We start from the raw sequence: 115,343 nt of genomic DNA on the forward strand, positions 1-115,343 counted from the left end.
ATGTAAAGGGTAGTATCGGCCGACCCCTGGAATATACACACCAGTCGCCCGATGAACGAATCAGGCCCGAACTGCTTCATGGCGTCGATCATCAGAGCTCGGGCACCACTACCGCTCAAGGGCTTCATGAGGGCTACGGGCAGGGCATCGGTAAAGTCGGTATTGAAGCTGGCAAAGGAAAAGAGGTACTTCAGGCCATTGACGAGGTAATCCATGGCTCCGCAGTTACGGAAGGCGCTGATGGCGACCAGCATCCCCACCAGGTATGGAATGATCATGACGGAGGTAGAGAACCCATTCTTGGCTCCATCTATAAAGGCTTCAAATACGTTGACCTTCTTATACAGCGCACCAGCCAGAAACCCGGTTACGATCAGCAGAAGCAGGGAGTTACCTAGTACCACCGATACGGTTTCAATCTGTGCCTGAGGTAAAGTAGACAGGTAAGCCAGCAGGACGCCCAATACGGCCGTTACGCCTCCCAGTCCCAGTATTACCGTGCGATTAAACAGGTTGATGCGCTGCCAGAAGGCCGTAATGATCATACTTACCACCGTAGTCACATAGGTGCCCACCACGCAGGGAATAAATACATCCGAAGGACTTTCGGCACCAAGTATAGCGCGCTGAGCTATAATACTGAGGGGGATGATCTGCAAGCCCGAAGTATGCAGTACCAGAAACATGATCTGAGCGTTGGAGGCCGTATCCTTATCGGGATTCAGCTCCTGCAGACTCTGCATGGCTTTGAGTCCGAAGGGCGTGGCGGCATTATCCAGACCGATCATATTGGCCGCGAAGTTCATGATCATCTGGCCATTGGCCGGGTGATCTTTGGGTACCTCGGGAAAAAGTTTATTGAAGAAAGGGCCAATCACCCGCGCCAGTACATTGATAGCTCCGGCCCGCTCACCTACGTTAAGGATGCCCAGGAAGAAGGTCATCACTCCGGCCAGCGGTAGGGCTATATCCATCACGGCTAGCTCGGCCATGTCCAGCATGCCCTCTACGATGGCTTTGAAGGTCAGGACGTCCCCCAGGAAAATAAACTTGAAAAGCGCAATAAAAAACGCAATAACAAAGAAAAAAACGAAAATATAATTCAGAGCCATGGAGGACAAATTAAACAACAAGTCTACTAATTATGGCTCGATTTACCAACACGCTGCTCCAATAGTCTTTTCACAATTTTGCCGGATTCAATATTGATACTGCGGAGGATACCTGTCAGCGGCACCGAAAATCCCAGGAAGTACAGGCCCGGCAGGTCGTCGTACCATAACTGGCCGGGGCAGCCCCGCTCGTTGAGGCGCGGACGGAGCCCTTCCACCAGTTCACCCAGTAAGGCCCGGTAGCCAGTAGCCAATATGACGGCATCCAATGGCAGGCGGGTTCCATCTACAAACAGCACCCCATTGGCCGTGAAATGTTCAATATCCCGCTTTACTTTGATCTTTCCAGCCTTAATCTGAGCCACGGTACCTACATCCAGTACCGGAATATGCCCCATCCGGATGCCTTTGGCGGGCGCAAAATCAGGTCTGTCGATGCCATAAGGACTTAGGTCCCCGATGGTCTTTTTCTGTACTATCCGCGACAGCTGGTCATAGGCCCAGTTGGGCAGCAGAGTACTTAGTACAATGGCCGAGAGCTGGGTAGGTTTGCCGCCAATGTCGCGGTTCATGATGTTGACCGGGCTGCGTAGCGACAGGTAGGTTTCCACCCCGTTTTCGCTCAAATCGAGGGCTATTTCGGCGCCGCTGTTGCCCATACCCACGACTAGTACCCGCTTGCCCCGGTACGGCTCGGCGTTGCGGTACTGGCTGCTGTGGATGATCTCCCCTTCAAACAGTGTTTTGTCGCCCGGCCAGTGGGGGATGTTGGGTATACGGTTGTAGCCCGTACACATTACTACCCCATCGGCCTCGTACTCGTCGGTAGTTGTTACTACTTTCCAGCGCTCGCCGTGGCGGTAGATCTTCTTTACTTCCTGGTTGAATCTGGGCCTGATGCCGTAGTGATCAGCGTAGTCCTGCCAGTAGCTGATGAGTTTTTCTTTTGGGACAAACACGGGGTATGACTCAGGGATGGGCCGGTGGGGAAGCCCCGAGAACCGGCGGTCGGTGTGCAGGTGCAGGCGGTCGTAGTGGTGGTGCCAGGCTTCGCCAATATGCTGTCCCTTTTCCAGCATCAGGTACGGTACCTTTTTCTCGGCCAGGCGTCCGGCCACGGCCAGTCCCGAGGGACCGGCTCCTATAATAATAATATCCATGGCTACTAGTAGTAGTTAAATAGGCCAATCGGGAGGGTCAGACGGCGTCGGTATTCAGGCGCCTGCCGGGCAGTAACCGGTGCATCACAAAGCTCCCGACCATAATCAGTGCAAATATAAGCGCCGATTGCGGGTTGAAGAGGGATAATGCCACCAAAGAACTTACCGAGATCAGGAGTGCCAGATAGGGAACCAACGGGTAGCCCGGCGTACGAAACGGACGCGGTAGTCCGGGCTCCGTCCTTCTCAAAATTAAAAAAGAAATGACGGATAAACTATACATCAGCAGGGCTCCGAAAGCTGAAAGTACAATAATATCGGCCGTGGTACGGGTAGCCAGGGCGGCTATCCCGATCAGCATATTAACGAGCAAGGCCGGAGCGGGTGTCCGGAAGCGGGGATGTACCCTGCCCAGCCAGGCGGGCCCGTTGCCCATGCGGCAAAACTCGTAGGTAGAGCGTCCGGCCGCCAGCAGCAAACCATGAAACGAAGCCACCAACCCGAACAGCCCAAACACTACTACCAATGTATACAGAATATGTCCTTCGCCCACCAACTGCTGCAGGGCCAGCGGCAGGGGCGAGTCAGAGGGCTGTCCCGATGCATCGTATACGACACCATCCCAGCCGGCTACTCCGACGGAGGCGACGAAGGTGAGGGCACAAAGCGCTACCAGAGTTGCCATGGCCGAACCAAAGCCACTCGTCAGGTCGCGCTGCGGATTGATGCTCTCTTCGGCTACGTTGGCCAGTCCCTCTATACCCAGGAAGAACCAGATTGCAAAGGGAATGGCGGCCAGTACACCCGTCCAGCCGTTGGGGAGACTATTTTCAGTAAGGGTAGTAGTACTCATCTCGGGCAAGGCTATACCCGCAAAGAGGAGCAGCCCCGCCACTGCCACCACCGTTACAACCAACTCAAAGGTGGCCGCTATGTGGGTACCCCATACATTGAGCAGGGTAAAGAGCAGATACACCCCAATGGCAATAGCGGTAGGGGAGAGCTGGGGCAGGAAAAGATTGAGGTAGGCACCAATACCCGCCGCAATGGCCGGAGGGGCGAACAGAAATTCTATATTCTGCGCCATACCCGCCATAAAACCTCCCCGCGCGCCCATGGCCCGTCCGGCGTAGTCAAAGGCACCCCCGGCTTTGGGAATGGCGCAGGCCAGCTCGGCGTAGCTGAGCGTGAAGCAGACGTACATCACCACCACCACTCCCGTCGCCACAGCCATACCCCCGGTACCCCCTTTTTCAAGGCCGAGGTTCCAGCCAAAGTACATACCGGATATTACGTAGCCGACGCCCAGCCCCCATAGCAGCGTAGGGGTGAGGGTACGTTGAAGTTGGGAAGTGTCCTGCGACATTCTGAACGGGAAGGTTTAGGTTATCTTCCCAATTTCGTAAATTGTGTTTGGTAATCCAAAAAGTGCCTTAAACCACACCCTGATGCGCTTTAGAAATTATCAACAACTCTTCTTTGTAGGTTTACCTGCTCCTGCCTGGTTGTAAGCCCAAAGAGCCCGCTATCACCTGCCGGTATTTGGAAGGTATTGTTTCCCATAATGATTTTATAGCCCAAGAGGCAATTATAGATTAGGAAAGGAAAAAAGATTTATTTTCGTAAGGATTCCGACGGAAGCTATATGAAGGATTTCTACTACTTTCAAATAGATTTCTAAAAATAACTCTCGCCAATGATGTGTAAACACCAACTCCGGGCGAGGGGCTTACACGTTATTTATACTTGCCGTTGTGTGCCATTTAATGGAGATAACTATTAAATGATAAATAGAAGAATTCCTTATTCAATGAATAATGATCAGTTAGGAGTAAAGAATATTTTTCGCAAAATGGATGAGAAGGGCCCTGAGAACCACGACTTTTGGTTCCCAGGGCGATACATCGGTGGTATATCAACAACGATTGCGCCGATTGTACTTCTAATCGGCGTATTGCTCCGCATGCCGTTTCACTTTTTCTTTCCGCAACAGCTTGCTGCGTTTAACGATCACCCTACGCTAATGGTAACGTCCTATAATTTTTTTGTAGTAGGAAATATTTTACTTTGGCCCGCCATCATCACCCTTTCCCGGGAAATTGGAAAAAAAAGGAGCCAATTGGCTTTGTGGGGTGGAACATTTGTTCTATTCGGACTTTTTGCCAGAACCTTCCACGGCGGCGTTGACCATCTATCGTTTCAATTGGTGCGAATTGAGGGGTTAGAAAATGCCACAAAAATTGTTGCTGACTCTTATGGTGCGTTTAGCATCATTGCTACATTAAACGGAGCGATTTTGGCTGGTTGGATCATACTTTCAATAGGTGCTTTTCTCTCCAATACGCTTGGAATCATTCGTTCTGTTGCATTAGGATTAATGTCCATGCTTATGCTAGGTGTACTCAAAGGAAGTTCCTGGGGTTCTGTAGTAGCCGTTACTGGACTTTGTGTTGCCCTTATTCCACTGGGCATCAAAGTTCTGAAAGAGGGTCCGAGACCAAGTTATAAAAGCATGATAGTTTGGTCGTTAATTATCACTGTGATAATTGCTTCACTTTATTTTATTGGACAACAGGGATAAAGAATAGAATATTACATAACAAACAATAAGCTCACTGAGCAAATAAATGTCCAACCTCCAGAGAGCATGGAGTGACTCAATTGAATCGATTTCGATTGAGGATGTAATGGAGGCCATTTCGGAGATACAGGAAGTGGATGACGAGCATGGAGCCTTTTGGGTGGGGATATTTGAGGAAGATGAATATGTGTTGGAAGTTGATAAAAATCTAAACCTGGTAGGAGAGTTCGGCTCGGAGTCTGATGAGCAAATCGAATTCAAAGCTGAGAGTTGGGAAGAAGTTGAGAAGCTATATAGATTGTTTCTGGACGGTCATATAGAGGCCGTTAAAAAGATAATGGAAAAACGCTAGGTATAGCCTTGCGGGCAACTACTTGGGCATTGATATACTCATACCACTACTAGCCATAGATCTAGAAATGAGTAAGTTGATATATAGTGTCAGCTGGTATTTCAGGGAGCATTCTTTTGAGAACGGAGGTCTAGTTTACAAGAAGGTTGGGATTCATCACTTTAAGAAGATCGTACCTTTTGGAGATTATTTCTTTGTTCTGGTTAGGTTATTTAAGCCTGGTATTTCCATGGCCCAAAATAGGAGCTTACTAAAAAATGAAGCTGCTAACCTGATTATGATGACTGCACTAATAGAGTCCATTCATATCCTGGGCTTCTTCTTTATGAGTTACCTGTTTCTAAGAAAGTATGTATTAACAGGAGAATTGAGATGGAAAATTATCCTTCTCAATATCATAGTTAACCTTATGCCAGTTTTGGTACAGCGGTATAATCGGATCAGGATAGTAAGGACTTTTGATATCTGTCAGTCATTAAGAATGAGGGGGGGCGACAGCAGTCGCCCCATTTAATCCTGATTTGCAATCAGGACGGTCCCCCGCTGGGCGCGAGTCAACTTTCCGCAGCCGTTTGGTCCAGACGAATGGCATGCCGCGCGGTAGTGACTATGAGGGGTTCTTCGAGCGGTTGCGTAGACAATTTGGTGATGGAGAAATTTCTATTTACATTGAGTTACTTCAACACCGCCACCTTTTGTTTATTAGTAACCATTTTAACATTCGAGATAAAGTTAAGTAGACCGTACACCGGCAATCTGGCTGGTTGTCCAGGTACTGAGAACAGATGCCGGAGAGTGGGACGGGCATTTCAGCAGATAGGAGTTTGCAGGCATACTAGTTACCTTACTTGGATAGTCTTTTCGAGTACGAATCCAGGGACATTTATCAATACACGTGTACAGTGCTCAACAAACTTCCAAAGGCATGAAAAGACTACTGCTAGGGTTCTGCATTTTACTGATGTACCACGCGAAAGCTCAGACAGCCCATCCGCCTAAGGAAGATCCGATCATTTATTTCAATAGCATTCAAAAGTTTACTAATAATAACCTGGACCAGGACTCTGCCTTATACTATTTGCAGAAGTTAGCTTTGATTACTGCCTATGAGCCATTCCTGAAAGATTTGCTTCATAATTCATTTGCACAGCAATTCCGGCAGAGGGACTTATCAAAGAGTGACACAAGTGTAATCAATGCGTATAACCGGAGGCTGCTTTTCAGTAAAGGGTTACTGCAGAAGATGGCGTTTGATAGCAACAAAGTTCTACAACAATCAGCAAGACCATTATACCTACTACTAAGAGCACAGGATAACCACACTGATCCGGTTGTCCTGACAGCCATTGCCAATGAATTTGTCCATAAGGAGCTGTTGCCGGATAATATTCATGAAAATCGACAGGGGCGCTATGGACTGCTTATTCATCAGATACTTTCAAAACAGGAGGCTACGAAACCTTTGGCGCAAGAGTTGCTTATGACCCTAAAGTCGAAGCTGGAAAAAGGTCAGACAAAAGTAACCGACTCCACCTCTCGGGTTGAGTTGGGAAAACGAGCCTGGTACCGCTATCTGTATGCCTATGCAAACTATATAGAAGCTGGTGAAGCCCAGGGGGAAGCAACAAAAGCCCTGCTCCTGAAAAATGCCTTTGATTATAGTCCTGATCTGGTTGACCAAAATCACACCTCAGCTTACTTCTATGATATGATTATGCTCACTGGGGGTGAAAAACGGAGCTTCAGGGACGATTATTTTACTTTTCTTGAGAGTACCTCTACCAATAAGAAGGAAGTTTTGGCAGCACTTCTGAATACAGCTCTTATTGCTCCGGAATACAAGAACAGGCTGGAAACCTTCTATACTAAGAATATCTCCCCGGACGAGCCATTTGCCAACTACTGGCGGGCAGCAATTAATAGAACAGCAAAGGCAGCACCCCCTATTTCCTTTACCTTACTTGATGGGAACGCCTTTGCAAGCAACAATCTTTCGGGTAAGTGGATACTGGTTGACTTTTTGGGTACCTGGTGTGGTCCTTGCCGACAGGAGCATCCGGGACTGGATAAATTTTATCAGTCAACCGTTTTGCAAAAGCCTGATACCATCGCACTGTTGACTGTGGCCTGTCGGGATACAAAGGACAAAGTGACCGCCTACATGGAGCAAAAGAAGTTTACGTTTCCCGTGGCTATGTCTGATGGTAAGATAGAAAAGATATATAAAGTAGAAGGCTATCCCACCAAGGTATTGATCACACCGGAAGGAAAATACATTACAGTTCCCTTTGGTGTGGATTGGGTGGGGTTCGTTAATCAATATGTAGGCATATAACATCCTGCACGTGCGGACAGCACAAGCCAAAGAGTTATCCCGTAGCCCAATCTAACCCCGATTTGTAATTGGGACTGTCCCCCGCTGGGGTTGAATCAGCTTGCGTTTTAAGCGCTATCAGAAGATGCCCTGATTACAAATCAGGGCAAGCCCGGCTCGCTACCTCTGTCGAGTTCGCCTTTCTCTCCGTCCTGCAATAGCAATATCCTTATTTATTTGTATACCTCCAAGTCCAGTTGTTAGCCAATTTCTTTACCTGTCCTAGGCCGGAAGAGACAAACTAAATGGCGTTGACGGGCCTGTTGTTTCTGCTCGGGAGCGATGTTGGCAAAGTGCTAGGAAATAAGTGGCAATGTACCTTATGAAGGTGGTTGATTGTATCCTCAGAGGTACTAATGCCTAACCTATCAATCCCATACTACCCAGTCCTTTACTTCTTGAACAGCAGCGCCCGGATAGGTTGAATACGGGTAATGACGTAGGTCGGGATCAGGAGCACCAGCCCAACTACCAGCAGGGTAATGGCATTGACGAGCAGAATGGTACCCCAGTCAAACACGATGGGGACGGTATCCATATAATAGTTGACAGGGTCGAGGGGGAGGAGCTGAAACCGGTACTGCACCCAACAGAAGAGAAGCCCGATGGCGTTACCAATGAGCAGGCCGCGCGTCACGATGTAGAGCCCTACCCGCAGAAAGATATTGCGGATCTGGCTGTCGGGGCTACCCAGCGTCTTGAGCAGGCCCACCAGCGGGGTGCGCTCCATAATCATCACCAGCAGGATAGAGATCATATTAAAGCAGGCCACGAATAGGATCAGCGTCAGGAATACGGCCGTATTGCGGTCCAGCAGGATAAGCCAGTCGAACAGCGGCCGAAAGCTTTCAGTCACTTTCTGCAGTACCATATCCGGCGACATCCGGTCAAAAACCTCCATCGCTACCTGGTCCAGTTGCTCAAAGTCTTTGAGGTAGATCTCGTAGGTACCTACCGTATCGGCGCCCCATTCGTTGAGGCGCTGCACCAGCGTGATATCACCGATGACCAGTGTATTGTCAAACTCTTCCAACTCCGTTTCGTAGATACCGACTACCTGCAACTTACGGGCTCGGGGCGGGTTCTGGACAAAGTACATCAGTACATCGTCACCGGGTTTGAGGCGTAGCTGGTTGGCGATCTTGCGGCTGATGATGATTTCGGTAGAGTAGCCACTATCGGGGTGCTGGATCAGGCGTCCTTCTACCAGGCTCCTCTCAAAGAGCGTCCAGTCGTACTGCTCATCTACCCCTTTGAGTACAATACCTTTTAGCTCATCAGGCGTTTTAAGAATACCTGACTTATGCGCTACGGCGTGCCAGTGCCTGATCTCGGGCATCTGGCTGAGGTCTTCGGCCAGGGGAGTCTTGCGGGACAGAGGGCCCTCCTCATAGGTATTGCTGAGGGTCAAGGCGCTGACGCGCAGGTGCGCTCCAAACAAGAAAACCTTTTGCTGGATCGTTTGCTTAAAGCCCAGCAGTACCGCAAACGCTACGATGCCTACCGCCACTCCGATGGCAATACTGGCTACGCCTATCCGTGATACGGTCGACGAAAATGAGCCTACTTTGTTGTGCCGGATGCGGCTGGATATGAACGAAGGGAATCGCAACAGGTAGCGTTAGGTTAGTATTCTATTAATTAATAATTTGGCAAAATTAACTGAAAAATCAAGCCGTGATGAACTTCATCCACTTTCTATCTCTGATCCTGCTCTGGTCATGTAGTACCAAAACACCGCAGACTACTGCCGGGCAGGAGAAAAAATCGGACCAGCCGGCGGTACAGGCCAAACCCGTATTGGGTATCGAACGTACCGGCGAATACCTACCCCTGCTCAAAGACAAGCGCGTGGCGCTGGTCGTAAATCATACTACTATATTCCCTAACGGTACCCACCTGGCCGATAGTCTGCAAAAGCTGGGGGTGAATATAAAAACAATTTTCGCACCGGAGCATGGTTTTCGGGGAATGGCCGCCGACGGAGCCGAAATAAAAGACGGAGTGGATACCCGGACGGGGCTATCGATCGTATCGCTGTATGGAAAAAACAAGAAACCAACCGAGGAGCAATTCAGGGAGGTGGACGTGGTGATCTTTGATATTCAGGATGTAGGCGTACGCTACTATACCTACCCCAGTACCATGCACCTGGTGATGGAGGCCTGCGCCGAGCAGGGCAAGAAGTGCGTAGTACTGGACCGGCCCAATCCCAATGGCCACTACATTGATGGTCCCGTACTGGATCGTAAGTTCGCTTCATTCGTGGGCATGAATCCGGTACCGGTGGTACATGGCCTTACCTCCGGCGAACTGGCCCTAATGATCAATGGTGAAGGCTGGCTTGAAGGAAAAAAGCCCGCTGATTTGACCATCGTACCCTGTCAGCAGTATACCCATCAAACAACTTATACATTACCTGTAAAACCATCGCCTAACCTGCCCAATATGCAGGCCGTGTGGCTGTACCCGTCCATCTGTCTTTTTGAGCCAACCATTGTGAGCGTAGGACGCGGTACCGATACGCAGTTTCAGGTAATCGGGGCTCCTAATCCGGTATTTGGCTCGTATACCTTTACTCCGGTTGAAAAACCCGGTGCGGTCAACCCGCCTAACGAGGGAAAGCTGTGCTATGGGAAAGATCTGCGTGATGTAGAGGCAAAGAACCTAGGCTTTTCGCTTAAATATGTACTCGACTTCTACAACAAGGCTCCCGACAAATCAAAGTTCTATACCAGTGCGAGGTACTTTGACCAGTTGGCAGGTACTGATATGATCCGTAAAATGATGGCCGAAGGAAAATCTGAAAAGGAGATCCGTCAGGCCTACGCGCCGGAGCTGGCCCGCTACAAAGAGATGCGGAAGAAGTACGTACTCTACGCCGATTAACCACAATAACCTACCCCTATGCAGGAATTTCAGGTATATCCTACCTACGAACACCTATCCCGAGCCGCCGCCGATGTGGTGGTCAGTACCTTACAGGGCAAGCCCAATGCGGTCATCTGTCTGCCGTCCGGAAGTACCCCCGTGGGTATGTTCCGTGAGCTGATACTTCGTCACGAGCAGGGCCTGGCGGATTTTTCCCAATGTACCTTTGTGGGTCTGGACGAATGGATAGGGATGGGGCCGGAGGATGAAGGCAGCGGGCGCCAGCTTCTGGACCGGGACTTTCTGCATCCCATCGGTTTTCGCCCGGAGCAGATCCTGTTCTTCGATGCCAGGGCCGAAAACCTGCAGGCCGAGTGTGAGCGCCTCAATGGGGCTATTGAACAATTGGGTGGCCTGGACCTGATCATACTGGGAATAGGTATGAATGGACATTTGGGCCTCAACGAACCCGGTACCTCCTTCGATACTTATGCGCACGTATCCGAGCTGGACCCTATCACCATCGAAGTAGGGCAGAAGTACTTCCAGGGGCCTACTCCCCTAACCGGAGGTGTCACCCTCGGACTACGGCATATGATGGAAGCCCGGCGACTGGTGCTTATGGCAAGTGGTGAAGCCAAAGCTCCTGTGATAGCCCGCGCCCTGAAAGGGGAGGTGACCGAAGCCTTCCCGGCCAGCCTGGTGCAGGAGCATCCTGATGCCTGGGTACTGGTGGATGCAGATGCCGCCTCGGCCTTCCTGTAGCCTGGCCTCTACCGGCATTATCTAATCCTTTTGCTCTATAATTTGTTACAATAGGGGGTACCCGCTTTACCCGTGCCACGGTTTCGAGCTGTGGCACGGGTAGCCTGTACTATCAATCCCTACCAGAATCACTCATTAAACTGCTATATGACACTTATCAAAGTAGCCGCCGGGGTGGTCAATCAGACCCCGATGGACTGGAAAAATAATACAGCCAATATCATAGGAGCCATCGAAGAGGCACGCCGCCAGGAGGTGTCGATATTGTGTATGCCTGAGCTATGTATTACGGGCTATGGCTGTGAAGACTATTTCTTATCGTATGATATTGTAGAGCAGGCTAAGAAATGTCTGCTGGAAATAGTGACGCATACTGCGGATATGATCGTAGCGGTAGGTCTGCCCCTCAGGCACAATCACCGGGTATACAACACAGCCTGTCTGATTGCGAACAAACGGATCCTGGGTTTTTATGTGAAGCAAAATCTACCCAACAACGGCATTCACTACGAGCCACGCTGGTTCCATGCCTGGACCCCCGGTGTTGTAAGCCGTACCGAAATAGACCAGATGCAGTACCCCATCGGGGACCTGATCTTTGACGTGTCGGGAGTCCGGATCGCCTTCGAGATATGTGAGGATGCCTGGATATCCAACCGTCCCGGCCGTTCGCATTACGACCGTGGGGTAGATATCATGCTCAATCCCAGCGCCAGCCACTTTGCCTTTAATAAATTCATGATCCGGGAGCGGCTGGTGATAGATGCATCACGTTCATTCGGCTGTAATTATATCTATACCAACCTCCTGGGTAACGAAGCCGGGCGGGCTATCTACGACGGGGATGCCATGATTGCTTCCAACGGAGCTTTGCTAACATCAAGTCCCCGGTTTAGCTACGAAGATTACCTGATCATCACGGCGGTTGTAGATACCGAGTACACCCGCCTCACGCAGGTACAGAACCTGGGAAGGCTTTCAAAAGAAGAGACCTGGAAGGTAGTAGCCACCTATGATTTTCCGGATATAGAGCCCGTGCGTCATCAGGTAGCGACAATGGAGCCCTTTGAAAGTGGGGGAGCCCTGAAGGAAGAAGAATTTGCCCGGGCTGTGTGTCTGGCCTTGTTTGACTACATGCGCAAGAGCCGTTCGCACGGCTTTACCATCTCGCTTTCGGGGGGAGCCGACTCATCAGCCTGTACGGCTCTGTGTGGTTTGATGGTCCGGCTGGCGGACGAAAGTATCGGACTGGATCGGTTCAAACAGAAGCTGAGCTATATCCTCAAGGTTCAGGAGGCCGAAACAGTAGAAGACATCTCCAAAGAGATTATTCATAACATCTATCAGGGAACGGAGAATAGCTCTGATGATACCCTAGAGTCGGCCCGTTCACTGGCGCTGTCCATTGGCTCTACATTCTATAATGTAAATATCAATGGGCTGGTCGAAACCTATACCAAGCTCATTGAGGAGCAGATCGGCCGGCAGTTGAGCTGGGATACCGACGATATAGCCATGCAGAATATACAGGCGCGGGTACGAGCCCCAAGCGTGTGGTACCTGACCAACATCAGCAACCATTTGCTGCTGTCTACATCCAACCGCTCCGAAGCGGCCGTAGGGTATGCAACTATGGATGGTGATACGGCGGGCGGACTTTCTCCTATCGCGGGTATTGATAAGCATTACCTGCGTCACTGGCTCCGCTGGCTCGAGACCGTCGGTTGTGACGTAAAAGGCAAGCACATCCGGATTGAAGGCCTCCAGAAAGTCAACAGCCTGCAGCCTACTGCTGAGCTACGTCCGCAGGAGTACAAGCAGACCGATGAGGATGACCTGATGCCGTACGAATTCCTGAACTCGGTGGAGGAGCTGGCTATCCGTGACAAAAAGCCCCCGATTGACTGCTACCGCAACCTGCTGGTACGCTTTGAGGGACAATACGCTCCTGAGCAGATGCTGCACTGGACCAAGCGGTTCTTTAAGCTATGGAGTCGTAATCAGTGGAAGCGCGAGCGCTACGCACCGTCTTTCCACCTCGACGACCACAACCTCGACCCCCGCACCTGGTGCCGCTTCCCAATCCTGTCGGGCGGCTACGAAAGGGAGCTGGAAGAACTGAGGGAGTACGCCGCCGAGAAAAGGATCAAGCGAGCCCGCCGGATTGGGTTTTAATAGATTATAAACCAAATTGTTAATACAAAATACCGTTTGATAAAATTGTTGTGCGGGTGTGGATAAAGTAACTATATTAGTATAGAATGTAACTTTATCCGCACCTGCACTATATGATCAAGAATGTTACAGCAGTACTACTGCTGGTACTAGTTGTTGCCGGTAAGGCCATAAGCCAGACGTTGTATATCAATGAATTTATGGCTTCTAATGCTTCAAAGGTAGCTGATGCCACAGGAGCCTACGAAGATTGGATCGAGATATACAACCCCAATTCCTCTTCTGTTGACCTCGCCGGGTACTACATAACCGATAACCTGTCCAATCCTACCAAGTACAAAATTCCATCGGGTTCATCTGCCACAGTTATTCCGGCGGGTGGATTTTTGCTTTTATGGGCCAGCGAAGCACTGGACCGGGGGCCTTTGCACGTAAATGTCAGACTATCTGCCGGTGGCGAGGAGATCGGCCTGACGGCTCCCAATGGTACCACGGTTGTAGATTCCTATGTCTTCGGAGAACAGCGAACCGATGTCTCCTTTGGACGGAATCAGAATGGCAGTTCCCAGTGGAGCTTCTTTTTAGAGCCTACTCCGGGCGCCAGCAATAACAATTCTACTGCGTATAATGATATACTGTCACCGCCGACCTTTTCTCAGCCCGCTGGCTATTCGGCTTCTTCCTTTAACCTGACGTTATCCTCCAACGACCCATCCGTTACTATCCTGTATACCCTGGATGGGTCTGAACCCGATGAAGCCAATCTTAATGGAAGTACCTTTACTTATAAAAACAGCTACGAAGAAGTACCCGGACAGGGTTCCGGACCGTTGCTCGACGCTACATTAAGAACCTATACGTATTCAGGCCCTATATCCATTACCGACCGCACCAGCCAACCCAACCGGGTATCCATGTACTCCTCCACCTACCAGCATACCGCTGTCTATCTGCCTGGCTTTCCGGTGTTTAAGGGTACTGTGGTCAGGGCCAAGGCTGTCAGGCAAGGGGCTCTGGCAAGCCCGGTAGTGACCAATACCTACATCGTTACACCCAATCAAAATCAACGCTTCACGATACCAGTTGTGTCGCTGGCCATGTCCGAAAAAGACTTGTTTGGGTACCAAGATGGCATTTACACCGCAGGTGTTGATTTTGACAATTGGCGGTATGGCGAACGTCAGACTCCTGCGTATGGTCCAGCCTTTCCAGGTAATTTCCGGCGGAGCGGCGAAGAGTGGGAAAAGGAAGCTAACTTCGAGTATTTTGCCGAGAACGCCACTGGCTCAGCTATTAATCAGCACATTGGGGTCCGACTTCACGGAGGGCATACCCGAGGCTACCCTCAGAAGACTCTCCGGCTGTACAGCAATACCTATTTTAACTACCCATTTTTCTCTTCTGTACCTTACACCAATCACAAGCGCCTACTGCTACGGAACTCAGGGAATGACTGGCGGCAGACCATGTTCCGGGATGCCGCTATTCAGGAAATGGTGAAGCATCTTAACTTTGATACGCAAGGTTATAAGCCTGCCATCCTCCTTCTAAACGGTGAGTACTGGGGTATTCACAATATCCGTGAGCGGTACGATAAGTACTATCTGAATACCAGGTATGGGGTGAACCCGGAAAATCTGGACCTGATCGAAAATAATGGAGCTGAAGTTGACGAAGGGGATATGGTGCACTATAATGCCATGTTTAGCTATATGGTCAAAAACGGCTCCTCAAGCAATGAACACTATTCCTACATCCAGACGCAGATGGACATTGATAATTTTATTGATTATCAGATTGCAGAAATATTTGCGGCAAATACTGATTGGGTCGAAAACAACGTCCGTAACTGGCGCCTGCGCACGCCATACCAGCCTAATGCTCCTTACGGGCACGACGGACGCTGGCGCTGGATGATGTTCGATACGGACCATGGGTTTGCCGGGAGTTATTCATCCGCGGAGCATAATACGCTGGAATTCGCTACTAACGAAGATCCTAATAAGTCTCCCGGGCCAGCCAGGACCTTTATACTCAGAAGCCTGCTTACCAACTCTACTTTTCGGACTGCCTTTATTACTCGCTTTAGTGACCTGCTCAACAGTACCTATCTGCCGGAGCGGACAGTACCCATCATTAATACCATGAAGCAGAGAATACAGCCGGAAATAGGTGAGCACATAGCTCGCTGGAAAACAAGCGGGGGGGTCAACGACTGGAACAACGAGGTCAATATCATGATTGACTTTGCGCAGCGTCGCCCCTCCATTATGTCCCAGCAGCTCAAAAATCATTTCTCACTATCAGATAGACGATCTATTACGGTCAATGTATCTAATACAGAAAATGGATACATAAAAGTGAATACCCTCACAATACTGCCGACTACGCCGGGAGTAAGCCAAAACGCGTACCCCTGGACAGGATATTACTTCCAGAATGTGCCGGTTACACTCACGGCCATGCCTAAGGCCGGATATAAGTTTGTGCGCTGGCAGGAAGGTAACAATACAATCTCTACCAACCCGGTACTGGTTTTAAACTTATTGTCTGATCGATCGGTCACGGCGGTGTTTGATCTGGATCAGGGTTTTGATTCCACACCTAGTGCCTATATACTGGCTAACTGTGACTACCGGTTTGAGCAGTGGAGCGCTGAGTCACCGGCTGGGTCCTTTCCGTCCAATATGGCCTTTGTATACATGAATCAGCAGGATCCAACTGTAACAGCCTCAATAGAGGGCTTCACTTCAGGCAGGTATAATTTCGAAAGTCGCAGCCGTGTCAACGGGCTTGGGAACGATGGAGTGTCTTTTATAAATACGACGAGTAATGATCCGAGTAGTGTCAATGAAGGATTTCCAATGGGAAAAGTGGGAGGAGCCCTGCTGGCGCTACGAACCACCGGCCTAAATGAGGTGTATGTACAGTGGACAGCAGGCACCTTACTACCCAATAACCGCGAATATGCTATCCGGTTACAGTACCGGGTAGGTGACAGCGGAGCGTTCCAAGATGTATTGGACCCGCAGGGGCAGCCCGTAGAGTATTCCCGAAATGCTCAGGCAGGGCACAGCCAGGTGATGGGGCCGGTAGCCTTACCAGCGGCGGCTCTCAATCAGTCCTACGTTCAGTTATTCTGGCGTTACTACATGAAGTCTGGATCGGGTTCGAGACCGCAGCTTCGGCTGGATGATATCATAGTGAGCCGCGGACGCTGTGAAAGCCTAAGCTCCGGCGACTGGAACAGCGCCTCCCGGTGGAGCTGCGGTCGTATCCCCTCTATCTGTGATGAGGTCACCATTAGGCAGGGACATGTCATTACATTGGGGGGTGATAATGGGAAAGCGAGAGCTATACAGATTGAGGGCTCTGGCCGCCTAGATATGACGGCTAGCACCCAACTGAATCTGGGGGAGAACTAAGCCCCTCCTAAATCCTGTTACAAAACCTGAGAGCTGCCTGAAAACCTACCCAGCCGTAGGTAGTGATGCCATCATCAAACCGGTTGCCAATCCAGATGGGTTCCAGGCCGCGCCGGGTGCTGGTATCTATCAGACCGGCGTAAGGGGTGTGCAGCAGGTTAAGCGTAGGTCCCAGCGAAATAGCTACGCGTGGGCTTAACTTCTTCTCCAGGGCCACCGTAATGCGGTAATGACCGGCTTGAGGCTGACGCCAGAACTGGCGCTGTATCGCCATTCGGCTGGCGACCAAGTCACCATTCAACATCCAGCCACGACCCAGTCGGCGGGCGGTACCTATGCCGTAGCCTATACTACCCAGTGGTTTTCCTGGAAGAAAAGCATTCATACCAAACGTAAAAATATTATAGAATCCGGCTACGCCTGTTTTGAAGGAGGCATTGAAGTAATTGAGTTCGTCGGTAGAAACTTCATAGCGGCGGTAGCCGTTTTGGCGGACATAGCTGAAAAAGCCAAATGGTGTGGTAGCCGATGAGTCGGCGTAGTTGAGAAAGCCAAGCTGGTGTCCCTTCTCCACCACCTGGGCATAGTTGAGGCCGGGCGTTACCTGCCAGCCATTGAGCTTACGACCAACAACATTGGCCCAGCCCGATATTTGCAGGCCGTGGAAGTCCTCCGCGGTGGCGTTGGCCGTGCCGGCAATCTGAACCCCACGAAAGTCCCCGATGTTGAGGTTTCCAAAGCCGGCTATCTGTATGCCCTGTACATCCCTACCTACCAGATTGGCCAGTCCGGCTACTTGAATACCCTGCACATTCCAGCGAACAATATTAACCACACCTCCTACCTCAAGGGCACCTACACCCAGTGAGTAGCCGGCAATGAGGTTGAGCGAGACATCATTAATAACGTTTCCGCTTAGCTGATGGTTGGTACCAATAAAGGGAAGTATGGATGCCTGGAAGGGTCGGTATAGAGTATCCGTGATATTCTCGGTATGAATAGCCTGCTTGGTAGAGGCAAACGCATAAACGAAGGCATCACCTACTTCCTGCAGGCGCTCTTTCAGAGTATGGGCCGGGCGGGGGGCAGTTGTATCGGGTTCGGCAGCAGGTACCGGTGCGGACACTACCTGCGGCGAACGCGGAATCTCTACCCTGGGCTCTACCCGCGACTGTACCGTATCGTGACGCGACAGAATGCGCGGATTCTGGCGTTCGATATGACGAATCGTATCGGCAGTGAGTGATATGGTCAGGTAGTAGTCCTGGCGACGGGTTACTTCAACAGAGCGGGCCGAATACTCTTCCTTCCTGACTTCCAGCCGTAGGTTTGGCTGGGCCGCCGGGAGCTTTATGCGGTAGTAGCCGTACTCATTACTCACGGTAGATACCAGTGAGTTGGCCTCGTATATACTGGCGTCACGCAGGCGTTCCCCCGTTTTTTTATCAATGATATACCCGTTGAGGAAGAAGTTGTCAGGCTGGCGCTCGGGCTCAGCAGCTACTTTCTGTAAGATAATGTACTTCCGGCGCTCCTTGAACGTAACCGAGCCTTTAAAAATATCATTCAAGATTTCGCGAACACTCTGGTTGCTAGCATTGACCGATACACGGGCCTTTACATCAATGGCATCGGGGCTGTACGAGAAACTGAATCCTCCTTTCTCGCCAATCTGACGAAGTACTTCCTCGATACGCTCATTGGTTACTTTTATAGAAATACGATTTTCGAGCAAGGGCTGGGCCATCAGGTTGCCGGTACTTAGCCACCCAATAACTAGTAATATAAATATTCGATATGTAAGAGTAGGATTCACTGGAATAAGCGAATTAGTAATAAATGAACGGATAGAGGTAGGAAGAGCGCCTGCCTTAATGTATAGGGAGTATGTTGGTACTTATATAATCTGATGATCAGAAATCGAGAATTGATAGACTATTGACATCCTTTTCCTTCCAGCCAGTAGGTTTCACCCTGCTGCTGTATGCGCAGGTTCAGCGTTTCGGCAATGACAGCCAGCGTAGCATCCAGCGTTTCCTGCTCTAGGCGGACGGTCAGGCGGCAGTTAGCCAGTTGCTCGTTCGATAGTCGTACATCGGCATGGTAGCCGCTCCGGAGCGACTTCACCACTTCATCCAGACTGGTAGCCGTAAACTCAAACACCTGGGTACGGTAGGCCGCCATGTTGGGGTCAGCCGCTATACTGCGTAGTATGGTATCGGCCTCGATCTTTACGCCTTCACCCGGGGTAAGTACCGCTTTTCGTGATGCTTTGCTTACCTCTACTTTACCGGTTTTTACATCCACACGTACCGCTTCGTCGTACGCTTTGACGTTGAATGAAGTACCTACTACCCGTACCTCAGTACCATTGGCATCGATGATGAACGGATGACTGGCGTCGGGCGCTACGTCAAAGAATGCTTCTCCTGTAAGAGATACCGTACGCAGGTCGCCGTCCAAGCCTTCAGGGTAGGTTAGGGTAGAGTGGTGGTTCAGGAACACCTTGGTGCCGTCGGGTAGAGTTTTCTCAAATGTGTTGTTTTTGGTGCTGATACTTACCAGTTCGGGGGTTGTCTTATGGGTTAGGAGGAGCCAGCCAAAGGCCACCGCCACCAGCGCCACCACCGCAGCCGCCCAGAAAGAGGGGCTCAGCTGGCGCTTGACGGGCATGGGCTTCACGATAGCCTCGGGCTTACGAACAGGGGCGACAGAGGGTTCCGGAGCGGTGTCAACCGTATGCATACGCATACGCATCTTCTCCCAGGCGGCGTCGGTATTGACCTGCATACGCTTCTGACCCACTGCCTGGCTCCGCTCCCACAGCTTACGATAAGCCGCCAGCTCGGAGGAGCGATCGGGTGATGCCTCCAGCCATTGTCTGACCTGTTCTATTTCCGCGGCGGTGGCGGTACCTGCCAGGTAGCGCGCCAGTAACTCGTCGGAAAAATGTTCGTTAGGTGTATTCAAGGGTATATGCTGAAAAAAACGGTCAAAAAAACAAGAGAACCAGCCAAAGCAGTGATGGCAGGTAGTCGGCCAGCTCACTGCGCAATATTCGTAATGCCTTCCCGATCTGATTTTCGACTGTTTTGATCGAAAGTCCCAGCCGGTCGGCTATTTCTTGGTACTTCAACTCCTCAAAGCGGCTCATCCTGAATACCAGTTGGCACTGCTCGGGAAGTCGGTTTACCGCCTCCTCGATGCGTTCTTCGAGTTCACTTCCGTAAATGGTTTCGGTGACGGCTTCGTATCCGGGCGACTGATAACTCAGCGAATACTCCCGGTGGGCCTCACGTACCTGATAGTGCTTGATCTTATTCAGGCAATGGTTGTGTACGGCCCGGTACAGGTAAGCCTTCAGTGACAGCGTTATTTCCAGGTCAGAACGCTTTTCCCAGATGCTCATAAATACCGTCTGAACCATTTCTTCGGCTTCATCCTCATCCTTCAGCAATGAGTTCGCATACTGACACAGACGTTCGTAATAGGTACGGAACATCTGCTCAAAGGCGGACTCATGGCCTTGCCGAATGGCTGATACAATCTCTGTGTCGGATAACTGCACGAATGCGTCTTGTTTTTTTCCGTACAAAAGTAAGGAATCGCCATCGGTAACAGTCGCGGAATATGGAAGAACGGTTGCTACCAAGTTTAAATCTATTTTCTCTTAGGACAGTCAACGAGGGAGTTACCCCCATTCGAAAGAAAAAAATATTTTTTTTGGGGGAGGGATAGGGGGGAGGGCGTTGTGGGATGTCTTGGTAGAAACGGAGCAGTAAACGCACCAGCTTTTGTAACACATAACCTTCATTAAAATTAGTAAGTATCAATTATCATTTGTTAGCCATGAAAAAAAGTATCACTTCCATCCTTTTCAGTGTAGCCATCCTGGGTCTGTTGCTTTCAATGCAATCATGTCTTTTCATTAACTCCATTGATGGTGATATCGCCCCCCGGGGTGTTAGTACCCGTGAGATCAGCCTGATTGATTTTGACCGTCTGGAAATGGGCCACGCCTTTCGGGTAAGGGTACGCCAGGGCAATACCTTTAAAGTTGTAGCCACGGGCGAGCTTAACGATCTGGACGATCTGGATGCCTTTGTCGATCGCAACGGTCTGCTGACCATCCGCTACCGCAACCACTGGCGGTCACGTCGTGATCGCATGGATATCGACATCACCATGCCCAGCCTGCGTGGCGTACGCTTCTCGGGTGCCAGCGAATCTACCATTGAAGGCTTTGAAGACCAGCGTGTCATTGATATGAACCTGTCAGGAGCATCGCGTTCTACCTTTACCGGATCTGCCGAGCGCCTGACGCTGGATCTGTCAGGAGCGTCAGAACTGATACTGCGTGGAGAAGGCCGCTACCTGACCGGAGATATGTCTGGAGCCTCTGATCTAAGGAGTACGGACTTCCCGGTAGAGGAGGCTGACCTGCACCTGTCGGGTGCCAGTAAGGCCCGGGTGTCGGCTTCTAAGTACCTGAAAGTAGACGCCAGCGGTGCCAGCAACGTGTACTACCGGGGCAACCCCACCATTGAGCAGCGTCTGTCAGGAGGAAGCAAAATCAGCCGCGATTAACCATAAACCAACCATCTGACAAAGCAGGGCAGCCACGGCTGCCCTGCTTCTTTTTTGTGGCAAGCGCAATAGGGGGCGTATGAAAAAATTGTAAACTCTTTCTCCGATTTTATTACATCACCATTACATCCTCTTCATATTGGGGTGATGTACCAGAAGGATATTTGCGGATACAAAAACAACTCACCCAGTATGTCCCGTTTGTATCCTATTTCTCAGCTTTCCGGTGGACTGGTAGCCGTAGCTATGTGCCTGACGTCATGCCAGGACCACAACTTACCAGCAGATGTACCCACTACCGAGGTACAGTTTGCCAATCACTCGGTAACGCCTGTTCTGGCAAAAACTACTCCGGCATTCAGCAGTATCAAGATGTACTCGCTCATCGGTAGCGACGATCAGCTCAGCGGTTCGTCTTCTTTTGTGTTTGGGGGCTCGGCCGACGGAGCCGGTATGCTCAGAAACAGCGATGGTACCTTTACCATGCTTGTTAATCATGAAGATAACTTTGCCGTCTCACGCATCTCACTGGACAAGACTCTGAAGCCTACCAAGGGAGAGTACATCCTGAACTCGGATGGTGGGGTCTGGCGTCTGTGCTCGGCTACCATGGCAACTCCTAAGGAGCATGGGTTTGGCCCGTTGTTCCTTACCAGCGGTGAGAGTGGTGAAGAGTCGCGTACACACGGCGTAAACCCGTATGCGGATGCTTCACAGGCAGGTGTATCCAGAGAGCTGCCGGGTCTGGGACGCTGGAGTGCCGAAAACTCCGTACCCCTTCCTAAAACAGCTTTTGCAGGTAAGACCGTAATCATCATCGGTGATGACGACAGCGGTACCTACGGCGGACAAGTAGTTATGTACGTAGCCAACAGCGTAGGTGATCTGGACAACGGAACGCTGTACATGCTGCGCCGTACCGACAAAAACCAAACCGAGACATCCATGAAAGTGGGTGAAAAGCATCAGGTTGAGTTTGTGAAAATAGAAGATCACAAGAGCCTGACCGGTAAGCAGCTGAATGAAAAGGTTAATAGCCTGCAGGCTGTGAAGTTTGGCCGGGTGGAAGACATTGACTATGCCAAGGATGGCAAAGGTCGTGACGTGTACTTCAACGTAACCGGACAAAATAACACCGGTGCTAACGCTGACTACTCCCGCTCCAAGTACGGCCGCGTATATCACCTGGCTCTGAATGATGATCTTACTACCGGTACTTTGGAAGTACTGCTGGACGGTGATGACCGCGCCAGCCAGGCCAAAGAATTCCAGAACGTGGACAACATCTGCGTGACCAAAAACTACATCTACGTACAGGAAGATCCCAACGGCTACGGCGACGAAACCCACGACTCACGCATCTACCAGTACAATCTGAAAACGAAAGAGCTGAAAGTGGTAATGGAGCTTGATCACCGTCGCACGGCTGCTGATGCCGCCAAGTACAACGTAGGTGGTACCTCGGGACTTGGTGACTGGGAATACGGGGCGCTGGTGGATATCTCCGAAGAGACCGGAGTAGCAAATACGTTCATGCTGTGTATCCAGCCTCATACCTGGCGTGCTGACAAGCTGAAAGGTGTTGACGGTGGCTCTAAGCGCCTGAACGAAAATCAGGCTTCTCAGATCGTGATCCTGCAGGGACTTCCCCGTTAGTTTTTAATAATTTAATTAGTTGATAGATGCTACACGTCTGACGATCTGCACTTGCGGATCGTCAGATTCGATTTATGAAGGTACCGTATTCTTACTTCTGACACTACTCCTATAATCTACCCGCGTACCCCAAGCCACTCTCCGTATGCGCTTATTTTCTTACTCCCCCGACTCTGATAAATTCCGTCTCCGCCTTAACCACGCCCTTATTCTGGTAGGTACTTTGCTCATGATAGGGTACCTCGGCTGGCAGGTGTATAACAGCCCAACCAAGGCCGTACAGCCAGCGGCAACGGTTGAAAAAGTGCTGGATCACTACCGGCAGGAGCTGGCTCTACTGGATACAGCAGTACATAGCCTCAGAGTAGCCGTTGTAAGTCATGAGCCAGAACCGGTAGTACAGGAGCGATTCAGACAGGCCCGCTATGCTTGGAAACGGGTAGAGTGGCTGGCTGAATACTACCATCCCACTACCGCCAAAAGTATCAATGGCCCCGCCCTGGTGGAGGTAGAGGAGGATGATCCGCTGGCGACGGAGATACAGCCCGAGGGCTTTCAGGTAGTGGAAGAGTATCTGTTCCCAACTGTGTCGAGTGATGATACCGCCGCCCTTAACCATGAAATAGCAGTACTCCACTCCAACGTCAAGCGGCTGCGCAAAGTAGCCGTAGATCATACCAGCGAAGCCCATCTCTTCGATGCGATGCGTTTGGAGTTGTTCCGGGTCGTATCACTGGGTATTACGGGCTTTGATTCACCCGTCGCTACGCACTCCATCCCTGAGGCTGCGCAGGCCATCGGGTCGGTTCGTGATAACGTGGATTTGCTGATCAAGGACAGAAGTCAGGTACCGCCTTCGTGGGCTGCTTTTGATTCGTTAGTTATACGGGCTAAGCAATCTTTGGACCAAGCTGATTTTAACCACTTCAACCGCCTTACCTTTATCCGCTCCTGCGCCAATCCGTTGTCGGAGGCTCTCTACCGCGTACAGCAGGAACTGCACATTGCTCCCTTTCAGGAAAGACGACTATTACGTACCACAGCCCGCTCACTTTCTGACCCTAATGCCTTTAATGCGGCTTACTTTGTAGCCTCTCCGGCCGATGAGCCCACTCCCGAGCGTACCCTGCTGGGGCAGAGGCTCTTCTTTGATCCGGTACTGTCCGGTAACAACCAGCGTAGCTGTGCCTCCTGCCACCAGCCCGACAAGGGGTTTTCGGACGGGGTACCCAGGAGCACTAGTTTAACGAATGGGAAAACGGTACTGCGCAATGCACCTACGCTTTGGAACGTAGCCTATCAGGCGGCTCAGTTTTATGATTCGCGGGTGACTTTTCTGGAAGACCAGGTGGTAGATGTCATTGCCAACCCCAATGAAATGCATGGATCGCTAAAGGAAGCAGCCAAACAACTCTCAGATAATAAAGAGTACCTTCGACAATTTAAGGCAGCCTACCCCGCGGAAGGCATTACCGAGCATAGCCTGAAAAATGCCCTGGCCAGCTACCTGCGCTCCCTGCAAAGCCTGGATAGCCCTGTAGACCGGTACCTGAGAGGTGAGAAGGTGAGCCTTAGCCTGGAAGAGCAGGCGGGCTTTAACGTATTCATGGGTAAGGGCAAATGCGCTACCTGCCATTTCTATCCCCTATACAACGGTACTGTACCACCCGGCTATGAGCTGACCGAGAGTGAGGTGCTTGGGGTGCCGGCTTCGGCCAGAAGTAATCAGCTTGATGCTGATCCCGGCAAGTACGGGCTGCACCCGGTCCGCAAAAACAAGCACGCCTTTAAGACGCCTACCTTACGCAATGTGGCCCTCACGGCTCCGTATATGCACAACGGTGTGTACCAAACGCTGGAAGAGGTAGTTGAGTTTTATAACAATGGGGGAGGAGCCGGGCTGGGCTTTTCGCTGGATAATCAGACCCTGCCCGGAGATTCACTCAACCTAAGTACTTCCGAGAAAAGGGCCCTGGTAGCCTTCATGAAAAAACTGACCAGTACTCCTGCCAGTGCGGCCGCCTCTGTAACAGCGGGTGCAGTAGCCAGAAGAAATTAATTTTTCAGCCATTGTGGATACTGGTGGCTATCCTGGGTTGCCGGGTAGCTACCTGAGTACCTTTAAATAAGATATTGGAGTACTCTATGCAAATCTATTGACATTTAGTAGATTAATTGTCTGCTTTGTATTCAGGAAAAGCAGGCAGGGTATGATCTATCAGAAATTCAAGCCATCCATTCATTTGACTCCTTACGTAGAGTGCTACTACCTGTGGGAGTCTCAGGTCTATCTGTCGGCGCCCCTGCAGGTAGAGTCACCGCCCACTGGCTATACCTCCCTGATCTTCAACTACGGTGATCCGTACCGTGTGATCAACGAGAAATATAAAGATGTACCGACGCCTGCGACCTTCTTGAGCGGACAGGCTACCAAAAGTTATCGGCTTCAGCTAAGTGGCCAAATCGGTATAGTCGGAGTGGTCATGAAGCCTTCGGCCATACATACCCTGTTCGGGATTCCGATGTATGAAATGTCGGACGAGCGGATAGCGATGGAGGATGTACTGGGGAAGGAGGCCCTTTATCTGCACGAACAAATCCTTGAAGCAGGTACAGCTGCCGGCCGTATCCAGACTATCGAGCAGTTTTTGCTCCGTAAGCTAAGCCAGCCCAAGGGTGCCTTTGACCGTACTGACTACGTAGCAAACCTGATTATGGAGAAGAGAGGTGTACTGCCCATTCGTGATCTGATGGATGAGCTATACGTATGTCAGCGGCAGTTTCAGCGACATTTCCTGAAGAAAGTAGGTGTCAGCCCCAAGTACTATGCCCGCATCAGTCGTATCAGTAAGCTGTGCGCCCTGATGGCCCAGAAGCAGTGGAAGATACAGGACTGGCATGAGCTTATCGCCACCTATGGCTACTATGACCAATCCCACTTCATCAAAGAATTCACAGAATTTACTGGCAAATCGCCCTCTTTGTACATAAAAGGCAATAGTGAGCTGGCTAACTACCTATAAGTAGAAAGTCGTTTTTTTACAATACCAGCAAGTACCCTCATAGTACCTTTGTCATGTCAATTTATCTAAATCATAGCCATGAAAAAGTTACTATTAGCACTGCTGGTACTACCCAGCCTATTCGTGTATGGACAAAGTGAAAGCGACCATACAACCAAGCTCTGGACCGAGGCCGACCGGAAGTACACTGTCGACAATATGGTCCGAACTAAAAATGAATTAGTCAGGGAAACCGAACATCTGACACCCGAGCAATGGGCCTTTAAGGAGTCGCCGGACCGCTGGTCGATTGGTGAAGTGGTCGAGCACCTGGCTCTGTGGGAGATTATCTGGGCGCGTGAAGTGAGTATGGGAAGCCGTAACACTCCTCAGCCCGAGCTCAACAAAACCAGTCGCCCCGACAGCTATTACACTACCTTTATCGTTGAGGACGCCCCGCATGTGTCACCTGATTTTTCCAGACCTACGGGCTTTATCAAGGGGAAGGATAACCTGACCTACTTTGTAAAGCTGCGGGACCAGACGATACAATTTATAGAAACAACCCAGGCTGATATGCGGGCGCATTTTGAGCTTACCGCTACGCCGAATCCGCGTAATATGCATCAGGTGTACCTGTTTCAGTGGGGCCACGTAGACCGACATCTTAAACAAATCCGGAAGATAAAAGCGCATCCCAACTATCCAAAGTAGATAAACTATACATCCACTTACAACCATAACTACTCATAGCAACTATGGAAACCATTAAAACCGAAAACCTGACCGACCTGACCCGTAAAGGTACCTGTATAGAGTTCTTCTCTGCCTATCAGGAGATGGACCTCGAGCGAATGATCAATCTGGCTGCTCCGGAGGCTACCGTGTGGTTCAAGCCACTGGGGGAGGATGGCAAAGGCCTCTTCCGTGAATTTGGCAAAACCGTATGGAGCCTGCTTATGGACTCTTTTCCTGACTTGGATAATACCGTTGATACCATCACTACCGAAGGAGATGAAATAATCTGTAAAGTATCCATATTTGGTACTCAGAAAAAAGATTTTTTAGGTCTCCCTGCCAAAGGACTTCGCTTTGAGAGTGATCATATATTCATTTTCCATTTTGACGAAGCGGATCGGATCCAGCATCTGAGGATCAACTGGGATCACGACAGCTTTGTGAATCAGTTATCCAGCAAGTAGTTTATATTATAACAGACAAAGCAGGCCGGTGGAGAATACCCACCGGCCTGCTTTGTGCTTTAGTACCTTGTGGCTACCGCGAGTTTGCAACTGGTAGCAGCGTGGCAATCAGTAAAGTCAAAGCTGTCATACCTGCACTTTACGAGTGGTTTTTAAGCGCTACTCAGGCTATTGTACTTTTTAGATAACTGGATATTTGTTTTATATATAATTTAATTATATATCTAAATAGTTAACCCTATTTAAAGCATGATCCTGCTATGAGCTTTTGTCTACATGTATTATTTATCCTGCTCCTCCAGCAGACTACTACTGGGAATAATGGCGCTAGTAGTACTACCATTGTTTCACAGGCTGATACAACTGTCTATACCGTTGTCGAGTCACCTCCCGAGTTTCCAGGGGGAATCAGTTCTCTCAGGCATTATATTGAAAGAAATAGCAAACTACCTATCGCCGCGAAAAAAGGTAAGAATACCATAACGATAGGCCTGAAGCTTCTGGTAGAGCGGGATGGTCAGATATCTGCAGTTGAGGTAATGGAAGTGGATGGAGTGGAGGGACGTAAACAGGAAAAGTATGAGCAGGAGGCACGACGCATTGTATCTGGGATGCCGAGGTGGAAACCTGGATCGCAGGATGGGAGGCGACTGAGAACCTATTTCTGGGTACCTATCCTATTTAAAAGAATATTTTAATAGCTGGACAAGGAAGCTACATCTGGAAATGTTACCAGAATTTGGAGCTCTATACATCTGCCTTCACCCGAAACCAGTAAGTTTGCCGCGTGAAAAGAGAAACCAGACGTATTGATGAGTACCCTTCGCCGCATTGACTATCTGCTGATTATTATTGGAGTGATACTAGTCTATGGGTTAGGCCTATTCCTACCCATTCTTAATTCAGATCCGGCTTTCAATGCCGCCGTGGCTCTGCGAATGTACCAGTCGGGTGACTATGTGAGCCTGGTTGATCAGTTTACCCCCTACCTGGATAAGCCTCACCTGTCTTTCTGGCTGGCCGCGGCCTCCTTTGAAGTATTTGGCGTGTCCGCCTGGGCGTATCGGGTACCTTCTCTCCTCGTTTCTATACTGGGGATATATGCTACCTATAGCCTGGGCAAAGAAGCTTACAATAAAGAAACAGGCTGGCTGTCGGCTGTAGTACTGGCTACTATACAGGCGCAGATCCTGGCCAACCATGATGTCAGGATGGACGCCCTGCTGACGGGCTTTGTGGCCATTGGTGCCTGGCAACTGTTCGAGTACCTAAAGTACGGTCGGGTCAGTAGTCTCCTCTGGGGAGCCGTTATGGCGGGACTGGCTTTCAACGTGAAGGGCATGGTAGGAGTGGGTGTACTTGGTATCGCCTTTTTGGTAGAGGTACTGCACCAGCGGGCTTGGCTCCGGTTATTTTCGGGGGCACTGGTGGGGGCGGTACTTGCTTTTGTCATTACCATCAGTCCGGTACTATGGGCATTTTACATACAGTTTGATCAGCATCCTGAACAGGTAATAGCGGGTAGGACAGGCGTTTCGGGAGTGCGGTTCATCCTGTGGGACCAGAACTTTGAGCGGATGGCCGGAGGACGTTTCGGACAGGCCGGTGCCAATGATCCCTTCCTGTTTTTTCATACGTTACTGTGGGCGGCCTTACCCTGGCCACTGCTCATCTATGCCGGCTGGATCACCCGCTTCTTTCGCTTCCGGCGGGTACGTGCGCAGGAGTGGTTTACGGGTGGTGGAGCGCTGGCCTGTATGGTACTCTTCTCTTTTTCGTCATTTAAGCTTCCCCACTACCTCAATATTCTGTTTCCGCTGATGGCCGTATGGGTAGCGGGCTGGGTGGTAGATGCCCGGCAGACCGGCAGGACCGGCAGGCTACGGTTTATCATCTGGGCACAGCACATTGTACCTGCCCTGATGGTGGTAGCCGCTCTGGTATTGAGCCTATGGGTATTCAGGCAGGGCACCGGGTTGATCCACATAGTACTCATCGCTTTGGGAGGTGTAGGCCTGGCCTTCTATCTATATACCATCAAAGAGGCACTTCGGCGGGCACTGGTATTCTCGGCGCTGGGTGCTCTGTACGTCAATGCTATTCTGAACGGGCTGATCTACCCTGAGCTGGACACTTACCAGGCCGGTAACCAGATGGCAAAGGTGATAAAGCAGAAGGGGATACCCGCCGACCAGGTTTATTTTGCCGAAGGTAGCCCGTTGTTCTACGATCTTGAACTGGGCATTGAGCGAATCATCCCTTACGTGACACCAGAGCAGGCACAGGAACACCTTCTCAGGCATACTACCCTCTGGCTCGTTGTGGCCCCGGAGCAGATACAGGAGTACACACAGGCAGGGGCCCGGGTCGTGAGTCAGGAATGCTTCTCTGACTTTCACATCACCCGTCTGACTGGCCAGTTCCTCTATCCCGCCACCCGGGCAGGTACCTTAGGTAATTACTGTCTGGTCGAGCTGAGGCGGTAGAGGTTGCAGCTTGTGAATCCGTGAAGGGAGGAAGAATAGCTACTTTCTTCCCCTCTTCCTTTTATCCTCCCTATTTGATCATCCCGTACCTAGCCTTGGCCCGGCTGCGGGACATGCCATCAAAGTGCCACCATTCGGTAGGATTGACCGAGAACCCTGCCTGAGTCATAGCCCGGCGGAGCAGACCGCGGTTAGCTACCTGTTGCGTAGTAAGTTTGCCCTCGCGTAGCATCTGCTGTTCGGTGCGGGGGTACGCCAGCGGGCCAAAGTAGTCGTACTTGGTACCCATGTCCAGCGGCTTTCCGGCTGAGTCAGCTACGGTAAGGTCTACGGCACAGCCAAAGTTATGAATAGAGCCTATCTTTGGATCTGCTACGTACTGCGGCTTCTGCCGTACGGGCATATCCAGCGCATCCCACAGGATGTACTGCACGGAGTTGGGGCGGGCTGCGTCGTAAACCAGCAGTCGGTAGCCGGGCTTGACTTCATTCAACAGTTTGTTGGCCCGGGCCAGCTTGCGGGCCATGTCGGGTTGCATATAGGCACGGGTCAGGTCGCCGTATACGTCCTTGCCGACAAAGTTGTCAGTAGTAGAGTACTTCAGTTCTACCATCAGCGTCGGATCTACCTTCTGAATATCTACCAGCCCCTGCTCAATCATCTTCTTCTCCAGCTCCGGCAGTGTGTCACCTTTTTTTGGCGAAGTGTTATTCGTGGTGTCGGTGGTATGCTTTTTTAAACTGGTAGTAGGTGTAGTGGGTTGATTTATAGTTTGTTGCTCTTTCGAATGACTTTGGCAGGCACTGGAAGCTCCAATCAGTAAGGGTAGGTACAGGAAGGCCAGGGTCTTTAGCATATAGATTAATTTTGGATTGTTAGTTAGGGACTAAATAGCTTCTCAGAATACAAGTAAAGCTTCTACTTTTACAAATACTCTATATTTATTGGCAAAAATCGGCAAGTTTTGGCTATTATTACTGAATATTTAGTTGATAATAAGCATGAACGATGAAAGTACAATAGATATGGAGAGATTCTGAAAGCTCGAAATAGGTCGTTCACACTAATGCACACAGGATGAATAAGATCAGACTTTTACTGGCTGATGATCACCGCGTACTGGTGGAAAGCCTGGCTATGCTTGTGGCTACAATGGATGGAGTCGAAGTGGCAGGAATTGCAAATAACGGTCAGGAAGTACTAGAAAAGCTGGAACAACAGGAAGTGGAAGTGGTACTGTCGGATCTGCATATGCCCGTTATGGGAGGGATAGATCTGGCGTACCAGGTAAGTAAAAAGTTTTCGGATGTAAAGGTACTTCTTCTAACTATGGACGAAGAACCTGTCATTATAAAAGAAGCACTTCGGGCAGGAGCCAAAGGCTATGTTTTAAAAAACGCCTCCCGCTCCGATCTTGAAGAGGCGCTACGAACCGTTATGTCAGGCGGTGTGTATCTTCATGACAGAATCAAAGAACTACTGGCCCAGGCTGATGCCAACGGAAATGGCCATGATGGAGATGGCCAGATTGGCGGCCTTACCAACCGGGAGATTCAGGTCATACGCTATATTATCAACGAAGTACCTACTGCCCAGATAGCCGAGGAAATGTTCATTGCTCCCACTACTGTAGAGACTCATCGTAGAAATATCTTCAAGAAACTTAATATTCACAGCGTCATCGGACTTACCCGTTTTGCTATCCAGCATGGGTTAATAAAATAATGTTTAGAGAGTAGACGCACTACCTCTCCAGGAAGTACTATACGTATTGTTGTATTTATATAATAAACGATAGAACTATGGAGGTGAGGGGGTGATTTTTTTGCTATTATTATGTAACTCGCTTTTCGTAATAATAATATGTAAAAACTCATCCATCCAAATCCATGAAGTATTTCAACTCTCTGGCAGTGTTACTGCTACTCTGTGTCTCTTTAATTACTGGTTGTAAGAAGAATGGTGAACCGATTGATCCGTTAGTGGAGCCGTCGCCTTACATTGGTCTCTGGGCGGGTACTACCAATGCCGGTGACTCCCTGAAGTTTACAGTTTCAGATGTACAGGGTAAAATCATGCTGACGGGCTACGATGTAGACGTTAAAATGAAATACAATGGAAATAACATCACCATCAAGCAGAAAGAGACTAATTCATCGGGCTATGCCGAAGTAGTAGACAGTAAAGTTAGTTACAAGCTGAATGGAATAGATATCAATTTTAACTTCACTAGCCCGACTACGCTGGTAGGAGCTTACAAAGGCGAGTTTCCCATGCCTACCCCAACTGTAATCGAGGGGACATTTACGGCGAAGAAAAAGTAGCTATATAGTATTCATATTAAAAGAAAAGCCCGGAAGTTAGCTTCCGGGCTTTTCTCTTTATTTCTTCTTCTGGTTAGCTTCCCCCCAGCTTACTTTGAACTTCCCGTCGGTTACGGTGATTTCATCAGTCTCTTTGGTCTTCTTGGTATTGTCGTGGTCGTGCGGATCGCCGGTTACCAGCATTCCCCCGCCCGCAGCCGTGATGGCTTTTTTCTCCAGGTTAGCCACCAGACCGTATCCGCCTAGTGTCGCCATTGTTCTCTTCTGATAGTACACGCCCTTCATTTTAGCGTCAAAGGTACCTTCGATGGATTTATCAGTTATGGCCGTTACGGTTACGGTGCCAGATACTGATTCGCCATCATGGAAGCCGTGTCCCATTTTCTTGGTTTCTTCGGTATAGTCTACCAGGGCGTAGCCGTTGGGTATTTCCTGGGCTTTTTCGTATTTGGATTCCAGCTCGCGCATGGTAAGTACCGGGTAGGTGCCGGGCTTGAGCTCACCAAAGTAGTATAGTCTGATCCAGAGCTGTACATCCGGATTGACCTCCATACCGGCAATAGCCAGGTAGTTAAAGTCACTGACGGGGATTTTGAGGCGCTGGGCTTTGGCTTGCCACTCTTTTCCGTTGATGTTGGCTTTGAAGGTGTTGTCAGGTACTTGGGCATACGCTGCCGTGCCGAGGAATAGACCTGCGGCCAGAATGAAGAAATTTTTCATAGCTAATTAGTTAATGATTTGGTGGTTATGAAACCTGCATTTCGTAGCGAAGTTATGGTTACTTTTTCTGGGCTACAACCATTCCTGACCAATTCTTATTCAGCGGTATAACCGGCTGATGAGCGGGTAGATTAGCGGATGTTGTGCAGAGGGAAGTAGTCAGCAGTGACCACAGAAAAGCCCCATCCTACACACAGGTAGTGATGGGGCTTATAGAGGAAGCTTACGAAATAGATTAGTACCTGTTGATCCTGACCTTAGACAGGCCTGCGTCGTATTTGATAGTGATCTTGCGGCTGGCAGTGCTGAAATTGGGCGAGCGGTACAGGTTATCACCTATTTTCTGCAGGTCGTCGAGGTCCCGGATATTCATGGCGCCGTCTATCCTGACCTCACAGCCTGCCGACTTAGGTACTTCGATCGTGACTGAGGCTACTCCTGACTCTATTTTGACGTCCGTATCGGTCTTGTCACCCAGCCGTACATCTACGTCGGCTACGCCGGTACTTACTTTCAGCGATTTTACTTTATAGCTACTCAAGTCCATATCGGCCTTGCCGGCACCGATGCCCAGGTCTACATTCCAAATGGGAGCTTCGTTCAGGCTCATGGTTACAATATTTTTCACCTTGCCATTCTTGATGTTGATCTGTTCATCTTCCATCTTGAAATCAATGGTAGCTGTGCCATCCAATTTGTTACTACGTATGTTGGATATAAATCCACCCAGTGTGGTACGGGTATCGGCTTCGAATAACTTGGGCGTAGTACTTGTCAGCTTAAACTCGCCAGCCCCGCCTTCGAGGTTGAAAGTAGCCTCCTGAATAGCCGCATCCATATCGTACTCGTAGTGGTTAGACTGGGTACGGGTAGAGCGGTTGCGGCGGTCCTCCTCGTAGTCCCGATCGCTCGAGTCATGATCGTTGTTATTATGGCCGTTGTTGTCATGTTCGTTGTGATCGTCATTGTCCCAGTGGAAGTCCCAGTTGTTACGATGGCGGTCAAAGGCGCGGTCGGTTCGGTACAGGATACCGCCCAGCACGGCCAGCGCTATGAGCAAGCCCGCCAGGCCACTGCCGACGCCGTTGCGCTCACGCCCGGAGGCCAGCAGACTAATACCAGCCAGGATAAGCAGGGCCGGCCAGAACCGGAGTACTCCTTCCCAGTCTACGTTGAGTAAGCCCATGTTGCGCAGGAGCCAGAAGACTCCCAGCACCACCAACAGGCCTCCCCATACTATTCCATTCGATCTTTTCATGATAGGTTCAGGTTAATAATTGGTATGAGTACTTTTATCAGTACTGAATGAATGGCGAAATAAGAGTAAAACGCCCGAGACGATCAGGATCACCGGCCAGAAGTACCGGCCAAAGTCGATGTCGGAGAGTTCTTCAATCAGAAACATGGAGCCTACTACAATGAGCATAACGCCCCAGAATGTGTTACGAAAAGTCATGGCTAGTTACAGTTTTTGGTGTTAAAAAAAGTGTTTTATCTGTACCGGAAGCAGGAGAGTAGCCTGCTTCCGGCGGGAATTGTATAGTCTTAGTTGACCCGGATGGTAGGTTCATCATCGTCTGGTCCTTTATCCCGGTTGACATTGGGATCAGTAGGCCAGGTCGGATCGGTCGGTGCATTGGATGGTGGCGGAGCCGGAGTAGGATCGGGATCTATCGGGTGAACCGGTTCGGCCGGTGGCGGCGTAATAATAGGCTCGTGATGATCCCGCATGCTTTCCTCATCCCGCTGACGTAGCAAGAGGTACGCTCCAATCCCGATCAGAGCGGCGGGCCAGAAGTAGTGGCGAATGCTGTACCAGATAGGTAGTTCGTCAATAAGCAGTACTACACCTACCGCCACCAGACCGAAGCCCAGAATCTTGGCCGATTGCCCGGCCTGTCCTGAAGGAGAATTGAAAATATTCCGGGCGCCGGAAGGCTCACCGTGTATACCCCCGCCGGTTGTCTCTCCGGTGGCTGTGCCCGTTGGCCCGGTATAGGTAGTACCTGTGTAGGTAGTGGTGCTCCCCTCGGGTAAGGCTACCCAAAGTATAATATAGGCTATAATGATCCAGCCAGCGTGCGGAGGCAGTAGCAGGGCCAGAACAAATAGTACTCGAATGATGGCTTTATCTACCCCGAAATAATCAGCAACACCGGCGGCTACACCCCCAAGTACTGCTTCACCAGGTATACGACGCAATTTCTTTTCCATGGTATTAGGTTTGGCTATGTTTTAATTTGTATTCAAAGGTAGTAGGTTATGCAAGATACTTCAAGCCGGAACTTTATTATCGGTTCCAGTTGAGGTTGAATGGTAAAATAGTGGGATACTACCTAAAAGTCAAATTGAGCCAGGCTAATTACCTGGTAGGAGGGAGTAGAAGGAGGAAAAGAGCTGCTGGTGAAGCCGGTAGGATTAAGATCACTCTTCTTCGAGCGCTTCAAGAATATCCATCATAGCGCCAAAGTCCTTGTAGCCGGGACGGATTTCTTCGCTGCCGCGCAGGGCTATACCTTGCACCGACGTAGTTGACAGTAGATCTTTCACCTCCTGCTCGTCGTTCAGTCCAAAGCCTACCAGGATCGGGTACTGGCGAGCCAGCTGGTTCAGGAAGCCGGTCCATGCAGTGGTCAGTTCAGCATTCTGATCACTTTCGAGCAGGAAGTAATCCACTTCGTCCTGATAGCGGCTCATGAGGGCATCCAGCTCGTCGGCCTCGTACGTATCTACATTGACCCGAAGCAGCAGGGGCAGCGAAGCCTCGCTGCGCAGGTAAGGGAGGAGGTTCGGCTCTTCGACCTGCAGGGCATCTACGGGATACTCTTTCAGGAGTTCCAGCAGTTGCTGAGGTTCCGTCTGCGACGACTCGGCTACGATTTTAACGCCGGCCAGCCAGGAACGTATTTCTTCAAATTTCTTGGGAGCTACGTAGTTGGGCGAATCAGCATCAACCGAAAAACCCAGCATATCTACACCCATACCGGTACAATAGCGCGCATCGGACAGGTTGGTGACGTTACTTATCTTGACAGTAGTTGTAAGCATTATTTTGACTATAAATAGGTACGAGCAGGCGCAATGGATAGGAGTGTACCCCTTACCCGATCAGTGTTTATTTGTACAAAGCTACACCATCTCCGGCTATTTAGTCAAAGAATCGCCCCGTTATTCGTAACTTTGCAGGCTACTGACAGGCCGTACCTGAGGTACGATGAACTTTATCGCTCAGGCAGGCTGTTAGTTCCAAACTAGTACTTTTTTAATAAGACATCCAATCGGGAGGCTTTGAACCTCCGCGGATTATTGACATGAGCAAACACGGACGAATTCTGGTCGCCATGAGTGGCGGCATCGACAGCTCACTGGCAGCGGTAATGCTGCACGAGCAAGGCTACGAGGTCATAGGAATGACCATGAAAACCTGGGACTACGCCAGCAGCGGCGGGACCAAAAAAGAAACAGGTTGCTGCTCCCTTGACTCCATCAACGACGCCCGTAACGTGGCCGTGGAGCTGGGCTTCCCCCACTACATCCTCGACATTCGCAATGAGTTTGGTGACTACGTGATCGATCACTTCACCAGCGAATACCTGGCCGGACGTACTCCCAACCCCTGTGTACTGTGTAACACGCACATCAAGTGGGATGCCCTGCTGCGCCGCGCTGACCGCCTCGACTGTCAGTACATAGCGACCGGGCACTACGCCAACCTGCGCGAGGAAAACGGACGCCACATTGTATCCAAAGGGATAGACGTACTCAAAGACCAGAGCTATGTACTCTGGGGGGTATCGCAGGAGAGCCTGAGTCGAACCAAGCTGCCGCTGGGCCACCTGCGCAAGAGCGAGATCCGTGACATGGCCCGCGAGCGTGGCTTCATAGACCTGGTCAATAAATCGGAGAGCTACGAGATCTGCTTCGTGCCCGACAACGACTACCGGGGCTTTCTGCGCCGACGCGTACCCGGACTGGAAGCCGAAGTGGCCGGAGGAAATTATGTACTGGAAGATGGTACCGTAGTGGGCCAGCACGAAGGATACCCTTTCTATACCGTGGGGCAACGCAAGGGCCTGGGTATAGCCTTGGGGAGACCCATATTCGTGACTGAGATCCGTAAAGAAACAAATGAGGTAGTACTGGGAGATATGCCTTCGCTGTACCGCGACGGGATGTACGTCAGCAAGCTGAATATGCAGAAGTACGCTTCCATTGATCAACCCCTTGAGACCGTCACCAAAGTTCGCTACAAGCACGAAGGGACTCCGGCGACGGTGATTCAGGAAGAGCCGGATAAGATCAAGGTACTCTTCTACGACGGCGTCAATGGTATAGCCCCCGGGCAAGCGGCCGTATTCTACGAAGGCGACGACGTAGTAGGCGGCGGCTGGATCATGAAGAGCTTTCAGCAAACCATATAAATGACCACCAGCCCTTCCCACCTCGGGAAGGGCTTTTTTCTATCCTAGGATTCCAACCAATTTATCAGCACAAGTATCTTTCTGTAAAATGGACGGAATATTGATGAAAAAGATACTTGGTATACTAGGACTACTACTAGCCCTATCGAGCTGTGAAAATGATGCTACGCTGGCGCCCGAATGCGTAAAAGCGGAATATCTGAAAGCTTCAGATTCTCCCTGTGATGGGCCGGATAAGATTCTTGTGCTGAAAGGGGAGCAAAATATATACGATCTCTTCCCGGGCACGAACTGGTCAGACAGCCTTATTATAACGACTACGGTACCGGAGCAATTCCGCCAGGCAGGGCAGGTACTTTACTTCAAACCAGAAAAAGCTGCTTCTAAGCTATGTCAGACTGTATATATGGCGTATCCTGAAGTAAGGATGCGGGATGTTTCTACCACTGCCTGTCGTTAAGCAGATAGAAAGACCAGCAACCAAAAGAAGCTTTCTCTCTAGTTAGGTTTTACTTTTTTCAAACACTCCCTTTGTATCTGCTATTATTGAGTGTAAGCGTCAGGTGAATTGGTAGATAACTATATTCGCTCATTCGCAAATCACTCAATAGGATATGAAACCTACTATCACCATAGAGTACTGCCCCAAGTGCGGCTGGCTACTGCGGGCTGCCTGGATGGCGCAGGAACTACTCACTATCTTTTCGGAAGATCTGTACGGCGTTACCCTTCGTCCGGCCGAAGTAGCGGGCCAGTACTCTATCACCTTGGGGGAGGAGGTACTGTGGGACCGGAAGCGCGAAGGCCGTTTTCCAGAGCCAAAAGAGGTAAAGCAACTCATCCGTGACCGTATCGATCCCGAGCGTAGCCTGGGCCACAGTGACCGGTAGTTGATCTTGCTACCTAAATCCTTCCTTGTGCGGAATCTGGTCGCAGGGGCCCTCGTAGCCGATGAAAATGTTAATCCAGATGGAGCGGGATAAGCGGAATATTATGGACAGAAGCAGGACAGCCAGAATGACTATGGTAACGACCATGGTAGTCGTGGAGAAGTCACCCAGCAGTACGTTGAGTGCCACCCATACGGATACAAATAGGGCCGTATTGAGAGCATAGCTCACAAACATGGCTCCGAAGTAGTAACCCGGCTCCGGCTCGTAAGATTGGCCGCAACAAGGACACTTGGAGTACATCTTCGAAAATTTGCTGGGGCTGAACAGTGTCTTGGGAGGGAACATGTCGCCCTCGTGGCAGCGTGGACACTTAAAGTTCAGTATGCTATATAGTCGTGATTCTTTCCAGGCCATTTTACGCTTTTTGATGTTAACTTACCGAACAAAGGTACTGATAGTTTTGCTCGGTACTTTATGCTTACCAACTCAGGAGTGCCAATATGTAGACACTACTGGTAGTGAGCATAGTTATAATCTGATTAAAATCATGCCCAACTCCTTCCAAGTAGAATTATCTATATAAGTACTCTTTATGTATGCAGTACAAGTTATTACAGATAGTTTACCTAATGTTAATACCTATGAAAACAGTTCTTGCATTACTATTGCTTAGTACACCCCTTATGAGCTTAGCGCAGTTAAAAAAAGATGGTGAAGCCCCTCGTGTCAAAGTAGCCCAGGGTACCCTGGAAGGCCTTGACGAGTCGGGAGTATATACCTTCAAAGGTGTTCCGTTTGCGCAGCCACCGGTAGGAGATCTGCGTTGGAAAGCCCCGCAGCCCCCAAAAAACTGGCAAGACGTGCGTGAAGCAAAGAAGTTTGGACCTCGTCCCATGCAGCGGGCCGTTTTTGGCGATATGAACTTCCGCTCCGACGGAATGAGCGAAGACTGCCTGTACCTGAATGTATGGACACCCGCCAAGACGGGTAATGAGCGCCTGCCGGTGTTGATCTATATCTATGGTGGAGGTTTTATAGCCGGTGATGGTTCAGAGCCCCGTTACGATGGGGAGAGTTTGGCCCGTAAAGGCATCATAACCGTTACCCTGAGCCACCGTTTGGGCGTGTTTGGCTTTATGGCGCATCCCGAGCTGACAAAGGAGTCACCTAACAAAGCCTCCGGCAACTACGGCTTTATGGACCAGACGGCTGCTATCAAATGGATTAAGGATAATATCGCCGCTTTCGGAGGTGATCCTAACAAGATTACTGTAGCAGGTGAGTCGGCCGGATCAGTATCAGTGAGTGCACAGATGGCTTCGCCTATGGCCAAAGGGCTCCTAGCCGGTGCTATTGGTTCCAGCGGATCGTTGTTGGGTACCTTGTCGGCTATTACGCTTGCGCAGAGTGAAGAGAATGGTGTGAAATTTATGACTATGGCAGGAGCTAAGTCGCTGACTGACCTGCGTAAGATGTCAGCCGAGGCGCTGCTCGAAGTTACTGCCAAGCAGGGAGTGCCCCGCTTCGCGGCTACTGTAGATGGCTACTACTTTCCCAAGCAACCGCTTGAGATATTTGCGGCAGGAGAGCAGGCCAAGGTACCTCTGCTGGTAGGCTGGAACTCTGAGGAATCGAACTACCGCGGTATATTGGGCAAAGAAGAGCCAACTGTTGAGAACTACCGCAAAGCGGTGCAAAACCTGTACCCAGCTAATGCCGAAGAGGTACTGAAGCTGTATCCTGCTACAACAAACGAAGAAGTTATAAAAGCTGCAACCGCTCTGGCAGGTGACCGCTTTACCGGATACAGCAGCTGGAAGTGGGGCGATTTACACGCTCAAACCAGCGGCAAGCCCGTGTACCGCTACTTCTACACCCACCCTCGTCCGGTAATGCGCCCCGAGATGGGAGATGCCGTAGCCGGACTAGCAGGAGGAGTAATTCGGGGTGAAGCGGCCCAGGCCAATCGCCCGCCAGCTCCCACAGGTGCTGTACACTCGGCGGACATTGAATATGCTATGGGTAACCTGGCCACCAATCGCGTGTACGACTGGCAGCCTGCTGATTACAAAGTGTCCGAGATATTCCAGCAGTTATATCTCAATTTCGTAAAGAATGGCAACCCCAATGGTCTGGGAGTACCCAACTGGCCCGCCATTAAGCCTAATCAAGGCTCATCTATGATAATGATCATCGATGAAAATACCCGGTTAGAGCAGGATAACTCCCGTTCACGGTTCCAGCTACTGGACAAGTTATCCAGCCGGAAGTAGGTGTATAATATTTGAAGATTAAAAAAGCCCGGGTACTCTTTGGAGTACCCGGGCTTTTAGATATATATGGATACACAGTTAATAGCTACCCCAATAGTGGCAGGTACCTTTCCTGGATAATGTTGCAGTGGTGAATGGGATGGCCGGTAATGACAAATCCCAACGCCAGTACCGAAATATCCCCTTTGAAGGTAGTCCCTCTTCTCATTAGCATTTCCTCATCAAAGCTCTGGAACATAGAGATGGTAGCTGAGCGTAGCTGACCCCACTCCTCCAGCAGTTCGGGTACGGAGCGGCGGTTGGCCTTGGCATGACTGGCGAACATGTCTTCTTCAAAGCCCGGGAGGGAAGTAGCATCGTTACGGGCAAACCGTAAGGCGCGGTAGGTCATAATACGTTCCGTATCGATACAATGCTGCAGTATATCCTTTACTGTCCACTTTTCAGGGGCATAGGCTTTATCGCCGAGTCTGATAAGCTGGTACGTTTTGACAAATAGTTTATCGGGGGAGTACTTCTGTAAGGCATCCAGCAGCTCCATCTCATCAACCAGGTTGATGTATCGGTCGAAGAACACAGGCAGGGGGCTAATAGCAGACTTATGCATAGTGGAGGTATGGTGTATATAACCGGGGATTATTTTGAGATATCAATTTTAACTCTTTTTCCTTTAATTTTTTCGTTCCTGATCAGCTGCACGACCTGATTTATTTTTTCCCTCCTAACGGCAGCGAAGGAGGTATGATCCTGTACTTCTATCCGCCCCAGTTCTTCTTTCTGCAGCTTTCCCTTCTGTAGTAGCAGTCCTACTATATCCACTTTGTTCACTTTGTCCTTTTTGCCCGCTCCTACGTACAGGGTACTCCACTCGGTAGGTGGCGGAAGTTGGTCCTGCTCGGGTAGTTCTTCATAATCCAGTTCCTGGCTTAGGTAGGCAGGTATTTCGTCATCGGTCAGGATGAGGTAGGCAGTACCCTTGGCGTGCATACGGGCAGTGCGGCCGTTGCGGTGGGTAAATGCTTCTTCGGTATAAGGTAGCTGGTAATGAATGATGTACTCAATCTCCGGGATGTCCAGTCCGCGGGAGGCCAGGTCGGTCGTAATAAGGAGCCGGTGGCTGCCGTTTCTGAATTTGAGTAGGGCTCGCTCCCGGTCCGGTTGCTCCATTCCCCCGTGAAATATTCCGTGTTCCAGCCCCCTGTTCCATAGCAACTCGCTGATGCGTTCTACGGCATCGCGATGATTACAGAATACCAGCGTAGCCTTATTGCCGATCTTGCAGGTCAGGGAAAACAGGGTCTCCGGTTTTTCAGTCGACTCCGACCGTACGGCCTTCAGTTGCAGGTCAGGAGCACTGGTGGTTTCATCCAGGAAGTCCAGCTCCGCCGGAGGGGTAATCCCGGTGAAGTCAGGGATACGGTCCATACGGGTAGCGGAGGTAAGAATACGTCGTTGCAGGCCCGTAAGATGACCAATGATAAAGGACATATCTTCCTGGAATCCCAGTTCCAGTGCTTTATCAAATTCATCCAATACCAGCGTATGGATGGTAGTGGGATCAATATTCTGGTGACGGAGGTGGTAGGCTATCCGGCCCGGCGTACCAATCAGGAGGGCCGGTGACTCCACGAGACTATTCTTTTCGATATAGGTAGGGTGACCGCCGTAGCTACTCAGAACTTTGTGCCCGGTCACCATCTGACGAAATACCTGCTCAATCTGTAGGGCCAGCTCCCGCGATGGAACCAGCACCAGAGCCTGTATTCCGGTAGTATCTGTGGCCAGTCTTTGCAGCATCGGGATCAGGAAAGCCAAGGTTTTGCCCGAGCCGGTAGGGGAGAGCAGTACCAGGTCCTTTTCCCGGGCAGCCTCAATGGCAGCCTGCTGCATGAGATTGAGGCTATCTATTTTCAGGTTCCTGAGCCCCTTTTCTATCAACTCCGCGCTACTACTCATCTGTATTTTATTATATTCCTATTAGTTACTCATGCAGCCCATAGCTCTCACGGGCTACACATATAATCAGGGCGTATCCGTAAAGGTAGTGGTTTGCAGTAAGGAAGGGAAATTATCTCTTGGGACATAATCTTAGACAGGTACTTCTGGCAAGCTTTTTTACTTCTCCTTAGTCTAAAAAAACATTCATCCTATGCCAGCAGAGTCAGTAGTCAGGATGTCCCACTTCATGCGGGACCATCAGCTTACCGTTTCGTTTGTCGAGAGCGCTTCTACCGGTCGTTTTGTGTATGATTTTACCAGTGTGCCTGATTGCGGACCTACGGTACGGGGAAGCATCGTATGCTACGACCCGAAGGTAAAGGAATCTCTGCTAGGGGTGTCCGGGGAGGTCATTGAACAGTATACTGCCGAGTCGGCGGAGGTAACCCAACACCTGGCTAATAGCCTGAAGACGCTAATTCCGGCTGATATCATTATTGCTGTAACCGGTCTGGCTTCGCCCGGAGGAAGCGAAACCCCCGAAAAACCCGTAGGTACTATGTTTGTCCATGGCTACATCGGTGATGAGCCTTTCCGGAAGCGGTTCGTGTTTGATGGTGGTCCGGATGAGATCATCAAACAGACCATTGATAGTACAGCTACCTTTTTGCTTGAGAGATTGCAGAGCAAATATGCTTAATATCCAGTACTGCTGTTGCTGTACATTAGTTAGGTCAAAGTAGTAAAATGGCTGTTGTTTGTCAGGACAATAGTTTTGGCTGGGTTAGCATCCAATGATGGTGAAAACCTGCTAAATTGCGGGATAAAACTAACAGCCAGACCTAACTTTATCTTCATGAAACTACTGTTTCGAGTCCTGGGACTAGTCCTGTTCCTGGGAGCGAATCCATCCATTGCCCAAAAACTTTCGACCCTCACCGTAGAGAAGATCATGCGCGATCCTAAGACCTGGATCGGTACTTTGCCCAGCAATGTTTACTGGTCGGAGGACTCGCAGTATATCTACTTCAACTGGAATCCGGACAAAGCCACTTCGGATTCTCTCTACAAGTACTCATTCACTACCAAAAAAATCTCCAAAGTCCCACAAAGCGAGCGTAAGCAACTACCCGCTGCCAATGGTACTTACAACCGGATGCGTACCCTCAAAGTATACGCTAAGGATGGTGATATCTACCTGCTGGACCAGAACGGGTTTACGGTACGTCAGCTGACCAACACGGTAGAAGCTGAGAATAGCCCCTTATTCAGCGGTGATGAGCAGAGTGTTATCTTCGAGCGGGGCGACAACCTGTACAGCCTCTCCCTGACCACCGGCCTCCTCACTCAGCATACTGATTTTAAATCAGGGAAGAAGAAGGAGGATGCCAAGCTGAACGAAGAGGAACAATGGCTAAAAGATGATCAATTGGCTCAGTTCAAGGTCCTGAAAGAGCGTAAGGATAAGAAAGATGCTGGCAAGAAGATTAGTGAAGCCGAGAAGCCACAGCGCCCTAAGGAAATCTATATGGGGGAGAAGCGGGTGGATAATCAGCGCCTAAGTCCCGATGGCCGCTTCGTAACCTACCGACTGGCGGAGCCGGACAAGAAAGCCAAGCGTACTATTGTACCTAACTACGTAACAGAGTCAGGCTTTACCGAGGACATTCCGGCACGTACCAAGGTAGGTGCTCCTATGACCAGCTACGAATTCTGGGTATATGATATTCAGAAGGACACTGCCCGTAAAGTTTCTGCTATGTCAATAGCCGGTATATCTGACAAGCCCGACTACCTGAAAGACTACCCCAAACAGGACTCAGCCTGGAAAAAGGACAAGGAGCGGGATGTAATGGTACATGGTCCCTTCTGGTCGGAAGATGGTCGTCATGCGGTAGTAGTAGCACGCTCGCTGGACAACAAGGACCGTTGGATCATGGCCCTAAATCCGGATAGCCTGTCCCTCCGCCTGCTGGATCGCCAGCGCGACGAGTCCTGGATCGGCGGACCGGGTGTGGGTAGTTATCCCATGAGTGCGGGTGAAGTAGGTTGGATAGATAACCAAACCTTTTACTTCCAGAGCGAGTCTGACGGCTACTCCCACCTGTATAGCGTCAATGTAGCGACCGGTCAGAAGAAGCAGCTTACAAAGGGCAAGTTTGAAGTACAGAACATAGTACTGTCTAATGATAAGCAATGGTTCTATATCACGACTAATGAAGTACATCCGGGGGAGCAGCACCTGTATAAGATGTCGGTCAATGGGGGGGAGCGTACTCGCCTAACGCAAGGGACTGGTGCCTATGAGGTAGCTATTTCGCCCGACGAAACCAAACTAGCTGCCCGCTACTCCAATAGTAACACCCCTTGGGAGCTATTTGTGATGGCCAATAAACCGGCGGCGGTAAAAGAGCAGCTTACTAAGTCTACTACCGATGAATTCCGCTCGTACCCCTGGCGGGAGGCCAAAGTCATTACCTTCAAAGCTTCCGACGGAGCCGATGTATACGGTAGGGTATATGAACCTAAGAAATCAAACGGACGGGCTGTGGTATTTGTACACGGAGCCGGTTACCTGCAGAATGCACACAAGTGGTGGAGTCAGTACTTCCGGGAGTATATGTTCCACAACCTCCTGACTGATCTGGGTTACACTGTACTGGATATGGACTACCGGGCCAGTGCCGGGTACGGCCGCGACTGGCGGACAGGTATTTACCGGCATATGGGTGGTAAAGACCTCAGTGACCATGTGGATGGGGCTAAGTGGCTGGTGAAAAAGTATGGAGTAAATCCTAATAAGATAGGCATTTACGGAGGTTCCTATGGTGGATTCATAACTCTAATGGCCCTCTTCACGGAGCCGGATGTATTCAAGGCTGGAGCTGCTCTTCGCCCCGTTACCGACTGGGCTGCCTACAATCACCCTTATACTGCTAATATCCTCAACGAGCCTCAGGCCGACAGCCTGGCTTACCGCCGGAGCTCACCTATCTACCACGCCGCCGGGCTGAAAAACCACCTGCTCATCTGCCACGGCATGGTGGATGTGAATGTACACTTCCAGGATGTGGTACGCCTGTCGCAGCGGTTGATCGAACTGGGCAAGGACAACTGGGAGCTGGCCGTATACCCCATGGAAGATCATGGATTCGTAGAGCCATCCTCCTGGACCGATGAATATAAGCGCATACTGAACCTCTTTGAAGAAAGGCTGCGGTAAATCAACAGCATTTTACATTGGTTATAAATAAACAGAAAGCCCGGTGAGACAGGTCTCACCGGGCTTTCTAATGTATTACTGATTATATATTAATAAGAAGCGTATGAATAGTCAGGAGTACGACTAGCTTCCTTCTTAGCTTTTTGCTTGTCAATCAGGATACCTGCGACCGTACCGGCACCGGCACCTACTGCTCCACCCAGGATAGCTCCCTGTACCTTTTTCTTCGCTAAAACGGCACCGGTTGCAGCACCTACGGCTCCACCAATGATAGCACCCTTAGCAGGGGTATGCAGCCCTTTCTTTTTAGTTTGAGTCTGGGCTACCGGAGCAGTCTTCACAGATGGCTTATATGCATCTGTATTGGAAGCAGTTCTTTCACGTGGCGTCCAGTCATCGCTGACACGCTGAGTCACCTTAGAGTCGCTAGTTGTCCGGCTGGATTTCTCAGCTGGAGCAGCGTTGCTAGCTATAGCTACTGACTGCATCGAGTCAATGGCTGACTGCTTAGCTTTCTGTACATCCAGTTCAGATCTTAGCTTCTGGATCTCAGCTTCGTGCTTTGCTTTGAGCAATTCCGTCTGCATATCCGCAGTGGTTTTGTTATTTGTTGTGTCCGTTACGCCATTACAGGAGAACATCACACTTGCAATTGCTGCTATTACCAATAGATTTTTCATGATTTGTCAAATTTGGCTCCGCACTCAATCCTGGTTATGTAACTTTATCAGTATATCGGGTACAGAAGAGTTGAAAAATTGGTTATTTGTTAAGCACTTTGTCAGACTCATTATAAAAACAAAGAATGCTTATCTTAAGTTCAATTTATTTAATGAAACTTTAATTATGTTACGGTTCAACTAACGATTTCTTTTATTCATTAAAAAATTTTAAAGATATCGTTTACCTTACTAATTCGTTATTGCCATTCGATATGTTCAGGCATCAGTCTTACTAAAAACTTCGTACCAGCTCCTTTTTCCTTGTTTCATAGGTTTTTGTTGCGTTTCAAGAGTTAGATGACATTCCTGCTTACACGTTTAATGAACTCCATAAAATTTTTTGTATTTAAATAAGAATCAGCGCCAGTGCCCATAAGTATGTTGATGATCTACCGCAGGTAGAGGTGGTTCTCAGCGAAAAGAGATTGTTAATATATTAGCTCTGGCCTTTCTGTATAAACTGGTAAGAAAACCTATCCGACTGCTTTTAAAAGTAAGTAACTACACAGAAGCTTTGCTGCCCGAAGGTGGGATACGCTAATCAGAACTCATTCATGAAAAATTGGTATTTAAGTATTGGTCTGGTTCTCTGGACAAGCATAGGTCATGCGTTTGCTCAGGTGGCTTCGAAGCCGCAGGTTATAGTCCTGACAGATATAGAGAATGAACCCGATGATGCCATGTCATTGGTTCGCTTCCTGCTCTATTCAAGTCAGTTTGATGTAAAGGCATTGATTGCTACTACGTCCACGCATCAGCGTAGCAAAATTGCCGATTGGCGCATCCATCAGATCCTGGAAGCCTATCAGAAAGTACAACCTAACCTACTCCTGCACGAAACGGGCTACCCGGCCTATGCCTATCTCAAGTCTGTAGTTAAAAAAGGGCTGCCGGTGTATGGTATGAATGGAGTAGGAGAGGGCAAAGACTCTGAGGGCTCTGAACACATTATTAAGGTAGTTGATGCCTCGGCTAAGCCCGTATGGGTTACAGTATGGGGAGGTGCCAACTGTCTGGCTCAGGCTCTGTGGAGGGTTCAGAAACAGAGAACTCCCAAAGAGGTAGCTGCCTTTGCAAGTAAACTACGTGTTTATACTATTTCTGATCAGGATGACTCAGGTCCCTGGATTCGTAAGAGCTTCAAAGACTTGTTTTATATAGTTAGTCCGGGTACTATGGACTATGGTGTTCAAGGGTACTTCTACTCCACCTGGAGCGGGATATCCGGCGAGAAGTTCTACAAATTTGCCTGTGGAGCCGACTCCTCACTGGTAAACAATCAGTGGGTAGACGAGCATATTCAGAAGAACCATGGTCCGCTGGGTGAGCAGTATCCGCACATAGAGTACATCATGGAGGGAGACACTCCCTCGTTCCTGTACCTGGTTAATAATGGGTTGAATGATCCGGAACATCCAAATTACGGAGGCTGGGGCGGACGCTATGAATTGTACAAGCCCCTGACCGAGCACTGGTACATGCAGGAGGAACCCCGACCTATCTGGACCAATGCCTCTGACAAAGTCTTGGGTAATGACAAACTCTTTTACTCGGATAACAGAGCTACCATCTGGCGCTGGCGGGAAGCTTACCAGAATGACTTTGCTGCCCGTATGGATTGGTGTATCGCTCCTTATAAAGAAGCCAATCATCCACCGGTACCTGTAGTTAATAAACCCGAAGCCCTTACTGTCTGGGCAGGAGATGTACTGGAGATCGATGCCTCCGGCTCTACTGACCCTGATGGGAATGCTCTTAGTTTTGAATGGTTTCAGTACCTGGAAGCAGGTACCCTAAAAAGACCACTTAAACTGGAAGGAGAGAGTGAAGCAAAAGTGAAGTTTGTAGTTCCCGAGGTTAAAGAACCCCAGACGACTCATCTTATCCTTAAGCTTACCGATCAGGGAGTGCCCCGACTGACCAGGTATAAGCGCATGATTCTGACTATCAATCCGAAAAGCGCTGGTGGTGGTTCATAATAATCTATTCATTCAATTAGTTAGACTCTCCCTTCCATTTACCTGTCTTCAATGGATTGGTAAGTAAATAGTAAATAAGGGAGCATTTTTACTTTATATCAGGACAACAGAAACTTTATATACTAATAGAATATTCCTCTATGAATCGTCGTCAAGTACTTGCGGGTCTCTCGGCTGCGGCCGGTTCGGCTGCTTTACCTAATCTGGCTACTGCCGAAAAGCCCAAACTAGCGGCTCCCTTTACCTATTGCTTAAATATGAGTACGCTGCGGGGGCACAAGTTAGGCTTTATGAAAGAGATAGAAGTAGCCTCCAAAGCCGGTTTTCGGTCGGTAGAGATCTGGATCAATAGCCTGGAAGATTACCTGAAGAACGGGGGTACACTCGCCGAAGCCCGCCGGCACCTGAACGACCACGGTGTTACGGCCGAAGATGCCATCGGATTTGCCCAATGGATCGTAAATGACGACTCCGTTCGTGCCAAGGCGTTGGATCAGTTGAAACGTGAGTCAGAAATGCTGGCTGCCATTGGCTGTAAGCGTATTGCAGCTCCTGCGATGGGCGCTACCCAAGGCGACTACCTGGACTTGCGTCAGGTAGCTGACCGGTATCGTACGATTCTGGAACTGGGGGATCAGACGGGTGTAGTACCTCACCTGGAAATGTGGGGCTTCTCCAAGAACCTGAGTACGGTAGGGGAAATACTTTTTGTAGCGGCTCAGAGTGGTCATCCATCCGCCCGTGTATTGATGGACGTATACCACCTGCACCGCGGAGGCTCCGGTCTTGATAGTGTCAATCTGGTAGGTAAGCCCCTGATTGAGATCTTCCATATAAACGACTATCCATCTACTATACCTGCCGTGGAACTAAAGGATGCGGATCGTGTCTATCCGGGTGATGGAGTAGCTCCACTGGGTAAGCTGTTGAAGTCACTGCGGAATCCTGACCGACCCATTATCCTGTCACTGGAAGTATTTAATCCCGCCTATTACGCACAGGATGCCATGGTAGTAGCCAAGACAAGTTTGGCTAAGATGAAGAAGGTAACGGAGGGGATTGTTTAGAATAACTCCCCCTGTGGACTTCATACATACTGTCTAAGGAAGTTAAATGAAGTTATAGGTAAGATAGTGTCTTATTAAACCTACAATAGTAACTTAACTAAATAAAAAAGCTGATCAGTACTACTGATCAGCTTTTTTTGTATCTGAGAGAAGAGCTGGTTTAAGCCTTGGATTCTTCGGCTGAGCTACGCTCTTCTGTGATTACATTTACATCTTCGGGTGCCTGTTGATGATCTTCCGCGTGCTTTACAGCTTCCTGATGGATAGCCGCCTCTTCGTTAGAACGACGGTTGATGTAAGCCTGATAGCTGGTTTCCTTCTCATACGGACGCTGTCCGATCAGTTTTTCTAGATCACTCTGGAACAGAATCTCTTTCTTAAGAAGCTCCTGAGCGATTTTTTCCAGCGCATCACGCTTGTCCTTCAGCATACCTTTAACATGCTGGTAAGCTGCATCAATCAGTTTACGTACCTCTTCGTCAATGGCCTCTGAAGTAGACTCTGAATAAGGCTTGGTGAATGAGTAGTCTGACTGCTTAGAGTCATAGTACGATACATTACCAATACGGTCATTCATACCGTACATAGTAACCATACTATATGCGAGCTTAGTTACCCGCTCAAGGTCACTTAATGCACCGGTTGAAATCTTACCAAATACTACATCCTCAGCAGCACGACCACCCAGCGTCATACACATCTCATCGAAGAGCTGTTCAGTACGATAGAGGTACTGCTCACGGGGTAGGTACTGTGCATATCCCAGCGCGGCAACACCACGTGGTACTATGGTTACCTTCACCAATGGATCAGCATGCTCCAGGAACCAACCTGCTACGGCGTGACCGGCTTCGTGGTAGGCAACAATTTGCTTCTCTTCGGGTGAGATAAGTTTATTTTTCTTTTCAAGACCACCAATTACACGGTCCATAGCGTCCTGGAAGTCCTGCATAGTAACTTCATTACGGTCACGGCGGGCTGCAATAAGGGCTGCTTCGTTACATACGTTAGCAATTTCGGCACCGGCAAATCCGGGAGTCTGAGCGGCGAGCTTCTGCAAATCTACATCTTCAGATAGCTTAAGCGGCTTCAGGTGTACTTTGAAAATGGCTTCACGACCAACCACGTCTGGTTTATCAACTGAGATCTGACGGTCAAAGCGACCAGGACGGAGTAAGGCTGAATCAAGTACATCCGGACGGTTAGTAGCCGCTACGATAATAATACCGGAGTCAGTCGCAAAACCATCCATCTCTACCAGCAGGGAGTTAAGCGTATTTTCACGTTCGTCGTTAGCGCCTGGCATGGCACCCCGTCCACGTGAACGACCAACGGCATCAATTTCGTCAATAAAGATGATACAAGGGGCTTTTTCTTTGGCCTGCTTGAAAAGGTCACGCACACGAGCAGCACCTACCCCTACGAACATTTCTACAAAGTCAGAACCTGACAAGGAAAAGAATGGTACACCCGCCTCACCGGCAACGGCTTTGGCAAGCAGGGTTTTACCGGTACCCGGAGGGCCTACCAGCAGTGCTCCCTTCGGAATCTTAGCTCCCAGCTTCTTGAATTTCTCAGGACTCTTCAGATAGTCAACGATCTCCTTAATCTCTTCTTTCGCTTCGTCCAGTCCGGCTACGTCGTTAAAGGTGATCTTTACCTTATTTTCGGCATCGAAAAGTGTAGCACGTGAACGACCAATATTAAAGATTTGTCCGCCAGGACCAACACCACCGGACATACGTCCCAGGAGGAAGTACATCACCAATATCATTATGATAAAGAAGCCCCAGGTGCCCAGAAAGCCAGTCCAGTCATTTCGGGTGTCGATCTTGTATTCGACTTTTTCGGTATCCGGTACTCCCTCCTGCATCTGTTCAAGGTCTTTTTTGAACGTCTCAGCCGAAGTGATCTGAAACTGGTAATGTGGTCCAGTCTCACCACCGAAGTAGTTGTTTTCCTTCGATATAACCTGATATTTATCTTTCTTCAAGGCCTCCGGATCCAGGGTAACCTCTACCAACTTATCGTTCACAATGGTTACGCGGGCTACTTCCCCATCGGTTACCATTTTCTCAAAACGCTTTTGAGTAATCTCTCTCAGGGTAGACGAGCGGTTGAGATAGGTAATCCCCAGGATAGTTGCAATCAGAGCTGCAATGATCCAGCCCTGGTATCCCCGCTGAGGACTCTTTGGGTTTAAAGGATTTCTTTTGTTATCGTTTTCAGACATTATTTTATGGCATTAGTATAAATAATATTAATGAGAACATATTCCCTAGTGTGAATGTTCACGCGGAATATACTAAGCAACTGACTCTTCTATAATGGTCAGTTCGGCGTCCCCCCAGAGTTCTTCCAGATCATAGTACTTGCGGCGATCTTTCTTAAAAACATGCGCCACGACATCTACATAATCTATAAGTATCCACTCACGGTTTACTTTGCCCTCCTTATGCCATGGATCGATACTAGAAGTTTTATAAACTTCTTCTTCAATCGAGTCGGCTATGGCGTCTATCTGCGTATCGGAGCTACCCGAGCATATTACAAAATAATCAGCAACGGCATTTTTTACATTTCTGAGGTCGAGAATGGCAACATCCTGCGCTTTCTTTTCCATCATTCCTTTTGCCACCAGTTGGCAGAGCTCTTGTGAAGATACTTCTTTATTTTTGCGTTGTTTCATGCGTAATAGTTACCTGTGAAAAAGATAGAAGTGCGTGGCACTCTTTTCCCATTTATAAAAGTAAAAAATAAATCAAAAAAATTGTACGACTCTGTATCTAAAACACTCTTTATAGGTAAAAAGATTCTATATCTGCCAACTTGTCATTCTACCAACGACATAGCGGCTGAAATAGTACGTGAGCCACTGTTTCCTGAGGGGACCGTTGTCATTACCGATCATCAGACGGCCGGTAGAGGGCAGAGGGGTAATCAGTGGGTTACCAGCCAGGGACAGAACTTTACCTTCTCGCTGTTGCTCAGGCCCTCATTTCTACTGATCCAGGAGCAGTTTTTGCTGAGTCAGGCGGTAGCATTAGGGGTAAGGGCTTATCTGCAGCAATATACTCCTGAGACTTTGGTTAAATGGCCCAATGACTTATATATAGACACTAAAAAAGTAGGGGGAATTCTGATTGAAAATGCTATACAGGGCACTCGTATCGCTCACTCGGTGGTAGGTATTGGTCTCAATATCAATCAACAGCAATTTCAGTCATCACGTTCCACTTCTTTAGGCAGGAATACAGGAAAAATTTTCTCATTGAATGAAGAGCTATCCCTGCTTCTGCACTGGGTAGAATCGTACTACCTGCGACTGCGGGCTGGTCGTTACCAGGCAATTCGGGAGGAGTACAATCAGTATTTGCTGGGGTATCGGCAGGAGCGACTATTTCGGGTAGATGGAAATACCTTCCCCGGTACTATTGAAGGTATTAGTGACGCGGGGAAGATACAGATATTTGAGGCTAACGGATGTACTATGCAAGAGTATGATGTTAAGGAGGTCGAGTGGGTATGGGAAGACTAACGCCGACTCAACCAGGCTAGTAGCCCATTGGCAATAGCACAGATGCTGAGCCCTAGCGACTCCCGCGCGAGTTCTATATTTGAACTGCGCATACCCATTTCGCCAAAAAAGATTCCTTCGAACTCAGCGGGCCATTGAGCAATGGCACCGACCAGGTACCCTACCGCCAGTATGGCAAAGACCCACCAAGGCCATAACTCACGAAGAGCCATGAAGCAGGCCAGTGCAGCAACCGAATAGGCAATGATCCAGAGTTCGGCATCGGGATCATTGAACTGGAAGTAAGCAAAGAGGACAAAAAGAATCCCAAAAAATATAGCAACGTATTTCATGAAGGGTAGGAGTAAGGGTGACGAGGTGACAGTGATAGCTACGAAAATAGTAAAAAATAATCGTACTGAATTGCAAAATTTGGAGGCTATAAATGAAAATAAGGCGAAAGGATCTGCTTCCTTTCGCCTTACTGATCAAGTTGTATGTCTATTCGACTTCTATTTCTGCTTCACTATTTTATAGGTCTTGCGTCCCTCAGGAGTATTGAGCGTACAGATATATACTCCGTCAGGTAAGGTCTGAGATTCGAAAGTTACCCGATGTGTACCTACAGGCTGTTCCTGATCAGAAATCAGCTTGGCTATCGTAATGCCTTGTACAGTAGCAATACTCAGACTTACTTTTGAGCTTTTGGGCAGGGAGTATTCGATAAGTGTATTCTCGGCAAAAGGATTGGGGTATGCTCCTAGCGCCAGCACTTTTTCATCCAGGTCAGTACGGCTCTTTTCGTCGGCAGAGCATTTGGCAATGGAGGCATTGAATACAGCACCGGGCTTTACCTCAAAACCCGCAGTGAGTGTTACAGACTGGCCAGCCTGATAGCTTACGTCGCCAGACTGAATTTTATTGGTAGCAGTGAGGTGTTCTGACGCCTGCTCGACAACCTTTACACCTGAAAGCGGGGCATTAAGGCTAACGGTACCAGGACAGGAATCCTGGGCGAAGGCTGTAGTGGCAAAAAGTATACCGGCTGCAATGGAGCTAAGCGTAGATGTTAACTTCATATAGATAAGTAAGATTGAACTGATCTGAAATTGATGATCACAAAGTACAAAAATTTTAACAATAAAATGCAAAGATGCGGCCAAATCTTATTTAACGGCCGCATTTGCTAGTCTTATCTATATCTTTAGGGCATTGTAACTACTCCTGTCCGCAATACTGTGTAACGGCAGCGGCGGCTTCCTGATACCCCAGGCGCTGGGCTTGCTTCAGGTTCACGCAAGCCAGGTCCTTTTCGTTGGTCTGCCACTGGGCCAGACCTAATCCGTAGAAGGCCTTGCCAAACTGTGGATCCAGACCGGTAGCTTTACGCAGGGCCTGAGTTGCTTTTTCAAAATCTTCCTGTCGGTAGTAAGTGTTGCCGAGGTTATACCAGGCTTGGGTATTCTTAGGAGCGAGTTGGGTAGCTTTTTCGAAGTCCTGAATAGCCTGAGGAACCTGATCCAGCAGAGCCCGCACCTGGCCGCGGTTAAGGTATACATCAGCGGTATCAGGGGCAAACTGAACAGCACGGTCATAGTCGGCCAAGGCTGAGTCGAGCTTATTCTGGGTAGTATAAAGTAGAGCCCGGTTAAAGTAGGGACGGTAGAACTTTGGCTCTAACCGGATGGCCTGTTCGTAATCAAGCAGGGCAGTAGGGTACTCTTTCAGCTCAAAGTAAGCCACGCCCCGTACGTTGAAGGCTTCGGCGTTGGAGGTGTTTTTCTCAATGGCTTTATTCAGATACTCTATCGCTTCACGGGTTTTACCTTCTTTCATCAGTGATCGACCCTTCTCGAGGAAGGCATCAGATGATTGAGAACAGGAAATTGTTAGAAAAAGGATACTGATAAAAAAAAATAATTGGCGCATGGTAGCTCATTCAAAGTTGGTTGCCGCAAAAGTACGACAGAATGATGAGGGAAAGATTTTCTTGTTTAGAAAAAGTACTTATCTTTGCATCGGCAAATCGGAACTACCAGCTCCTACTGAATCCCCCAGGTCTTGACCGAAGCAAGGGTAGGTAGTTGAAGCGGTGAGATTCTCGATTTGCCTTTTTTTGTTTCCCATTAGCTTCCCTATTTTTGCGGCTATTCGTATAACCATATCCCAGTTTATTTCATGAAATTTTTTATTGACACTGCTAACCTGCAAGAAATAAAGGAGGCCCAGGCATTGGGAGTCCTTGATGGTGTAACAACTAATCCATCCCTGATGGCCAAAGAAGGCATCACGGGCAAAAACAACATCATGAGCCACTACAAAGCTATCTGCGATATCGTAGAAGGTGATGTAAGTGCTGAGGTTATCTCTACGGATTATGAAGGTATGATCCGCGAGGGCGAAGAATTAATTGAAATAGACGAAAAGATCGTGGTAAAGGTACCCATGATCAAGGACGGAGTAAAGGCACTGAAATATTTTTCAGGCAAAGGTATCAAGACCAACTGTACACTGGTGTTCTCAGCCGGACAGGCTCTGCTAGCCGCCAAAGCGGGTGCTACCTATGTATCGCCATTTGTTGGACGTCTTGATGACATTTCAACGGATGGAATGGATCTGATCGAGCAAATCGTGACGATCTACCGTAACTACGGCTACGAAACTCAGATACTGGCTGCTTCTGTACGTCATCCGATGCACATCATTCAGTGTGCCCAGTTGGGTGCTGATGTTATGACTGGTCCTTTGAGCGCCATTACTGCTCTGCTGAAGCACCCGTTGACTGACATTGGTCTGGAAAAATTCCTGGCTGATTATAATAAAGGAAACAACAGCTAATACTTTGTTACAGGACATAGCCTGTCCGGCCTGGTAACAGGCGGTATTATTCTATAATAATTTTACAGCATGAGTTTCTCGAATGAACCTGTCGTTACGCTGGAGCGGGTGGACATCTACCAGGGCGAAAGGCTGGTGTTAGCAGATGTACATTTTCAGGTTAATAAGGGTGAGTTTGTGTTTCTGATTGGGCGCACAGGCAGTGGCAAAAGCTCTTTACTCAAAACACTCTACGCAGATCTGTGGCTACAGACCGGATCGGCTAAAGTGGCAGGGTATGAGCTGCATAAAATCCGGCGTAATGATATCCCCTTTCTGCGAAGGAAGATTGGTATCGTTTTTCAGGATTTTCAGCTGCTTACGGACCGCTCCGTTGAAGAAAATCTGTCGTTTGTACTACGGGCTACAGGCTGGAAAGATAAAGCCGATATTTCCCGCCGTATCTCAGAAGTACTGATGCAGGTAGGTCTGAGCACTTCGCCCAAAAAGATGCCCCATCAGCTTTCGGGTGGTGAGCAGCAGCGGGTTGTTATAGCACGTGCTATGCTCAACGAGCCCCAGATCCTGATTGCCGATGAGCCAACCGGTAACCTGGATCCCGAAGTAGGGGAGCAGGTTATGCAGGTATTTCAGACGATTAACAATGCCGGAACGGCTATCCTGATGGCGACTCATAACTATGACTTCCTTCGGAATTTTCCCGCTCGTATATTAAAGTGCGAGAATGGAGAGGTGAAAGAAGCCGTAGCTAGCTAACAAATAAGTTGAATACTAGAAAGAGCGCATCCGGTACCGGATGCGCTCTTTCTGTTTATACATGGCTACTTCTGGCTTAGTACGTTTTTATACCATTTCGGTAACCGGGTTTATTTTCGTACCAATCAGTCCGTTCTGAGCCGCTGCTTTGTGCCCAATCGATGAAGTACAAGTAGGCATCGGTAATAGGAGTGGCTTCGATAGGATAATTGAATTCCACGGGTAGTTCAATAGCCCACGGTAGATTACCTACGGAGCGGTAGTAACGACCGGAGGCTGGATTAGAATTATCCTTTATGGTACCAAAGAGGCTGGTACTAGCCTTAGCCGTTGGAGCGTAGTTAGCCAGGTGCACTTCTACCTCCCGCTTGCCATTTACAATGATGAACGGGTTAATTTTCTCCTGACTCGCTTTGGCCGGATCCAGTGGTGTTGTGAAGTGGACAACCAGTTCGAGTTGGCCGGGAGTACCTTGTGGATTTTCTTTTACGGTATTGAACATTGAGCCGGATGTTCGCTTGATTAGTAACTCAGGCGAGTCATAGGCAATGATGACAGCCTTAGACTGTCCGGCTTCGGTCTTGTTAGGGGCCAGCTGGATGTATCCTTTGGTGTGACTATACCCGCTCACACTAGCCACCTCACTGCTGCTGACCCCGTCGAGCTGGAAGCCGAAACCATTTTCATAGGAGGCTCCAATGGCCCGGATGACAATCTTGTTTTTTAGCTCCACCAGCTTGTTATCAGCATTGTAGACGCGCGTGATCTGAGAGTTGATTATCAGGTCATTAAAATCATAGTCCCCTTGCGCCGGCCACAGATCCTCGAAGCCATAGGTAGCCCAGCCCGTAGCGGAGGGGTAGTAGGTGTTGTAGGCACGGATAGGATCAGTGGGGTAGTCGTCCTGCGCGTCGGGTACACCATCTTTGTCCGTGTCGGCGGTGGTAGACGCAGTAGGAGCCGCCGCAGGGGTACCAAAACCTTCAGGATTGCAGGAGCTGGTGGGGATATAGTTGCTGTTGGCACAGGTAAAATAACTGCCGGCAATAGAGGACTTATTGCTTTCTATTCCATTCATATCGCAGTAAGCTACAGTACCTACCATGGTGGCCGGGGGGGCAATTGTAGATGTACCCGACACTTTTATTATGGGCTTCATGGCCCCTTCACCTGTAATGGTACCTTCGTAATTCAGATTAACCGTATTCAGCATAGCCCCATTTTTGCATACCAGATTCGCTTTACCGTTGAGCCAGGTTGTCTTAGCTACTTTGATATAAGAGTTGTTGTTGAAAACATTACTGAGGTTAAAATCACCGTTGATGAGTAACTTGCAGTTATTTTCATTAATCGAATTTCCTCCCACGTTATAATTTCCTTCTACCAGTACTGAATTATTATTGATCAGATGCCGGTTGTTGGTCAAGGACAGTTTTACAGTAAGTTCTCCGTTATTCAGGTACGAGTTAGAGCTATTGTTATTGATGACGAAATCTCCGTTTACGGTCATCTTTCCATAATTCTCAAAGGAGCCACCAGTAGAAATGTTCCCTGTAAAGGTGAGAGCGTCGGAGTAGTTATGTATGACAGCCGATGGATTATTAAAGTTCAAAGCCGAAACGCTCACCGTTGATCCTTCCAGGAAGTACACGGAGCAATCAGCATTTTTAGAAGAACTCAGCGTGGTGATGTTAGCGGAAGTGGCACATACCCGGAGCGTACCCCCATTCATAGTGATACTACCGCTATAGGTACCTTTCAGGCTTACTACCTCACCGTCATTTACGGTAATGTTACTCTTATAGTTGGTGAAGGAACGGTTGACTCCGGTACTACAGTCGAGGCCGGAACCTGCCTGAACTCTTAGTGCTACGCCCGGAGTGGTAGTTTTGAAATCGGCAGATATATAGTCAGCCGCCTTTACTTTTTTGACTTCGGAGGCCCCGAAAGCATTTATTCTCTCAATGTACAGATCGGTAAGAGGTGCCGGTACCCTGAATTCCAGCTTCAGATTCTGATTGGCCGCTGTCATACCCGAGGCGATCTTCTGCCCAATGGTAGGTAGATTGTCATATACATTGATGCGGAAGCGCTCTCCGCCAGCTGTATTATTGCTGACTTTAATATTAAGTTGGATATCCCGGGTAGAGCGGAAGTCAAAATCCGCGCTGACTTTCAGATTCTGTATCGAGATGGTGTTACCGTTGCGGGTAGGGTCCAAATGCTTGGGGATGCAGCCGTGAATGGTAGCGGCCAGTAGTACAAGGATGATTCGGTAGAGGGGGATGTTCATTCGTAAACGTATTCAAAAGTTTCTATTACCTACATGTACCGGAGTCGCTACCTGAATGATATATAGATAGTCCATTATTTAATCAATGGTATAAAGGAATCGGTTACGTATCCACCCTTCTTCGAGCAAAAATAGCGCCATCCTTTACCGGGTACTTGGAGCACAAAAAAAGCAGGTCTTTATGACCTGCTTTCTGACATCAATACTGGTTTACTGCTACTACTTAGCCTTCATGTGTACAAAGGGTATGATTACCTCTTCCAGCGATACACCTCCGTGCTGGAAAGTATCGCGGTACAGGTTGACGTACTGGTTGTAGTTGTTGGGATAGGCAAAGAAGTAGTCTTCCTTGGTAAATACATAGGCTGTAGATACGTGCGGCTTGGGCAGGAAGAAGCGCTCGGGTTTACGGCATACAAAAACGTGGCCGTCATCAAAGCCCAGATTTTTTCCGTGCTTGTAGCGCAGGTTGGTGTTGGTTTCGCGGTAGCCAATGATCTTTACCGGCTTTTGCACCCGGGTCATACCGTGGTCGGTAGTCAGGATCAGACGTCCTTTCTTTTCGGCTACTTTTCGGATGAAGTCCAGCAGAGGGGAGTGCTGGAACCAGGAACGAGTGATAGAGCGGTAGGCCGCTTCGTCAGGTGCCAGTTCTTTAATCATCTGTACATCAGTACGTGCATGCGAAAGCATATCCACGAAGTTGTACACGACGACATTGAGCTGGTTGTTGAGTAGGTTACTGAAGTTGTCTACCAGCGATTTGCCCTGGTTCGTATTCAGGATCTTGTTATAGGAAGCCTTTATATTCAGCCTGTTATATTCCAACTGCTTCTGCAGAAACTCGTTTTCGTAGTTGTTGAGCCCTTCCTCTCCGTCGGAGGTGTTCTCGTCACTGACCCACCATTGAGGGTATTTGCGCTCCATCTCGCTGGGCATCATACCCGAAAATATAGCATTGCGCGAGTAACCGGTGGTAGTAGGTAGGATGGAATAGTAGGCCGACTCCTCTTCAATAGTGAAGTACTCCTGCATAATAGACTGTATAACCTTCCACTGGTCGTAACGAAGGTTATCAATGAGCAGGAAGAACAGGGGCTCGCTGCTGCCCTTCAGGTGCGGGAATACCTTCTGCTTCATCAACTGGTGAGAAAGCACGGGTTTATCAGCGCGGGGATCGTTAAGCCAGTCTTCGTATTCCTCCTCTATGAATTTGGCGAAGTTGGCATTCGCCTCGCTCTTCTGCATATTGAATACTTCTCCCATACTCTGATCCTGAGATGTTTCCAGCTCAAGCTCCCAGTAGATCAGCTTCTTGTATATTTCTACCCACTCCTCATGCCCGATGCGATCCTGGTACTGCATAGCCAGGTTACGGAACTGCTGCTGATAGCTAAGAGTGGTTTTTTCGGTGACCAGGCGTTTGTTGTCTAGTATTTTCTTGACCGAAAGCAGGATCTGGTTCGGGTTGAGGGGCTTGATAAGGTAATCCGCAATTTTGGAGCCAATGGCATCCTCCATGATATGCTCTTCCTCACTTTTAGTGATCATGACGACCGGGAGGGCCGGATGCATCTGCTTGATCTGTGCAAGGGTTTCAAGACCGGTCATACCGGGCATCATTTCGTCCAGAAATACGATATCAAACCGGTTTTTCTCTACCTGGTCCAAGGCATCGGCTCCACTGTTAACGGGAGTAACCTGATAACCCTTGTTGGTCAGGAACATGATGTGCGGTTTGAGCAGATCTATTTCATCATCGGCCCATAGTATGTTGTATTGCATGTGAACAGCTGTTAAGGATTCGGTTTGTTATATAATGGTCAGATACGGTAATAGCATCTAAAATGATGCAGCGCCACGGATATTATCTGTAAAGATTTTAAAGCCCTTATGACGCTGGACCTGATCCGGATAAAAATTTCCGTGCCACACGGTGCAGGTCATCGGGGGTATCAACGCCATGGGAATCGTCCGGCGTAATTACCGCTTTTATAGTATAACCGTTTTCGAGCCACCGAAGTTGTTCGAGAGCCTCGGCTTTTTCGAGGGGTGATACCGGAAGTTGGGTTATTTCGGCCAGAATATCGGTCCGGTAAGCATAAATTCCGATGTGTTTATAAAAGGTATGTGTGCTGAGCCATTCTGACTCCGGAAGACCGCGCAGGTAGGGGACTGTATGCCGGCTAAAATAAAGTACCTGATGCTGACGGGTAAGTACTACTTTGGGAGAATTAGGATTAAAGAGTGTTTCCTGGTCTTCAATGACTTTGACCAGAGTGGCCAGTTCCGTTTGACCGTCCAGTACCTCCGCCAGCCGGTCGATCTGTCCGGGCTGGATAAAAGGCTCATCACCCTGAATATTTATGACATAATCGGCCGCAGCATCAATTTTCTGCAAAGCCTCAAAGCAGCGGTCTGTACCGCTCTGGTGGTCAGATGAGGTCATGACAGCGACACCACCAAACTCCTCTACATGGTTCAGAATCCGTTCGTCGTCGGTGGCTACAACGACTTTTTCTAACTGAGTGGCCTGCGAAGCCTGTTCATATACGCGCCGGATCATGCTTTTACCCTCAATATCAACGAGGGCTTTGGCCGGAAAACGAGTGGAAGCAAAGCGGGCGGGTATGATACCTATTATTTTCACTGTGGTACGTATTAAGATTGGGTAGCTCTAAAAAACTTTTAAAATTAATGTATCTTTGTTTATAGCCCAGTATCCATTTGAAATGGGTATGGGAGTCTGAATTGTGAATGTACTATCCTGAAAGAACAAAGCTCCCGGTCGGTTGTTCACTGGGGAGTAACCCAGGTTATCATCAGGAACTAATCTGCTTATAGTATTGATCGAGTATTTCTCCTACGTATTTCCTCATGCCATCTGGCGTATACTACCACATCCTGCACCGGAGCGCGACGAGTGGGCGGTGGAGCTTCGGGATACTCAAAACAAAGAAACAGCTTTTGCATTGATTGACCTGGCTAAGCCTACCATGCGGTGGCTGGTGAAACCGGAAGGTACCGATTGGTGGACTACCCTTACTGCTTTTGCCGGAGAGCAGGTGTTAATGCATAACTACCGCTTTCCGGATATGCCCGAACCCACAGACCTGCTGGCTGTTTCGGAAGGGGAAGGGCTACTGAGTTGGGCGGTTCCTAACCATGTTTTTGTGCGGGTTCTGGATGAGAGCCACCTACTGGTAGCCACCCGGCAGAACGACAGCGTACGGTATAAGCAGTGTAACATGCACACCGGAGAACTGCGTCCCTACAGTAAAGATGAAAAAAATAGTTCGGCGGAACAGCCCAACTACCAGTTGCCCGTCAGGTATCGGCCACGAGATGTATATTTTACTACCCTTTCATCGTTTTTGGATAAAACCGTGAATGTGAAGGAGGTCTTAGCGGTTGATTATCTGGAAGTAAATCCTTATATAGCGTTTTCTTACTATATTTACGAAGAAGAAAAGATAGCACAATACGCATTAATTATAAATCGGCAGAGGGAGGTTCTGTACCACCAGCGTATGGCCGAAGGCCGTGAATGGGTGGGGAGAGATACCATGTTTCTGAAAGGGAATACGCTTGTTTTTCTGCGGAATAGTAATGAATTAGTAAGCCTAAAACTTGAACCCTAACATGAAGAATCTGATTCGATTGACGTTGTTGCTGGTATGCTGTTTGACCGGAGTGGAATCGGCTCGGGCCGTGGGTACTACCCGCACAGCAGTAGTTCGCTTTGATTCGGTAGGCACTGAAACTGTAAATGGCAAAGTGTACATACTGCATAAGGTAAATCCGGGACAGACGATGTACGCGGTTATGCGCCGCTACAAGACCACAATTCAGGCTATTAAGGATGCCAATCCCGGAATCAATGACCAGCTAAAATTCGATCAGGTAATCAGGGTACCTTATGTGGCACCTCAAGGCAAGGTGCAGGTTGCTAAGGAAGAAGTAAAGGAGCAAAAGCCAAAGGAAGAAAAAGTAGCTGCCACCACACCGCAGAAGACTGCGCCCGCTGCTTCTGGTATACACAAGGTAGAGGCCGGTCAGACGCTGTATAGTATAGCCGTTAAGAATGGTGTACTTATGGCAGACATCCGCCGGTGGAACAACATGACTTCGGATAATGTTATGCTTGGGCAGGAGCTGATCGTTTCAGAGAGCGCTTACCTGGCGCGTCGCCCTAGTGAGGTTGTCGCGACTAATGATGTATCGGACTCAGCCCGTGCCAAGGCCGCCGTACCTGAGAAGGTAGTAAAGCCGGTCGAAGCTCCCGCACCTACCATGCCTATGGCGGGAAAGAAGATGCGGGAAACCGGACTTGCTGAGGTAATAGATACAGATGAAAGTACTAGCAAATTCCTGGCTCTTCATCGTAGTGCCCCCATTGGTACGCTAGTGCAGGTGAAGAATGAATTTAACCAGCAGACACTTTGGGTTAAAGTGATTGGACGGATACCTAATACCTCGGTTAACGAAGATATTGTAATAAAGCTGTCGGCTCGTGCTTTCGAACGGCTTTCACCCGATACCCGCCGATTTAGAGCTGAAATTAATTACATAGAGGCCAATTAAAGATTAAGTACTCCATATATCTGGTAAGTTAGACTCTTATAGTTAGAGCGCCAGACTTTGAATCAAATAGAGCAAATGAAACATTCACCCCAATACAGATCCAAGCGGGAAGAAGAGAGAGCTGCCCTTAAGAATACCACCGGCTATAAGGTGTGGAGCGTGATGTTTACGATCATGTATCCTTTCATTGCCATCTTTACCTTTATTTTTTCGGGTATAGTAATGTTTTTCTCAGGTATATCACGGGTATTGGCTTACCTGTTCAGAAGTAATCATGCCAGCCCCCGAAACTAACGCAGTCTCTATTGCTGTGCCGGGTTATGTTGCTGAGTTGCTTGAAAAAAAGTATGAGCAGTACAACCGGCCAGACTTTATCCCACAAGACCCAATCAGTATTCCGCACCGCTTTAGCCTAAAGCAGGATATTGAAATCATGAGCTTCTGGGCTTCCATCCTGGCGTGGGGCCAGCGTAAGACCATCATTAATAAGTGTCTGGAACTGGTTGAGCTAATGGATGGTGCTCCCTACGATTTTGTAAGAAACCATCAGGATAGTGATCTGAAGCGTTTCCTGGCTTTTAAGCACCGGACTTTCAACGCCACCGATACGCTATACTTCCTCCATTTCTTTCGGGACTTCTACCAGAAGCACGACTCATTAGAGGAGGCCTTCCTGCAAGGTATGAGTACCGGTGACCAAACCGTCGAAGGCGCCCTCAGGGGTTTTCATGACCTGTTCTGCTCCCTTGAAGATTTTCCTGCCCGTACTCGTAAACACATCGCGACACCTGTCCGTAAGTCATCGTGTAAGCGGCTGAATATGTTTTTACGCTGGATGGTACGCCAGGACGACCGGGGCGTGGACTTCGGTATCTGGACCCGTATTCAGCCCAGACAGTTGGTGTGCCCCTGCGATGTACACGTAGACCGCGTGTCCCGGCACCTGGGCCTTATTACCCGCCCCCAAACCGACTGGCAAACCGCTACCGAACTGACTGCTTCACTCCGGCAGCTTGACCCCAAAGACCCTATTAAATACGATTTTGCTCTTTTTGGATTGGGGATAGAGGGGTATGTGTAGCCTCAAACATTAATTAAAACAAGAGGTTAAGGGGGTAGCTAAAAGTCTTCCCTATGAAAATCCATCTAACCTTTGTTATTCTGGGCATTACTACCCTAAGTTGTTCTTCGTCTACTTCACAATCCAGGCAATCCTCAGATAGTACTGTATATACTTATAAGACAGCCTCCTCTGATGGTATTGGGAAAATGTACCTGGGGAGGGAGATTGCTCATGTAATGGGATTTGCCGGGGCTGCTTGGCTCGAGCGCGACGAGCGGCAGGAGGAAGAAAACACGGAGCTGGCTATCAGTAAACTACCTGTTGATAGCCGTAGTATAGTGGCTGATATTGGAGCGGGTACGGGGTATTACACCTTCAGGATTGCCAAACGGGTACCTCAGGGGAAGGTATATGCCGTAGATGTGCAGGATGAGTCGGTGCGTTTTCTTGAAAAGCGGGCAAAAGAGATAGGCGCTACAAATGTGGAGGCAGTCAAGGGTAGTGCTAAGTCCCCCAACTTACCAGCTAATACGGTGGATCTGGCGCTGATGGTGGATGTATACCATGAGCTGGAATACCCGCACGAAATGCTGCAGGCCATACATAAGTCTTTGAAACCGGATGGGAAACTACTGTTGCTGGAGTACCGGGCCGAGGACCTTGCGATACCAATCAAGAGGTTGCATAAACTAAGTGCGGTGCAGGCTAACAAGGAGCTGGCGGCAAACGGCTTCAAGCTCATTCAACGGGGAGACTTTCTGCCTATTCAGCACTTCCTCCTTTATCAGAAGGTGGAGTGATATGTTAAGTACTCACCCGATGTATAAAAGAAACGGGCGTGAAGCTTTTGCTCCACGCCCGTTTCTTTTATAATTTGGAGTATTACATACCTCCGTTCATGAACTCAATCCAATCTACTGAGAACAAAGGCTTGTCCTTAGCAGTAGGATTTTTGAACACAAAGAAAAGTTTGCGGCGGCGGTTGTCTGCCGGTACCTTAAGAGGTAAGGTAGCCTCTGAATTGAAGTCCGCTCCTATGGTCGTTTCTCCAATGGTTTGTCCTGTAGGGGAGTCAAGGCGTACCTCAAGGATACCGCCTGCCGTACGTGCACTGCTGGAGGTTGCTTTTACCTTCAGATTGCTAACTCCGGTCAGATCAATATCATCAAAGCTGAAGTAGCTTCCATCCTTTGTACCAACAACTATCTCGCTGGTAGTATTAGGCATTTTGAACTTCATGATGTCTTTACCTCCATCGTTCATACTAGCCTTTACACGAGCCGGACGTAGAGCTACTGAGCTCATACCAGTCATTGGGCCAATCTGTCCGTTACCTTTGTCAGTATAGGTTGCAGTGAAGATATATGAACCGTCTTTTGTCTGTGCTTTGGGAACGAAGTTACCCTGCAGAGCCATTTGATTCTCCTCTTTTTTGTTGTTAGCCAGTGACAGGATGTACTTCACCATTTCTTCGGCTTCATCCTGCTTCAGCTGAGGGTGAGCGCTCATAGCCTGCTCGCCCCATACACCACCACCACCTTTGATTACCTTCTCGGATAGTCTTTTTACAGCGTTGCGGTCACGCTGGTACTTCTTGGATACTTCCATGTAAGCAGGTCCTACGGATCTCTGATCCAGTGAGTGACATGCCTTACAGTCGCTTAACTCAATCAGACGACGGCCGGTAGAAAATCCGGTACCGGTCTGGTGTCCCTGAGCGAGTACCGCTTTGTCAAAGCCTTCCATGAAGTTAACGTTGAACATTACTTCGTCAGAAGGGATAGTACCTTTGTCCAGGCTACCGTCTTCCTTATCAGCTACTTTTACCTGATACTCAACCGGCTTGTTTTCCCAGTAGAAAGACTTGTTGCCTTTGATAGCGATATCAACCTTAGGTACATCGTTACCTACTTTGATGATCAGGTTAGTGGTACCGCTGTTACCGGCAGCATCAGTTACCTTCAGAGTAGCGGTATATTCACCGGGCTTAGAGTAGGTGAATTTAGGGTTAGCTTGGGTACTCTTAGGTAGTCCTTTACCGAAATTCCACTCATACTTAATAGCATCTCCGTCGAAATCTTTCGATCCCTGTGAGGTGAATGCCACCGTCAAAGGAGCAGCACCTACTGATTTGTCAACTTTGGCTTCGGCTACCGGAGGGCGGTTACCCGCATTGTAGGTAATACGTGACAGGCGGGCATCATCATTCTGAGCAAACCAGTTGCTACCGTATTCCAGCATATACAATGATCCATCCTTCGCGAACTGCATATCCATTGGGTGGCTGAAGCTGGCGTTAGGCATGAATTTCTCCATCATTACAAAGTCGCCATCCTTAGTCATTGTTACCGGGTTGATCCAGTTACGCATCCACTCATAAGCAAACAGCTTTCCGTCGTAGTAGCGGGGGAATTTAACCTTGCTATCGGCAGCGAAGTCATCGTAGTAGTATACAGGACCCGCCATGGCATTACGGCCACCTTTACCTACGATAGGACCAAAATCAGGTGACTCAGCGTAAGGATAGTAGATAAATGCTTTCTGCGCAGGAGGTAGCTCCTTCAGACCAGTGATGCGGGTTGAAGGGTTGATTGGCTTCTCAGGATCGAAGTAACGGCCGGCGGTACTATCGGAGAAGTCAAAGTTGCGGTAAGGCTTATTGTCACCTACGAATAGAGGCCAACCAAAGTACCCGGCTTTACGAGCCTGGTTGATCTCATCATGTCCACGTGGGCCACGCTTCGGGTTATCTTCGCCCGCATCAGGACCTACTTCACCCCAGTAGAGGAATCCAGTACGCTGATCCACCGAAATACGGTACGGGTTACGGTTACCCATTACGTAAATTTCGGGGCGAGCACCCTGAGTACCCTTAGGGAACAGGTTGCCTTCGGGAATATCATAACCACCTTCGGCACGAGGCTTAATACGCAGGATCTTACCGCGCAGGTCGTTGGTGTTACTTGATGAATTAAGGGCGCTGTACTTCTCGCGGCCCGGACGCTGGTCGATAGGAGCGAAGCCGTTTGAGAAGAATGGGTTGGTATTATCACCAGTTGAGAGGTACAGGTTGCCCTGACGGTCCCAGGCGATAGAACCACCCGTATGGCAGCAGTCATTCTGACCACCGATGCGGTGCTCAGCTACATTCAGGAGTAGCTGCTCGGTATCCATGAGCAGTTTGTTGTTGGTATCATCCCACTTCACACGTACCAGACGGTTGTTGGTATCGGGCTTAACAGCCGAGTAGTACAGGTACACCCAGCTATTGTCCTTAAAGTTAGGGTCAATGTTGATACCCATCAGACCATACTCACGCTCGAAGTGAACCGGAATGTTGTTGATGGTCTGGGTACTGTTGGTCTTTGGGTTGTACATCTTCACGGCACCCTTACGCTCGGTAAAGAGTACTTTGCCGTTGTCAAGTACTACCAGCTCAGTAGGCTCGTCCAGTTTGTCTACCAGTACAGTCCTGGTGAAGCGGTTCTCCTCGGGACGGGAGTTGCTATAGTCAAGCTTACCGGCCATTACGTACTGCAGACCACCCATCAGGTGCTTCTTGAATACAGGATCGCTGAACGTCTCATCGGCGTGGCCAAAGTTGGTATAGAAAGCTTTACCACCATCATACTCGTGGTACCAGGACATGGGGTGGTCATCACCCATCTTACCTTCTTTGTACGTTTTCTCGTCGATCTTCACCAGTACCTTTACGTCCTTGTTGAAGCTCTTGAAATCGTAAAATTCATCCTTGATCTTCCAGCGATCCGGGAAGCCCTTCATGGAAGGGTGATCGCGGTTAACCGGAAATGCTTCACCCATCTGTACATTGGGGTTGCCTGGATGGCTGGCAAAGTAAGCTCCGGACAGTTTGTTGTACCAGGGCCATTCATATTCAGTATCAGTGGCGGCATGTATACCTACATAACCTCCACCAGCCTGGATGTATCTTTCAAATGCAACTTGCTGTTCGTCATTGAGCACATCACCAGTTGTGCTTAGGAAAATTACGGCATTGTACTTTTTAAGATTCTGATCGGTAAAAAGGGCAGAATTCTCAGTAGTATCTACGGCAAATCCATTCTCTTTTCCCATCTGCATTATTGCCGCTTTTCCCGTAGGGATTGAAGCGTGGCGGAATCCCTGTGTTTTTGAAAACACAAGTACCCGCTTTCCGGGGGAGGTGTTCTGGGCGGCAGCCTGATATCCGCTAAAAGCAAGCAGACACATGCACATAGCCCACAAGGTCCCCTTTACATACATTTTAGAAAGGTCACACATTGTTATTAGGACTGATTGGGTTGGTTTTAAAATCTTTCAAAGTTACTACTCAAAACGTTACGTTTTAGTGAAATCTTGTGATTTTTCGATGAGTATAAACAGAAAATCCTGCCATTATCAAAAGACTGGCAGGACCCTTTTATACTTAATGTATTTCTTACAGCTACTTGGTACGTTCCAGTCGTAGCTTCGGCGAAGAGGGGCTATCCGGTACTACTTCCAGAATAGTACCGTCCAGCCTCAGAATGTTCCATGCTGTAACGGGAGCACAATCCACATAGGGACAGCTAGCCCAGTCGGTAAAAGTCAGTTGTTCAGCCGTGTACGTATAGGCTATGGGGATGCAGGGAATCTTACACGGATCGGTGGTCAGGGTATTGTTCAGGTAGTAGTCGATTTTTCCATCCGCCCTAAACTTTACCTCGACCTGTTCGTAATAAGTACCTGCCACCGAAGTCCAGGCAGAGTCCTGCTGCTGAATACCAATGTACTTCCACCTGCCGACCAGTGCCGGAGCAGGCGACTGCTCCCGGCAGTTTACCAGCATCAAAGCTATTCCGATAATCAGGACGATACGGTGCATAGGTAGTTGCTTTAAAAACGGTATTCTCTGGTTTTTCCGCCCGTCACCTGAACGGTACGATTAATGCAATTAGCGCCGCAGTACTGGAAGATATAGTTACCATGGTTCAGATCCGAGAATGTAATCTGCTGGGGACCACTGGCTGTGTTTTTGATTTCACCTTCGTAAAGCGGCAGTACTGATCCCGCCAGGTAAGCCGACTCGGTATACAGCGCGTATCGTACATTGCTGGCATTCAGGCGGATGTCCACACTACCTTCCATAGGTTCGGGTTCTGTCTGCTGGCAGGCCATTACACTAGTTGCTACCAGCAGGATACTCAGATTCTTCTTAGAGTTCATGCTACTCTTATTCTAAATTCTTTCGGTGAACAATTTTACTCTTCATGTAGAGCAGGTAAAGAGTGAATTGGTTGAAAGGTACATAAATTTTTATATTTAGCAGGGAGGGTACTTAGGGGGTAAGTTACGTATGACCGAAAACAAAGGCCAGCTACAGTGAGCTGGCCAGGTACTAAGACATGAGATAAAGAAACTGCCAAAGTAGGGTGCTATTATATGAAAAAGCCCACCAGTGGTATAGTCCACCGGCGGGCTTTGAATAAGTATAAAGCTGTATTTTACAGGCCTAGTACCTTACGGTTGAATGCTTCATCAGCACCTGTTCCGGCAAAGTCGTCGAATGCCTTCTCGGTAACCTGGATGATGTGGTCAGCGATGAACGGAGCGCCTTCGGCAGCCCCCTGCTCTGATGACTTGATGGCGCACTCCCATTCGAGTACCGCCCATCCATCGTAGTTGTATTGTGACAGCTTGGAGAAGATGCTGGAGAAGTCAACCTGACCATCGCCCAGTGAACGGAAACGACCGGCACGATCCACCCAGCCCTGGTAGCCGCTGTACACGCCCTGTCTGCCAGAAGGATTAAACTCAGCATCCTTAACGTGGAAAGCCTTAATACGCTCGTGGTAAATGTCGATGAACTGCAGGTAGTCGAGCTGCTGTAATACGAAGTGGCTGGGGTCGTAGTTGATGTTAGCCCGTGTATGATTGTCAACCGCCTCCAGGAACATCTCGAACGTAACACCATCATACAGGTCTTCGCCAGGGTGCAGTTCGTAACATACGTCAACACCTGCCTCGTCGAAAGCATCCAGGATAGGTCTCCAGCGCTGTCCGAGCTCTTTAAAGGCTGTCTCGACCAGACCTGCCGGACGCTGAGGCCAGGGGTACAGGAAGGGCCACAGTAAGGCGCCTGAGAAAGTAGGATGTGACTTAAGACCCATGTTCTGGCTGGCCTTGGCAGCGAGCTTCAGCTGCTGTACGGCCCACTCCTGCTGCTCTTTGGGGCTATTGGCCAGCTCAGCAGGTCCAAAACCAGCAAACATGGATGAATAAGCCGGATGTACGGCTACCAGTTGACCATGTAGGTGAGATGCCAGTTCCGTTACTTCTACACCAATGTCTTTTAGCTTTCCTTTCAGATCATCGCAGTAGGTTTTGCTTTCGGCTGCCTGCTTCAGGTCAATGAGGCGGCTATCCCAGGTAGGGATCTGAATCCCCTTGTAGCCAAGGTCAGCCATGTGCTGAGCAATCGTATCCAGGGAGTTGAAAGGAGCTTCTTCGCCCAGAAACTGAGCCAAAAATATAGCGGGTCCTTTTATTGTTTTCATGGTAGTTAATTTGGAATTAGTGATTGAGTGAATTGTCAATTATGTCCTCGTACAGTATGTCGGGCTTTTGCAAGGATCTCTAGAATCTCGGTAGTTTCGGCTTTCAGAGAAGCTAATTTTGATTCTTCAACAATTCCAGCCTCTCCAAGGATTTCCAGCCAAAATAAGGATTCGTCGGCTTCCTCTATGGTAATCGATAGCTTAGCGAAGAATTCAGCCTTACTTCTGGCTCTACAGGCGGCACGGTAATTGGCACCGGTGGAGGAGGCTGAGCGTAAAAGCTGTTTACCAATGATCCGGGCTTCTTCGGTAACAGGTAATGACTGGAAGAGCTTTATGTGGCGCAGAACCAGTTTCTTAGTCCTTAGCTTCATAGTATCAGCAAATTCAGATTTTGCCTGATACTGATATTCATTATTCTCCTCCACCCACCAGTCTTTATCCATAGCTGAAACAGCAAATACCCAGAACAAGAAAATATTGATTGAGAGAATGAGCGTAGAAAAATCTTCATTCACTCATTCTCTCAATCAATCATTCACAATTATATCTCCACCCACGCCTGCTTGCGGTTGCTTTCCAGGATTTTCTCGCAGATGAGAAGCTCGCGGTAGCCATCGGCAAAGGTTGGGAAGGTGGGGTTTTCAGGCTGCTTACCGGCTGCGATAGCGGCGTATACCTCCTTGAACATCTGCTTAGATGTATCAGGGAAACCTTCGTTATGACCACCGGGGAAGCTAATCACTGAGCGGGCCTCAGCGTGTACCAGAGACGGGTCACGCATAAGGGATTCGTTGTAGCCGTCGCGGTTACCGATCCACATTTCGTTAGGTGATTCTGAGTTCCAGGCGAATGTTTTCTTCGAACCGGCGATTTCCAGTTTCATCTGGTTCTTACGACCGGCAGATACCTGAGATACTGTAATCACACCGCGGTTGCCGTTGTCAAAGCGGAGCAGAACGTTGGCGTGGTCTTCGGTATTGATGGGTACATCAGCGTAGTCTTCGGGCTGAAGCATCTTGCCTGAGTACGTCTCAACCGGCTTCAGAGGCTTCTTACGGGTTTTGTGTATAGTATTGAAGTCGGCCATCACGGCTACGGTCTTCAGGCCGGTGATGTACTCGATGATATCCATCAGGTGAGAGCCGATATCGGCAATAGCCCGTGAGTCACCTGACTTGTCCGGCTCAAGGCGCCAGTTATAATCTGTTTCGTAGAACAGCCAGTCCTGCAGGTACGAGCCAATGATAGAGTATACATCACCCAGGTCACCCCGCTCGCGCATTACCTTCATCTGACGGGCCAGTGGGTAGTAGCGCAGGTTAAAGTGTACTGCATTGACCAGGCCGGTTTGAGCGGCCAGTTGTACCAGCTCTTCTGCTTCGGCCAGATCCTTAGCCAGAGGTTTTTCGCACACTACGTGCTTACCAGCCTCAAGGGCAGCCTTAGACTGTGAGTAGTGCAGAAAGTTAGGTGTACAAATATGGATACATTGAATGTCATCCTGCTTGAGCAGATCTTCAAAGGTGTAGTACCGTTCGATCCCCAATCCCTGTGCTTTTTCTTTGGCCAGCTCGGCGGTCACTTCGCAGAGAGCAGCTACTTCAACATTGTGTAAACGGCGTAGTGCTTCAATGTGAGCGGGTCCGATAAAACCTGTACCTACCACACCTACTTTAATTTTGTCCATACTGATTGGTTGATTAAAAAGATATTTAGTGAAACAAAAATTAATCTAGTTTATAAGTAGTTGGTTAGATGAAGTATAATCGGTTATTAATCCTGAAATGGAGTCCACTTTTGGGTTGATTCGCTGGAGGCAATGACGGTGTCGATAAACTTCATACCTCTAACTCCATCGTGAACGGTGGGAAAGTCGTACAAAGGATCGGGTTGTTCACCTCTCTGGTACGCCCGTACTGCCATGGCAAAGTTACGGTACAGGTTGGCAAATGCCTCAAGATATCCTTCGGGATGTCCGGCCGGAATACGGGTATGTACCATGGCTGATTCGGACAGGTGACCAATATTGGTCCGGATGATGCGTACACCCTCCTGAGTCTTATGAACTAGGGTATTGGGCTCCATCTGATGCCACTGCAGGCCACCGTGCTCGCCATACACCCGGATATTGAGGTCATTTTCTTCACCGTTAGCGATCTGACTAACTTGCAGAATACCTTTGGCCCCGTTTTCGAAATGCAGCAGAACATTACCATCGTCGTCCAGTAGTCGGCCTTCTACAAAAATGGTCAGATCGGCGCACATCTCGGTTATTCTGAGTCCGGTAATATACTCCGCCAGATTTTCGGCGTGGGTTCCGATGTCACCCATTCCTCCCGCAGCTCCCGAACGAGCCGGGTCAGTACGCCAGGCAGCCTGCTTGTTTCCGGTGCTTTCCAGCAGCGTTGACAGCCAGCCCTGAGGGTACTCTACGATGATTTTACGGATTTTGCCCAGTGCTCCCGACTGGATCAGGTGGCGGGCCTCCTTTACCATAGGGTACCCGGTGTAGTTGTGGGTAAGGCAGAACAGCAGACCAGTCTGATCAACCAGTGCAGCCAGTTCTTCGGCTTCCCGGGTGTTAAGCGCCAGAGGCTTATCACAAACTACATGGAAGCCATTTTCAAGAGCCATTTTGGCCGGACCGTAGTGAACGTGGTTAGGAGTTACAATACAGACAAAGTCCATCCGATCTCCTTCGGGTAGTTCTTTTTCTGCGAGGATCATCTCCTCGTAGTTGCCATATACACGGTTAGGGGGTAAGTAAAGGGCTTCTCCGGTAGATTTTGATTTTTCAGGACTGGAACTGAACGCTCCGCAGACCAGCTCTATTTCGCCGTCCATAATGGCGGCCCGGCGGTGAACGCCCCCAATAAAGGCATCCATACTACCTCCCACCATACCCATGCGAATTTTTCTTGGCATTACTGTTTGGTTTAGGTTTGTGAAAGAAATTACAGGGAAAAAGAGTAGCATTTTGCTCTCTTACTTCTTACAAAGGTAGCAAGTTCAAAAAAATCGCATAATACCTTCGATTATTATTAGTAGAAATGACACGTATTTCTTTTTTTTACGAAAATATTGGACAAATACCCGACTGAATCAGCTTTCAAAATCCTATCCTACTAACAACTAACTCTACTACTCTTATGAATCAAAATGTCAATGCAGATCGCCTCTTTCTAGGCAGTTGCTTTGCGCTCATTACTACTGCCTTTTCGTTCGCCATTCGTGCGGGTATCCTGCCCCAGCTAGGTGAGGAATTCGGCCTTAGTGCTGAGGAGCTAGGCTTTATTAATTCCATGTGGTTTTATGGTTTTCCTATAGCCATGATCGTGGGTGGTATTGTTTACCATAGTGTAGGGCCGCGTATTATCATGATGGTTGCCTTCGTAATGCATACACTGGGTATTATCATGACCATTTATTCTGGCGGATACAATGGCTTGTTGCTTTCTACGCTGTTCATAGGTATTGGTAACGGATGTACCGAGGCTGCCTGTAACCCTATGATCGCCGACTCGTACGCAGGTCAGAAAATGAATAAAATGCTTAGCCGTTTCCACATGTGGTTCCCCGGTGGTATCGTACTAGGTAGCTTGATATCGCTGGCTATGACCAAAATGGATATGGGCTGGCAGGCGCAGATCTGGATCATCATGATTCCTACGCTGATCTACGCATTCCTGTTCTGGGGACAGGCCTTCCCTAAAGCCAAGGTGGAAGGTGCTACCTCGCTATCTGAAAATTTCAGAGGAATGGTCAATCCGCTGTTTATTTTCATATTCCTTTTTATGGCGCTTACAGCTATTTCAGAGTTTGGTCCTCAGCAGTGGACAGCTATTATTCTTAGCAAGAGTGGCGCCGAGCCTCTGCTGATTCTGGCTCTGGTAACGGGTCTGATGGCCGTTGGGCGCTTCTTTGGTGGTCCGGTAATCGGCCGCTTCGGACAGACTGGCGTATTACTGGGCTCAGCTATTTTTACCACAATTGGTATTTACCTGTTCAGTAGCGTTACGGGTCCTATGGCATATTTAGCCGCTATATTCTTCGCTTTGGGAGTATGCTACTTCTGGCCAACCATGCTGGGCTTCGTAGCCGAGAAGGTACCCCTAAGTGGTGCATTGGGACTGTCACTGGTTGGTGGTATGGGTATGTTCTCTACCGCTATTTTCCAACCTATTATTGGTGGCTGGATTGATGAACACCGGGCTGAAATGGCCGCTCAGGGACTCTCAGGAGATGCTCTGGAACTGGCTGCCGGACAAGCTACGCTGTTGAATATGACTACTTTCCCGATTATCCTGATCGTAGCCTTTACAGTACTGTTTTTCTGGATGCGCAGTCGCAACGCAAAAGGCCGTCATGGCATGCCTGAATCAGAGGTACTGCAGCAGCCACAATTGTAAAAAATAATGCTGTAAATAAAAGAAAGGGCCGCCTCCATGATGGAAGCGGCCCTTTCTTTATGGCATTCAAATAAAATATATTATTAGCTAATCTCTAACCACCTAATGCCTATAAGCTCTCACTACCGCATCTTCACTACCGTAACGCCTGCACCGCCACGGTCGGCATGCTCATCCTGCATGGAGGCCACGTGCGGGTAGGTACGCAGGTGCGTACGGACCAGATTGCGCAGGATACCGTCACCCTTGCCGTGCAAGACCCGGATCTCGCCGTAGCCCAGCATCACAGCATTATTCATAAACTGATCCAACTCCACAATGGCTTCTTCGCCGCGTTTGCCACGAATATCCAGGTTGAAGCTGAAATTCATCATGCGCTCGTTCAGGTCTACGCCGCCGGTAAAGCTCCGGGTTTTCTTTTCACCGGTAGCCTCTTTATAGGTTTTCTTTGATACCTTTTCGAGCCGGTTGAGCTTCACGTTCGACTTCAAATCTCCGATGCGTATTTCAGCGTCCTTGCCTTTTAGGGCCAGTACTTCCCCAATGGCTGTCTGGCCGTTGATCCGTACGTAGCTACCTACTGTGATAGCGCCGCTTTCAGGCTCGTAATCGACTTCGGTATCAACCACCTCGGCAACGGCCTCGGCCTGCAGGTTTTTCTTAGCAAAGCGCTCCAGGTCGGTACGTATTTCACGGGTAGCTTCCTTCTCAGCTTTATTTTCCTTGATCTCACGGATCGTATTCTCAATCCGCTGGTTAGTTTCGGCCAGGAGGGTACGTGCCTTTTGCTTCGCCTCGTTGACGATACGCTTCTCATTGTTTTCCAACGAGGTTTTGAGAGCGGTATATTCAGCTAGCTGCTGAGCCAGCTTTCGTTCTTTAATACCTATTTCCAGATTCTTCTCCGCAAATACCCGGCGCTCGATATCCAGTTCTTTGAGCAGCTTTTCAAAATTCACCTGCTGGGTACCCAGTTTTTGCTGAGCCCGCTCAATGACGCCCTTAGGCAGCCCTATCTTGAAAGCAATCTCGAAGGCAAACGAACTACCCGGCTTGCCAATCTCCAGCTGGTAGAGGGGCTCGAGGTGCTCGCCATCAAAGCGCATGGCTCCGTTTACTAAGCCTTCGGTTTTGTCGGCCAGTACTTTCAGGTTAGTGTAGTGCGTATTGACCACACCGTAAGCGCCTGATTGAGTCAGGTCTTCCAGAATTGCTTCGGCAATGGCACCACCTAGTCCCGGCTCAGTACCCGTACCAAACTCATCGATCAGGAAGAGGGTACGTTTGGTAGCACGGGCCAGAAACTGACGCATATTGGTCAGATGAGAGCTGTAGGTACTCAGATCATTTTCCAGCGATTGCTCATCACCAATGTCGATGAAGATATTCTGGAAGATACCCATAGTAGAACCTTCGGCCATAGGTACCAGCAACCCGCACTGGTACATGTACTGGATCAGCCCGATGGTCTTTAAGGAAACGGATTTACCACCGGCGTTCGGACCCGAAATGATCAGGATACGCTGCTTCTGGTGGAGTTCGACGCTCAGGGGTACTACCTTTTTGCCCTGCTTCTGGAAAGACAGGTGCAGCAGAGGGTGCCGCGCATCGCGCCAGGCCACAAACTGCTTGTTTTCAAAATACGGATTGATGGCATCCAACTGAACAGCCAGCTTCGCCTTAGCTCGCAGGAAGTCCATCAGGCCCAGAAACTGGTAGGCCTTGTTGAGCTCGGGCAGATAGGGGCGTAATTGATCAGTCAGTTGGATCAGGATACGGTTGATCTCGCGTCGCTCTTCGTATTCAAGCTCACGAATGGCATTGTTGGATTCAAATACTTCCGTGGGCTCTATAAATACCGTCTGACCAGTAGCTGATTCGTCATGGATAAAGCCTTTCAGCTTGCGCTTGTGCTCGGCGGCAATAGGTATTACCATACGGCCATTTCGGACGGTCAGTGATACATCATCGCCAATCCAGCCGCTGTTTTTGGCTGTACGCAGGATCGAGTCTAGTTTCTTGCGCATACCAGCCTGCTCGGCGATGAGCTGACGACGTATCCGGGCCAGTTCGGGAGAGGCATTGTCACGTACCTGGCCGCGATCATCTATTACACGGTCAATGGCTTCGGTCACGCTACGCTCCACCCGGATAGTCTGAGCGTACTCACTCAACAGCGGAAACTCCTCCGGTTCGTGTTTCTCAAAGAAGCGCAGACACTGACGTATGGTATTCAGCGAAACCTTGATATCATAAAATTCAGCCTGAGTGAGCAGCATACCTTCGATGGCAGCCCGCTTCAGGTAAGGGGTAGCGTCGAGGTAGTTTTGTGATGGGAACTCTTCGCCGTACTGCACGACCTGCTTCATCTCAGCAGTCTGTCGTACCAGTTTATCTACCAGTCCAAAATTGTCAGAAAAACGAATTTTTTCAACAAAAGAACGCCCCAATGGACTTACGCAAGCTTCAAGAAGCCATTCGCGGAGGCGATCAAAACCTAATTTTTGTTCTATATTATTGGGGTATAGCATTGTATCGTTAAAGTGCGCCTTCCTTAGAACACTGACTGAATCTCCTGCTTCAGGACTTTCAGCGCGTGAGTAGAAGGTTGTATGTCTTGTTGAATTACTTTTTCAAAAATTTTACGCGCCAGATCATTAGCCGGAGCATCGGCCTCTACTTCGCCAGCCGCCTGGTTAATCAGTGAAACTACTTCGTTCATGGCCTTTTTTATCTCCTCCCAGGCATCGTTACTCATATAGACCTGCTGAGCCAGGTTGTGGTTGAATTCTTCACGGATCTCACTCAGAAGTACCTGCTGGAAGTCCAGGGAGCTGGTAGCGGAACCCGCCAGCCGGACTAACAGGTTATTAGGCGTGATGCGTTCCAGAAACAGGCACATTCGCTCGTAGGCCTGTAAACGAAGTGGGAGTACTGTTTCACTGTTTTTGCTCCGAATGTCCCATCTTTGTTTTTCAAATACACTGCGTGCTACCGTTGTGATTGTTAAATAAAGGCCGAACATAATAATGCCCGCAACCAGGGCAATCGTAAGCAGTGAATACAGTTCCATTATGTTGAGTTTAGTTTTATAGAACAACCTTAGCAAAATGCAAAAGTACACTTTTACATAATACATAAAGGTTATTCCAGCCAGGCTGACTGCTTCACACTAGCGTACAGGATACGTACAGTGTAGATCAGCAAGTGGTCTGGTAGCTTATACTAGTTATTTACAATGAGTATACAAGAGAAAAACAATGATTTGGCAGCTCCGGTTCGCATTACTGAGCGGGCGCAGCTTGAAATTACAGATACACTCACCGCCAATAAAATACCAGATAGTTATGGTCTGCGGATAGGCATGAAAGGAGGCGCATGCAGTGGTACCTTTTTGCTGGGTTTTGATACTGCAGGAGCTATGGATCAGGAGTATTTAGTGGATAATGTGAAAATAATTATTGACCGCCGTCACCTGATGTATGTGTTAGGAGTAATAGTTGATTATGAGGAAGGTAGCTTTGGTAGAGGATTTACTGTATATTCGCCGGACAAGGTAGATTTGTAGTCAAAATAATTTTTGGCACGATTATCGATAGGGACAGTGAGTTGTTATTCCACTACTAACGTTGAAGTACTTTAGAAAATATCCTTTCCTGGCAGCTACGCTGGCGTCCCTGGTGCTGGCAGTGGGCTTTTATTTACTGGAAAGCGGGACTAAACTACGGAAAGCGTACCTGGAGTCAGTGCAGAACCGGGTTGATGAGCAGGTAGAGATAGCTCAGCAGGATATGCAGCAGGTAGTAGAACAGCTCAAAGCTTCCAAGCCCGGATCCGAAAATATAAACTACCTGGCTAGTCAGCATCCTTACTATCTGTACCGCAACGGGCGGCTCGTTATGTGGTCAGACTACAAACTGGTACCTGCCTATCAGGATCTGGCCAGGCATCAGGCGCCGGGGTTGATCGATCTCCCGCAGGGACAGTATATACTCCTGCGCACCACTACTACACACGGGGGAAAGCGCTACGACCTTTTCTCTCTCATTAACCTATATCGTCGTTACAGGACGGATAATAGCTATCTTCAGTCAGGTTTTAACAAAAAAGTTTTTTCGGCATCACCGCGTTCAATCAGCGGTCCTCCCTTCTCCACTAGTGAGGTGATCGTAGGGCCGGGAGGCAAAGGCATGTTTACAGTCGAAATACCCGAAACGGCTATCTATTACAGCCATTCAACTTCGCTGGCTACGATTTCGCTGCTGCTGCTTTCATCAGTATTCTTTGCTATCCACGTATTTTTTTCAGTACTGCGCTTACGGAGTCGCTATCGTTATGGGTTGGCCTTCTTTTTACTGGCTGGCTACCTGGTGGTGTTGCGGGCGCTGATGATTGCTTTTTCTATCCCCTATGTTTTCTACGGAGGAGAAGTATTTAGTCCGGAGTACTACAACGCTTCCCGGTTAGTACCGTCGTTGGGTGATATGCTCCTTAATGCCATTGCTGCGATCCTGCTACTATTCTATGTTACCAGTATCTATTACCGCACCACATGCTATCAGTGGCTTATTCATCGGTCTGAATTTGGTAAGACTATCTTTTCTTTCCTGATCCTGCTGCTAAGCTACGGGCTTTTTTATGGGTTCTACCGGGAGCTGAGCAACCTGTACGAGAAGTCAAACTTTACGCTGGATATTACTCTAAGTATATCATTTGGCTCACTCAAGATTGTTTGCCTTCTGACATTCGTAGCCCTGTCTATCATTTATTTCCTGCTGATACACCTGCTCATGGGGATATTTCTCCGTCTGAATAAGCAGGTCACGAAAGGGCTGATCATTATTGTTGTATCAACCCTGCTAACCTGGGTAATTGCCTGGGTACTGGATATCTGGCTTGAGTGGGTATTCCTGGCCCATACGATGTACCTGTTCCTACTGTATTTGATGCGTCTACCTAAGACTTTCTACGGTTTCAGGTATTCAACTACGATCTACTATTTTCTCGGAGCTATTACCTGTGCTCTGGCAGGTACTTATGTGGTACATCAGGAAGAGGTTATAAAAGATATTCTGAATAAGAAGGAGTTTGGGGAACAGCTATTGAACGAGAACGACCCTTACACAGAGTTTTTGCTCAAGAAGACCAACGAAGCAATTGCCGGTGATAGCACTATTCAGGTAATACTTAAAAACAAGGCATTGCTGTCGCGGGAGCTGATTCAGCAGAAAATTAAGAGTACTTACCTGGATCAGTACCTGTATAAGTATGATGTAGAGGTAGTATCATTTGATGCTGAGGGAAAGCCGCTGGATCACCAATCCAAAGCGCTCGACTTTGCGCATTATCAAAACCTGTTTCACAAATCGACCTATTCTACCGATTTTAACGGGATCTATTTTGTCAATCAACCGGACAAAGGATTTGCCAAACAGTACATAAGCTTTGTGAAGGTGCAGCAGGATTCCACTGACCTGGGGCATATTGTACTTGACCTTAAGCAAACGGTAGAGATGCCCAAGAACACTTATCCGGAGTTACTGCTGGATGAGCGTTTTGTGCAGGCGGTCGAAACCCGTCAGTACAGCTATGCTATTTATGGTCCTAAGGCCCGCCGGGTGTACAGCAGTGGTACCTACAACTATGATGGCAAGTTCCCGCTCTATCTGTTGGGGGAGGGAGTGTTGTTTGAGAAAGGAGTATCATTGAATGGTTACCGCCACGTAGGTGTCGTCGGATCTAGTAACCGGAAGATTGTTGTGTCGTCCAAAGAGTGGGCCTGGAAGGGTGTTCTGGCTAATTTTTCCTTTCTGTATTTGATACTGGTGGTATTTGTCGCTATCGTGATAGCAATTCATACAGTCAGGCATAGCTTTTCGGCGATGAAGCTGACCTATTCAACCAAGATTCAGGTACTGCTTAATACCGTATTTATCTTTCCCCTGCTGATCATCCTGTTCTTTATCCTGCGCATAGTGTATAGCAACTATGCAGAAAGTCAGGAGGGAATGTATCTCAATAAGACCTACAATATAGCTTCCAACATCTCAGAGTTTGTATCTGATTTCCAGCAGGGAAAAATGAGTAAGGCTTATCTGGAGCAGAAGGTACAACAGATTGCTCATGATGCTGACCTGGAGATTAACGTCTATACTACTAATGGTAACTTGCTGCTGGCAACCAATCCGCTGATGTACCAGTCGGGGCTTTTAGCCAACTACATCAACCCGCAGGCTTTTCAGCGTATCATTAACGAAAAGGATAATCTGATGCTGCTGAAGGAATCATTAGGCTCAAAAGAGTACAACACAGCCTATGTAGGACTACAGTCAAATGAGCAGAATCTGATGGGAGTGGTAGGTATACCGTATTTTGACTCGAAACCGGATCTGGACCGTCAGATCATCGATATCGTAGCCTCTATCTTGATGGTGTTTACGGCTATGCTTCTTGTGTTCCTGGGGGTATCTTATTTTGCTTCTAATCTGTTGATAAATCCGCTGCGGGTACTGACACGTAAAATCGGCCGTACTAATCTTAACCAGCTCAACGAGCCTATAGACTGGCGCTCCAAGGACGAGATAGGGTTGCTGATCAAGCAGTATAACCGGATGCTTGTCAACCTGGAAGAGAACAAGCAGGTACTGTCAGCCAACGAGAAGCAGTCGGCATGGCGGGAAATGGCCAAGCAGGTAGCGCATGAAATCAAGAATCCGCTGACCCCAATGAAGCTTACGCTGCAACAGCTCCAGCGTACTATACATCGTGATGATCCTCAGGCGCTCGAGAAAGTAAGCCGGGCTATGGAATCTATTATTGAGCAGATTGATAATATAGGCCATATAGCCCAGTCCTTTTCGGACATAGCCAAAATGCCTCTTCCACAAAAAGATGTGTTTGAAGTAACGTCGGTTATTACCAAGGCATCCGAACTGTACGCCAATGACCACAAGATTATCCTGTACCGCGATATTCAGAAGGGACCCATCTATATCACCGGAGACCGGAAGCTACTAGGATCTACCATATCCAACCTGATCATCAATGCGAAGCAGTCTGTGCCGGAAAGCCGTAAAACCATTATCAGCATCAAGCTCTATACGCATAATGACGATTTGCTGATCGAGATCAAGGACAACGGCTCAGGAATACCCAAGAGCATTCATAACAGGGTATTCCTGCCGAACTTTACAACACGCGCCGGGGGGTCCGGATTAGGTCTTGCCATGGCCAAGCGTATAGTTGAGCATGCCGGTGGCAATATCTGGTTTGAGACGGAAGAAAACTCGGGTACCACCTTCCACCTGTCCATACCCCTCGCCGAGCAATATAGCCAGAGTTACCCCTGACCGTACCGGAGATACAATAAGTTACTTTTAATCTTCTACGGTAACATGTTTCCAGTTTTCACCGGAGCGTATTCTGTTCAGCTGTGTGTGTGTAATACCAAATTGCTTAGCGATCATCTTAAGACGGTTTTTCTCGTTCTTAAGTAGTTTTTTTATCATCTTCACCTTACTCTCAGTAAGCTTGTAGTTGCTGGTACGGCGGGGCATCACCCGGTTTTTCAGGGCAGGATTCTCCCGGTTATGGTCGGCCATTTCGTCCTTGGTAACCCATTTCAGATTTTCGTAGTAGTTATTCTGCTTGTTGTAATCAAGATGAATAACATACTTCTGAATCTCCTCCTGCCTGTCCAAAAAGTACTCTGCTACCAGCTTGTGTACGTAGCGGTTAAGCGTACGACCACCTGCCGCCCGTATGTTAAGGGAGCGATAGCCTTGTATCACTGAGCCCTTAATAATGCTACCGTCCTTAGGGTCATTCTGAAAACTTTTCAGGCGCCCATAGTTGGAAACTTCATAGTGGGGAGCATCCTCGATATCCTCAAATTTGATTCTCTTCCACACCTCATTCCAGTAGTTACCGTTTTTCTTGATATCGCTCATAAGTTGATAAAAGTGGGGGTAAACCTGTTTAACATTTTCTTTAACACGTTTAACAAAAATAATGTTTTTGAAATTGTGATAAAATAGAAATAAATTAATTCTTAGTGGTTTAGAGTAAAAGTAGTCCTTCGGTTACGTGCAACTTTTGTTGTACATAGCTGCCTCATTCAAAGCTATTCAACCGGGTGTGGTTGGGTAGCCAGTAGAAACTTTTCCGGTTTTGAACTGTTCTATACATACGTTACGTACAGATCTTTAGATTACTAGTTTATGAAGAAAACGCTCATTATTGGAGCCAGTACTAATCCGTCGCGTTACGCGTACATAGCGGCGCATCGCCTGAAGGGGTTTGGACACCAGATAGTACCCCTCGGAATGAGAGAAGGAGAGGTGGCCGGTGAAAAGATTTTGACTGAAAAGGTTTCCTTAGATGATATTGATACAGTGACACTCTACGTAGGGCCACGTAATCAACCTGACTACTACGATTATATTGTGTCATTGAAGCCGAAGCGGGTTATTTTTAACCCCGGCACTGAAAATGATGAACTGGAAAACCTACTCAGAGAGGAAGGAATAGAACCCCTGGAAGCCTGCACGCTGGTGATGCTTTCGACAGGGCAGTACTAGTTAGTGATTATGTGAATGAGTGAGTGTCGAATGTCAATTGCAGAGTGTTGATATTCTGAAGTACTAGGTAGAGCCGAATTATTGTAGGAGTTGTGTTGCAGTAAACTGCTTCGGCACCTCCTTACCCACAGTCTTTTTCCTGGTACTTTCCTTTTTACACACTAAAATACAATCCACCACTGCGGTGGCCGCTCATTCACCATTGCTCCACCTACCTACCACCTGATCAGCGCTGAAGCCCAGGTGAATCCACTCCCAAAGGCGGCCAGACACAGCAGGTCACCTTCCTTAATACGTCCCTGCTCCCAGGCCTCAGCCAAAGCAATGGGTATGGAGGCCGCTGTCGTGTTGCCGTAGCGCTGAATATTATTGACTACCTGTTGTTCGGATAGCCCCATCTGCTGTCGTACGTATTCGCTGATGCGAATATTGGCCTGATGAGGTACCAGCAGGTCTATATCACCCGGTGTCAGACCATTGGCAGCCAGGGCTTCCTCAATTACTTCCGAAAATCGTAGCACGGCATGCTTGAATACCGCATTGCCATTCATAACTACATCAAAGCCTCCTTCGTCGACCATCTCTTTGGTAGCGGCCCGGTTAGGCCGGCTACTGCCGGGTTCACGTACATACAGGTCTTCGGCGTAGCGGCCGTCAGCGTGCAGATGGGTAGACAGGATGCGGTGATCGAGTGATGGTGTAGCCTGCAGTACGGCGGCTCCGGCCCCGTCGCCAAATATAACCGCCACGTTACGACCGGCGGTACTCTTATCAATCCAGGTAGATTGTATCTCTGAACCTACTACCAGGGCTGTACGGTACATGCCTGACTTGATAAACTGATCGGCAATGGACAGGGCGTACACAAAGCCTGAGCACTGCTCCCGAATATCGATAACCGGCTTACCCTCCATGCCCAGCTCTCGCTGCATCAGGAAAGCTGATCCGGGAAAAAAGTAGTCAGGGGTAATAGTGGCATACACGATGACATCAACAACGCCGGGAGAGAGGCCGGCCCGATCCAGCGCCTGACGGGAAGCTGCCGCGGCCATACTGGCGTTGGTATCCTTGCCATAGGTAAAGTAACGGCGCTCCCGGATACCGGTTCGCTCCTGTATCCACTCATCGGATGTTTCCATCCATTGGGTAAGATCCTGGTTCGTGACCACATTCTCCGGTACATAGTAGCCGAGTCCTGTGATACGTGAATAAGTCATGGGCCTGTGCAGCGAGTGGGGAGAAAAAGAGTTTTAGCCGGTGACGCCGTTATATAATACCTTATGCAGGACGTACTTCAAATGTAAATTCTTCCATAATCAGGTTAGCCAGCAGCTTCTCGCAGGCTGTCTTTACCTTGCCTTCGGCCTCCGCAGCATCAGCCGCTTCGAGTCGTAGTGTAATGTGTTTTCCGATGCGCACATCTGCCACCTGATCAATGCCGAGGTTATGAAGTCCCAGCTTTACGGCCTTTCCCTGTGGGTCAAGGATTTCCTTCATCGGCATAATGTTGATATCAGCAATAAATTCCATGTGTAAATAGTACGTTATTGGTTAGTACCCGAAGGCAAAAGAAAGCGCAAAATTGCAACAAATTGTGCCTAATACCAATTAGGATTTACTATTATTCATGAGCATAAGTGCCAAGGATAGCAATACATAGATGGCGACGATCAGGGGGATGGCCAGGATGCCCAGCCCTAGCAGGAGCGCCAGGGATAGAATCAGGAATGAAAACCTGACTTCATTCCCCTTCCACCCAAACGATTTGAACTTCAGAGCGAATAAAGGGATCTCTGCCACCAGCAGGTAAGACATAACCGCTGTAAAGATTAGAAGCGTGGTGGTATTAACAATGATGGGGCGCCAGGTATCTTCGTGAAAGCGTACTATAAAAGGGAGTGACGCAACAAGCATGGCATTGGCGGGCGTAGGTACTCCTATAAACTGGTCGCTCTGGCGGGGATCAATGTTGAACTTGGCAAGTCGAAGCGCCGAGAAGACGGCAATAAAAATAGCCAGGTAAGCCTTCCATATACCTGTCAGATCAGGTATGCTCTCCATAAGCAGCTGGTATATGATGATAGAGGGAAGTACCCCAAATGTAGTCATATCGGCCAGGGAGTCCAGTTCTTTGCCGATGGGTGAGCTAACGTTAAGAAGGCGCGCCACAAATCCATCAAAGAAATCAAAAATGGCCGCTACTCCGATAAGGGCGCAGGAAAGGAGCAGGTTATTATGAAATGCCTCAATGATACCTATGCATCCGCATATGAGGTTGCCACAAGTAAGGGCATTAGGGATGTGACGCTTCATGTAGAGCTGAGTAGGAAGGTGAAAATAAGGAGTGAACTGGTGTGCTGTGTTTATTTACTGTTTAGAAATGGGTTGTGCTTCTTCTCAAAACCAATGGTGGTCGGATCCATATGGCCTGCATACACGGTGTAGTCGTCACCCAGCGGGAATAGCTTCTCCCTGATGCTGCGAAGCAGGGTATTGTAGTCACCACCAGGCAGATCGGTACGGCCGATACTTTCCCTGAACAGGACATCGCCACCAATCACAAAGCGCTGCTCATGGTTGACAAAGGCTACATGGCCGGGGGCGTGGCCCGGAACGTGCAGGATGTGCAGCGTCGAGCTCCCAAAGGTATAATTCTTTCCCTCCTCCAGATAGTGATCTATTTCAGGCTCATCAAATCCGGCAAATCCATAGTTAGGAGCGTAGGTTTTGACGGCTTTGAGGAGTGGCTCATCTATGGCATGGAGGCCAAAAAGAATGTCGTATTTCCTTTTCAGTAAGCCAATACCCAGTACATGATCAATGTGTGCATGGGTATTAATGATCCCTACTGGCTTCAGACCATTAGCTTCTATATAGTTGATGAGCTCATCGTGCTCGTGCTTTTCGTAGTTGCCCGGATCTATAAATACGGCTTCTCCGGTTTCATCATGGAGTACATACGTATTCTCCCCAAAAGGGTTGAACGTAAAAGATTTTATCTGAATCATACGGAGTCGGCTCTTTAGTGTCAGGGCGAAGTTAACAAACTGTTTTGAAACAGGCGTCTGGAAAGGGATGATTCATGTATAGCTAGGGACTAATACTCAGAGCGCCACTCTAGTCTGGCTAAAGTGGCGCTCTGAATAAAACAATATTTCGGTATTCTTGCAGAAGCTACACCACCACCGGATTCCGGAATACGGCTGCTACTATGCTGTCCTTCTCAGGCATATCATTAGCATCATACAGGAATACTTTCCCTTTCATCAGGACCGTCTTTACGGCGGCTTCGGTCAGCAGGTCCGTATTTTCGGGAGTAGCCGCCCGCTGGATCTGTAACTCATAACGCTGCTCATCATAGTGCCCCCAGAGGAATGCATCCTTACGAATAAATAAGGTATCTACCTGGCCGGTAAGTGCGGCTAGTATGGTCTTCTCTGTATCAGACGCCGCAAAGTCTCCCGCTTTCAGATTGTGATACTGCTCGACAGCCTTTTCTTCCTGCTGCTTAAATTTGGGCTCCATGATAGCCATTGCCTGCTTGTAAAGGCCCTGTGCCTGGGGATCATTTCTGTTGTCAAAGTTTCCCGTTACATAGTCTTCTACGTACTTATTATAATCGATAGTAGTCCGGTATAGCGGAACCAGATAATCTACTCCGGCTAATACTACGGGCAACTGATCCTCTTTGAACCTGTTTTCCAGCTCTCGGCTGAGATTGTAGAACCACTGACGGATATGTTCTTTCTCCTGTTCATCAGCTGCCTGTCCATGGAATACTCCACCGCTGGCAGGTTGGCTGGTACCCAATCTGCGCTGTACAGTATCGTCCCTATCTATCTTGTTAAAATAACGCAGATAGTCCTCAACAGAGGTTTGTACATCTTCACCAAGTTCCACCTCATTAAAGGAGTAGGGAGTTGCTTCGTATAAGCGTACATTTTCCAGGTCCAGATTAAGTACATAGTATCGCCCGTTCCTGTTAAACAAAGGTAGTAAGGGGCGTAGCATGAGGCCCTTACCTACATGGAATGATGGCTCTTCAACCTTTAGCGGAAACTTGAATACATAGTTGTTCTGTGGAGTAAGGAAGAAGGCCAGCATATCAGATGAATAGTGCCAGAAGTTGTCATTATCCAGAAGATTAAATCCTGGTTGAAGGTATTGATTCACCTCATCTTGCTCCATTCCGTACAAGTTTACCAGCTGCTGACGAGCAGCCTGAAGCTGATTCTTAAAGTGAATCTTATCCTGCTGAAAGTTATCAGTAGACTGTTTTCTGGTGGGCGAGTATATTGTCACACTGTGCTGAACCTTACTAGTCGCCAGTTCATTAAGTTGATCTATGGTGAATAATTCCATGGTAGTTAGTTAAATAAGTTTAAGAAGTGTTGAACTCCGCAGCCGCGGCAAGCAATTTGTACATATAAAGGTGATAAGATTGTTCCAACTGCCTGAGTTAGAGGTAAAATGTACGTAGTAGCCTGATTGTGCGTTAATTATAACCTGAAAGCGGATGAGGAGTAGCATAGGGCGTGGGGACGAAAAGCCACGTTTGAGGAAAAATTTTCAATAAATAATAAAGGGTTGTGGAAGTGATTTGTGTGATTAAAACGAATTGGAATCAAATAATTTAGCCATGAATAGAGTAGAGCAGTTGGAGAATATCAAATTGGATATTCGTACGGTAGATGTGGAGCCAGACGCTGAGACTATTAGTAAAGTACGTAATGAATTAAAGAAACTGATGCGCTTATACGGCAGTATCGTTGGAGCGGATGTTTTCCTGAAGGAGTTAAGCGAAACCAGACAAAATAATAAGCTGGCAAGAATGCGGGTAGGCATACCCGGTAGAGACCTCATTGCTGAGGCTTCCTCCTCTTCATGGGCAACAGCTCTATCGATGGTTAGTGACATGCTGCGTAATCAGATCATGAATCGTTACCGGAAATAGATAGATCCGGCATATATCCACACATATACAAGAGCCCCGCTTCCAGGAAGTGGGGCTCTTTGGTTATAAAAGCGGGAGTCAGGTCTTTATAGTGATACCTTCGAGGTAATATCAATAAGTCCAGGACCTTTATCTTATCATCATGCGCATATCTCTCCTGCTTATATCACTGACCGGATGCATTCTTCTTAGCAGCCTGTTTCTAAGTTTTCGTTCCTCTACCAAGCCATCCCGACCCAATGTAGTTCTGATATTTGCTGATGATCTTGGGTACGGCGACATAGGTAGTTATGGTGCAACCCAGTACCATACTCCCCACCTTGACAAGATGGCTACCGAAGGGATGCGCTTTACTAATTTTCTTGTAGCCCAGGCAGTATGTAGTGCTTCCCGCGCTGCCCTGCTTACCGGCTGTTATCCCAACCGTCTGGGTATATCGGGTGCATATGACCATACAGCCAAAGTCGGAATCAATCCCGATGAGGAGACCATGGCTGAACTTTTCAAGAAGACCGGCTATCGTACCGCAATTTTTGGTAAATGGCACCTGGGTCACCACCGGGAATTCCTGCCGCTGCAGCACGGCTTCGATGAGTACATGGGACTGCCGTACTCCAATGATATGTGGCCGATGAACTACGATGGCAAGCCCGCCCCAGCCGGACACCACCGTCTGTACTATCCGGTATTACCCTTTATTGAAGGCAACGACAAGGTACGTGAAATTACAACTCCTCAGCATCAGGATGAACTGACGACGCTATACACGGAGCGGGCAGTTCAGTTTATTAAGCAGAATAAAAATAAGCCTTTCTTCCTGTACCTGCCTCACGCCATGCCGCATGTACCGCTGGGAGTGTCGGACAAGTTCAGAGGCAAGAGCGAGCAGGGGCTGTACGGCGATGTGATCCAGGAGATGGACTGGTCGGTGGGGCAGGTACTGAAGGCACTCAAGGATAATGGGCTTGACAAAAACACTATCGTGATATTCACGAGTGACAACGGTCCCTGGATCAACTACGGGAACCATGCCGGTAATACAGCCGGACTCCGGGAAGGAAAAGGTACCAGCTATGAGGGCGGGCACCGTGTACCCTGTATCATCCGCTGGCCCGGAGTAGTACCGGAGGGGGTAGTAACAGATCGCCTGTCTTCTACTATAGACCTGTTACCGACGCTTGCAAGCCTGTGTGGGGCGCCTGTTCCCCACAAAAAAATCGACGGTGTAGATATTAGTGCTATCCTGAAAGGCGACCTGATGGCATCACCACGGAAGCATTTTTACTACTACTACCGTAAAAATGCGCTGGAAGCCGTACGGCGAGAGAACTGGAAGCTGGTACTGGATCACCCGGGTCGGACGTACGAAGGTTTTGCTCCTGGAAATGATGGTTTTCCGGGTAAGATAAACGAACAAAGTCCTGCAAAAATGGCTCTGTACGACCTCAGGCGCGATCCGGGCGAACGTTATGATGTGCAGGAAACCTATCCGGAAATTGTAAAAGAGCTACTGCTATTGGCTGAAAACGCCCGTGCGGATTTAGGTGATGATCTGCAAAAAAGGGAGGGAGCTAACCGCCGTCCCATCGGCCAAATTCAATAATGACATTATGACTGAGCTAATTAGGTGGACTATGAAATTTTGACACGTGCTTAGGGGGCTTTTGGGCTATGTCGGAAACTGGTATAGTGTTTTTATCCATAGGGATATAGATGTTTGATTACCCAGAAACGACGTACGACCATGAAAGATAAACTGAAAATACCTCAGGAAGTACTGATGAATATAGATTTCATAAATACTGTCAACGGAGGAATGAGCCAGGCAACTGTGCAGATTGAGAGTGGAGCTGACGGCTACCTCGTGATGGTAAAAGCCCCGGGAATTGAGGCTGAGGACCTACAGGTAGAGATCATTAAAAACAAGTTAATGGTATATCACCTGCTACCCATCTTTGCTCAGGATCCCGAGTCGAACAGCGAATATCGCTCCATCCGATTCATCAGCAATTTAACGATCCCAAACGATGTGGATCTGGAAAGCATAGCAGCTCACTATGATGAAACTCTGCATCATTTGGTAATACATTTACCTTATAACCAGCTGCACCAGGGTTTTCACCGCAAGGTGGATATCGAGCGCTGGAAATAATTAAATACATAGTTTAATACTCACAAAAATCCCGAAGCAGGTTAGTGCTTCGGGATTTTTGTTTTCATAGTTGCTGGATAAGCTCATGTATTTAGTGAGGCTCGGGGTACTGCAGGTAGTCGTGGAAGTTGGTTTCGTAGTTCTCCCGCGCAAGAGGTGTGATGCGCTTCGCCTGGCTATGGGCCCAAAGTACAAATGAAGTGATGTCCAGATAGCGGGAGGATTTGAGCGGGAACAGATTGTCGCCCTCGCGCAGACCATTAGTCAACAGCACTATCGTAATATCATTAGGCGCTTTCAACCAGACACTACGAAATCCTTGGGCTTTACTGTTACCGGTTAATATATACCACCAGCCGTCATGGTAGCTGAACCGGCCATCTGGTGTTTGGGTACTATAGGCACCGTACCCCTTGGTGAGTAGAGCGTCTTTTAGGGCAGTAGTGAGAGCCGACTCATCAGGGGTAGAGAGGATTTTGGCATAAACCGTAGCGGCTTCCCGCGCTGACAGATAGAAACCATAGGCCCCTGCCGTGGAAGCAAAATTACCGGGAATAAAGCCGCGGGAACCCGAGAAGGGATAGTCATAGCCATAGGTAGGATTCTGAGTATAGGTATTGAGTAATAAAGTGGTAGTTACTCCGGCCTTTTCAATGATATTTTTGCGTAAGTAATCTTCGTAGAGCTGTTGGGTACGGGTATCGTCAGTCTGGTCGTTGCCGGTGAACTGATACCCCATCATAGCCGGAATAAGTACCCGATACAATCCGAAATTAACATTCTGGTAGCAATAGTTTCCAAGGTGCTGCGGCTGTACACCTTTGGCTATAAGCGCTTTCAGGCCGTACCAGTAGTTCTCAGTATAGGCACCATTCCGACAATTGTTCTGGAAACCAACAATACCGCTCCGATGCGTCAGCAGATCATGAAATGTAATCTTATCTATATTGGTACCCCTATGCCAGGCCGATGGTAGGTAGTCTATGATATAGTCTGTCGGCTTGATTCCCTTTTCCGTAGCCAGTTTCAGGAAGGCCATGGCAGTAAGTGTCTTGGTCATACTGGCCACGTGCATTTTAGTATCTACGGTAAACGGAATAGCACCAGCCGACTCAACCGAGCGTGATTGAAATCCGCCACCACCCGATGTTACCATTTCCCCTTTTTCAAAGATGGCATAGCTGTATCCAAAGTCACGGTCTTTAAGGGAATCGTCCAGCGTAGCGGCCAGCCGTAAGGCCAGTCCGGGTTGTGTGGTGAAGGTACTTACAGGACCATAGGCTATGTTTTCTGCATTCTCTACATAGGCCCTGATGTAGTAGGTCTTGTTCGCAGTAAGGTTGGTGATGGGGCTGTTGAAGGTGAATGGCAACGCGGTTATTGCTTTACTGTATTCCGATCGGGCATCGTTGATCGTAGGCTCCGGATTCTGTTCCGACCATACGTGTCCATAACGCTTTATTTGCCATGGACCATCGTCGGTAAGAGTAGTTGAGGCAGTTGCTGAGATATCAAGCCGCTGGCTGACCCTGGTAGAATCGGCAAGGGTCAGCTCTTCGACCGGTGTGGGCTCAACCACACAGCTGCCTACCAGGGTACCAAGAAACAGTAGTATAAGAAAGACTCGGGTTGATGTCGCATGCATAATGGTAGTGGATAGATACTTACAAAGTAGTAAGGTACTTATCTACTAAAAAACCTTCAAGGATGTCCCTGAAGGTTTTTTGCAAGTGTAGTGTTTTATTAGCTAACGGTAGCTCCGTTCCAGACATCCTTGCCCGGCTGCACAAAAGCAAGACTACCATCTTTATCTTCCGCCATCAGGATCATACCCTGCGACTCCATGCCCATCATCTTGCGGGGAGCGAGGTTGGCGAGGTACAGTACCTTCTTACCTACTATCTCTTCGGGCTTAAAGTGTTCGGAAATCCCGCTCAGTACCGTACGCTGCTCGCTACCTATATCCACTTTCAGCTTGAGTAGCTTCTTGCTCTTGGGAACGTTCTCTGCTTCGAGGATGGTAGCTACCCGGATATCAATCTTAGCAAAATCATCGTACTGTATTTCGGCTTTTACTTCGGGTACTTCTTTTCCTTCGGCAGCGGCGGCTAATTCATTCATGCGTTTGTCGTCGTGTAGTTTTTGTACTTGTTTTTCTATGACGGAGTCTTCCAGTTTCTCAAATAGCAGGGTGGCCTCGGCAATGGGGTGGCCTTCGGCTAACACAGTCCTCTTGCCCGCATCTGCCCACTTTTTCAGCTGATCTCCCTCTATCCCCAACTGCTTCCGTAGCTTCTCGGAAGTGAACGGCATGATAGGCTCGGAAACAATAGCCAATGAGGCCGTAATCTGCAGGGCTATGTTCAGGATGGTACCTACCCGTGCCGGATCCGTCTTGATCACGTGCCAGGGCTGCGTGTCGGCCAGGTACTTGTTGCCTAGGCGCGCCAGGTCCATGATCAGCGCTAGGGCCTCGCGGAAGCGGTAGTTTTCCATGGCTTCGCCAATGCGTGCGGGGAAGGCTGCCAGTTCAGCCAGTACCGCCTGGTCCTGTTCGGTCAGTTCACCCAGTGCAGGTACTTTGCCTTCGCAGAATTTGTGGGTCAATACCACGGCCCGGTTCACGAAATTACCGTAGATACCCACCAGCTCGCTGTTGTTGCGGGTCTGGAAGTCCTTCCACGTAAACTCACTGTCCTTGGTCTCGGGAGCGTTGGCCGTAAGTACGTAGCGCAGTACGTCCTGCTTACCCGGAAACTCCTCCAGGTACTCGTGCAGCCATACGGCCCAGTTACGGGAAGTTGATATCTTGTCTCCCTCCAGGTTCATGAATTCGTTGGCGGGTACGTTGTCTGGCAGGATAAAGCTACCTTCGGCCATCAGTGTAGCCGGGAATATGATACAGTGGAATACAATATTATCCTTTCCGATAAAGTGTACCAGCTTGCTGTCATCCTGCTTCCACCACTGCTCCCAGCCCTCATCGGTACCGTTTTTCTGGATGAGCCAGTCCTTGGTAGCCGATATATACCCGATGGGAGCTTCAAACCATACATAAAGTACCTTACCCTCAGTATCGGGTAGGGGTACCTGTATTCCCCAATCCAGGTCGCGGGTCATAGCGCGGGGTTTCAGGCCCTCTTTCAGCCAAGACTGAACTTGTCCCGCCACGTTACTTTTCCACTCGGGGTGGCTATTGACATAGGCCTGTACTTCTGCCTGCATTTTATCAAGGGGTAAAAACCAGTTCTTCGTAGACTTCATCACCGGTTTGGCACCCGACAGCATCGAGCGTGGTTCTTTTAGTTCCAGCGGACTGAGCGACGAGCCGCAACGTTCACACTGATCGCCGTAGGCATTCGGGTTGGCACATACCGGACAGGTACCTACTATATAGCGGTCGGCCAGGAACTGCTGGGCAGTTTCGTCGTAGTACTGTTCGGTTACCTCTTCTACAAATACCCCCTTATCATACAGGTCCTTGAATATCTCCTGCGAGGTCTGGTGGTGTATGGGCTTACTGGTACGTGAGTATACATCAAAGGATATACCCAGATCGGCAAATGACTTATTGATCTGGTCATAGTACTTGTCTACGACCTGTTGCGGAGTCATTCCTTCTTTCTTGGCCCGGATGGTGATGGGTACTCCGTGCTCATCGGTACCACTGATAAAAGCTACATCTTCACCTTTGGAACGCAGGTACCTGACATAGGTATCGGCCGGTATGTAGCATCCAGCCAGGTGACCTATATGGATAGGACCATTCGCGTAGATCAGAGCCGCCGTAACGGTATATCGTTTGGGGTTGGTAATGGGCATTGTATAATATAAGAAATAGTGAAAACCAGATATTTAAAAGTACTGCCAGGTACTGGCTACTGTTACAGTGCCAGTCAGGTCAGGGAGAATTTTCTTTTCTGGCTACAAAATTAGCAAAAAGGGCTCTGCATTGCTGCTTTACGACCAGTTACCTTACCATTGGTACATAATATTTTACCTTTTGTAAAGTTTACTTGACATATTGTAAGAGTTGCTTTACCTTTGAATCGTTACTTTATTCGTATCACACTTTTATCTATTAGCCATGAAAACAAAAAACCTGTTCCCCCACGCCTGGAAACCCTTTGGCTGGGTTTTGCTCTGTATCTCTATCCTGCCGGGATTATGGATGCTGATTGATGATTCCAGTTTTCCGCTGAGTCTGGCAGTACAGATACCCTGGCCTTTTGCTACGGAAAGTTCCGGACCTTTCGCAAACATTGACCTGCTGGTTCATAAAGACGGTACTGTTACGCTGCAACTGGTGGATGAACTACTAGCCTTAGGGACTATTGCTGGTCTTATGCTCGTAGGGTTTTCGCGCCTGAAGGTAGAGGACGAGCGCATTGCCCAGTTGCGTCTGGAATCTCTTCAGTGGGCTATCTATGGCAACACCCTGGTACTGGTGCTGTGTATCCTGTTTGTGCACGGGCTGGCTTTTATCAATGTTATGGTTTACAACATGTTTACGCCGTTGCTCATCTTTGTGCTACGTTTCCACTGGCTGCTGTATATAGCACCAGCCCTGGAAGACCGGCGGGAAAGGAGGCTGGCATGAGAAACCGCATCCGCATTGAAAGGGCCATTCTGAATATCACGCAGGCCGATCTGGCCGAGCGTGTGCAGGTGTCCCGGCAGACGATCAATGCCATCGAAGCTGAAAAGTATTCGCCCTCCCTGGCGCTGGGCATGAAGATAGCCCGGGTGTTCAGTAAGCCGGTAGAGGAGGTTTTTGAGCTGGAAGAGGGAGATTTGTAAACGGACCGGCCAGGTAGCTACTACCTGGCCGGTTTGCTATTCTGTATATTTATCCGAAGTTTTGTAGCGGGCTAAGTTTTGGTTTGCTAGGTACAATACCCGAACTTTGGCTACGTACAATTCGTTGTCTATACATGAATATCCTTATTACCGGAGCTACCGGACTAGTAGGCAGTGCCGTTGCCAGGCGTCTTATTCAGGAAGGGCATACGGTGCGGGCCCTGCATCGGGCCGGATCGGATCGGAGTCTGCTACGGGAGGTAGAAGACCGGGTCCAGTGGGTCGAAGGGGATATTCTGGATATCTACTCCCTGGAACAAGCTATTCAAGATACTGACTATGTAGTACATTCCGCCGCGGTGGTCTCCTTTGTACCCCGTGACCAGGATGCTATGTACAAGGTTAATGTGGAAGGTACTGCCAATGTAGTGAACGCCTGTCTGAAACTGGGGACCCGGAAACTCTGCCAGATTAGCAGCGTAGCGGCGTTGGGTCGGCCAGATCTGCGCAAAATAGGAGGGGGGCATGATATTGTTATTACTGAAGATCAACGGTGGGAAGAGTCACCCACCAATACCCACTACGCCAAAACCAAGTATCTGTCTGAACTGGAAGTGTGGCGCGGTGTAGCGGAAGGTCTCAAAGCCGTGATCGTAAATCCGTCGCTGGTGTTAGGCGAGGGGGATTGGGACCGAAGTAGTACCAGGCTATTCAGGTACGTGTACGAGGAGAAACCCTTTTATACCGAAGGCCTGATGAATTACGTTGATGTACTAGATGTGGCCGAGGCTGTATACAGGCTTCTGTTTTCGGATATTACCGCTGAGCGATATGTACTAAGTGCCGGCAGCATGACCTACCAGGAGCTATTCAATAAGGTAGCCGAAGCCTTCGGTAAGAAGAAACCTACCATACGGGTAAGTTCAGCCATGACAGCCATTATCTGGCGTTTTGAAGCGCTACGCTCCTGGCTTACAGGCAGTAACCCGCTTATTACAAAAGAAAGTGCGAAGTCGGCTACTCACCGGTTTAAGTACAACAGTCAGAAGATACAAAATGCTATCGGACTGACTTTCAGAACCTCTGATGAGACCATACGGAGGGTCTGTGAAAGTTTTAGTAAAGGGATTTGATAATAGGATTATTATCATTATCTTTCTACAACAGTATATATGATTTAAGTACTCTTGTACTTACTACTCTAACCACAATTAGTGTACATGGAGCAAGATTTTGAGGAAAGAAAAGATTTTATGAAAGAGACATTGCTTCGCTTCGAGCACATGCTGAAAACTGAGGCTAATGAGTTCTTCGACCTGGATACATACGAACAAGTTGCTGAACATTATTTAGACAAAGGTGATTGGGAGAAAGCGTTCAAAGCCTGTGAGTTAGGGTTAGAAAATTATCCGTATTCTCTGGATCTGATGCTCAATAAAGCCCAGCTGCTCTCCAACCGCGGGGAGTTTGAAGGGGCGCTGGAATTACTCGAACGAGCCCGACTCTTCCATCCCGGTGACGTTGAGATTCCGTTCATGCAGGGTACTATCTACAACCTGATGGGTGAGTACGAAACGTCCATTACTATTCTGGAAGCCATGCTGGATACCGCCGATGAAAAGGACGATATCTACTTCCAGATTGGACAATCCTACCAGAACTGGGGTAAGTATACTGAGGCGATCGAAAACTACAAGCTTTCGATCCAGCTCAATCTGCAGAACGAGCACGCCCTCTACGAGCTGGCACACTGTCTGGACCTGATTGGCGAGCTCGAAAGTCATCTTGATTTCTATAACAAGCTTATTGATATAGATCCGTACTCGCACCACGCGTGGTACAACTTAGGTATAGCGTACAGCAAGCTGGAGCGCTACGAAGATGCCGTGGAGGCGTATGACTACGCGACCATCATCAAAGAAGATTTTGCTTCGGCTTTCTTCAATCTGGGTAATTCGTATATGAACCTTGAGCAGTACGAAAGTGCCCGCGATGCTTACGAGAAAGCCATTGAACTGGAAGGAGAGCAGCCCGAAACCTGCTGCTGTCTGGCAAATAGCCTGGAAAAGCTGGGAGAGTTTGAAAAAGCGATCCGACAGTACCGCAAGGCTGTAAAGATGGATAGTGACTGGGATGACGGCTGGTTTGGACTGGGCCTGTGTATGGCCGAGTTGGGCCGCTGGCACGAAGCTATTGGCTTCTTCCGCAAAGCCCTTCAGATCTCCGAGCTGAACCCTGACTACTGGATGGCTCTGGCCGAAACCGAGTACAAACTGGGCAATGTAGTATCGGCCTTTGAGGCCTTCGAGAAGTCAGCCGAAATAGAGCCGGCCAATCCGGAAGTATGGCTGAAATGGTCACTGGTACTATTTGACCAGGGTAATTACGGTCGGGCCTGTGACTTATTGGCGGCTGCCGTGGACGAGATGCCCGAAGAGCCGGACCTGTACTATCGCTCGGCGGTGTATCTGATCCATGCCGGAGAGTACCGCGAGGCACTACTGAATCTGGAAATAGGCCTCACGCTTGACTACGACCGGCACGTACAGCTGTTTGACTTCTTCCCCGAACTGGAAAAGCAAAAAGCGCTGTACCGGATCATAGAACAGTATCGAACCAAGAATTTATAAATAGCAAAGCCCGTCGATTCTCGACGGGCTTTTTTTATGACTGGGGCAGCACGCTAAGAAGCTGTGAGAGCTCTATATCAAGGGCACAGCGAAAATGTCCTTCGGGGCAGGCTTTATGGCCGTGCAGGCCGCAGGGACGACAGTGGAGAGGCTCCTGCTTCTGGACAATATGTGACACATCCGAAAGTGGCCCAAAGCCAAACTCAGGTACCGTAGAGCAGTACACCGCACACACAGGAGCATTCATGGCCGAGCTGATGTGCATCGGAGCCGAATCATTCACATAGTTCATAGCAGCCTTTTCCATCAGAGCAGCCGATGCCAGAAAAGATAGTTGCCCACACAAGTTGGTAGCTATATCTGTCCGCCCGCTATCCCTGATAATCCCTTCGGCTAGTTGTTTATCATCAGGACTTCCCAGCAGGTACACCTTGTACTGCTTAGGCAGATTGCGGATAAGATCGGCCCAGCGTTCAGCCGGGTACTGCTTGGTATACCACACCGAAGCCGGAGCTACACATACATACGGCTGCTCCTGGTAAGGTTTCAACTTCTCATAATCACCGGGCGAGGGGTACAGGCGAGGCTTAGACACGGTACTATCAACATGCTTTTTAACCAGCTCCTGATTGCGATCTACCTCATGAAAACCATTGCTGATACGGTGGGGGAGGCTTTCGGTAAATAAAAATGAAAAAGGATTTTTTTCGAATCCTGTACTGACTTTGGCCCCCGAAAAGGCCGTAAGGAATCCGGTGGAGCCGAAGCGCTGTAAGTTGATAAGCCAGTCGTACCGCTGCTGACGGATCTGCCCTAGTAGTTGCAGCAGGCTCTTGTACTTTCCCTCTTTCTTGTGCCAGATAAGGACCTGGTTGAGGTAGGGATGCTGGTGGAACAGCCCTTCGTTTCCTTTACGTACCAGCAGGTCTATATGCGCGCCGGGATAGGAACTATGCAGTTTTTCAAGTAAGGAGGTGGCCAGTATGACATCACCTATAAAGGCGGTCTGTATGACCAGAATTCGCTGTGGATTCATTAGGTAAATTAGTATCGGACAAAATTCCGTAATTTTGCCCTTACCACCGAAAATTATCGGATGCGATTTTGTGTTATTAAAGAATGAAGAGAAATATAAGCCGTAAAAAGGTAGGTAATTTACACTCCGAAACAACCCTCACGGAAGAGTATCAACTACATACGCTTCCCAACGGGATTCGCATTGCACACAAACAAGTACCCTATACACAGATTGCTCATTGCGGTATTATGCTCGACATAGGTAGCCGTGACGAACAGTCCCATCAGCAGGGGCTGGCGCATTTTTGGGAGCATATGGCTTTCAAAGGTACCGAAAAGCGCCGCTCTCATCATATCATCAACCGCCTCGAAACTGTAGGCGGTGAACTGAACGCCTACACCACTAAAGAGAAGATCTGCTTCCATGCCTCAGTACTGGACGAGCATTTTGATAAGGCACTGGATCTGCTGGTCGATATCGCTTTTCATTCCGTATTTCCGGAGAAGCAGATTGAGCGGGAGCGGAACGTAATCCTGGAAGAGATGTCTATGTACTACGATTCACCCGAGGATGCTATCCAGGACGACTTTGACCAGCTACTATTTCCGAACCATTCGCTGGGTAGTAATATACTAGGTACAGCCGAGACGGTTCGTTCTTTTGGAAGTAATGACCTGCGGCAGTTCATCAGTGATAATCTGGATACAGAGCGTATTGTTGTGACATCTGTAAGCCGCTTGCCTTTCTCGAAAGTAGTACGTACGGCAGAAAAGTACTTGGCAGATATACCGTCCAAAAAGACAAACCGGGTACGCGTGGCACCCTATCTGTACACGCCCGAGCGGCAGGAGGTGGCAAGGTCCATCACGCAGGCCCAGTGCGCCATGGGACGTCCCTCGTACGCCCTGACTGATGAGCGTCGGCTGCCCTTCTTTATGCTGGTCAATTTGCTGGGAGGCCCGGGTATGAACTCCCGCTTTAATATGGCCCTTCGTGAGCGCTACGGTTTTGTGTACTCCATCGAGGCCAACTATACCCCTTATCTGGATACGGGCTTCTTAGGGATCTATTTTGGTACCGAACAGAAGCAACTCAACCGGAGCATCTCGCTTATTCATAAAGAACTGCGCCGCCTGCGCGAGCAGCCACTGACCACTACGCAGCTCCACCACACCAAGGTACAGCTGATGGGGCAGCTGGCTATGTCCGAAGAAAGCAACATGAGCTTTATGCTGATGATGGCGAAGAGCCTGCTGGATACCGGTAAAGTAGATACGCTACCGGAAATATTCGAAGAGATCCGCCAGGTTACGGCCCAGCAGTTGCAGGAGCTGGCGCAGGATATGTTCGACGAAAGTCAGTTTAGCTACCTGACATTCCTGCCCGAAGAATAGGAGTGGAAATTCTGACCGGGTCGCCGGTGCGATTATTTAATACTGAGTTCTGAATAGTTTCAACACAACTAATCAGATATAAGATATTCAAGCGTGGTTGTTTATATAGCCACAAAAAACGGGAGCGCAGCTTATAGCCGCGCTCCCGTTTTTATTATATGTCGGTGAATAGCTGATTACTACAAGCCAACACTTGATAGCTCTAAACTAAATTAGCTTTTCTTCTTAGCAGGAGCTGCCTTAGCTGGCTTAGCAGCTAGTGAATTGATCCAGGTAGCCAATTTAAGAGCATCTTCCTTAGGAACCTGAGTCATGGGAGCCATTGGAGGATAACCAGGCCAGTTAGCAGGCTCAGGCTTATAGATAAGCTCTACAATCCGCTCATTCTTGTATCCCTTCTTGGCAACATCTACATAAGCAGGACCTACCAGCTTAGTGTCGGCACGGTGACAGGCAAAACAAGTGTACTTAGTAAGCAACGCATTGATGTCATCAGGTACTTTAACTTGTGCATTTGCCGAGCTTGTGCTCATAAGAGTAGCAACAACGGCTGCCACCATAAATCCAAAGCTTTTTTTCATGAGTTTGTTAAAAGGAAATAATTACAACTGTACTAACCAAAAGACGGAACAAAAGTAAACAAGTACTCGGATTAACGGAATTCTGTTTCAAAAAAAAGAGAACAGTACGTGTAATTATTTACATCATGCCTCCATAGACAGTGTCCCACGAAAAAACGAAATTGTAATAAATTTAGTGCCCGTTGTTTACTTCTTAATTAGTACATGTATCCTAGTAAAGTCCTATATTAGTTATAGGTAAGCCATGAACTGGCTTTGCAATCCATGTCGGTTGAGAATCGAATCCAACGAGCCTGAAATGCGACTGGGAAATTATACTCAAATGTTTCTCCGGCTGGTACTGTTACTTCCCGATAGGTCATCCAGGGACCATGGCCGCTGGGCTCTACTTCAATCCTGAACGTAACGGGTTGCTTCTGATCGTGTGATAATTTCAGATTCTTTTTATCATAGAAGCCGATCAGGTACGGGTCAGATGGTACATTTTGCTTCACCTGACTGTTTTTCCAGGGGCCTCCTTCACCTACCGGCTTTCCTAATTTCCAAAGATCGTCAATGGTACCTGCCCATACGCTGGCTTGTCCATCTTCAGAGCGGATGATGTGCTTACTGTTTGTCTTCGGGTTTGCTTCCAGACCCGTCATGACTAATAAACCACGATAGGAGGCATAATCATGAATAGCTAGCTGGTGGGATGCAACAGGTCTTATTTTGGCAAACCCGTCAGCGTTTTCGGCGGGTAGTTCATAAAAGGTACCATGGGCATTCAGAAGATCACGCTCCGTAGCAACTTCCCTGCATATTCTCAGAGCACCATTACTGGTAAGCTTGTTATAAGTAGCACTACCTAAAGGGAGTCTCCATCTTCTGCCGTTATCATCAACGACTAGTACGGAGGATTCTTCTACGGTGATGGCATCTTTGGGGATAGCAAATTTATCCCGGATAAACTGAGCCGTCCTGGGATCTTCCTTCTTTACAAGCTTCATAGCTCCATCCAGTTCATAGTATCCGCTCTCGGTAAATTTTCCGTCCACCATCTTACCAGCTAGCAGGCCCAGTGCCCGACGGTTATCTCCTAAACCATAGAGAAGTCCACCGGTTGAGCTTTGATTATTTATGGTAGCTATCCCTTTGAAGAGTGGATCGGCTTTGGTGTTGAAACGACTGGCATCTGTATACGTAAAATGTACTGTGGCCTGAGTAGGCTTGTTGCTGGTAACCCGTATCCACTCACCCTTTTCCTGAGGCGTAAACATCAGGTACTGAGCCTTACCGGGGGCGGCATCAACTTTTTGTATCGAGGTCCACTGTCCGTTACCGTTCCGGTCTACTTCAAAGTTGAATGAAACTGTTTCCTTACCCTCATTGAGAATCCAGGCCATACGCTGGTCCCAACCGGCGAACAGGAATGGCTCGGAAGGCTTTCCTGCTTTGGTTTTTTCAGAAAGCCATACAGCACCCTCGGCGGTATTAGGGCCTAGTTTATCAGGTTGGTCCAGGGAAGTAAACCAGAGGTTGGAGTTGGATTGGCCAGGGCCTTCGATACCTCCTTTGGCTTTCCGCTTGTTAAGAAACTCTTTCTGAGCCGAATCATCACAGCCAAAGACCAGTCTATCCTGCCAGCGGGTAAAGTCACCAATTACCTTCAGGTAAGATGATCTGGGGCGGATACCTGCTGTATTCGAGGAAGTGAACGATTCCGGAAACTTCCAGAACATTCCGTGCATGGTCATGAGGTAGTCAGGCTTTTCAGCTGTGCCTATGTCCCGGATCCGCGGCCATTCGGTATTCCAGCCGTGGGCTCCGTCGTAGCTATGGCTGGCTTTGGGAAGCCGGTAAAACGTCCATTGGTTATGATCACGTACACCCAGCAGAACAGACTTGTGGTCCCAGCCAGTGGCCCAGATTGGATCTGTTTCAGGATTCTTATTTCCGTAAATTCCGCCGGGGCCGGTTACTTCTACGAACTGGTTGCGGCGGACCAGCTTCCAGTCTTTTCCGTCCCACTCGGATAGCGATCCTGACTCAATGTCGAACTGCTTAAGCGCCTTCGGACCCGATTCCCCATTATTTGAATACACCATTACTCCCTGACCGGAATAGAGTCCCTTACCGTGGGCGCCAAATAGTAAGTCCGAAGACTGATTGGCTGATTCATCATGCCCTTTTTTATTCTTTACGTTTCCATCCTCATACAGTAAAGTAGGCTTCAGTGAATTGACATCTACCTCATAGAAGCCTTCTTCCATGGTACCATAGAATATCTTACCGGCCGGGTCGGAGAAGTGGCGGGCGTTACCCGTATGACGTCCGGGCATGGCAGTATAGGGAATAGTACGTACCTGTCCCTGGTAATCAACCGCGTAAGGGCCAATGAAAAGTTGCTTGCTTTCCGGGTGAATCATCCGGTTGGCAGGGGTACCACCGATACTTTCTCCACGTACAGTCTGTTGCAGATCGGCCGTTATCTCGTATAGTTTATCTGATGAACCGTAGGGTAGGTGTGGGCCATAGGTAACTACCCACAGCTTGTTGGCCCAGGGTACTACGGCTCCCGTACCACATTCACCCTCATTATTATAATACGCCAGATGGGGATAGATGCCGCTGAACTCCGGTTTGTCAGAGACCTGGTCTGGTTTCTGGGAGCTACAGCCGTATAGTAAGCAAGCTGAAAGTAGAAGAGCACTTTTTCTCATGAATGTTTTAGTATTTTTTGATTGTTCGTACATATAGAATGTAGTAGTCATTTTCTCTACTAACTTCTAATTGGTAGAGTATCCGGCTGTCATTATTATGAATGACTAAGTCTATTACATGACTATTGACCTGAGTAAATTAGTAGTTAGGGTTCTGTTCCGACCCACTCGTAAGTACTTCCGCCGACGGAATGGGCCACAGGTACTGACGGTTGGCGTCAAATTTCCGGGCTACTATCTGCTTGATCAAACCTGCATTGTACGCTGAGTGGGAATTGATGTACATGATATCGGCAATATTATCATACTCAAGCTCCTAGTAGAACCGCAGATAAATGGCTTCTCGTTGGCGTTTGGTCTTGTCGAGCTGTGTACGTAGCTTTTTCAGGTCTTCGTGTTGAATCTCATTATTGATCAGGTACGATTCGATGGCAAACTGTACTTCAAACGTATAATCATCTGTAACTTCCTTGGCTTCTCTGAACCAACGGAGCCGTTGGGACTCTCTCGTAAGCTTGCAACGCAGGGATTTTAAGAGATAGAATTTTACCTGTTGAACATCATCGAGTTGCTCCCTTTTGTTCCAGAGTTCTATAAAAAGGTCGTGCAGACAGTCCTTTACAAATTCCCGATCGTTCTGGAGCCGGGCGCCATAGTTGAGCAAGAGGGGGTAGTAATGATTCAATAGCTCAGCGAAGGCATTTCTATCTCCCTGCTTGAAAGCTTGCCAAAGTGCATACTCCTGACCATTTTCAGATAGAGTAGCTAGATGTTTAGATTGCCAGGTTGCTGCCCTTGATTCTTGCATTGTAGAATTGCATCGACGAGAACCAGAAATGATAGTTCTTCGTGGTAAAACATAAAGATTCCATGCCTCTTATCTATAAGAGACGAAGAAGTAGGAGTTGTCCTGAAAAAAATTGAATTATTTTTTAGTCAGTGATCCATTCCACCCTGAGAATCTTGCTACTTACACCCAGATCGGCAAAGAAGTGCTGCCAGTGGAGTTGCCGGGCAGACAGGTGGTCGGTAGGAGACTTTACTTCTACGAAAGCATACCCCTCATCATCCCACACCAGCAGGTCAGGAAAGCCCCGTGTATTCTCCTGCAGGTTAGAGGCCATCTCCAGCAGGACAGCGTGTAGCTGGGTAGGTGTAATCAGCTCCACTACGGCCAGCGCAGCCTCGAGTAGCTCGGGGTACCAGCCTACGAGTACGTTAGTGGTGCCGAATTTGTCGGTGTAGGTCTGCCTGATCGTTTCTCTGATTGCTTCCTTACTGTCGAGCTCTATAATCCGAGCCTTGAGCATACTGTGCCGCTTGAAGTAAAAGTCAGGCAGAAAAAAATCAGACGGAACTCGCTGCAGGGGATGGTGAATGGCCTGTACGTTGGTATCATAGATAATATCCCAGAACAGGAGACCAAATAAGGCCCGCCAGGGCTCATTCTCACTGAACAGTGCATTATGTCCCTGTTCGCGGTAGTACTCTATGACTCCCCGCTCTACCTGATAGCGATAGCTTATAGGAATCTGTACTGACCCGGCCGCCTGCAGGGCCTGGGTAGTACGACGGGTAGAGCGCTTTTTCTTATTCAGAATCTTCTCCCGGAAGTCCAGTGCAAAGAAGCGCTCATCGGCGTTCTGCGGATGTGCCATCATGTCGTCGCACAGAGCCAGGGCTTCTTCCACATCACCCATGCGGTGTAGCAGCCGGGCCCGGCGCTCCCGCGAAGGGGCATGGTCAGTAAGCTGGTATACGGCCAGGGCTTGCTCCGGGAGTTTTTTCCGCTCCAGCCAGGCGCCAACCTTGAGTACCAGCTGACGGTAGGAGGGAAGGGCCACCAGGCTCAGGTCATCCGGCAGGCCTCCCTGCCAGTTCATAAACCAGTCGTAAATTTCCTCGGGGGGCAGTTCATCTTTCAGCTCATAGAATGTCTCTTTCGTGAGCGATACCATCAGCTTGTCGTCGGCATCTTTACGCGTGGCAAAACGCACCGATAGCTGATCTTCATCAAACGACTGAAAGCGTACATGCCCCAGGTCCCGCACCACAAACTCGGTCATGTCAGCATGGCGATTGCCGAAGAAGAGAAACTTCATCATCATGACCTCTATCTCATAGCCTACCTTCACGATGGGCTCCAGAGCATCGACGGCTTCATAGAGTACTTTGAAAGAGTACTCATGCAGGAGCCAGCGCATCAGGTCTGCCTTGAGGATAGCCTTGGGTGGCATAATCACCGGAGCCAGTGCCTGCGTAATGAGTAAGAGCTCGGGTTTACTGAGCAGGTTAAGTACCTCCGGGGCCCGGTGGGCGTGCTGTTCCGAAAGTACTTCGGCAAAACCATTTTCTATTAGTTCAGTAATAGCGTCGGGTATATCGCAGATCTCGGTATAAGCCAAAGCATTGACCCTGAAGAAGGCTCCTCGGCGGTTGCTGAACCGGATAAAAAGACAGCGGGCATCTTCGGATAAGGCATTGTATGAACGCAGGAATTCCTTCTCAGGCTCATTCAGGATATGACCGTACATTTTTTGCACGAAATCCAGGACAAAGCCAAAGTATTCGAGGTAGTACTTGGGAGGTAATTCGGTACGCGCCTGCTCGCTGCTGCTCACGGAGTAATGGTACTGTTAATGGGTGGATTTGGTGCTTGATTTATCTAAAGATAAAACGGTAAAGGACGCGGTAGAGTTCATGATTAAATAATATCACGAAAATAGAACCATAAGCAGTAAAAATTGTAATAAATATGGCTAATTAGCTAATTAGCCATATCTTATATAGTGTTTTTAAAGAATTGGTTTACATTTGTTTTCGTTCAAAAACAATTTACCTACCCTATGAGAACACTTGACTCTTACGACTTTTCCGGAAAAAAGGCCCTCGTTCGGGTTGACTTCAACGTACCTCTCAATGACAAATATGAGATTACGGATGATACCCGTATCAAGGCTACTGTTCCAACCATAACGAAGATACTGAACGATGGTGGGGCTTGTATTCTGATGTCACACCTGGGACGTCCTAAGGACGGACCAACCGAAAAATACTCCCTGAAGCACCTGGTTACGCCCCTGTCTCTGATCTTTGGCCGTACGGTTAAGTTCGCGGATGACTGTATTGGTGAAAAAGCAACTGAGCTGGCGGCTGGTCTGCAGCCCGGCGAAATTCTGTTGCTGGAAAACCTGCGCTTCTACAAAGAAGAAGAAAAAGGCAACGAAGAGTTTGCTCAGAAACTGGCCAAACTGGGAGATGTATGGGTAATGGATGCCTTTGGTACTGCGCACCGTGCTCACGCCTCTACGGCAGTAATCGGTCAGTACTTTGAAGATAAAGTATGTGGCTACGTAATGCAGGCCGAACTGGATAACGCCCAGCGTATCCTCGAGCATGCCGAACGTCCATTTACAGCCATCATGGGTGGAGCCAAGATTTCGGATAAAATCCTGATCATTGAGCGCCTGCTTGACAACGTAGACAACCTCATCATTGGTGGTGGTATGTCGTATACATTCTCCAAAGCAAAAGGAGGAAAGATTGGAAAGTCACTACTTGAAGCCGATAAGCAGGAACTGACCCTTGAGATTCTTGAGAAGGCAAAGGCCAAAGGTGTGAATATCATTCTGCCGGTTGATACCGTAATCGCTGATGGCTTCAGCAATGATGCCAACCGCCAGACCGTGAAAGCCGGTGAGATACCTAATGAGTGGGAAGGCCTGGACATTGGACCTGAATCAGTGAAGCTATTCAAAGATATCGTAGCTAACTCCAAGACTATCCTCTGGAACGGTCCTATGGGGGTATTTGAGTTCCCTAACTTTGCCGTAGGTACCAACGCCATTGCTGAGGCAGTAGTGAAGGCTACCGAGGAGAACGACGCATTCTCCCTGATCGGTGGTGGAGACTCAGCATCGGCAGTAAATAACGCTGGCTACGGTGACCGCGTGAGCTACGTATCCACCGGTGGTGGTGCCCTTCTGGAATACATGGAAGGTAAAGAACTTCCCGGTGTAGCGGCCCTTAATGCATAATCCTGCTAACTGGCTGTAGAAAATACAATAGGGTAAAAAGAGAGAGCAGGACCGTCCTGCTCTCTCTCTTTTTGTAGACCAATAAAAAATCCACTCCTCAATATGGGAGTGGATTTTCATTTTCTTAACCTAAACTAATCGTATGAATAAAGTCAACTTTCGCCAACTGATACTCCAAATTTTAATTAATTATTTGTCTGAACGCGCTGTTGCAGTTCATCCGAGCCCGTTTTGCGCTGGCGGGCACCTTTCACATTCTGGTTACCAAAGCGGTAGGTAAATGTGGCGCGGATCTGACGGCTTGGCCATCTTGACTGTACTGTCAGATTGATATCTCTGAAATCAGCTACTCCTTTGAACTTGTTGGTCCAGAAAACATCATTGACGTTCAGACGCAGTGTACCTTTCTTATCAAGTACTGTCTTTTGCAGACCCAGGTTGAGCATACCCTGTGGATTCGCTACAAAGAATCCGTAGACGCTTTTGCTGTTGTACCAGCCAGATACCTCGGCTGACCAACCCTTAGGCAGGCGGAACTGGTTGTTAGCGTAGGCATTCCAGCTAATCTGTTCTACGTCGAAGAGCTCACTCTGGTAGAAGGTCTGGTAGCGGTTGTACACTCCGGTAAAGTTGGTTTGCAGCGACCACCATTTCGTAACAGGGATCGGCATCGAAATCGTCAGGCTCAGGTTATCCTGGTTGTCCAGGTTTTCGGTAGTGACGAATGTCTTGTTCTCTGCCGCAATCAATCGAGGTACTTCCCGTACGATCACATCCTTGATACGGCTATACGCCAGGCTGGTATTCAGGAAGCTCTTGAAGGTATGAGTCAACTGGAATGAGTGCGTATACTGGGGTTTCAGGTTGGGGTTACCACGCTGGAAGGTATAAGGGTCCAGGTAGAACTCGAATGGGTTGAGCGACTGATAATCGGGACGGTCGATGCGGCGGCTGTATGACAGGTTCAGGACGTTGCTGCTATCCAGCTGGCGTGATATAAATACGCTCGGGAACAGGTTGACGTAGTTGCGGTCACGGATATCATTTAGGGTAACCGAGTTACCGATCGAGTGCGTATGCTCAGCACGCAGACCTAACTGGTACTGTGTCTTGGCGTTGATCTTTCCGCTCAGGTTAGCGTAGGCCGCATTGATATTCTCTGAGTACTTAAAGTGGTTGGTACGGGTAGGATCAAGCGTCCAGTCGTCCAGCTTCTGCTCAAATTTCATATTGTTATCCGAAGCCACATAACTTGATTTCAGACCGGTTTCGAATTTGGCTTTGCCGATCGATTGAGTATAATCAAGCTTTGCTACACCGATATTGATATCAGAAGGCATGCCGTTACGTACCAGTTCAGGAGTACCTGATGGTTCGCCGGTAGGGGTAAAGTAGCGGGTGTCCAGCAGGTTGTTACTCTTACCGCTATAATTTACATAGTCAGCATCGAAAGTCAGTTCCTTACCTTTGTCATCAAACTGGTGTTTCAGGTTGACATTGGCGCTGATGTTGTTCATCTTCGAGCCGCTCTCTGTAATGGTCTGGTACGTCTGACGTAAGCTCTTGTCGCCATTCAGAATGCGGGTATTGGTTTCTCCACGGGGCGTATTCCAATCATTATGGAAACCGGATACCAGGGCACCTATGGTTGTCTTCTTGGTAACAAAGTAGTCTATACCGGCTCTGACACTGTAGTTCTGTGAGCTGTTGCGGCGGTAGGTTTTCTGATCAAATATCGTGATGTTGTCATTATAGGGGATTTCACGGTAGATATCATTCGTATTAAACCCGTTTCCTTTGTAGCCGTTGAGCGTCGCAAAGGTACTGATCTTGCCCTCGCGGTGATTCAGTGAGAGCGAGCCATTACCACGACCGTACTTGTCGCCTACTACACCTCCGCCTACCGTAAAGGTACCGTTGGTACCGAAGTTCTTGTTACGCTTAAACTTGATGTTGATAATACCCGAGTTACCCACGGCATCGTACTTGGATGACGGGTTAGTGATCAGTTCTATCTTCTCAATATTATCGCTGGGCGTGTTGCGCAGCAGATTCATCAGTTCCTGTTGGGAGAGGAAGGTCTGCTTGCCGTCGATCTGGACAATTACCCCATCCTTGCCACGTAGCTGTACTCGTTCGTTCTGCTGGTCTACAGTGATACCGGGAGCGCGTTCCAGTACTTCCAGAGCGGTAGCACCGGCCGATACGATACTGTTTTCTACGTTCACCACCGTGCGGTCTATCTGCTGCTCTATGAAGGGCTTCTTAGCTACTACATTGACCTCTTTCAGATTCTGTACATCCGTAGACAGCGTAACGGTTGAAAGCTGAACGCCCTCGTGACCTACTACAAACGGTTGGCTATATACTTTCTGGTACCCAACCATTGACACCAGCGTCAAGTAGCGACCCGCCTCAATCTGCTCTATGACGTATTTACCATCTACATCGGTGGTGGTACCTTTGGCCAGCGTTGAGTCCTTTGCCTTAAGGAGCAATACGTTAACGAAGGGAAAGGCCTGCTGTTTTTCGTCAAGTACTGAGCCGGATACCTGTCCTCTTACACCCGTCTGGGCTGATGCGGGTGTCCCGGGAAGTAAGACGGCAGCGACTGCCGCCGCGGCAAATAGTCTGGTAAAGAATGATTTCATGGCTAACAGATGTTATACTAGGTTGCTTATCTTTTAAGTTATGATCTACATTGCAAAGATAAGTACTTTGTATAGCATAGAACCTTTCATTACACGAAAGGCGGATTATTGGTATGAACGGAACAAGTTATCTATCGAGGTAATCTGTGCTCGTCGGTAGATAGATGTAAAGTGAATAAAGAATGTTGCACCGTGAAAGAAAAAAAATTTGAATGGTGGATAATACAGGTTGAATGGAACCTGCTGCCGCAGTGGAACTGCCCTAGTGGAGCTGCCTCATTTCCACTGGGGCAGCAAACAAGACCATTATATTTTGGGTAGTACTATAAATTAAAGGGGGGAGGTATGGTAAATGGTGGTGCTGTTCTATCTTGCCTCTCCAATAGTAAGTAATGACACCAGTACTGTATGATCAACAAGCTTTACGATACATCACTTAGTCTGCTGACCGACCTGTACCAGCTTACCATGGCCTATGGCTACTTCAAATCCGGTAAAGCCGAGCAGGAAGCGGTATTTAATCTCTATTTCAGAAAGCACCCTTTTCAGGGAGGATTTACGGTAGCCTGTGGTTTGAGCAGTGTGATTGACTACCTCAATGAGTACCGTATCTCCGACAGTGACCTTACGTATCTGGGCTCCCTGACGGGCAGTGATGGTAAGCCACTCTTTACACAGGATTTTCTAGAGTACCTGCGTACGATGGAGTTCCGGTGTGACGTCGAAGCGGTACCCGAGGGTACTGTAGTATTCCCGAACGAGCCCCTACTCCGGATCAAAGGCCCTATCCTGCAGTGCCAGCTACTGGAAACGCCCCTTCTCAACCTGATCAACTTCCAGACGCTGATCGCGACCAAAGCGGCCCGGATGCGCCTGGTAGCAGAGAAAGATCTGTTGTTAGAGTTTGGCTTACGACGTGCCCAGGGACCCGATGGTGGTATGACCGCCAGCCGGGCTGCCTATATAGGTGGTTTTGATGCTACCTCTAATGTGCTGGCTGGTAAGCTATATGGGATACCCGTGCGTGGTACGCACGCGCACAGCTGGGTGATGTCGTTCGATAGTGAGCTGGAGTCGTTTGAGACCTATGCCCAGATGATGCCCAATAACGTTACCCTGCTTGTGGATACCTATGATACTATACAGGGGGTAAAGAATGCAATAAAAGTAGGTGAGCAGCTCCGAGCCAGAGGCTACGACCTAGGTGGGATCAGACTCGACTCAGGTGACCTGGCGTACCTGAGTATTGAAGCGCGAAAGCTATTGGATGAAGCAGGATTCAAGAATACCAATATTGTAGCCAGCAATGATCTGGACGAGCACATCATGGCGAGCCTGAAAAACCAGGGAGCTAAGATTAACGTCTGGGGGGTAGGTACTAAGCTGGTGACTGCCTTTGACCAGCCTGCTCTGGGTGGAGTATACAAGCTGGCGGCAATTTGTACCCGGGAGAACCATTGGGAGTACAAGCTTAAGCTCTCGGAACAGGCGGTGAAGGTATCGACGCCCGGTATTCAGCAGGTGCGGCGCTACTGCGAAAACGGCAGCTACATAGCGGATATGATATTTAATGAAGAAACCCCACCACCCGCTGAGCCTACTATGGTAGATCCTTATGATTTTACCCGTCGTAGTACTTTTGCTTCTTCACTATCCTACGAGGATCTACTGGTACCTGTATTCCGGCAGGGGAAGCTGGTGTATGAACTACCCGGTGTAGAGGAGGCCCGCAAGCGGGTACAAAACCAACTGGCTTCCTTCCACGGAGGGATCAAGCGCTTTGTCAATCCACATACATTTCCGGTTGGACTGGAACGGCAACTGTTTGATCTGAAGACAGACCTGATCTTCCAGCTACGCTCACCCAAAAAAGTAGCCGTCAATGAATAAGGTAGGCACAGGTAAGGCTGCTGTAATCGGAGCGGGTATCGCCGGTATAGCCACTTCCATACGTCTGGCGGTACAAGGGTATGAGGTGGAGGTATATGAGGCCAATGGGTACCCCGGTGGTAAGCTGTCCAGTTTTGAGCTGGGAGGGTACCGCTTTGATGCCGGTCCTTCGCTGTTCACCATGCCGCATCTGGTGGATGAGTTATTTAAGGTAGCGGGCAAAGATCCTGAGGAGTACTTCCAATACATCCGACTGCCCGAAACCTGCCGGTACTTCTACGAAGATGGCACCCGGTTCACAGCCCACGCCGAACCCGAAAAGCTGGCTCAGGAGATTGAAACCCATCTGGGTGAGCCAGCAGACCATGTACTGGCACACCTGCGTGATAGTGCCGTTAAATTTGAAGTGACCGAAAAGCTCTTCCTGCACCGGTCACTGCACAAGGTCAGTACCTACTTTAATCAGGATGCGCTGAAAGGCTACCTCAACCTGCACCGGCTGGATGCCTTTCGTTCCATGAACAAGGCCAACAGCAGTCGTTTCAAGGACCCACGGGTAGTACAGCTCTTTAACCGTTATGCTACCTACAACGGCTCTGATCCCTACCAGACGCCCGCTACCATGAATATTATTCCGCACCTGGAGTACAACATCGGAGCCTACTTTCCAAGGGGGGGAATGGTAGCCATTACCAATAGTCTGGTCAAGCTGGCGAAGGATCTGGGCGTCCGTTTCTATTTTAATGCGCCGGTGCAGGAAGTGGTCACGCAGGAGAAGAAGGTCGTAGGTATACGGATCAACGACGCGTTGAAACCGTACGATGTGGTAGTAAGCAACATGGATGTGGTCAATACCTTCCGAAAGCTACTGCCTAAGGCCCAGCAGCCGGAGCGGATCCTGCGGCAACCCAAGTCCAGTTCGGCCCTGATTTTCTACTGGGGAATCAAAAAGAGCTTTACGGAACTGGGGCTACACAACATCTTCTTCAGTAGCGACTACCCTACGGAGTTCAACCACCTCTTTCAGCAAAAGACCATTTACCAGGATCCCACGGTCTACATCAACATTACTTCCAAGTACGAACCAAGTGATGCCCCTGCCGGAGGTGAAAACTGGTTCGTCATGGTAAATGCCCCAGCCAATGACGGTCAGGACTGGGACGCCCTGATAGATCAGACGCGCCAGAATATCATCAAAAAGCTCAGCCGTCTGCTGGGGCAGGAAATTGGCAGCCTCATCGAATGTGAAGCCATCCTGGATCCGCGCCTGATCGAATCCCGGACGTCCAGCTCACAGGGAGCCTTGTACGGCAATAGCTCCAACAACCGCTTTGCGGCATTCTTGCGCCATGCTAATTTCTCTACACAATTTAACAACCTCTACTTCGTAGGCGGAAGTGTACACCCGGGCGGAGGGATACCTCTTTGTTTGCTTTCGGCTAAGATCGTAGGGGATCTGGTGAAGTAGGGAGCCTCTTAGGAGTGAATCATAATGTAAGAGCCATACTACCCATGGCTCTTACATTATGTCTATCTCTGGACCAGTGCCAGCGAGTAGCCTTCCGCCATATGCAAGTCTCCCAGAAGCTGTACCGAATGAGCGTCTCCGTTGGATGTCAGAGTTATGGTATGTCCGGCGGTAATAGTCACAGAGTTGAGGCTGGTGGGGACTTTACCGCAGGACCATACGGTTGCATCATTCCAGTTTCCTGATTTGACAGTGTACATGTGTGTACAGTCAGGGCTCTGTAGCCTGCCCAGAATAGTACTTCCACCGGCGTCGGCCGTCTTGCTGTGGCTGTCAAAGTTGACAGTACCATTGAACCATCCGTTCACATACACATTCCCTGCTTTATCTACGCCCGGCTTATATCCAATATCAGTGCCACTACCGCCTGCCTGCTTCACCCACACCAGTGTACCCTGCGGATCATAGTGGGCTATAAACATATCTTTGTCTCCATTACTTGTCAGTGACTGCTCCCCGAATTGGGTAGTTCCTTGAAAGTGCCCGGTCACATAGCTATTGCCTGCTTCATCCACGATGATTCCGCGGCCCTCTTCAACATTTGTTCCACCAGATTTTCTGGCCCAGACTGCAGTACCATCAGCAGCATATTTCACTATACATGCATCATTCTCTCCGAATAGATATAGTTCACCGAATGTCATGTTGCCATAAATCTCTCCTGTAACAAAGCAGTTTCCCTGGTTGTCGGTAGCAATGCCGAAACCGGTTCCGTGTCCGTAGCGGGAGTTTTCTACTTTGCGCCAGAGCAGGTTGCCGTCCTTATCGTGTTTGGTTACCAGTATGCCATGGTGTCCATCTGTATAAGTAGTAACCAGAGAACCAGTAGCGTAGCTATTTCCAGCTTTATCGACAGCTACATCATAAAAGGTATTACGCGTTGTATAGTAGTCCAAAGTCATGTCACGGAAGGTACGGGACCAGAGTAACTGCCCGCCGGAGGAGTACTTCGCCAGATAGGCATAATCCTTTGGATGTTCATTGACAATACTGATACGTCCCGCCAGGTAGCTGCTCCCTTCGGAGTCAACTCCAATACTGAATATCTCATCAGTGCTACTTTGTCCACCCGAGGTAGCCCATTGGATTTCCCGGTTAGCATTCATCTTCAGAACGAAAT

General features: G+C 48.8%; 99 protein-coding genes (2 of these 99 only partly in view). 49 read left to right on the plus strand and 50 right to left on the minus strand.

Features of this window, described 5'->3' with window-relative positions; all coding sequences use genetic code 11:
• The 3 genes in view from JUB14_RS07190 to eat are tightly spaced (at most 37 nt apart) and all read right to left on the minus strand, a layout consistent with a single transcriptional unit that may run on beyond the window.
• Positions 1-1,112, minus strand: partial view of a spore maturation protein gene (locus JUB14_RS07190; RefSeq protein ID WP_207505187.1) — the 5' portion only. 124 nt of this gene lie to the left of the window's left edge; the window shows 1,112 of its 1,236 coding nt (coding positions 1-1,112); it begins with the start codon at positions 1,110-1,112; its stop codon lies beyond the left edge, outside the window.
• A 26-nt stretch (positions 1,113-1,138) separates the two neighbouring features.
• Complete coding sequence (locus JUB14_RS07195) at positions 1,139-2,272, minus strand: flavin-containing monooxygenase (protein ID WP_207505188.1); 1,134 nt, start codon at positions 2,270-2,272, stop codon at positions 1,139-1,141.
• Between the two features lie 37 nt (positions 2,273-2,309).
• The gene (gene eat / locus JUB14_RS07200; protein ID WP_207505189.1) at positions 2,310-3,638 is read right to left on the minus strand and encodes an ethanolamine permease; all 1,329 of its coding nucleotides are present in this window, start codon (positions 3,636-3,638) and stop codon (positions 2,310-2,312) included.
• A gap of 417 nt (positions 3,639-4,055) precedes the next feature.
• On the opposite strand from eat, the gene JUB14_RS07205 reads away from it, so the two are divergent.
• The 4 genes from JUB14_RS07205 (at position 4,056) to JUB14_RS07215 (ending at position 7,540) form a co-directional block, all read left to right on the plus strand.
• Complete coding sequence (locus JUB14_RS07205; RefSeq protein ID WP_207505190.1) at positions 4,056-4,853, plus strand: hypothetical protein; 798 nt, start codon at positions 4,056-4,058, stop codon at positions 4,851-4,853.
• Positions 4,854-4,899: 46 nt separating this feature from the next.
• Positions 4,900-5,205 (plus strand): hypothetical protein, encoded by a 306-nt coding sequence (locus tag JUB14_RS07210; RefSeq protein WP_207505191.1) that lies wholly within the window; start codon positions 4,900-4,902, stop codon positions 5,203-5,205.
• 67 nt (positions 5,206-5,272) lie between these two features.
• A complete protein-coding gene (locus JUB14_RS28080; protein ID WP_374757807.1) occupies positions 5,273-5,719 on the plus strand; it encodes a glycosyl-4,4'-diaponeurosporenoate acyltransferase CrtO family protein in 447 nt (148 codons plus the stop codon).
• 411 nt (positions 5,720-6,130) lie between these two features.
• Positions 6,131-7,540, plus strand: coding sequence for a TlpA family protein disulfide reductase (locus JUB14_RS07215; RefSeq protein ID WP_207505192.1), 1,410 nt, complete (start codon positions 6,131-6,133; stop codon positions 7,538-7,540).
• A gap of 430 nt (positions 7,541-7,970) precedes the next feature.
• Here JUB14_RS07215 and JUB14_RS07220 read toward each other — a convergent pair whose 3' ends face one another.
• Positions 7,971-9,191, minus strand: a complete 1,221-nt coding sequence (locus JUB14_RS07220) for an ABC transporter permease (RefSeq protein WP_207505193.1) — start codon at positions 9,189-9,191, stop codon at positions 7,971-7,973.
• 68 nt (positions 9,192-9,259) lie between these two features.
• Between JUB14_RS07220 and JUB14_RS07225 the strand changes: the two genes are divergently transcribed.
• The 4 genes from JUB14_RS07225 (at position 9,260) to JUB14_RS07240 (ending at position 16,815) form a co-directional block, all read left to right on the plus strand.
• Positions 9,260-10,468: an exo-beta-N-acetylmuramidase NamZ family protein gene (locus tag JUB14_RS07225; protein WP_207505964.1), complete on the plus strand. Its 1,209-nt coding sequence runs from the start codon at positions 9,260-9,262 to the stop codon at positions 10,466-10,468.
• Positions 10,469-10,486: 18 nt separating this feature from the next.
• On the plus strand, positions 10,487-11,215 hold the full coding sequence (locus JUB14_RS07230; RefSeq protein WP_207505194.1) for a glucosamine-6-phosphate deaminase: 729 nt from the start codon (positions 10,487-10,489) through the stop codon (positions 11,213-11,215).
• Between the two features lie 147 nt (positions 11,216-11,362).
• Positions 11,363-13,390, plus strand: a complete 2,028-nt coding sequence (gene nadE / locus JUB14_RS07235; RefSeq protein ID WP_207505195.1) for an NAD(+) synthase — start codon at positions 11,363-11,365, stop codon at positions 13,388-13,390.
• A 113-nt stretch (positions 13,391-13,503) separates the two neighbouring features.
• Positions 13,504-16,815 carry a CotH kinase family protein gene (locus JUB14_RS07240; RefSeq protein ID WP_207505196.1) on the plus strand — a complete coding sequence of 1,104 codons (3,312 nt, stop codon included), beginning with the start codon at positions 13,504-13,506 and terminating at the stop codon, positions 16,813-16,815.
• A 7-nt stretch (positions 16,816-16,822) separates the two neighbouring features.
• On the opposite strand, the gene JUB14_RS07245 is transcribed toward JUB14_RS07240, so the two are convergent.
• From JUB14_RS07245 to JUB14_RS07255, 3 genes are all read right to left on the minus strand, one after another.
• Positions 16,823-18,562 carry an STN and carboxypeptidase regulatory-like domain-containing protein gene (locus tag JUB14_RS07245; RefSeq protein ID WP_207505197.1) on the minus strand — a complete coding sequence of 580 codons (1,740 nt, stop codon included), beginning with the start codon at positions 18,560-18,562 and terminating at the stop codon, positions 16,823-16,825.
• Positions 18,563-18,750: 188 nt separating this feature from the next.
• Positions 18,751-19,785: a FecR domain-containing protein gene (locus tag JUB14_RS07250; protein WP_207505198.1), complete on the minus strand. Its 1,035-nt coding sequence runs from the start codon at positions 19,783-19,785 to the stop codon at positions 18,751-18,753.
• A gap of 22 nt (positions 19,786-19,807) precedes the next feature.
• On the minus strand, positions 19,808-20,383 hold the full coding sequence (locus JUB14_RS07255) for an RNA polymerase sigma-70 factor (protein WP_207505199.1): 576 nt from the start codon (positions 20,381-20,383) through the stop codon (positions 19,808-19,810).
• A 281-nt stretch (positions 20,384-20,664) separates the two neighbouring features.
• Here JUB14_RS07255 and JUB14_RS07260 point away from each other — a divergent pair, with 281 nt between their 5' ends.
• The 8 genes from JUB14_RS07260 (at position 20,665) to JUB14_RS07295 (ending at position 29,748) form a co-directional block, all read left to right on the plus strand.
• Positions 20,665-21,402 (plus strand): head GIN domain-containing protein, encoded by a 738-nt coding sequence (locus JUB14_RS07260; protein ID WP_207505200.1) that lies wholly within the window; start codon positions 20,665-20,667, stop codon positions 21,400-21,402.
• A 192-nt stretch (positions 21,403-21,594) separates the two neighbouring features.
• Complete coding sequence (locus JUB14_RS07265; protein ID WP_229367575.1) at positions 21,595-23,058, plus strand: PhoX family protein; 1,464 nt, start codon at positions 21,595-21,597, stop codon at positions 23,056-23,058.
• A gap of 145 nt (positions 23,059-23,203) precedes the next feature.
• Positions 23,204-25,117, plus strand: a complete 1,914-nt coding sequence (locus JUB14_RS07270; protein WP_207505201.1) for a cytochrome-c peroxidase — start codon at positions 23,204-23,206, stop codon at positions 25,115-25,117.
• Positions 25,118-25,268: 151 nt separating this feature from the next.
• Positions 25,269-26,081: a helix-turn-helix transcriptional regulator gene (locus JUB14_RS07275; RefSeq protein WP_207505202.1), complete on the plus strand. Its 813-nt coding sequence runs from the start codon at positions 25,269-25,271 to the stop codon at positions 26,079-26,081.
• A 78-nt stretch (positions 26,082-26,159) separates the two neighbouring features.
• Positions 26,160-26,774: a DinB family protein gene (locus JUB14_RS07280; protein ID WP_207505203.1), complete on the plus strand. Its 615-nt coding sequence runs from the start codon at positions 26,160-26,162 to the stop codon at positions 26,772-26,774.
• Positions 26,775-26,818: 44 nt separating this feature from the next.
• On the plus strand, positions 26,819-27,262 hold the full coding sequence (locus tag JUB14_RS07285) for a nuclear transport factor 2 family protein (RefSeq protein WP_207505204.1): 444 nt from the start codon (positions 26,819-26,821) through the stop codon (positions 27,260-27,262).
• Positions 27,263-27,522: 260 nt separating this feature from the next.
• The gene (locus tag JUB14_RS07290) at positions 27,523-27,960 is read left to right on the plus strand and encodes an energy transducer TonB (RefSeq protein WP_207505205.1); all 438 of its coding nucleotides are present in this window, start codon (positions 27,523-27,525) and stop codon (positions 27,958-27,960) included.
• A gap of 114 nt (positions 27,961-28,074) precedes the next feature.
• A complete protein-coding gene (locus tag JUB14_RS07295) occupies positions 28,075-29,748 on the plus strand; it encodes an ArnT family glycosyltransferase (RefSeq protein ID WP_207505206.1) in 1,674 nt (557 codons plus the stop codon).
• A 70-nt stretch (positions 29,749-29,818) separates the two neighbouring features.
• On the opposite strand, the gene JUB14_RS07300 is transcribed toward JUB14_RS07295, so the two are convergent.
• On the minus strand, positions 29,819-30,604 hold the full coding sequence (locus JUB14_RS07300; RefSeq protein ID WP_229367578.1) for a M15 family metallopeptidase: 786 nt from the start codon (positions 30,602-30,604) through the stop codon (positions 29,819-29,821).
• Positions 30,605-30,825: 221 nt separating this feature from the next.
• Between JUB14_RS07300 and JUB14_RS07305 the strand changes: the two genes are divergently transcribed.
• Complete coding sequence (locus tag JUB14_RS07305) at positions 30,826-31,473, plus strand: response regulator (RefSeq protein WP_207505207.1); 648 nt, start codon at positions 30,826-30,828, stop codon at positions 31,471-31,473.
• 164 nt (positions 31,474-31,637) lie between these two features.
• Positions 31,638-32,072 carry a hypothetical protein gene (locus JUB14_RS07310; protein ID WP_207505208.1) on the plus strand — a complete coding sequence of 145 codons (435 nt, stop codon included), beginning with the start codon at positions 31,638-31,640 and terminating at the stop codon, positions 32,070-32,072.
• Between the two features lie 57 nt (positions 32,073-32,129).
• On the opposite strand, the gene JUB14_RS07315 is transcribed toward JUB14_RS07310, so the two are convergent.
• The 5 genes from JUB14_RS07315 to JUB14_RS07335 all read right to left on the minus strand — a co-directional run bounded on the left by JUB14_RS07315 (position 32,130) and on the right by JUB14_RS07335 (position 35,840).
• The gene (locus tag JUB14_RS07315; protein WP_207505209.1) at positions 32,130-32,792 is read right to left on the minus strand and encodes a hypothetical protein; all 663 of its coding nucleotides are present in this window, start codon (positions 32,790-32,792) and stop codon (positions 32,130-32,132) included.
• 235 nt (positions 32,793-33,027) lie between these two features.
• On the minus strand, positions 33,028-34,050 hold the full coding sequence (locus tag JUB14_RS07320) for a toast rack family protein (protein WP_207505210.1): 1,023 nt from the start codon (positions 34,048-34,050) through the stop codon (positions 33,028-33,030).
• A gap of 12 nt (positions 34,051-34,062) precedes the next feature.
• Positions 34,063-34,248 carry a LiaI-LiaF-like domain-containing protein gene (locus tag JUB14_RS07325; protein ID WP_207505211.1) on the minus strand — a complete coding sequence of 62 codons (186 nt, stop codon included), beginning with the start codon at positions 34,246-34,248 and terminating at the stop codon, positions 34,063-34,065.
• An 89-nt stretch (positions 34,249-34,337) separates the two neighbouring features.
• On the minus strand, positions 34,338-35,006 hold the full coding sequence (locus JUB14_RS07330) for a PspC domain-containing protein (protein WP_207505212.1): 669 nt from the start codon (positions 35,004-35,006) through the stop codon (positions 34,338-34,340).
• Between the two features lie 210 nt (positions 35,007-35,216).
• On the minus strand, positions 35,217-35,840 hold the full coding sequence (locus JUB14_RS07335) for a hypothetical protein (protein WP_207505213.1): 624 nt from the start codon (positions 35,838-35,840) through the stop codon (positions 35,217-35,219).
• Between the two features lie 263 nt (positions 35,841-36,103).
• Here JUB14_RS07335 and mnmA point away from each other — a divergent pair, with 263 nt between their 5' ends.
• The 3 genes from mnmA (at position 36,104) to JUB14_RS07350 (ending at position 38,103) form a co-directional block, all read left to right on the plus strand.
• Positions 36,104-37,213 (plus strand): tRNA 2-thiouridine(34) synthase MnmA, encoded by a 1,110-nt coding sequence (gene mnmA, locus JUB14_RS07340; protein ID WP_207505214.1) that lies wholly within the window; start codon positions 36,104-36,106, stop codon positions 37,211-37,213.
• Positions 37,214-37,316: 103 nt separating this feature from the next.
• On the plus strand, positions 37,317-37,673 hold the full coding sequence (locus tag JUB14_RS07345) for a hypothetical protein (protein WP_207505215.1): 357 nt from the start codon (positions 37,317-37,319) through the stop codon (positions 37,671-37,673).
• Positions 37,674-37,827: 154 nt separating this feature from the next.
• Complete coding sequence (locus JUB14_RS07350) at positions 37,828-38,103, plus strand: Rdx family protein (protein ID WP_207505216.1); 276 nt, start codon at positions 37,828-37,830, stop codon at positions 38,101-38,103.
• A 9-nt stretch (positions 38,104-38,112) separates the two neighbouring features.
• On the opposite strand, the gene JUB14_RS07355 is transcribed toward JUB14_RS07350, so the two are convergent.
• The gene (locus JUB14_RS07355; RefSeq protein WP_207505217.1) at positions 38,113-38,520 is read right to left on the minus strand and encodes a DUF983 domain-containing protein; all 408 of its coding nucleotides are present in this window, start codon (positions 38,518-38,520) and stop codon (positions 38,113-38,115) included.
• 227 nt (positions 38,521-38,747) lie between these two features.
• Here JUB14_RS07355 and JUB14_RS07360 point away from each other — a divergent pair, with 227 nt between their 5' ends.
• Positions 38,748-40,379 carry a carboxylesterase/lipase family protein gene (locus JUB14_RS07360; protein ID WP_207505218.1) on the plus strand — a complete coding sequence of 544 codons (1,632 nt, stop codon included), beginning with the start codon at positions 38,748-38,750 and terminating at the stop codon, positions 40,377-40,379.
• Between the two features lie 85 nt (positions 40,380-40,464).
• On the opposite strand, the gene JUB14_RS07365 is transcribed toward JUB14_RS07360, so the two are convergent.
• Together JUB14_RS07365 and JUB14_RS07370 are read right to left on the minus strand one after the other, a co-directional pair.
• Positions 40,465-40,986, minus strand: coding sequence for a DinB family protein (locus JUB14_RS07365; protein ID WP_207505219.1), 522 nt, complete (start codon positions 40,984-40,986; stop codon positions 40,465-40,467).
• Between the two features lie 29 nt (positions 40,987-41,015).
• A complete protein-coding gene (locus JUB14_RS07370; RefSeq protein WP_207505220.1) occupies positions 41,016-42,335 on the minus strand; it encodes a DEAD/DEAH box helicase in 1,320 nt (439 codons plus the stop codon).
• 193 nt (positions 42,336-42,528) lie between these two features.
• Here JUB14_RS07370 and JUB14_RS07375 point away from each other — a divergent pair, with 193 nt between their 5' ends.
• Entirely contained in the window at positions 42,529-43,017 is a 489-nt protein-coding gene (locus tag JUB14_RS07375) for a CinA family protein (RefSeq protein WP_207505221.1), read from the plus strand.
• 156 nt (positions 43,018-43,173) lie between these two features.
• Positions 43,174-45,540: a S9 family peptidase gene (locus tag JUB14_RS07380; protein ID WP_207505222.1), complete on the plus strand. Its 2,367-nt coding sequence runs from the start codon at positions 43,174-43,176 to the stop codon at positions 45,538-45,540.
• An 89-nt stretch (positions 45,541-45,629) separates the two neighbouring features.
• Here the strand turns inward: JUB14_RS07380 and JUB14_RS07385 are convergent, their stop codons facing one another.
• The gene (locus JUB14_RS07385; RefSeq protein ID WP_207505223.1) at positions 45,630-46,220 is read right to left on the minus strand and encodes a hypothetical protein; all 591 of its coding nucleotides are present in this window, start codon (positions 46,218-46,220) and stop codon (positions 45,630-45,632) included.
• 596 nt (positions 46,221-46,816) lie between these two features.
• Between JUB14_RS07385 and JUB14_RS07390 the strand changes: the two genes are divergently transcribed.
• Positions 46,817-48,241, plus strand: coding sequence for a DUF1593 domain-containing protein (locus JUB14_RS07390; RefSeq protein ID WP_207505224.1), 1,425 nt, complete (start codon positions 46,817-46,819; stop codon positions 48,239-48,241).
• Positions 48,242-48,381: 140 nt separating this feature from the next.
• Entirely contained in the window at positions 48,382-49,308 is a 927-nt protein-coding gene (locus tag JUB14_RS07395; RefSeq protein ID WP_207505225.1) for a sugar phosphate isomerase/epimerase family protein, read from the plus strand.
• A gap of 160 nt (positions 49,309-49,468) precedes the next feature.
• Here the strand turns inward: JUB14_RS07395 and ftsH are convergent, their stop codons facing one another.
• Both ftsH and rsfS read right to left on the minus strand, forming a co-directional pair.
• On the minus strand, positions 49,469-51,541 hold the full coding sequence (gene ftsH, locus JUB14_RS07400) for an ATP-dependent zinc metalloprotease FtsH (protein ID WP_207505226.1): 2,073 nt from the start codon (positions 51,539-51,541) through the stop codon (positions 49,469-49,471).
• Between the two features lie 72 nt (positions 51,542-51,613).
• A complete protein-coding gene (gene rsfS / locus JUB14_RS07405; RefSeq protein WP_207505227.1) occupies positions 51,614-51,997 on the minus strand; it encodes a ribosome silencing factor in 384 nt (127 codons plus the stop codon).
• Positions 51,998-52,012: 15 nt separating this feature from the next.
• On the opposite strand from rsfS, the gene JUB14_RS07410 reads away from it, so the two are divergent.
• Positions 52,013-52,846: a biotin--[acetyl-CoA-carboxylase] ligase gene (locus tag JUB14_RS07410; RefSeq protein WP_310586116.1), complete on the plus strand. Its 834-nt coding sequence runs from the start codon at positions 52,013-52,015 to the stop codon at positions 52,844-52,846.
• Here the strand turns inward: JUB14_RS07410 and JUB14_RS07415 are convergent.
• The 3 genes from JUB14_RS07415 to JUB14_RS07425 all read right to left on the minus strand — a co-directional run bounded on the left by JUB14_RS07415 (position 52,843) and on the right by JUB14_RS07425 (position 54,754).
• Positions 52,843-53,178, minus strand: a complete 336-nt coding sequence (locus JUB14_RS07415) for a transmembrane 220 family protein (protein ID WP_207505228.1) — start codon at positions 53,176-53,178, stop codon at positions 52,843-52,845. The two genes, JUB14_RS07410 and JUB14_RS07415, sit on opposite strands and share 4 nt — an antisense overlap.
• A gap of 159 nt (positions 53,179-53,337) precedes the next feature.
• Entirely contained in the window at positions 53,338-53,904 is a 567-nt protein-coding gene (locus JUB14_RS07420; RefSeq protein WP_207505229.1) for a T9SS type A sorting domain-containing protein, read from the minus strand.
• A gap of 139 nt (positions 53,905-54,043) precedes the next feature.
• Positions 54,044-54,754, minus strand: a complete 711-nt coding sequence (locus JUB14_RS07425; protein ID WP_207505230.1) for a tetratricopeptide repeat protein — start codon at positions 54,752-54,754, stop codon at positions 54,044-54,046.
• Between the two features lie 249 nt (positions 54,755-55,003).
• Here JUB14_RS07425 and fsa point away from each other — a divergent pair, with 249 nt between their 5' ends.
• Both fsa and JUB14_RS07435 read left to right on the plus strand, forming a co-directional pair.
• Complete coding sequence (fsa, locus tag JUB14_RS07430; RefSeq protein ID WP_207505231.1) at positions 55,004-55,663, plus strand: fructose-6-phosphate aldolase; 660 nt, start codon at positions 55,004-55,006, stop codon at positions 55,661-55,663.
• Between the two features lie 69 nt (positions 55,664-55,732).
• Positions 55,733-56,419 carry a cell division ATP-binding protein FtsE gene (locus JUB14_RS07435; RefSeq protein ID WP_207505232.1) on the plus strand — a complete coding sequence of 229 codons (687 nt, stop codon included), beginning with the start codon at positions 55,733-55,735 and terminating at the stop codon, positions 56,417-56,419.
• Positions 56,420-56,495: 76 nt separating this feature from the next.
• Here the strand turns inward: JUB14_RS07435 and JUB14_RS07440 are convergent, their stop codons facing one another.
• The 3 genes from JUB14_RS07440 to kdsB form a co-directional block, all read right to left on the minus strand.
• A complete protein-coding gene (locus tag JUB14_RS07440) occupies positions 56,496-58,712 on the minus strand; it encodes an LruC domain-containing protein (protein ID WP_207505233.1) in 2,217 nt (738 codons plus the stop codon).
• Positions 58,713-58,931: 219 nt separating this feature from the next.
• Positions 58,932-60,497 carry a T9SS response regulator signal transducer PorX gene (porX, locus tag JUB14_RS07445; protein ID WP_207505234.1) on the minus strand — a complete coding sequence of 522 codons (1,566 nt, stop codon included), beginning with the start codon at positions 60,495-60,497 and terminating at the stop codon, positions 58,932-58,934.
• A gap of 106 nt (positions 60,498-60,603) precedes the next feature.
• Positions 60,604-61,362, minus strand: coding sequence for a 3-deoxy-manno-octulosonate cytidylyltransferase (gene kdsB, locus JUB14_RS07450; RefSeq protein ID WP_207505235.1), 759 nt, complete (start codon positions 61,360-61,362; stop codon positions 60,604-60,606).
• A 196-nt stretch (positions 61,363-61,558) separates the two neighbouring features.
• On the opposite strand from kdsB, the gene JUB14_RS07455 reads away from it, so the two are divergent.
• The 5 genes from JUB14_RS07455 (at position 61,559) to JUB14_RS07475 (ending at position 65,159) form a co-directional block, all read left to right on the plus strand.
• A complete protein-coding gene (locus JUB14_RS07455) occupies positions 61,559-62,353 on the plus strand; it encodes a DUF4905 domain-containing protein (protein WP_207505236.1) in 795 nt (264 codons plus the stop codon).
• A 1-nt stretch (position 62,354) separates the two neighbouring features.
• Positions 62,355-63,296: a LysM peptidoglycan-binding domain-containing protein gene (locus JUB14_RS07460; RefSeq protein ID WP_207505237.1), complete on the plus strand. Its 942-nt coding sequence runs from the start codon at positions 62,355-62,357 to the stop codon at positions 63,294-63,296.
• A 75-nt stretch (positions 63,297-63,371) separates the two neighbouring features.
• On the plus strand, positions 63,372-63,590 hold the full coding sequence (locus JUB14_RS07465) for a hypothetical protein (protein ID WP_207505238.1): 219 nt from the start codon (positions 63,372-63,374) through the stop codon (positions 63,588-63,590).
• Positions 63,571-64,377, plus strand: coding sequence for a TIGR02757 family protein (locus JUB14_RS07470; RefSeq protein WP_207505239.1), 807 nt, complete (start codon positions 63,571-63,573; stop codon positions 64,375-64,377). Before JUB14_RS07465 ends, JUB14_RS07470 begins: the two co-directional genes overlap by 20 nt.
• A gap of 53 nt (positions 64,378-64,430) precedes the next feature.
• Positions 64,431-65,159, plus strand: a complete 729-nt coding sequence (locus tag JUB14_RS07475) for a class I SAM-dependent methyltransferase (protein WP_207505240.1) — start codon at positions 64,431-64,433, stop codon at positions 65,157-65,159.
• Positions 65,160-65,241: 82 nt separating this feature from the next.
• Here the strand turns inward: JUB14_RS07475 and JUB14_RS07480 are convergent, their stop codons facing one another.
• From JUB14_RS07480 to JUB14_RS07510, 7 genes are all read right to left on the minus strand, one after another.
• Entirely contained in the window at positions 65,242-68,640 is a 3,399-nt protein-coding gene (locus JUB14_RS07480) for a ThuA domain-containing protein (RefSeq protein ID WP_374757796.1), read from the minus strand.
• 163 nt (positions 68,641-68,803) lie between these two features.
• Complete coding sequence (locus tag JUB14_RS07485; RefSeq protein ID WP_207505241.1) at positions 68,804-69,223, minus strand: hypothetical protein; 420 nt, start codon at positions 69,221-69,223, stop codon at positions 68,804-68,806.
• Positions 69,224-69,234: 11 nt separating this feature from the next.
• Positions 69,235-69,564, minus strand: coding sequence for a hypothetical protein (locus JUB14_RS07490; RefSeq protein ID WP_207505242.1), 330 nt, complete (start codon positions 69,562-69,564; stop codon positions 69,235-69,237).
• A 278-nt stretch (positions 69,565-69,842) separates the two neighbouring features.
• Positions 69,843-70,895: a sugar phosphate isomerase/epimerase family protein gene (locus tag JUB14_RS07495; RefSeq protein ID WP_207505243.1), complete on the minus strand. Its 1,053-nt coding sequence runs from the start codon at positions 70,893-70,895 to the stop codon at positions 69,843-69,845.
• Positions 70,896-70,930: 35 nt separating this feature from the next.
• Entirely contained in the window at positions 70,931-71,413 is a 483-nt protein-coding gene (locus JUB14_RS07500; protein ID WP_310586117.1) for a four helix bundle protein, read from the minus strand.
• Positions 71,414-71,439: 26 nt separating this feature from the next.
• Positions 71,440-72,585 (minus strand): Gfo/Idh/MocA family protein, encoded by a 1,146-nt coding sequence (locus tag JUB14_RS07505; RefSeq protein WP_207505244.1) that lies wholly within the window; start codon positions 72,583-72,585, stop codon positions 71,440-71,442.
• Between the two features lie 86 nt (positions 72,586-72,671).
• Positions 72,672-73,805 carry a Gfo/Idh/MocA family protein gene (locus JUB14_RS07510; RefSeq protein ID WP_207505970.1) on the minus strand — a complete coding sequence of 378 codons (1,134 nt, stop codon included), beginning with the start codon at positions 73,803-73,805 and terminating at the stop codon, positions 72,672-72,674.
• A gap of 242 nt (positions 73,806-74,047) precedes the next feature.
• Between JUB14_RS07510 and JUB14_RS07515 the strand changes: the two genes are divergently transcribed.
• The gene (locus JUB14_RS07515) at positions 74,048-75,307 is read left to right on the plus strand and encodes an MFS transporter (RefSeq protein ID WP_207505245.1); all 1,260 of its coding nucleotides are present in this window, start codon (positions 74,048-74,050) and stop codon (positions 75,305-75,307) included.
• 122 nt (positions 75,308-75,429) lie between these two features.
• Here JUB14_RS07515 and JUB14_RS07520 read toward each other — a convergent pair whose 3' ends face one another.
• Together JUB14_RS07520 and JUB14_RS07525 are read right to left on the minus strand one after the other, a co-directional pair.
• Positions 75,430-77,838, minus strand: coding sequence for an endonuclease MutS2 (locus JUB14_RS07520; protein WP_207505246.1), 2,409 nt, complete (start codon positions 77,836-77,838; stop codon positions 75,430-75,432).
• Between the two features lie 23 nt (positions 77,839-77,861).
• The gene (locus JUB14_RS07525) at positions 77,862-78,380 is read right to left on the minus strand and encodes a DUF7935 family protein (protein WP_207505247.1); all 519 of its coding nucleotides are present in this window, start codon (positions 78,378-78,380) and stop codon (positions 77,862-77,864) included.
• A gap of 165 nt (positions 78,381-78,545) precedes the next feature.
• Here JUB14_RS07525 and JUB14_RS07530 point away from each other — a divergent pair, with 165 nt between their 5' ends.
• Positions 78,546-78,875, plus strand: coding sequence for a HesB/IscA family protein (locus JUB14_RS07530; protein WP_207505248.1), 330 nt, complete (start codon positions 78,546-78,548; stop codon positions 78,873-78,875).
• 61 nt (positions 78,876-78,936) lie between these two features.
• Positions 78,937-82,656: a sensor histidine kinase gene (locus tag JUB14_RS07535; RefSeq protein ID WP_207505249.1), complete on the plus strand. Its 3,720-nt coding sequence runs from the start codon at positions 78,937-78,939 to the stop codon at positions 82,654-82,656.
• A gap of 27 nt (positions 82,657-82,683) precedes the next feature.
• Here the strand turns inward: JUB14_RS07535 and JUB14_RS07540 are convergent, their stop codons facing one another.
• Positions 82,684-83,256: an HNH endonuclease gene (locus JUB14_RS07540; RefSeq protein WP_207505250.1), complete on the minus strand. Its 573-nt coding sequence runs from the start codon at positions 83,254-83,256 to the stop codon at positions 82,684-82,686.
• A 270-nt stretch (positions 83,257-83,526) separates the two neighbouring features.
• Here JUB14_RS07540 and JUB14_RS07545 point away from each other — a divergent pair, with 270 nt between their 5' ends.
• Entirely contained in the window at positions 83,527-83,886 is a 360-nt protein-coding gene (locus tag JUB14_RS07545) for a CoA-binding protein (RefSeq protein ID WP_207505251.1), read from the plus strand.
• A 215-nt stretch (positions 83,887-84,101) separates the two neighbouring features.
• On the opposite strand, the gene JUB14_RS07550 is transcribed toward JUB14_RS07545, so the two are convergent.
• From JUB14_RS07550 to JUB14_RS07570, 5 genes are all read right to left on the minus strand, one after another.
• Positions 84,102-85,103 carry a 3-oxoacyl-ACP synthase III family protein gene (locus tag JUB14_RS07550; RefSeq protein ID WP_207505252.1) on the minus strand — a complete coding sequence of 334 codons (1,002 nt, stop codon included), beginning with the start codon at positions 85,101-85,103 and terminating at the stop codon, positions 84,102-84,104.
• A 61-nt stretch (positions 85,104-85,164) separates the two neighbouring features.
• Positions 85,165-85,416, minus strand: a complete 252-nt coding sequence (gene purS / locus JUB14_RS07555) for a phosphoribosylformylglycinamidine synthase subunit PurS (protein ID WP_207505253.1) — start codon at positions 85,414-85,416, stop codon at positions 85,165-85,167.
• Between the two features lie 78 nt (positions 85,417-85,494).
• Positions 85,495-86,199, minus strand: coding sequence for a CDP-diacylglycerol--serine O-phosphatidyltransferase (gene pssA / locus JUB14_RS07560; RefSeq protein WP_207505254.1), 705 nt, complete (start codon positions 86,197-86,199; stop codon positions 85,495-85,497).
• A 50-nt stretch (positions 86,200-86,249) separates the two neighbouring features.
• Complete coding sequence (locus JUB14_RS07565; RefSeq protein ID WP_207505255.1) at positions 86,250-86,894, minus strand: MBL fold metallo-hydrolase; 645 nt, start codon at positions 86,892-86,894, stop codon at positions 86,250-86,252.
• 166 nt (positions 86,895-87,060) lie between these two features.
• Complete coding sequence (locus JUB14_RS07570; RefSeq protein ID WP_207505256.1) at positions 87,061-88,248, minus strand: baeRF7 domain-containing protein; 1,188 nt, start codon at positions 88,246-88,248, stop codon at positions 87,061-87,063.
• Positions 88,249-88,525: 277 nt separating this feature from the next.
• On the opposite strand from JUB14_RS07570, the gene JUB14_RS07575 reads away from it, so the two are divergent.
• The 3 genes from JUB14_RS07575 to JUB14_RS07585 all read left to right on the plus strand — a co-directional run bounded on the left by JUB14_RS07575 (position 88,526) and on the right by JUB14_RS07585 (position 90,992).
• A complete protein-coding gene (locus JUB14_RS07575; protein ID WP_207505257.1) occupies positions 88,526-88,840 on the plus strand; it encodes an HPF/RaiA family ribosome-associated protein in 315 nt (104 codons plus the stop codon).
• A 142-nt stretch (positions 88,841-88,982) separates the two neighbouring features.
• Entirely contained in the window at positions 88,983-90,443 is a 1,461-nt protein-coding gene (locus tag JUB14_RS07580; protein WP_207505258.1) for a sulfatase family protein, read from the plus strand.
• A gap of 141 nt (positions 90,444-90,584) precedes the next feature.
• Positions 90,585-90,992: an Hsp20/alpha crystallin family protein gene (locus JUB14_RS07585; RefSeq protein ID WP_207505259.1), complete on the plus strand. Its 408-nt coding sequence runs from the start codon at positions 90,585-90,587 to the stop codon at positions 90,990-90,992.
• A gap of 91 nt (positions 90,993-91,083) precedes the next feature.
• On the opposite strand, the gene JUB14_RS07590 is transcribed toward JUB14_RS07585, so the two are convergent.
• Both JUB14_RS07590 and metG read right to left on the minus strand, forming a co-directional pair.
• The gene (locus JUB14_RS07590) at positions 91,084-92,637 is read right to left on the minus strand and encodes a serine hydrolase domain-containing protein (protein WP_207505260.1); all 1,554 of its coding nucleotides are present in this window, start codon (positions 92,635-92,637) and stop codon (positions 91,084-91,086) included.
• Between the two features lie 98 nt (positions 92,638-92,735).
• Positions 92,736-94,814, minus strand: a complete 2,079-nt coding sequence (metG, locus tag JUB14_RS07595; RefSeq protein ID WP_207505261.1) for a methionine--tRNA ligase — start codon at positions 94,812-94,814, stop codon at positions 92,736-92,738.
• Between the two features lie 265 nt (positions 94,815-95,079).
• Here metG and JUB14_RS07600 point away from each other — a divergent pair, with 265 nt between their 5' ends.
• The 4 genes from JUB14_RS07600 to JUB14_RS07615 all read left to right on the plus strand — a co-directional run bounded on the left by JUB14_RS07600 (position 95,080) and on the right by JUB14_RS07615 (position 98,422).
• On the plus strand, positions 95,080-95,592 hold the full coding sequence (locus JUB14_RS07600) for a hypothetical protein (RefSeq protein WP_207505262.1): 513 nt from the start codon (positions 95,080-95,082) through the stop codon (positions 95,590-95,592).
• Positions 95,589-95,792 carry a helix-turn-helix transcriptional regulator gene (locus JUB14_RS07605; protein WP_207505263.1) on the plus strand — a complete coding sequence of 68 codons (204 nt, stop codon included), beginning with the start codon at positions 95,589-95,591 and terminating at the stop codon, positions 95,790-95,792. The genes JUB14_RS07600 and JUB14_RS07605 overlap by 4 nt, the downstream gene beginning before the upstream one ends.
• A 134-nt stretch (positions 95,793-95,926) precedes the next feature.
• Positions 95,927-96,925, plus strand: coding sequence for an SDR family NAD(P)-dependent oxidoreductase (locus JUB14_RS07610; protein WP_207505264.1), 999 nt, complete (start codon positions 95,927-95,929; stop codon positions 96,923-96,925).
• An 87-nt stretch (positions 96,926-97,012) separates the two neighbouring features.
• Positions 97,013-98,422 (plus strand): tetratricopeptide repeat protein, encoded by a 1,410-nt coding sequence (locus tag JUB14_RS07615; RefSeq protein ID WP_207505265.1) that lies wholly within the window; start codon positions 97,013-97,015, stop codon positions 98,420-98,422.
• Positions 98,423-98,456: 34 nt separating this feature from the next.
• On the opposite strand, the gene JUB14_RS07620 is transcribed toward JUB14_RS07615, so the two are convergent.
• On the minus strand, positions 98,457-99,458 hold the full coding sequence (locus JUB14_RS07620) for a glycosyltransferase family 9 protein (protein ID WP_207505266.1): 1,002 nt from the start codon (positions 99,456-99,458) through the stop codon (positions 98,457-98,459).
• An 83-nt stretch (positions 99,459-99,541) separates the two neighbouring features.
• Here JUB14_RS07620 and JUB14_RS07625 point away from each other — a divergent pair, with 83 nt between their 5' ends.
• Complete coding sequence (locus JUB14_RS07625; protein WP_207505267.1) at positions 99,542-100,834, plus strand: M16 family metallopeptidase; 1,293 nt, start codon at positions 99,542-99,544, stop codon at positions 100,832-100,834.
• Positions 100,835-101,046: 212 nt separating this feature from the next.
• On the opposite strand, the gene JUB14_RS07630 is transcribed toward JUB14_RS07625, so the two are convergent.
• The 5 genes from JUB14_RS07630 to JUB14_RS07650 form a co-directional block, all read right to left on the minus strand.
• Positions 101,047-101,415 carry a c-type cytochrome gene (locus tag JUB14_RS07630; protein ID WP_207505268.1) on the minus strand — a complete coding sequence of 123 codons (369 nt, stop codon included), beginning with the start codon at positions 101,413-101,415 and terminating at the stop codon, positions 101,047-101,049.
• Positions 101,416-101,642: 227 nt separating this feature from the next.
• Positions 101,643-104,117, minus strand: a complete 2,475-nt coding sequence (locus JUB14_RS07635) for a hypothetical protein (protein WP_207505269.1) — start codon at positions 104,115-104,117, stop codon at positions 101,643-101,645.
• 139 nt (positions 104,118-104,256) lie between these two features.
• A complete protein-coding gene (locus JUB14_RS07640) occupies positions 104,257-104,403 on the minus strand; it encodes a hypothetical protein (protein WP_207505270.1) in 147 nt (48 codons plus the stop codon).
• Between the two features lie 30 nt (positions 104,404-104,433).
• Positions 104,434-104,925, minus strand: a complete 492-nt coding sequence (locus tag JUB14_RS07645) for an RNA polymerase sigma factor (protein WP_207505271.1) — start codon at positions 104,923-104,925, stop codon at positions 104,434-104,436.
• 124 nt (positions 104,926-105,049) lie between these two features.
• Positions 105,050-106,738 carry a VRR-NUC domain-containing protein gene (locus JUB14_RS07650; protein ID WP_310586118.1) on the minus strand — a complete coding sequence of 563 codons (1,689 nt, stop codon included), beginning with the start codon at positions 106,736-106,738 and terminating at the stop codon, positions 105,050-105,052.
• Positions 106,739-106,963: 225 nt separating this feature from the next.
• Between JUB14_RS07650 and JUB14_RS07655 the strand changes: the two genes are divergently transcribed.
• Positions 106,964-108,154, plus strand: coding sequence for a phosphoglycerate kinase (locus JUB14_RS07655; RefSeq protein ID WP_207505272.1), 1,191 nt, complete (start codon positions 106,964-106,966; stop codon positions 108,152-108,154).
• Positions 108,155-108,339: 185 nt separating this feature from the next.
• On the opposite strand, the gene JUB14_RS07660 is transcribed toward JUB14_RS07655, so the two are convergent.
• Complete coding sequence (locus JUB14_RS07660; protein WP_207505273.1) at positions 108,340-110,805, minus strand: TonB-dependent receptor; 2,466 nt, start codon at positions 110,803-110,805, stop codon at positions 108,340-108,342.
• Between the two features lie 408 nt (positions 110,806-111,213).
• Between JUB14_RS07660 and JUB14_RS07665 the strand changes: the two genes are divergently transcribed.
• Together JUB14_RS07665 and crtD are read left to right on the plus strand one after the other, a co-directional pair.
• Positions 111,214-112,695 carry a nicotinate phosphoribosyltransferase gene (locus tag JUB14_RS07665; RefSeq protein WP_207505274.1) on the plus strand — a complete coding sequence of 494 codons (1,482 nt, stop codon included), beginning with the start codon at positions 111,214-111,216 and terminating at the stop codon, positions 112,693-112,695.
• A complete protein-coding gene (gene crtD, locus JUB14_RS07670; RefSeq protein ID WP_207505275.1) occupies positions 112,688-114,163 on the plus strand; it encodes a 1-hydroxycarotenoid 3,4-desaturase CrtD in 1,476 nt (491 codons plus the stop codon). The genes JUB14_RS07665 and crtD overlap by 8 nt, the downstream gene beginning before the upstream one ends.
• A 62-nt stretch (positions 114,164-114,225) precedes the next feature.
• Here the strand turns inward: crtD and JUB14_RS07675 are convergent, their stop codons facing one another.
• Positions 114,226-115,343 carry the 3' portion of an NHL repeat-containing protein gene (locus tag JUB14_RS07675; RefSeq protein ID WP_207505276.1) on the minus strand. Its footprint extends 370 nt past the window's final position, so the window shows 1,118 of its 1,488 coding nt (coding positions 371-1,488); its start codon lies off the right edge, out of view; it ends in the stop codon at positions 114,226-114,228.

The organism is Telluribacter humicola (assembly GCF_017355935.1).
Classification (GTDB): Bacteria; Bacteroidota; Bacteroidia; order Cytophagales; family Spirosomataceae; genus Telluribacter; species Telluribacter humicola.

What these genes read in the sequence shown, in the direction of transcription:
- JUB14_RS07195 (WP_207505188.1), bottom strand. Translation starts at nt 2,272, where the DNA reads ATGGATATTATTATTATAGGAGCCGGTCCCTCGGGACTGGCCGTGGCC.
- eat (WP_207505189.1), bottom strand. Translation starts at nt 3,638, where the DNA reads ATGTCGCAGGACACTTCCCAACTTCAACGTACCCTCACCCCTACGCTG.
- JUB14_RS07205 (WP_207505190.1), top strand. Translation starts at nt 4,056, where the DNA reads ATGATAAATAGAAGAATTCCTTATTCAATGAATAATGATCAGTTAGGA.
- JUB14_RS07210 (WP_207505191.1), top strand. Translation starts at nt 4,900, where the DNA reads ATGTCCAACCTCCAGAGAGCATGGAGTGACTCAATTGAATCGATTTCG.
- JUB14_RS28080 (WP_374757807.1), top strand. Translation starts at nt 5,273, where the DNA reads ATGAGTAAGTTGATATATAGTGTCAGCTGGTATTTCAGGGAGCATTCT.
- JUB14_RS07215 (WP_207505192.1), top strand. Translation starts at nt 6,131, where the DNA reads ATGAAAAGACTACTGCTAGGGTTCTGCATTTTACTGATGTACCACGCG.
- JUB14_RS07225 (WP_207505964.1), top strand. Translation starts at nt 9,260, where the DNA reads ATGAACTTCATCCACTTTCTATCTCTGATCCTGCTCTGGTCATGTAGT.
- JUB14_RS07230 (WP_207505194.1), top strand. Translation starts at nt 10,487, where the DNA reads ATGCAGGAATTTCAGGTATATCCTACCTACGAACACCTATCCCGAGCC.
- nadE (WP_207505195.1), top strand. Translation starts at nt 11,363, where the DNA reads ATGACACTTATCAAAGTAGCCGCCGGGGTGGTCAATCAGACCCCGATG.
- JUB14_RS07240 (WP_207505196.1), top strand. Translation starts at nt 13,504, where the DNA reads ATGATCAAGAATGTTACAGCAGTACTACTGCTGGTACTAGTTGTTGCC.
- JUB14_RS07245 (WP_207505197.1), bottom strand. Translation starts at nt 18,562, where the DNA reads ATGGCCCAGCCCTTGCTCGAAAATCGTATTTCTATAAAAGTAACCAAT.
- JUB14_RS07260 (WP_207505200.1), top strand. Translation starts at nt 20,665, where the DNA reads ATGAAAAAAAGTATCACTTCCATCCTTTTCAGTGTAGCCATCCTGGGT.
- JUB14_RS07265 (WP_229367575.1), top strand. Translation starts at nt 21,595, where the DNA reads ATGTCCCGTTTGTATCCTATTTCTCAGCTTTCCGGTGGACTGGTAGCC.
- JUB14_RS07270 (WP_207505201.1), top strand. Translation starts at nt 23,204, where the DNA reads ATGCGCTTATTTTCTTACTCCCCCGACTCTGATAAATTCCGTCTCCGC.
- JUB14_RS07275 (WP_207505202.1), top strand. Translation starts at nt 25,269, where the DNA reads ATGATCTATCAGAAATTCAAGCCATCCATTCATTTGACTCCTTACGTA.
- JUB14_RS07280 (WP_207505203.1), top strand. Translation starts at nt 26,160, where the DNA reads ATGAAAAAGTTACTATTAGCACTGCTGGTACTACCCAGCCTATTCGTG.
- JUB14_RS07285 (WP_207505204.1), top strand. Translation starts at nt 26,819, where the DNA reads ATGGAAACCATTAAAACCGAAAACCTGACCGACCTGACCCGTAAAGGT.
- JUB14_RS07290 (WP_207505205.1), top strand. Translation starts at nt 27,523, where the DNA reads ATGAGCTTTTGTCTACATGTATTATTTATCCTGCTCCTCCAGCAGACT.
- JUB14_RS07295 (WP_207505206.1), top strand. Translation starts at nt 28,075, where the DNA reads ATGAGTACCCTTCGCCGCATTGACTATCTGCTGATTATTATTGGAGTG.
- JUB14_RS07300 (WP_229367578.1), bottom strand. Translation starts at nt 30,604, where the DNA reads ATGCTAAAGACCCTGGCCTTCCTGTACCTACCCTTACTGATTGGAGCT.
- JUB14_RS07305 (WP_207505207.1), top strand. Translation starts at nt 30,826, where the DNA reads ATGAATAAGATCAGACTTTTACTGGCTGATGATCACCGCGTACTGGTG.
- JUB14_RS07310 (WP_207505208.1), top strand. Translation starts at nt 31,638, where the DNA reads ATGAAGTATTTCAACTCTCTGGCAGTGTTACTGCTACTCTGTGTCTCT.
- JUB14_RS07315 (WP_207505209.1), bottom strand. Translation starts at nt 32,792, where the DNA reads ATGAAAAATTTCTTCATTCTGGCCGCAGGTCTATTCCTCGGCACGGCA.
- JUB14_RS07320 (WP_207505210.1), bottom strand. Translation starts at nt 34,050, where the DNA reads ATGAAAAGATCGAATGGAATAGTATGGGGAGGCCTGTTGGTGGTGCTG.
- JUB14_RS07325 (WP_207505211.1), bottom strand. Translation starts at nt 34,248, where the DNA reads ATGACTTTTCGTAACACATTCTGGGGCGTTATGCTCATTGTAGTAGGC.
- JUB14_RS07330 (WP_207505212.1), bottom strand. Translation starts at nt 35,006, where the DNA reads ATGGAAAAGAAATTGCGTCGTATACCTGGTGAAGCAGTACTTGGGGGT.
- JUB14_RS07335 (WP_207505213.1), bottom strand. Translation starts at nt 35,840, where the DNA reads ATGCTTACAACTACTGTCAAGATAAGTAACGTCACCAACCTGTCCGAT.
- mnmA (WP_207505214.1), top strand. Translation starts at nt 36,104, where the DNA reads ATGAGCAAACACGGACGAATTCTGGTCGCCATGAGTGGCGGCATCGAC.
- JUB14_RS07345 (WP_207505215.1), top strand. Translation starts at nt 37,317, where the DNA reads ATGAAAAAGATACTTGGTATACTAGGACTACTACTAGCCCTATCGAGC.
- JUB14_RS07350 (WP_207505216.1), top strand. Translation starts at nt 37,828, where the DNA reads ATGAAACCTACTATCACCATAGAGTACTGCCCCAAGTGCGGCTGGCTA.
- JUB14_RS07355 (WP_207505217.1), bottom strand. Translation starts at nt 38,520, where the DNA reads ATGGCCTGGAAAGAATCACGACTATATAGCATACTGAACTTTAAGTGT.
- JUB14_RS07360 (WP_207505218.1), top strand. Translation starts at nt 38,748, where the DNA reads ATGAAAACAGTTCTTGCATTACTATTGCTTAGTACACCCCTTATGAGC.
- JUB14_RS07365 (WP_207505219.1), bottom strand. Translation starts at nt 40,986, where the DNA reads ATGCATAAGTCTGCTATTAGCCCCCTGCCTGTGTTCTTCGACCGATAC.
- JUB14_RS07370 (WP_207505220.1), bottom strand. Translation starts at nt 42,335, where the DNA reads ATGAGTAGTAGCGCGGAGTTGATAGAAAAGGGGCTCAGGAACCTGAAA.
- JUB14_RS07375 (WP_207505221.1), top strand. Translation starts at nt 42,529, where the DNA reads ATGCCAGCAGAGTCAGTAGTCAGGATGTCCCACTTCATGCGGGACCAT.
- JUB14_RS07380 (WP_207505222.1), top strand. Translation starts at nt 43,174, where the DNA reads ATGAAACTACTGTTTCGAGTCCTGGGACTAGTCCTGTTCCTGGGAGCG.
- JUB14_RS07385 (WP_207505223.1), bottom strand. Translation starts at nt 46,220, where the DNA reads ATGAAAAATCTATTGGTAATAGCAGCAATTGCAAGTGTGATGTTCTCC.
- JUB14_RS07390 (WP_207505224.1), top strand. Translation starts at nt 46,817, where the DNA reads ATGAAAAATTGGTATTTAAGTATTGGTCTGGTTCTCTGGACAAGCATA.
- JUB14_RS07395 (WP_207505225.1), top strand. Translation starts at nt 48,382, where the DNA reads ATGAATCGTCGTCAAGTACTTGCGGGTCTCTCGGCTGCGGCCGGTTCG.
- ftsH (WP_207505226.1), bottom strand. Translation starts at nt 51,541, where the DNA reads ATGTCTGAAAACGATAACAAAAGAAATCCTTTAAACCCAAAGAGTCCT.
- rsfS (WP_207505227.1), bottom strand. Translation starts at nt 51,997, where the DNA reads ATGAAACAACGCAAAAATAAAGAAGTATCTTCACAAGAGCTCTGCCAA.
- JUB14_RS07415 (WP_207505228.1), bottom strand. Translation starts at nt 53,178, where the DNA reads ATGAAATACGTTGCTATATTTTTTGGGATTCTTTTTGTCCTCTTTGCT.
- JUB14_RS07420 (WP_207505229.1), bottom strand. Translation starts at nt 53,904, where the DNA reads ATGAAGTTAACATCTACGCTTAGCTCCATTGCAGCCGGTATACTTTTT.
- JUB14_RS07425 (WP_207505230.1), bottom strand. Translation starts at nt 54,754, where the DNA reads ATGCGCCAATTATTTTTTTTTATCAGTATCCTTTTTCTAACAATTTCC.
- fsa (WP_207505231.1), top strand. Translation starts at nt 55,004, where the DNA reads ATGAAATTTTTTATTGACACTGCTAACCTGCAAGAAATAAAGGAGGCC.
- JUB14_RS07435 (WP_207505232.1), top strand. Translation starts at nt 55,733, where the DNA reads ATGAGTTTCTCGAATGAACCTGTCGTTACGCTGGAGCGGGTGGACATC.
- JUB14_RS07440 (WP_207505233.1), bottom strand. Translation starts at nt 58,712, where the DNA reads ATGAACATCCCCCTCTACCGAATCATCCTTGTACTACTGGCCGCTACC.
- porX (WP_207505234.1), bottom strand. Translation starts at nt 60,497, where the DNA reads ATGCAATACAACATACTATGGGCCGATGATGAAATAGATCTGCTCAAA.
- JUB14_RS07460 (WP_207505237.1), top strand. Translation starts at nt 62,355, where the DNA reads ATGAAGAATCTGATTCGATTGACGTTGTTGCTGGTATGCTGTTTGACC.
- JUB14_RS07465 (WP_207505238.1), top strand. Translation starts at nt 63,372, where the DNA reads ATGAAACATTCACCCCAATACAGATCCAAGCGGGAAGAAGAGAGAGCT.
- JUB14_RS07470 (WP_207505239.1), top strand. Translation starts at nt 63,571, where the DNA reads ATGCCAGCCCCCGAAACTAACGCAGTCTCTATTGCTGTGCCGGGTTAT.
- JUB14_RS07475 (WP_207505240.1), top strand. Translation starts at nt 64,431, where the DNA reads ATGAAAATCCATCTAACCTTTGTTATTCTGGGCATTACTACCCTAAGT.
- JUB14_RS07480 (WP_374757796.1), bottom strand. Translation starts at nt 68,640, where the DNA reads ATGTGTGACCTTTCTAAAATGTATGTAAAGGGGACCTTGTGGGCTATG.
- JUB14_RS07485 (WP_207505241.1), bottom strand. Translation starts at nt 69,223, where the DNA reads ATGCACCGTATCGTCCTGATTATCGGAATAGCTTTGATGCTGGTAAAC.
- JUB14_RS07490 (WP_207505242.1), bottom strand. Translation starts at nt 69,564, where the DNA reads ATGAACTCTAAGAAGAATCTGAGTATCCTGCTGGTAGCAACTAGTGTA.
- JUB14_RS07495 (WP_207505243.1), bottom strand. Translation starts at nt 70,895, where the DNA reads ATGAAAACAATAAAAGGACCCGCTATATTTTTGGCTCAGTTTCTGGGC.
- JUB14_RS07505 (WP_207505244.1), bottom strand. Translation starts at nt 72,585, where the DNA reads ATGGACAAAATTAAAGTAGGTGTGGTAGGTACAGGTTTTATCGGACCC.
- JUB14_RS07510 (WP_207505970.1), bottom strand. Translation starts at nt 73,805, where the DNA reads ATGGGTATGGTGGGAGGTAGTATGGATGCCTTTATTGGGGGCGTTCAC.
- JUB14_RS07515 (WP_207505245.1), top strand. Translation starts at nt 74,048, where the DNA reads ATGAATCAAAATGTCAATGCAGATCGCCTCTTTCTAGGCAGTTGCTTT.
- JUB14_RS07520 (WP_207505246.1), bottom strand. Translation starts at nt 77,838, where the DNA reads ATGCTATACCCCAATAATATAGAACAAAAATTAGGTTTTGATCGCCTC.
- JUB14_RS07525 (WP_207505247.1), bottom strand. Translation starts at nt 78,380, where the DNA reads ATGGAACTGTATTCACTGCTTACGATTGCCCTGGTTGCGGGCATTATT.
- JUB14_RS07530 (WP_207505248.1), top strand. Translation starts at nt 78,546, where the DNA reads ATGAGTATACAAGAGAAAAACAATGATTTGGCAGCTCCGGTTCGCATT.
- JUB14_RS07540 (WP_207505250.1), bottom strand. Translation starts at nt 83,256, where the DNA reads ATGAGCGATATCAAGAAAAACGGTAACTACTGGAATGAGGTGTGGAAG.
- JUB14_RS07545 (WP_207505251.1), top strand. Translation starts at nt 83,527, where the DNA reads ATGAAGAAAACGCTCATTATTGGAGCCAGTACTAATCCGTCGCGTTAC.
- JUB14_RS07550 (WP_207505252.1), bottom strand. Translation starts at nt 85,103, where the DNA reads ATGACTTATTCACGTATCACAGGACTCGGCTACTATGTACCGGAGAAT.
- purS (WP_207505253.1), bottom strand. Translation starts at nt 85,416, where the DNA reads ATGGAATTTATTGCTGATATCAACATTATGCCGATGAAGGAAATCCTT.
- pssA (WP_207505254.1), bottom strand. Translation starts at nt 86,199, where the DNA reads ATGAAGCGTCACATCCCTAATGCCCTTACTTGTGGCAACCTCATATGC.
- JUB14_RS07565 (WP_207505255.1), bottom strand. Translation starts at nt 86,894, where the DNA reads ATGATTCAGATAAAATCTTTTACGTTCAACCCTTTTGGGGAGAATACG.
- JUB14_RS07570 (WP_207505256.1), bottom strand. Translation starts at nt 88,248, where the DNA reads ATGGAATTATTCACCATAGATCAACTTAATGAACTGGCGACTAGTAAG.
- JUB14_RS07575 (WP_207505257.1), top strand. Translation starts at nt 88,526, where the DNA reads ATGAATAGAGTAGAGCAGTTGGAGAATATCAAATTGGATATTCGTACG.
- JUB14_RS07580 (WP_207505258.1), top strand. Translation starts at nt 88,983, where the DNA reads ATGCGCATATCTCTCCTGCTTATATCACTGACCGGATGCATTCTTCTT.
- JUB14_RS07585 (WP_207505259.1), top strand. Translation starts at nt 90,585, where the DNA reads ATGAAAGATAAACTGAAAATACCTCAGGAAGTACTGATGAATATAGAT.
- JUB14_RS07590 (WP_207505260.1), bottom strand. Translation starts at nt 92,637, where the DNA reads ATGCATGCGACATCAACCCGAGTCTTTCTTATACTACTGTTTCTTGGT.
- metG (WP_207505261.1), bottom strand. Translation starts at nt 94,814, where the DNA reads ATGCCCATTACCAACCCCAAACGATATACCGTTACGGCGGCTCTGATC.
- JUB14_RS07600 (WP_207505262.1), top strand. Translation starts at nt 95,080, where the DNA reads ATGAAAACAAAAAACCTGTTCCCCCACGCCTGGAAACCCTTTGGCTGG.
- JUB14_RS07605 (WP_207505263.1), top strand. Translation starts at nt 95,589, where the DNA reads ATGAGAAACCGCATCCGCATTGAAAGGGCCATTCTGAATATCACGCAG.
- JUB14_RS07610 (WP_207505264.1), top strand. Translation starts at nt 95,927, where the DNA reads ATGAATATCCTTATTACCGGAGCTACCGGACTAGTAGGCAGTGCCGTT.
- JUB14_RS07615 (WP_207505265.1), top strand. Translation starts at nt 97,013, where the DNA reads ATGGAGCAAGATTTTGAGGAAAGAAAAGATTTTATGAAAGAGACATTG.
- JUB14_RS07620 (WP_207505266.1), bottom strand. Translation starts at nt 99,458, where the DNA reads ATGAATCCACAGCGAATTCTGGTCATACAGACCGCCTTTATAGGTGAT.
- JUB14_RS07625 (WP_207505267.1), top strand. Translation starts at nt 99,542, where the DNA reads ATGAAGAGAAATATAAGCCGTAAAAAGGTAGGTAATTTACACTCCGAA.
- JUB14_RS07630 (WP_207505268.1), bottom strand. Translation starts at nt 101,415, where the DNA reads ATGAAAAAAAGCTTTGGATTTATGGTGGCAGCCGTTGTTGCTACTCTT.
- JUB14_RS07635 (WP_207505269.1), bottom strand. Translation starts at nt 104,117, where the DNA reads ATGAGAAAAAGTGCTCTTCTACTTTCAGCTTGCTTACTATACGGCTGT.
- JUB14_RS07640 (WP_207505270.1), bottom strand. Translation starts at nt 104,403, where the DNA reads ATGTACATCAATTCCCACTCAGCGTACAATGCAGGTTTGATCAAGCAG.
- JUB14_RS07645 (WP_207505271.1), bottom strand. Translation starts at nt 104,925, where the DNA reads ATGCAAGAATCAAGGGCAGCAACCTGGCAATCTAAACATCTAGCTACT.
- JUB14_RS07655 (WP_207505272.1), top strand. Translation starts at nt 106,964, where the DNA reads ATGAGAACACTTGACTCTTACGACTTTTCCGGAAAAAAGGCCCTCGTT.
- JUB14_RS07660 (WP_207505273.1), bottom strand. Translation starts at nt 110,805, where the DNA reads ATGAAATCATTCTTTACCAGACTATTTGCCGCGGCGGCAGTCGCTGCC.
- JUB14_RS07665 (WP_207505274.1), top strand. Translation starts at nt 111,214, where the DNA reads ATGATCAACAAGCTTTACGATACATCACTTAGTCTGCTGACCGACCTG.
- crtD (WP_207505275.1), top strand. Translation starts at nt 112,688, where the DNA reads ATGAATAAGGTAGGCACAGGTAAGGCTGCTGTAATCGGAGCGGGTATC.